Here is a 94,322-nt window from a genome sequence, read left to right on the forward strand (position 1 = left end):
GGCGTTGACTTTTGGCACGCTGTTGAGTTCTCAAGGAACGGACGCTTCCTTTGTACTCACCCTCTCGGGCTTTCCTCCGGGCTTCCCTTCGGTTCTTGCTGTCCTGCGTTTCCGACTCTATCAGACTCTTTTCGCGTCTTACTTCTCATGGAGAAGCAGTCCCGATTAAGAGATCCAATGGCCTTTGGAGTGGCCCTTTGCCTTTCGGCGAGCCCGACATTATCAGAAACATCCGGGCCGAACTAAATCGGCCGCTGTGATTCGGAAGACGTATCGGAAAGCTCGGCGGAAATTCGATTCCCGCTCCGAGCTGAGTAGACATTAACCGCCGCTCTCGAACTTGTCCAGCTTCGAGGCAACCGTTCAAATCTACCTCCCCACACAGACCCTGTCAACGATCGGCAGGGTTTTTTGTGGAGCGGAGAGGAGACTAACAGGTCAGCGACCCACAACGCACATCAGGCTGCCGTGGGCAGTTGGGCGCTCCGGTCGGCGCTCTCCACATCGCCCGTGTCGCCCGCGCGGGCCGCTCGGCCGCCGAGCACGTACACGTAGGCCAGGAAGGCCAGTTCGGAGAAGACGCCGATCGCTATGCGCGCCCATGTCGGCAGGCCGGACGGGGTTACGAAGCCCTCGATCAGGCCCGACACGAAGAGGATCAGAGCGAGACCGATGGCCATGCCCACGGCGGCTCGGCCTTGTTGGGCGAGCGCTGTGCGGCGGGTGTACGGGCCCGGGTCGATCAGGGTCCAGCCGAGGCGGAGGCCCGTACCCGCGGCGACGAACACGGCCGTCAGTTCGAGCAGGCCGTGGGGCAGGACCAGGCCGAGGAACGTGTCCAGTCGGCCGGCGGACGACATCAGGCCGATGCCGACGCCGAGGTTGAGCATGTTGAGGAAGAGGATCCAGATCACCGGGAAGCACAGGAAGGCTCCGAGGACGAGGCACATGGCGGCGGCCTGGGCGTTGTTCGTCCATACCTGGGCCGCGAAGGACGCCGCCGGGTTACTTGAGTAGTAGGTCTCGTACTCACCGCCGGGGCGGGTCATCTGTCGGAGGTCTTCAGGGGCCGCTATCGCCGCCTGGACCTCGGGGTGCGCGGATATCCACCAGCCGATGATCGCGGCGACGAGCACCGAAAGCAGCGCGGTCGGTACCCACCAGTGGCGGGCGCGGTACACGGCGGCGGGGAAGCCGGCCGTCAGGAAGCGGGCGGCGTCGCGCCAGCCGGCGCGGCGGGTGCCGGTGACGACCGAGCGGGCTCGCGCGACCAGCTGCGTCAGGCGCGCGATGAGCATGGGGTCCGGGGCGCTGGACTGGATCAGGGAGAGATGGGTGGATGTGCGCTGGTAGAGGGCGACGAGTTCGTCCGCCTCGGCACCGGTGAGGTGCCGTCCACGGCGCAGCAGAAAATCCAGGCGGTCCCACTCTGGTCGGTGGGCCGTCACGAAGATGTCGAGATCCATGGGCGGCTGCTGCTCCAGGCGCTGGGTGCGTACGGTCCGTACTACTGCGGCACGTTGCAGGCCAGCTTGGCAGACTGAGCGGTCCGGGGGCAGAGAAGGTCGGCGAAGGGTGGGCATCGGTGAATGAGCTTGTGACGGGCGACGCGGTCGTATTGGGGCTGCGCCCCGCGAAGCTGCCGAGCCGGGCGTTGGCCGTCGTCATCGATCTGGTCGTGGTGTGGGCCGCGTACATCGTGGTCTCGATCGTCCTCACCGTCGCTACAGGTTCGCTGGACACGGCCGCAGTGGCGGCGCTGGCGGTCGCGAGCTTCCTGCTGATACCCGTGGGTGTGCCGATCGCGGTGGAAACCCTCAGTCATGGGCGCTCGTTGGGGAAGTTGGCCTGCGGGCTTCGGGTGGTGCGTGACGACGGCGGGCCCATTCGTTTCCGTCACGCGCTGGTGCGCGGGGCGATCGGTGTGGTGGAACTGCTGATGTCCTTCGGCGTCATCGCGTGCATCGCCTCGCTCGTGTCCGCGCGTGGGCGCCGGGTCGGGGACCTGTTCGCGGGGACGTTGGTCGTACGCGAGCGCGTACCGGCCGACCGGGCCCGCGCCGTACCGCCTCCGCCGCCGTGGCTCGTCGGCCGGTTCTCCGAGCTGGATCTGTCCTCGGTGCCCGACGATCTGTGGCTGGCCGTACGGCAGTACCTGACTCGGATGGGGCAGCTCGACGCCGGCGTCGGCTGGTCGATGTCGCAGCGGCTGGCCCATGATCTGGCGGCGCGTACGGGCGTACCGCTGCCGCACGGCGTACCGCCGGCGGCGTATCTGGCGGCTGTGGTGAACGAACGGCAGGCGCGGGACTCGCGGCGGGCCTTCGGCTCCGCGGCTGCTGCAGCCGCTGCGGCCGGCCCCGCCAACGGGCCGACGGTGCGGCCCCCTCGGGTGCGTCGGCCCGTTGGCGCGCGGCCTGAGGGAGAGCCTCGGGACGTATCGCAGGCACCAACTCCCGAGCCTGGTCCGGCCGTCCCCCCGGCTTCCAAGTTCGCGCCACCCGCCTAGGCCCTGTCAGGGCAGGGCCGACGGTGGGGTTTCGAGGTCTTCGAGCTCGATGCCCGGCGCCGCCACGACCACGTCGCCGCTGATGTGGACGCTGTGCTGCTCACCGGTGTCCAGGGCGCTGACCTGGTACTCGTCCACGGTCAGAGGTCCATTGTCAGTGGCATGCGCTTCACTTCTCAGTAGCGCCCAGGACTGGTCGAGAGTGCGGGGGGCGAGGACCGGGTCCGTGAAGGCGACCAGACGGACTCGGGTCGCGGGAGAAGCGGGAGTGAGACGGAGAAGGCGGGTGATCGCGATGAGGAACGCGGGGGACGAGCCGGTGAAGGCGTGGGCGCGGACATTGCCTTCGGTGGCCTCGGTGCCGGTGGGGTCGGTGCGTACCCAGGTGACGCCTTCGAGTGCGGCGGCACGGACCCGCCAGCTGGCGGCGTGCAGTTCGAGCCTGATGGGGCGGCCGAGTCCGTCGAGGGTGAGGTCGACGGAGCCGGCGTGGTCGCCGGCGGGCGCGGTGATCTGGGAGACGTAGCGCCAGCCGGAGGGGCCCGGCGCGCAGTGGAAGTGTTCGTCGCCCAGGGGGGTGTGGTCGTGCGGGTCGTGGAGTGAGTAGCGGCCACGGGGCATGTGCGGGAGTCCTTCGGTGTCCTCGGGGGCCGTGCCGTGAGACCGCACGGAGTACCGCCCGCGTACACACGGACCGCCTGGACCGGAAGCCGGTGTGCCAGGGGTCGGAGAGCGGGGCAGGCCCCCAACACGGGGGTGTGGGGGCCTGCCCGTACCGCTGGTGTCAGCGGCGGGTCGCTGTGGGTCAGTAGCGGTACTGGTCGGGCTTGTACGGGCCTTCGACCTTCACGCCGATGTACGCGGCCTGCTCGGGGCGGAGCGTCGTGAGCCGCACGCCGAGCGCGTCGAGGTGGAGGCGCGCGACCTTCTCGTCGAGGTGCTTGGGCAGCACGTAGACGTTGGTCGGGTACTCCTCCGGCTTGGTGAAGAGTTCGATCTGGGCCAGCGTCTGGTCCGCGAACGAGTTGGACATCACGAAGGAGGGGTGACCGGTCGCGTTGCCGAGGTTCAGCAGACGGCCCTCGGACAGCACGATCAGCGTCTTGCCGTCGGGGAACGTCCAGGTGTGGACCTGCGGCTTGACCTCGTCCTTGACGATGCCCGGGGTCTTCGCGAGGCCGGCCATGTCGATCTCGTTGTCGAAGTGGCCGATGTTCCCGACGATCGCCTGGTGCTTCATCTTGGCCATGTCCGAGGCCATGATGATGTCCTTGTTGCCCGTCGTGGTGACGAAGATGTCGGCGATGCCGACGATGTCGTCCAGCGTGGCGACCTGGTAGCCGTCCATCGCCGCCTGGAGCGCGCAGATCGGGTCGATCTCGGTGATGATCACGCGGGCGCCCTGACCGCGCAGGGACTCCGCGCAGCCCTTGCCGACGTCGCCGTAACCGAAGACGACGGCGACCTTGCCGCCGATCAGTACGTCGGTGGCGCGGTTGATGCCGTCGATCAGGGAGTGGCGGCAGCCGTACTTGTTGTCGAACTTCGACTTGGTGACGGCGTCGTTCACGTTGATCGCCGGGAAGAGCAGGGTGCCCTCGCGGTGCATCTCGTAGAGACGGTGGACACCGGTCGTGGTCTCTTCGGTGACGCCGCGGATCTCGGACGCCAGGAGGGTCCACTTCTGCGGGTTCTCGGTGAGGGTGCGGTTGAGGAGACGGAGGATGTAGCCGTACTCCTCGCTGTCCGCCGTGGCCGGGTCGGGGGCCGCGCCGGCCTTCTCGAACTCGACGCCCTTGTGGACGAGCAGGGTGGCGTCGCCACCGTCGTCCAGGATCATGTTCGGGCCGGCGGTGGAGGCGTTGGGCCAGGTCAGGGCCTGCTCCGTGCACCACCAGTACTCTTCGAGCGTCTCGCCCTTCCAGGCGAAGACGGGGATGCCCTGCGGGTCGTCCGGGGTGCCCTTGGGGCCGACGGCGATCGCGGCGGCGGCGTGGTCCTGGGTGGAGAAGATGTTGCAGGACGCCCAGCGGACGTCGGCGCCGAGCGCGACCAGCGTCTCGATGAGGACAGCGGTCTGCACGGTCATGTGCAGGGAGCCGGTGATGCGGGCGCCGGCGAGGGGCTGCGCCTCGGCGTACTCCCTGCGGATCGACATCAGGCCGGGCATCTCGTGCTCGGCGAGGGTGATCTCCTTGCGGCCGAACTCGGCAAGCGAGAGATCGGCGACCTTGAAGTCCTGTCGGTTGGCGACAGTGGTCATAGCGAGCTGCTCCTCGTAAAGGGGTCGAGGGTGGGTACGGCTGACTCTGCGGCGGGCGGGCATACGAATGCCCGGACGTACGCAACGCAGTCCGTCGGAGGCCCTCTCTCCCTCGGCCGGTCCGCGCCGCAGACCGCCCGACCGCCATCAGCAGCGACGTCTGGCTCTGCTGACGAATCTACACCGATCGGCCCAGCGCCCCACAGCCCGCCGGGGTCCGGATCCCGTCTCCGGTGGGCAAGGAGGCCCCGGCGCGAGGTGCGCCGGGGCCTCTTTACGGATGCGAGCAGCTGGTCAGTGGTCCTTGTCCGCCTCGGGGGTCGACTCAGCGGTCGGCTCGGGGGCCGCCTCGGAGGTCGGCTCGGAAGTCGCCTCAGGGGCCGGATCGGCATCCGTGCCGCCCGGCGACTTGGCGGGGTTGGTGCCCGTCGCCGCTGCCGCCTCGCTGAAGATGTCCGGCTCCAGGTAGATCACACGGGCGATCGGGACCGCCTCGCGGATCCGGGTCTCAGCCGCGTTGATCGCGTGTGCGACCTCGGCCGCCGTGTCGTCGTGCTCGACCGCGATCTTGGCTGCCACCAGCAGTTCCTCGGGGCCGAGGTGGAGCGTGCGCATGTGGATGATGCCGGTGACGACGTCGCCGTCGACGATCGCGGCCTTGATCTTCTCCACGTCCTCGAGACCGGCGGCCTCGCCGAGCAGCAGGGACTTCGTCTCGGCCGCCAGGACCATCGCGATCACGATCAGCAGGATGCCGATGCAGAGCGTGCCGATGCCGTCCCAGACGCCGTCACCCGTGGCGAGCGCCAGGCTCACACCCAGGAGCGCGAGGATCAGACCGACCAAGGCGCCGAGGTCCTCCAGGAGGATGACTGGGAGCTCGGGAGCCTTGGAGTGCCGGATGAACTCCTTCCAGGAGCGCTTGCCGCGCGTCTGGTTGGACTCGGCGATGGCCGTACGGAAGGAGAACGACTCGGCGATGATCGCGAACACGAGGACGCCGACCGGCCAGTACCAGGCCTCGATCTCGTGCGGGTGCTTGATCTTCTCGTAGCCCTCGTAGATGGCGAACATGCCGCCGACGGAGAAGAGCACGATGGAGACGAGGAACGCGTAGATGTAGCGCTCACGGCCGTACCCGAAGGGGTGTTCCGGGGTCGCCTCGCGCTTCGCCTTCTTGCCGCCGAGGAGCAGCAGCCCCTGGTTGCCCGAGTCGGCGAGCGAGTGCACGCTCTCGGCGAGCATCGACGACGAACCGCTGAAGAGGAACGCCACGAACTTGGCTACTGCGATCGCGAGGTTGGCGGCGAGCGCCGCCACGATCGACTTGGTTCCGCCTGACGCGCTCATGGGTGCGGTGGATCCCTTCTTCGGTCTGCGGCCCTGGCGCCGCGGTACGGCGGCACATTGTTGCAGCCGACGAAGGGGACCGTACGCGAAGCGGTGGTTCAGGCGATGACGGTGGCACGGAAGACCGTGCCCGTACCGGTCAGTTCGGTCTTTTCGCCTGCGGGGACGAAGACCGAAGCGCCGGGGGTCAGGTCGATGTCGTTGGCGCGCGGCGTGCCCTCGGTACAGAGGAGGATCTGGGGGGTGCCGGCGGTGAGTTCGCGGGGCGCCGCACCGGGTGCCAGGGCGTAGCGGGACAGCCGGAACTCGTCGATCGGGGTGTCGTACAGCTCCTCGCCGGACGGCGACGCCTCGGGGCGGAGTACGGCGGGTTCGGTCGCCTCGAAGCGCACGATGCGGAGCAGTTCCGGCACGTCGACGTGTTTGGGCGTGAGGCCGCAGCGCAGCACGTTGTCCGAGTTGGCCATGATCTCGACGCCCAGGCCGTTCAGATACGCGTGCGGGACGCCTGCGCCGAGGAAAAGGGCTTCGCCGGGCTGGAGTTGTACGTGGTTGAGCAGCATCGCCGCGATGACGCCCGGGTCGCCGGGGTAGTTGTGGGCGATCGACACATATGGCGAGTACTCGCCGCCGAGGCGTGCGGCGGCTTCGGCCGAGGAATGAACGGTGTGGGACATCTCGTCGGGGTCGGCGGTGAGCACAGCGGTGAGGACCTCGCGCAGCGCGGCTTCCTCGGGGTGCGCGTGCAGGAGGTCCACGTACGGCTTGAGCGAGTCGACGTCCAGCCGGGCGAGAAGTTCCGCGGTCTCGGCGGGGGCGCGGAAGCCGCAGAGGCCGTCGAAGGGGGTGAGGGCGCAGATCAGTTCGGGCTTGTGGTTGGCGTCCTTGTAGTTGCGGTGCGGCGCGTCGATGGGGACGCCCTGGCGTTGCTCCGCCTCGTAACCCTCCTTCGCCTGGGCGAGGTTGGGGTGGACCTGGAGGGAGAGAGGTGCGCCGGCGGCGAGGAGTTTGAGGAGGAAGGGGAGGCGTGGACCGAATTTCTTGACGGTGGGGGCGCCGAGTTCCGCCTCGGGGGCTGCTGCGATGAGGTCGGAGAGCGGGTGCTCGAGAGGGGTGGTGGTGCGGTTGATACGGGACGGGGCCCCCGGGTGGGCGCCCATCCACATCTCGGCCTGGGGCTCGCCGGTGGGGGCGGTGCCGAGCAGTTCCGGGATGGCGGTCGTGGAGCCCCAGGCGTAGGGGCGCACGGTGTTGGAGAGGCGGTCCATGGGTGCTTCCTTGTCGCGGGGCGTACGGGCGAAGTGCGGAGGTGCCTGAGGAACGGGGGGTGAGTCAGCAGGGGGTTAGTCAGCGGGGGGTGAAGTCGGGCGGGCGTGAGGTGTGTTCAGTGCGGGGGTCGGTCGGGGAAGCCGAGGCCGGTCGGGGTCATTCGCGGTTGCCCGAGGCCAGGGCCAGGTAGACGGCCGTGAAGTCGGTGACGGCGACGAGTTCCGCGAGGGCTTCGAGTTCGCTGCCCTCCTGCGGCTCCAGTTCGCTGATGGCCGTCTCGTGGCTGATGGCGAGTTCGCGGGCGGCCGGGGCCGCGGTCAGTCCGCCGACGGGTCGGTCGCGGAGCAGCACGATACGGGCGCGCAGCGCCTGGGGCTCCTCGACGCGGTCGCGGAAGAAGTCGTCGGGGTCGGCGGCGCCGCCGGCGAAGTCGCCGCCCAGGAGGAGGCCGTGCGCGGGCAGGGCGCCGGGCAGCTCGGCCGCGAGCGCGGGGCGGCCGGACAACTCGGCCAGTACGGCGGCGAAGCGGCGCCCGGCGGGGGCGGCGGCCGTGCCTTCCGTCCAGATCAGCGGGAGGCTGTCGGCGAGTTCGGCGGCGAGGGTTTTCGCCGGGTTGCTGTAGGTCGCGATGGCCGGGCCGCAGCGTTCCGCCGTGCTGTCGAGGCGGTCGGCGACGAGTTGAAGCGTCTCGGTCGGGGCGGTGAGCAGTCCGACGCGGTCGAGAAGCGAGAGAAGGGGGGTGAACAGTGCCCAGAGGGCGCCCGGGCTCGCGGCCTGGATCTCCTCGTACTGCTCCTGCGGTGTCGGCGCCATGGGCACGGCGAGGCCGTGTGTGCCGTCGACGGCCTCGCTGAGCGGGGACTGACGCGGGGCGACGGCGACGACGGTGCAGCCGCGGCGGTACGCCTGCTCGGCCAGCAGAGCAAGGCCGGGTTCGCCGCCGTCGGTGGTGGCGATCAGGAGCAGGTCGACGGGGCCGGCCCAGCCGGGGAGCGCCCAGCGCAGGGCGCCCGCGGCGGGAGCCACGCCGGTGGGGCGCAGCAGGGTGACGGGCGCGGCGGCACCGGCGAGCGCGCCGAGCAGGTCGGCGACGCCGAGTGCGGCGGTGCCGGAGCCCGCGAACAGGACGGCGCGGGGGCGGCCCTCCGGGTTGAGCTGCTCTATGCCCGCCTCGGCGGCGTGCCGGACGGCGGTACGTACGCGCGCCCCGGCCTCCGCGGCACCGAGGAGCAGCCCACGGTGGTCGACGCGGGCCAGCGCGTCCGGCGCGTCGAGCAAGGACTCGTCGAGCATGGCGGGGTGGGTCTCCGATCGTTGCGCGGGCCTGCGGAGCCGGGTCTTCAGGCGGGGCGGCGGGCCTCGTCGACGAGGAGTACGGGGATGTCGTCCCGGACCGGGTAGGCCAGGCCGCAGTCCGTGCCGGTGCAGATCAGCTCGGGGGTGTCGGCCGCGGTGCGGTCGTCGAGCGGCGCGTGGCAGGCCGGGCAGGCGAGGATCTCCAGGAGGCCGGCTTCGAGCGGCATGTGGTGGGTGTCCCTTCGAACGAGCTGAGGTGTGTGGGGTGGTGCGGATTGGGCCACGTCAGCCTACCGCCGGAGGGTGGGGTGGGGCTCGTTCTGGGGGCGGGCCCTGGTGGGGCGGGGCCGAGCGGGGTGGGCCTGCGGCGCTCTCCCCTACCGCCCACCCTCCCCTTCCCTCCCCGAACTGGGGCGAGCCGCGTCCTCAAGCACCGGACGGGCTGGGTCGCCCGGCCGTCTCAGGAGCGGATCAGAGCCAGTGCCTCGTCCCTGATCTTGGACATCGTCGGTTCGTCGCGGGCCTCCACGTTGAGGCGGAGCAGTGGTTCCGTGTTGGAGGCGCGGAGGTTGAACCACCAGTCGGGGGTTGTCACCGTCAGACCGTCGAGGTCGTCGATCGTGACGCCCTCGCGGTCGGCGAAGGTGTCTCGTACGGCGGTCAGGCGGGCGGCCTGGTCGTCCACCGTGGAGTTGATCTCTCCCGAGCCGGCGTACCGGTCGTAGGAGGCGACGAGTTCGGACAGCGGGCCGCTCTGGCCGCCGAGCGCGGCCAGGACGTGGAGCGCGGCGAGCATGCCCGTGTCCGCGTTCCAGAACTCGCGGAAGTAGTAGTGCGCGGAGTGCTCGCCGCCGAAGATCGCGCCGGTGCGGGCCATCTCGGCCTTGATGAAGGAGTGGCCGACGCGCGTACGGACCGGGTTGCCGCCGTGCTCCCTGACGACCTCCGGGACCGACCAGGAGGTGATGAGGTTGTGGATCACCGTGCCGCCGGGATGCTTGGCGAGTTCACGCTCGGCGACCAGGGCCGTGATCGCCGACGGTGACACGCCCCTCCCCCGCTCGTCGACGACGAAGCAGCGGTCCGCGTCGCCGTCGAAGGCCAGGCCCAGGTCCGCGCCTTCGGCCAGCACGCGCGCCTGGAGGTCCACGATGTTCCGGGGATCGAGCGGGTTGGCCTCGTGGTTGGGGAACGTGCCGTCCAGCTCGAAGTACATCGGGACCAGGTCGACGGGCAGCCCCGCGAAGACTGTGGGGACCGTGTGGCCCCCCATGCCGTTCCCCGCGTCGACCACGACCTTCAGCGGGCGGATCGCCGAAAGCTCGACCAGGGACAGCAGATGTGCCGCGTAATCGGTCAACGTGTCACTCTGCGTGATCGTTCCCGGCTGCGCCGCCCGCTCCGGGGGCCCCTCGGCCAGCCAGGTCTCGACCAGCGCGCGGATCTCGGCCAGGCCGGTGTCCTGCCCCACCGGCGCGGCGCCGGCGCGGCACATCTTGATGCCGTTGTACTGCGCCGGGTTGTGCGACGCGGTGAACATCGCGCCCGGCAGATCCAGCGCCCCGCTCGCGTAGTACAGCTGGTCCGTCGAGCACAGCCCGATCAGCGTGGCGTCCGCCCCGCGCCGGACGGCGCCCTTGGCGAAGCTCGCCGACAGGTGGGGCGAGGAGGGCCGCATGTCGTGACCGACGACGATCGCCGTGGCACCCGTGACTTCCACGAAGGCCGCTCCGAACAGCTCGACGAGCCGGTCGTCGAGCTGGTCCGGATATACGCCACGTACGTCGTACGCCTTCACGATCTGGCCCAAGTCGGCCACGGCCACCCCTCCTGAGGTTTCTGCGGACAGTCAGCACAAACTACCCGCGCCCTCGGCGAGATCCGACGACAGCCCCTACGGCAGCATCCACCCCAGGACGAAGGTGCTCTGACCCACCACGATCAGACACATCACCAGCAGCAGTCCGAGACTCCACGGCAGGACCTTCCTCAGGAGGTCACCTTCCTTGCCCGCGAGGCCGACCGCGGCGCACGCGATCGTCAGATTCTGCGGAGAGATCATCTTGCCGAGCACTCCACCGGAGCTGTTCGCCGCCGCCAACAGCTCGGGCGACAGGCCGGATTCACGTGCCGCCGTGACCTGGAGCGCGCCGAAGAGCGCGTTGGCCGAGGTGTCGGAGCCGGTGACGGCGACGCCGAACCACCCCAGCACGGGCGAGAGGAACGCCAGCCCGGCGCCCGCCGCCGCGACGAAGTGGCCGATGGTGGCCGCCTGTCCGGAGAGGTTCATGACGTACGCGAGGGCCAGCACGGACACGACGGTGAGGATCGCGTACCGCAGTTCGTGCAGGGTGGCCGCCCATTCCTTCAGCGCGTCCTTCGCCTTGAGGCCGATCACCCCGGCCGTCAGGAGGCCCGCGATCAGGACGAGCGTGCCGCCGGTCGAGATGAGCGGCAGCGAGAAGACGTTGGCCCCGACCGGCTTCCCCTCCGAGTCGGCGACGTCGAGGAACGGCCAGTTGAAGGACCGCGTCGCCTTGGCCAGCAGGTCCTTGACCGGTGGGATCTGCGCGAGGGAGAAGATCACCACGATCAGGCCGTACGGGGCGTAGGCGCGGACGACTTCGCGGCGGTCGTCCGCGACGTCCAGGTCCTCGCTGCGCGCGCCCTTCAGTACGGAGGTCCGCACCGCCTCGTCGGCCGGCTTGCGCGCGCTCGGTACGGCGAGCAGCGCGGCGGCGCCCACCAGCGCGGCCCCGATGTCGGCGAGTTGGGCCGAGACGAAGTTCGACGCGACGAACTGCGCGACGCCGAAGGCGAATCCGCATGCCAGGGCGGGCGCCCAGGTCTCGCGCAGGCCCCGCTTGCCGTCGACGAGTCCGACGAGCACCAGGGGTACGACCACGGCGAGCAGCGGCGTCTGGCGGCCGACGACCGAGGCGACGGTGTCCAGCGGCAGTCCGGTCACCTGGGCCAGGGTCACCACCGGCGTGCCCATCGCGCCGAAGGCCACGGGCGCGGTGTTGGCCACGAGGGCGACGACGGCCGCCTTGACCGGGTCGAAGCCGAGCGCCACGAGCATCACCGCGGAGATCGCGACGGGGGCGCCGAAGCCGGCGAGCGCTTCGAGGAGCGCGCCGAAGCAGAAGGCGACGACGAGCGCCTGGATGCGCGGGTCGTCGGAGAATCGCCCGAACGAGCGTCGCAGGATGTCGAAGTGCCGGGTGCGGACCGTCATCCGGTACACCCAGAGGGCGTTGACGACGATCCACATGATCGGGAAGAGACCGAAGACGACGCCCTGCGCGCCGGCGGAGACGGTCTGGCCGATCGGCATCCCGAACGCGAGCCAGCCGACCAGGACGGCGACGGCCAGACCGATGAGTCCGGCGCGATGAGCCTTCATACGGACGGCGCCGAGCAGCACCAGCACGGTGACCAGGGGAAGCGCGGCGACCAGGGCGGACAGGCCGAGTGAATCGGCGACGGGTTCCAATTGCTGTTCGAACACGACAGGGGCCTCCGAATTCCGCGATGCGGAAAGTGATCTCTCACGGCTGGGAGGCATGATCGTGTCCACGACAAGTGAGGTCAATGGCCCGTGCAGGATCCGTCACGGAAACCCACGGACGGATTCAGCGCGACCGGGAGGCCCGGCCGGACTCAGGATTCGGGAACCAGCGCCAAGAAGCGGGGCCGGCGGGAGCCGGGCTCAGGAATCGGGGGAACGCAGCACCCGCAGGTGCCCGCGGCGCCCGACCTCCGTCTGATCCGCCCCACGCGGTCCGCCGCCGGGGCCACCCGCGCGCTCCGGAGGGCGCGCGGCCTCACGCACCGCGTTCGCCAGGGCTTCGAGATCGTCACCGCTGGGCCGGGCCGGCGCCGAGCCGTCCGTGAGCCGGACGACCTCCCAGCCGCGTGGCGCGGTGAGTCTCTCGCTGTGTTCTGCGCACAGGTCATAGCAATGGGGCTCGGCATACGTGGCGAGCGGGCCGAGGACCGCGGTCGAATCGGCATAGACGTACGTCAGTGTCGCGACAGCGGAACGGCCGCACGCGGTGCGCGAACAGCGACGTACAGGGCTCACGATGTTGGACGGTACCGCACTCTTGAGCGGGCCGCGACGACTCTCCCCCACGCCACTCGACCGTGTCGTGACACGGCATTCGCCCCGCCCGGCGCGCTTGTAACTGCCCTGACCTGCACGGGAAGAGGCGTAACCGGCCAATCACCGTCAGTGATCCAGTCATCACTTGGGGCAAATCCCGCCAATGAAGGCGAGCGCCACGATCCGGCGGACCTAGCGAAACGAGCCCAAGCTTGGCCGGAATGCTCAATTTGCGACATGCCGTCCGGCGGGCTCGCGAGGCCGTCGCGGCGTCTCCCGGAGAGCTACCCTGCGTCAGTGATGGACAGTCCCGTACCGCCGCAGCCGACCGAGCCGAGACCCCGCCGCCGTGACCGCCACGGCCGCGGAATGCGCGGGCCGGTCGCCCCGCCGCAGGTTCCGCTATCGGCGAGCCGCTCGGACTCGTTCCGTGATCTCGTACGGGACTCCGTGGAGCGGTTGGAGCGGCGCTGGCCCCAGCTGGCGGAGATCGACTTCCTGGTGCTCGACGTGCCCGGCGCGGAGGACGAGTCGGTACCGCTCGGCCGGTCCGTTCCCGAGGGCAAGGACCGGCCCGCGCGCATCGTCGTCTACCGGCGGCCCGTCGAGATCCGTACGAAGAACCGCGAGGAGCGCGCCATGCTCGTCCACGAGGTCGTGGTCGAGCAGGTCGCCGAACTGCTCGGGCTCTCACCGGAGTCGGTCGACCCGCGGTACGGCCAGGACTGACCGCGCGGGACCGACCGCACGGGACCGACCGCACGGGACCGCGAGCGTGGCGGCCCCGCCCGGCGTCACTTCAGTACGGAGAGGTCTTCCTTCGTCGCCGGTACGGAGACCATGCCCCGGTCGTCCGGCATCGTCTGCACCGTGAACATCGGTACGCCGTCCTGCGTCACCGCCAGCGTGCGTGCCGCGTAGACCGGACCGCCCGACTCGGACTCGACCGTCAGCGCGTACGAGCCCTTGAGCCCCGCCGGCACGGGCGGGGTGACGGCCTGTGTCGTACCGCCCTTGACGGTGTACGTCTTGACGGTCTGCTCACCGCCCCCGCTGCCCGCCGAGGCCGTGACCTTCACCGTCCCTGCCTTGTCCGGCGCGGTGAGCGACAGCGTCGAGCCCTTGGCCTTGTTGTCGGTGACCGTCGCGCGCTCCGTCACGGGGCCGGTCGCCGGGATGAAGGCGACCTCCTGGTCGGTGCCCTTGCCCCGTACGACGCGCAGCGCGGCGACCACCGGGGTCTCGCCCCTGGCCTCTCCCGGGCCGATGAGGACCGAGCCGGCCTCGCCCTTGGTGACGTCCCCCAGGTCGAGCGAGGCCGTCATGCCCGACTTCACGTTGAGCGGCTCGGCGGCGGAGGAGGGGACGATCGTGCCGCTCTTGCCAGCCAGTTGCACCTTCAGCTCGGCGTCGTCCTCACCGGGCGCGAAGACCACCAGTCGTACGGAGGTGGCGTCGGCCGGGATTCCGGGAAGCACCGCGCGGGGCGCGGGATCGGCCGATGCGGCCAGCCAGTCGCCGCCGATCTTCTCGTCGGCGGCGTTCACCACGGCGCCCACGCGGCCCGTACGGCTGCTGACATGGACGGTGACGTTCGGCTCGGCCTCGCCCGTGAGGGTCGACAGCAGGACGGGGACGCTGGAGCGCGCCGGGACCGGAATGCCTTCTCCCGTCGTGGACTTGAGAAGGCCCTCCTTGCCGTACAGCGCGATGTCGACGACGGCCGCCGTGTCGTCCGGGTTGGTGACGTGGACGTAGTCCTGGCGCGACTTGTCCGTGGACGCGCCGGGGAACCAGAAGTCGGTGTCGGGGGCGGTGCAGGTCATGCCGAGCAGCCCACGCGAGTCGCCGGCCGTGACCGTGGTGGTCTGCTGGGTGGTCCAGCCGGGCGCGAGAGAGCCGGTGGCGGTGCCGACGAGCGCGGGGGCGTCCGCGCCCTTCTTGGTCCCGGAGACGGGCTTACCGGGCTCCTTGAGGGCCAGGAACGGCTTGGCCTTCGCGTCCGCCCCGTCCGCCGCGGGCTCCTTCGCCTCCTCGTCCTCGGCCTTGTCGTCCTTCGCTTCGTCGTCCTTCGCCTTGTCGTCGGTCTTCTTCTCGTCGTCGGCGGTGTCCGTGTCGTCCAAGGGCGCGACGGACGGCGCCAGTTCGGCGGCCCCACCCGTGCCCTCCCCCGCCGTTCCGGCCGGGGTGAAGGACGTGTACACCGTCTCGGCGAGCTCCGACGTGCTCGGCGCGGGGCAGAGCAGGCTGCTGCGCTCCACGGGTACCCGCGCGGGCGCCTTCGCCGTCGTCGTCGTGTCGGCGGAGTCGGGCGCGGTGACGGCGGCGAACCCGGTGACCGCCGCGAGTGCCGTCGCGGCCGCGATGAGGGAGAGGGTCGTGCGGTTCACTGGTTGCTGCTCCCGTCGGGACGCTGCTCGTTCTCGTTGCCGTCGGTGTACGGCTGTTGGGCGTCGGTGTAGGGCTGCTGCCCTTCCGCGTACGGCTGTTGGACGACGTATCCGTACTGGTCGTACTGCACCTGTGCCTGCTGCTGGTACTGGTCCGCCGGGTACTGCGGGTAGATCTGGTACCCGTCGGCGTCGTACTGAGGAGCGCCTTCGTACTGAGGAGCGCCCTCGTACTGCTGCGTGCCCTCGAACTGCTGCGTACCGTCGTACTGCTGCCCGCCCTGGTAGGGGGCGCCTTCGTACTGCTGCTGTTCGTTCTGCCCGCCTTGGTACTGCTGTTCATTCGTGTACGAGCCGTAGTCCGCGCCCTGGTAGGCCGTCTGGGCCGGCCGGCCGCCGTCCCACTCTCCGTACGACTGCTGCTGCGGAACAGCCGCGGCGGCGACGTACGGGGCCTCCGCCGGCTCCGGCGGAACGGTCTCGGCAGGGTCGGTGCCTTCCACCGTCTCCGTCCCCGGCTCGGCCTCCGCCTGCGCGGCGGCCCGCAGCCTGCGTGCCCGGCGCCCCTCGCCCGACACGGGCTGTGCTGGCACCTCGGCGCCCTCCTCGGGCAGGTCGTCGTCGATCTCCTTGCGCCGCCCCGGCAGGGCGAGCACGAGCAGTACGACGGCGAGCGCGCCCTGCGCCCAGACCCACGCGCTGTGGGTGAACGTGTCCTCGTAGGTGAGGTCGAGCCTGCCGCCCTCGGCGGGGAGTTCGAATCCCTGCGCCCAGCCGTCGACGGTCGTCTTCTCCAGGACGCGGCCGTCGAGCGTGGCCTGCCAGCCCTCGGCGGCCCGGTCGGCGATCCGCAGCACCCGACCGGCCTTGCCGGCCGGGATGTCGGTGTGGGCCTCGACCGTGGACGACCCGACGGGCAGGGGCTCGGCGTCGCTCTCGCCCTCGACGATCGTGGCCCGCGAGATCTGGCGGTCGACGCGCCACAGCGCGCTGCCGTCGAGCTGGCTGAGCCTGCTCAGGCCGGGGGTGGAGTCGAGCACGCGCGACATCTGCGCCGGGGCGCCGTCCCGCACGAGGACGTAGCGGATCGCGAAGCCGCTGAGCTGGTCGGTCTGGTCCGCGCCGGAGCCCGCGACGAGGCGTCCGACGACCTTGTCGAGCCCGGGGTCGCTGCCGCCCGACTCGGTCAGCTCGGCGTCACCGAGCCGGCCGCCGGAGCCGCGCACGAGCGAGTACGAGACCTCCGCGGGCGACGTACCACCGAGGATCAGCGTGCGCGGCTGGTCGCGGGTGATGCTCTCCTCGGCGACGAACGCCGGTACCTGCACCGGGTCGCGCCGCTCCAGCGGGCCGGACGCGCCGCTGATCATCCAGCCGCCCGCCGCGAGCAGCGGCGCCGCCCCTGCGGCGAGGGCGATGACCGCCGCGACGGGCTGTCGCCAGCCGAAGCTCTGGCTGGCGACGCGCTCCTTGGCGCCGTCGGCGCCGAGCACGGCCGCCGCGATGAGCGCGAGACCGTAGACGAGGGTGGCGGGGCCCGCCCAGCCGGAGTTGTTCGCGAGGACGGCGAAGACCAGCGCCACGAGGGCGGCCACCCAGGCCGCCCGTACGGCGAACTGCCGCTCGCCGCGCAGCAGCGCGGCCAGTGCCGCCAGGACGACGCCGAGCAGCAGCACCCCGCCCGCGGCCTTGGGGCCGCCGGGGCTCATGCCGAGCAGATCGAGCGCGGTGGCCTGTCCCGTACCGAATTCCAGTCCCGCTTCGCGGAAGAGGTCGCCCGGTGCCGTCAGCAGCGAGAGCGACCAGGGGGCCAGCACGAGCAGCGGGGTGCCGACGACGGCCAGCAGGCGCAGCCCGTACGCCACGATGTCGTCGCGGCGCAGGGCCAGGACGACGAGGCCGAGGACGAGCGCCATCGGCCAGACGACGGGCGTGAAGGCCATCACGAAGGTGAGCAGGAAGGTGTAGGCCCAGGTGGCGCGCCAGCTGCCGCGCGTGGTGCTCGGGGCGCCCGCGGTGCCCGTCTGGGGGTCGGCGCGGAAGCCGTACGCCGCGACGGCCGCCCGCGCGATCAGCGGCAGCAGGATGGCCAGCACGGCCGTGCCGAGCCGCCCGGTGGCCAGGGCGCCGGTGGCGGCGGGCAGGAAGGCGTACGCGACGCTCGCCCAGGCCCGCAGCAGCTTCGACTCGATGAGCGGCCGGGAGGCGAAGTACGCGGTGACTCCGGCCAGCGGTACGGAGCAGACGAGCAGCAGGGTCAGCGCGAAGCCGGTCGACCCGAGGAACAGCGCCGACAGGGCGGCGAGGACCGCGAGGTACGGCGGCGCCGTCTGGGTGCCGCCCGTTCCGATGGGGTGCCAGCCGTCGGCGTAACGGGACCACAGGCCCGCCACCTCCGGCGGCGCGGGCAGCAGGGCGCCGCCCGCGAGTGCGCCGCCGCCGAGCAGTGCGCGGCAGGCGACGAGAGAGACGACGAGAAGTACGGCGAACAGGACGGGGCCCGGCTTGTGCGCGAGGCGCTTCAGCCGCGCGAACTGCTCGATCTCCAGAAAGTCCGCGTCGTCCCCGCCGGGGCCCGACTCCACGACGCCGTGGCGTGAGCCACCGGCCTCAGTCTCGGAGCCGCCACCGAGGCTTCCAGCTACTTGCTCGACCGTTGCCCGGACGGTGGCGCCGGGTGGCGGGAAAAGCGCGCGAAGTTCGCTTGCTTCGACGACGCCTTTGCCTCGTCGTTTTCGCGCGCCGATGATTCTGCCGGGCCGCAGGAGCGTGCCCGACAGACCCATGACTTCGTCGACGGCCTGTCCGGGCGCCTTGCCTACCAAGTAGGCGACGGTGCGCAGGAGCGTGCCGACGACGAGCCGCAGTAGTACGTAGGGCAGCACGGCGCCGCGCGAGTTGACGAGCATCGTGTAGACGGCGCCGGCCTTGTCGACCCGGTGCGGGTTGACGACGGAGCGGCCCGCGCAGTCGACGGTACGGCGCTCGCGTGCGGCGGCCTCGGCGTGCCGGAGGACGGCGTCGGGTGCGACGAGCACCCGGTGTCCCGCGGCGTGGGCGCGCCAGCACAGGTCGACGTCGTCGCGCATCAGGGGGAGCCTGCGGTCGAAGCCGCCGAGTTCCTCCCAGACGTCCCGGCGGATGAGCATGCCCGCGCTGGAGACGGAGAGCACGGTACGGACCTGGTCGTGCTGGCCCTGGTCCTGTTCACGCCGGTCGAGGCCGGTCCAGCGGCGTCCGCTGTTGGCGATGGAGACGCCGACCTCCAGAAGCTGCTTGCGGTCGTACCAGCCGCGCAGCTTGGGGCCGACGATCGCGGCGTGCGAGTCGGTGTCGACGACGCGCAGGAGTTCGGTGAGGGCGTCGGGGTCGGGCGCGCAGTCGTCGTGGAGCAGCCACAGCCACTGCACGGGTTCGCCGTGGGGCAGTTCGGGCATGTCGTACGCGTCGTCGTGCCAGGTCCGGGTGGCCGGGTCCCAGCCGCTCGGGCGTTTCAGATACGGCAGGTCGTCGGGCGTGAGCACGCCGGCGGTACGGATCGCCTCCTCGACGGCCGTACCGAAGCTGGTGCGGCGGGCGAGGTGGACGACGCGGTCCGGGCCGAGCGATTCGGTGAGCAGCGTGGCCGATTCGTCGGCGCTGCCGGTGTCGGCGGCGATGACGTTCTGTACGGGGCGTTCCTGGCCGATCAGCCCGGTGAGGGCGTCGGGGAGCCAGCGGGCACCGTCGTGGGAGACGAGCACCGCGGTCACGACGTGCCGTGGGTACTCCGGTGCGGTGGCTGAATCGAACGCGGCTGTGGTGGCGGACATCGAGGTAGGGGCCCTCCGGCCGGGGGGTCGCCCCGACGGGGCGTTGGGGCGTCTCGGACGGGGCCCCACACTAACGGTACGAACAAGCGCCGGATCGCCGAGCGCCTGGACAAACCGGACGACCTGGGAGACAGCGCCGGGCCGGGCCGCCCGCGCCGGTCACGACAACGGTCCGCCGCCTGCGAAGAGGACGCAGACCACGGACCGTTCAGAAAATGTCGCGCGAGGTAACACGCGGGCTATCGCGCAGGGTGCGACTGGAGAATGGCCGGAACTGTTCAAACCGCGGCCTTCTTGAGACGGCGGCGTTCACGCTCGGAGAGACCGCCCCAGATACCGAATCTCTCGTCGTTGGCGAGGGCATACTCCAGGCATTCGGAGCGGACCTCACAGGCGAGACAGACCTTCTTCGCCTCGCGGGTGGAGCCGCCCTTCTCGGGGAAGAAGGACTCGGGATCGGTCTGGGCGCACAACGCGCGCTCCTGCCAGCCGAGTTCCTCGTCCGCGTCCTCGACCAGCAGTTGTTCGAACAGCTCGGTCATGTGCGCCCCTCGTCTGTCTTTACGTCCCCGTGCTTGCGGCCGTTACCGTTTTCGGCCGAACGACACGAGTGAAATTACAAGTGTGCGGATACGAGCCAGTCAAGCCGAGATCTGCTATTGGTCCCGGTATTCACTCTGCGGAACCAAGGCTATGCGGAAAGTGTTCAAATCACCAAAAACCTGACACATGCCACTGGCCTGCCCGCATCCACTCCTCCCCGAGGGAGACGTCAGGAGCCTCGTCGGTGTTGCGATCCAGCCACGGAAGCGATCCGAATCACAGTCCGATCACGGCAGCGCGACGGTGTTTGCGAGCACGGCTGCTGCGCCATGTCTCCACGTCAGCGGCTGCACAAACCTTTCTCCGAACTCAGTAACCGGATGAGGTGAAACATTGCCGCCAAATCGGTCATTGAGTTGACAAGCGGGAACCGTTCCCGCCACCTTTGAATGCATGCCGGTCAACTCAGCCTCGTACGCGATCCACACCCGTGGATTCCGCAGCGCTGTCCAGGCCCGCTGTTGCTGTTCCTGTTGTCCGAGCTGTTGAGCCACTGAAGCTCCGGCCGAACACATCGTTCGCCCCGTTCGCACCGTCTCCGCGTTTTCGCGCTTCTCGCATCTCCGCTCACCTCCCGTAGCTCGCTCAGGCCTTCTGCCGAGGAACCTCCACACCCATGAACAGCGACAGCGACCTTCAGATCGCAGGCGACCTCCTTGAGGTGCCGCACCTTCTCCAGCCCGCGCGGGAGCATCCCGGCACCGTGGCCGAGTTCGCCGGTCTGGCCCGTGCCATCGCCGCCGACCGCGCGCGGTGGGCCACGCTCGTCCGGTACGACGCCACCAGCCGCTGGTACCACCGGCTGAGCGCCGGCCCCGGCTACGAGGTGTGGCTGCTCTCCTGGGTGCCCGGCCAGCGCAGCGGCCTGCACGACCACGGCCGCTCGTCCGGCGTCCTGACCGTCCTCGACGGCGAACTGACGGAGCGTACGCAGACGGCCAGCCGCTCGCTCGGCGGCGGCGCGCAGCGGGTCTTCGCCCCCGGATACGTCCACGAGGTGGTCAACGATTCGCTCGAACCGGCCGTGAGTCTGCACATCTACTTCCCGGGTCTGACCGAGATGCCGATGCACTCCGCCCGGTGCGCCCCGGCGGCCCAGGATGTCGTACCCGCCTGACAAACTGCACAGCATGCGCATTGTGGTTCTGGCCGGCGGTATCGGTGGTGCCCGTTTCCTGCGTGGCCTCAAACAGGCCGCGCCGGACGCGGACATCACGGTGATCGGCAACACCGGTGACGACATCCATCTGTTCGGGCTGAAGGTCTGCCCGGACCTCGACACGGTGATGTACACCCTCGGGGGTGGCATCGATGAAGAGCAGGGCTGGGGGCGCGAGGGCGAGACGTTCCAGGTCAAGGCGGAGCTCGCGGCGTACGGCGTGGGGCCCGAGTGGTTCGGCCTCGGCGACCGCGACTTCGCCACCCACATCGTCCGCACACAGATGCTGGGCGCCGGTTATCCGCTGAGCGCGGTCACCGAGGCGCTCTGCGCGCGCTGGAAGCCCGGGGTGCGGCTGCTGCCGATGTCCGACGACCGCGTCGAGACACACGTCGCCGTCGACGTGCCGGACAGCCCCACCGGCGAGCGCAAGGCCGTGCACTTCCAGGAGTACTGGGTGAAGATGCGCGCCTCCGTGGAGGCCCACGCGGTCGTGCCCGTCGGCGCCGACCAGGCCAAGCCGGCGCCCGGCGTGCTGGAGGCCGTCGCCCAGGCCGACGTCATCCTCTTCCCGCCGTCCAACCCCGTCGTCAGCATCGGCACGATCCTGGCCGTGCCGGGGATCCGCGAGGGCATCGCCGACGCCGGGGTGCCGGTCGTCGGGCTCTCGCCGATCGTCGGGGACGCGCCCGTACGCGGCATGGCCGACAAGGTCCTCGCGGCGATCGGCGTCGAGTCGACGGCCACCGCCGTGGCGCAGCACTACGGTTCGGGGCTGCTGGACGGCTGGCTGGTCGACACGGTGGACGCGGCCTCCGTCACGGAGATCGAGGGCGCGGGAATCCGCAGCAGGGCCGTACCGCTGATGATGACGGACCTGGCCGCGACCACCGCGATGGCGCGTGAGGCGCTGGCGCTGGCCGAGGAGGTGCGGACGTGACGTCCTACGAAGCGTCCTACGAAGGCGATCCCGAGGCTCTGTCGTACAGCGTGCGGGCGCTCGAAGGGCTGCCGGAGGTTCGCGCGGGGGACGATCTCGCGAAGCTGATCGTCTCGGCGGGGCCCGGTCTGGCCGACGGGGACATCCTCCTCGTCACGTCGAAGATCGTGTCCAAGGCCGAGGGCAGGATCGTCGAGGCGCGGGACCGCGAGGCGGCGATCGACGCGGAGACCGTCCGCGTCGTCGCGCGGCGCGGACCGCTGCGGATCGTGGAGAACCGGCAAGGTCTGGTGATGGCCGCGGCCGGTGTCGACGCGTCCAACACCCCTTCGGGGACGGTGCTGTTGCTGCCCGAGGACTCCGACGCCTCGGCCCGCGCGATCCGGGACGGGCTGCGGGACGCGCTGGGCGTGGACGTCGGTGTGATCGTCACGGACACCTTCGGCCGACCCTGGCGCAACGGGCTGACGGACGTCGCGATCGGCGCGGCGGGAGTGCGGGTCCTGGACGATCTGCGCGGCGGTACGGACGCGCACGGCAATCCGCTGAGCGCGACGGTCGTCGCTCTCGCCGACGAACTGGCCGCCGCGGGCGACCTGGTGAAGGGCAAGGCCGCCGGACTGCCGGTGGCGGTGGTGACCGGACTGGCCCGGCTGGTGGGCGAATCACCGGACGGCGCGCGGGCGATGGTGCGGGTCGCGGCCGACGACATGTTCCGGCTCGGGACGTCCGAGGCGGTACGGGAAGCGGTCACCCAGCGGCGTACGGTCCGGGAGTTCACCGACGAGCCGGTCGATCCGGGCGCGGTGCGCCGCGCGGTCGCCGCCGCCGTGACGGCGCCGGCGCCGCATCACACGACGCCGTGGCGGTTCGTCCTGCTGGAGTCGCCCGAGTCGCGCGTCCGGCTTCTCGACGCGATGCGGGACGCGTGGATCGCGGACCTGCGCCGCGACGGCAAGTCGGAGGAGTCCGTGGCCAAGCGGGTGCGGCGCGGGGACGTGCTGCGCGCCGCGCCGTATCTGGTGGTGCCGTGCCTGGTGGCGGACGGCGCGCATACGTACGGGGACGAGCGCCGCGACACGGCAGAGCGCGAGATGTTCGTGGTCGCGACGGGCGCCGGTGTGCAGAACTTCCTCGTGGCGCTGGCGGGTGAGCGGCTCGGCTCCGCGTGGGTGTCGTCGACGATGTTCTGCCGCGATGTCGTACGGGACGTGCTCGAACTGCCCGCGAACTGGGACCCGATGGGCGCGGTGGCGGTCGGGCACGCGGCGGCGGAGCCGAGGAGCAGGCCGGGGCGCGCGCCGGAGGACTTCATCGAGGTGCGGTGAGCACGGCTCCGGCGGCGCGCGCCACAGGCTCTACAGGTGGGCGATTCGGCCGACGGGCATGCGGGGGGCGCGGCGTGGTGGCGTACGGCCCGTGAGGAGGATGAGCCGTACGGCGCGGTGGCGCTGCCCGGCGTACGGCTCCAGCAGTTCGAGCATCCCGGCGTCGTCGGTGTCGGGGCGGCCGGCGAGCGCGTAGCCGATGATGCCCGGCAGATGGAGGTCGCCCACGGTGACGGCGTCCGGGGCGCCGTTCGACCGCTGAAGTACTTCGGCGGAGGTCCACGGGCCGATGCCGGGGATCAACTCCAGTCGGGCGGCGGCGAGTTCGGGCTCCATGGCGGCAGCCTCCTCCAGCCGGCGGGCGACGCGGACCGCGCGCACGATGGTGTCGGAGCGCTTGGAGTCGACGCCGGCCTTGTGCCACTCCCAGGACGGGATCATGGCCCAGGTGCGGGGGTCGGGCATGACGTACATGCCGCGGTCGCGACGGCCGTCGGGTGAGTCGCCGTACGGGCCGGGCGCGGGCTCGCCGTACTTCCGTACGAGATGGCGCCAGGAGCGGTTCGCCTCGATCGTCGTGACCTTCTGCTCCAGGACCGACGGGATCAGCGACTCCAGGACGAGGCCGGTACGGCACAGGCGCAGGCCGGGGCGGCGGCGCTGGGCCGCGGCGAGGAGCCGGTGGCGCGGGACGAAGGCGGCGGGGTCGTCCGACGCGCCGAGCAGCTCGGGCAGCCGCTCCAGCAGCCAGTCGGCCCCGGGGCCCCACGCCTCGGCGCGCACGCCCCCGTCGCCGGCCCTGACCCGCAGGGTGCCGGGCCCGGCGGGCGTCCGGGTGGCGCGGACGGCGGAGCCGTCGGAGGCGGTACGGAAGGTGGGGTCGGCGGGGCCGCGGCGGAGGGGCCCGAGGACGAGCCCCAACTCGAAGGCGTCGCCCGGCGGGGTCCAGAGTCGGGTCTTCGCGGTCTCGCCGCTGCCGTCGCCGCCGGTCCGGGGGACGGGCAGGGCGGTCGTACAGGTTCGGGGGGCGAAGCGGCCTGCCACAGGGGTCCTCGGGGGTCGGGGTCTGTGACGAGGGTAGGCGGTGCCGGAGCGGGGCCTCTCCCCTACCCCGCCCCTTCCCGAAACCGGGGGCAGGCCCCCGGACCCCCGTGCCGGGGCGGTTACGCGGCGCCGTGAACGATCCGCAGGGCCGGAGCCGACGCACCGGCCCTCCGGGCGGTCCGGAGCTTCCGGGGCGCACCCCTCCCGGGCCCCCGTGCCGGGGCGGTTACGCGGCGGGCGGGCGTTTGTCCTCAATCGCCGGACGGGCTCAGTACGGCCGCCGGGCGGGCTCAGTGAGCCCGTCCGGCGATCGAGCGACAAGCGCTACTCGTCCGACGAGAAGCGGATCGAGGCGGGCGGGAGTGTGACGTCGCACCAGACGCGCGCCCCGGCGCGCAGTTCGTTGTCCGGGCCCACCGTCGCGCCGTCGCCGATCACCGCGCCCGACAGTGCCGTACGGGCCCCCACGCGCGCCCCCGCGCCCACCAGGGAGTCCGTGATGACCGCCCCGGGGCCGATCACCGCGTTGTCCAGGATCGCGCTGCCCGAGATACGGGCGCCCTCCGCGATCACCGCGCCCGCGCCGATCACCGTGCCCGCCGTGAGCTTCGCGTCCGGGGCGACCGTGGCCGTCGGGAGGACGAGGCGGTCGCCGCAGCGGCCGGGGACAGCGGGCGACGGGGCCACGCCCAGGACCAGGTCCGCCGAGCCGCGCACGAAGGCCTGGGGGGTGCCCAGGTCCAGCCAGTACGTCGAGTCGACCATGCCCTGCAGATGCGCCCCCGACTCCAGCAGGCCCGGGAACGTCTCGCGTTCCACCGACACCGGGCGGCCGGCCGGGATCGAGTCGATCACCGAGCGGCGGAAGACGTACGCCCCCGCGTTGATCTGGTCGGTGACGATCTCCTCCGGTGTCTGCGGCTTCTCCAGGAACGCCGTGACCCGGCCGTCGTCGTCCGTCGGCACCAGCCCGAACGCCCTCGGGTCGTCGACCCGTGTCAGATGCAGCGAGACGTCCGCCCCCGACGACGCGTGGGTGTCGACCAGCGCGCCGATGTCGAGGCCCGTCAGGATGTCGCCGTTGAAGATGAGCACCGGGTCGTCGGGTCCGGAGTCCAGCCGGGAGGCGACGTTGCGGATCGCGCCGCCGGTGCCGAGTGGCTCGTGTTCGGTGACGTACTCGAGGCGCAGGCCGAGCGACGAGCCGTCTCCGAAGTACGGCTCGAACACCTCGGCCAGATACGACGTCGCGAGGACGATGTGCTCGACCCCGGCGGCCCGCGCCCGTCCCAACTGGTGTGCGAGGAACGGGACGCCGGCCGCCGGGACCATCGGCTTTGGCGTGTGCACCGTGAGCGGCCGGAGCCGGGTGCCCTTGCCGCCGACCAGGAGGATCGCTTCAGTCACCTTGTTCGTCTCTGCTTCCTGCTGGGGACGACGGTCCCCCGTGCAGGGGGTGACCAGCCAGTCTAGGAGCGTCCCTGATACTTCGCGGCGGATACGCGCACCGCGCCCAGCTTGCTGTACAGCCTGTTGCCGGGGCAGTCGGTCACGAACCCGTCCCGGTGGCCCGAGATCGCGTTCATGCTGACCTTCTTGCCCTTCTTGTATTTGTTGCTCCCCGCCGACGTCAGCGTCACCTTGCCCTTGGGGTTGATCCCGTGCAGCCCGAGCTTCCAGGCCGCGAGCTTGGCGACCGCCGTCGTGACGGCCGCGGGCGGGTTGGTCGTCGAGTACGACCCGAGGACGGCGATGCCCGTGCTGTTCGTGTTGAAACCGAGAGTGTGAGCGCCCATGACCGGCTTCGTCACGCCACCGGCGCGCCCCTCGTAGATGTTTCCGCACTTGTCGATGGCGAAGTTGTAGCCGATGTCCCGCCAGCCGCTGCTCGTCACGTGGTAGCGGTAGATACCGCGAATGACGGAGGGCGCCTGCTTGCAGGTGTAGTTGTTGCCCGTCGCGCTGTGATGGACGAAGGCGGCCTTCACCGTCTTCGTGTAGCCGAGCTGCCTCTCGCGCAGCTTCTCGTTCGCGCCCCATCCCTTGCGCGAGATGATCTTCGGGCGCGGGGCCTTGTACGGCTTGGCGACGGCGCCCGTGGCGCTCCCCGCCCCCGTGGTCGCCTTGCCGGAGTCGGCTGAGCCGGCGGAGTCGTCGGAGTCCGTCGGGACGGCCTGGCCCCGGGAGGCGTCGGCCTCCGTCACCGGCAGTTGCTCCGGCGCCTCCCCCGGGTCGACCAGTTCCAGGCTCAGTCCGTGCGGCAGCGACGCGCGGGCGGGGCGGGTGTCCGGGTCGGCGTCGGGGTTGTCGTGCCCCTGGACCCGTACCTGGACACCGTCCGACGCCCCGACCCACAGCGGCGCCGTCGAGCCCCGCACGGTGCCGGAGTCGCGTTCCGACGTACCGAGGTCGGCGCCGTGCTCGGCGTTGTGCGTCTCCAGGTCCTGCCAGCCGGACCAGTCGCCCGTTTCGGCGGACCGGTTTCTGACCTGGACCGAGCCGTTGAGTTCGGCGTCGGCGTCGTCCCAGACGACACCGACGAGCGAGAAGGGTTGGACGTCCCGCTGGGGCAGCCCCTGCTCGGTGGCGACACCGGAGGAGCGTTCGGACCCGAGCGGGATCAGTGGCAGCGACTCCGTGGAGCCCGGCACGGGTGAACCCGTCCGAGCGTCCCGGGGAGCCGCCGCAGCCCCGGAGGGCAGGGAGAGCGGGAGTACGAGTGCCGCGGCACAGGCGACGCCGATCGAGGAAGACAGGAATGCACGCATATCCCGATCGTGCGGCCGGCCGGCCGGGCCCGCCTTCCGGGAGCACCCGCGGAAACTGACGGGCCATCGGACCAACCGGTGGACGGCGTCACCGGTACGGCGGTGTGCGCCCGGTCGCCCCGCGTACCCTTGCCCACGTGAACGCCAGCGACCGCACCCCCGCCGACCTGCTGCGATCCGCCCTCGCCACGGATCCGGTCCGCCCCTTGGTCACTTTCTACGACGATGCCACCGGTGAACGCGTGGAATTGTCCGTGGCCACCTTCGCCAATTGGGTGTCCAAGACCGCCAACCTCCTCCAGGGCGACCTCGCCGCCGCGCCCGGCGACCGGCTCGCGCTTCTGCTGCCCGCGCACTGGCAGACCGCGGTCTGGCTGCTCGCCTGCTCCTCGGTCGGGGTGAGCGTCGAGATCGGCGGCGACCCGGCCGGCGCGGACCTCGTCGTCACCGGTCCCGACACGCTGGACGCCGCCCGCGCCTGCCGGGGCGAGCGGCTGGCGCTCGCGCTGCGCCCGCTCGGCGGCCGCTTCCCGCAGCCGCCCGACGGCTTCACCGACTACGCGGTGGAGGTGCCCGGCCAGGGCGACCGGTTCGCCCCGTTCGAGCCGGTGGACCCGGACGCGCCCGCGCTCGTCGTCGCCGGTACGGAACTGACGGCGGCCCAGATCGTCGAGCGGGCCCGCGCCGACGCCACGGCCCTCGGCCTGACGGCCCCCGGCGCCCGGCTGCTGTCCGGCAGGCCGTACGACACCTGGGACGGTCTCTCGGCCGGGCTGTACGCGCCGCTCGCGGCGGGCTCGTCGGTGGTGCTGTGCCGCAATCTGGACCGGCTGCCGGCGGACGGACTGGCCAAGCGGATCGAGAGCGAGCGGGTCACCGGCACGGCCGACGGCACGGCGTAGGAGGACGGTGTCAGGGGACGGCGTACGAGGTACGTGACCACCTCCCGCGGCGACACGGTGACCTGATGGTCCGACGGGTTCCGGCGTGGAACGCCACCTCCGGTAGATGATCGTCGGTAGATCTAGTTCAGTGCACAACCAAGCGCGCGGTTCAGCCGTCTACCCCTGAAACCGGCGGAGCCGTGCGCCGCCGACGCCATGAAGGATGGACTCCGCCGTGACCGACAGTGCTGGCACGCCGCCCGAACCGGACCCCCGGGCAGAGGACGAGCCGCCGACCGCGTCGCCCGGGTCCGACGGCGACACGACCGCGAACGACAGTGGCAACGGAAGCAAGAAGAAGGGACCGGGGAAGGGGAAGGGCAAACCGAAGGGCGGGGCCAAGGCCGGTTCGAAGAGCGAGCCGAAGGCCGCACCGTCCGAGCCCTCCGAGCCCTCCGAGCCGTCCGAGGCCACGGCAGACGGCGCAGACACGGCAGACGCGGCAGACGTGACGGGCCGGAGTGACGAGCCCGTAGCCGCCGCCTCCGTCGTCCCCAAGGCCGAGGCCGTCGCGATCCCCGACGGCGCCGACCCCGAAGACCCCGACCTCGACCCCGCCGCCCCGCGCAAACGCCACTGGCTCCGCTGGACCGCGCTCGCCACCTCCGTCGTCGTCCTCGTCGCCGCCGGTGTCGGCTGGTGGTTCTACCAGAAGCTCGACAGCAACATCACCACGGACACGACCGCCGCGGCGGAGCTGCGGACGTACGAGAAGGAACGCCCCAAACCCATCGCCGTCGACGCGAAGAACATCCTTCTCATCGGCTCCGACACCCGCTCGGGCGCGGGCAACGGCAAGTACGGCCGCGACGACGGCGGCTCGCAGCGCTCCGACACCACGATCCTGCTGCACCTCGCCGCCGACCGGCAGAGCGCGACCGCCATCTCCATCCCGCGCGACCTGATGGTCGAGATCCCGAGCTGCCAGACCTCGGACGGCAGACGCTCCAAGAAGCAGTCAGCGCAGTTCAACTGGGCGTTCCAGTTCGGCGGCGCGGCGTGCTCGATCCGTACGGTCGAAACGCTCACCGGCATCCGCGTCGACCATCACATGGTGATCGACTTCAGCGGCTTCAAGGACATGGTGGACGCGGTCGACGGCGTCGAGGTCTGCCTCAAGAAGCCCGTCGACGACGTCGACGCGCATCTGAAGCTGCCCGCCGGCAAGCAGACCCTCACCGGTGAGGAGGCCCTCGGTTTCGTACGGGCCCGCAAGACCATCGGCGACGGCAGCGACACCGAACGCATGGAGCGCCAGCAGCAGTTCCTCGGTTCGCTCGTCAGGAAGGTGCAGAGCAACGGTGTTCTGCTCAATCCCACGCGGCTGTATCCGGTACTGGACGCGGCGACCAAGTCTCTGACGACCGACCCCGGTCTTAATACCCTCCGGGATCTGTACGACCTGGCGCGGGGCCTGCGGAACGTACCGACGGAAAAGGTTCAGTTCCTGACCGTACCGCGACAGCCTTATGTGAATGACCCGAACCGTGACGAGCTGGTACAGCCGGACGCCGGGCGCCTGTTCACGCAGTTGCGCAAGGACGAGCCCGTTTCGGTCGTGTCGGCCGAGGAGAAGCAGGCCGAGGAGAACACACAGCGTGACGGGGGAAGTTCGAAAACGGATGGAAAGCCGGACGACACGGGACCGTCGAGTGCCACTCCGACTCCGACTTTCCCGGGCACAAATGCCGCCGCGGGCCTGTGTGAGTAAAGGCAATACCAAGGACTGGTCGGCAGTCTATGACGATTGGGCAGATTGCCCCCTTGTAAGAGGAGTCGAATTTGTCACTGGCGTCGCTGGACGCTGAACTGGGCGGATAGTGTGACGCGATCCGGTACATCGGTCGGACCGAGAGGTCGCGCACTGCCGGATCGAAAGACCGAGCGCCTTTGGGGGAAGAGGCGCTTCGCGTGGCACCGACGGAGGACTCAAGCAACCGTGGATGCGCATAGCCGTGGCCAGTCGGACGGGATCGACCCCGCCGACCAGTGGGTACTCAACCCGCAGACCGGCAATTACGAATTGCGACTGAACCACTCCGAAGGGCAGTCGTCCGCCCCTTCTCGCGATGCGGGAAACGGGCAGGGCGCCCCTCGCCGGTCCAGAAACGCGCCACCCACGGACGGTGCGCCGCAAGGCCGTTCCGGCAGAGACCGCAGGGCGCCCGGCGCCGCGGGAGCGGGCGCCGGTGCGAGTGCGGGTACGGGTACCGACGGCGCGGCCGACGACGCGGGGGCGCGTGTTCCCCGCGCCCGTAACTCCTCAGGTTCCACCGGCGCTTCGGGTACGTCCCGGCGGGACGTACCCGGCCAGCGTGGCCGCCGCGCCGCGAACAACGCCGACGCCGCGTCCGCCGCAGCGGGCCGCCGTAAGCGCAAGGCGCCGCCCAAGTCCCGGAAGAAGAAGATCCTCGGCTGGACGGGCGGCATCACGGCGTTCGTCCTCATCGGCGGGGCCGGCGCCGCCTATTACGTGTACCAGGACCTCAACAACAACATCAACACGATCGATGTCGAGGGCGCGGGCAGCGGCGGCTTCAAGAAGGACCAGGCCGTCAACATCCTGGTGATCGGCACCGACAAGCGCACCGGGGCCGGCAACGAGGGCTACGGCGACAAGGCGAGCGTCGGCCACGCCGACACCACGTTCCTCTTCCATGTCTCCAAGGACCGGACGAACGCGACCGCGCTCTCCATCCCCCGCGACCTGATCACCGACATCCCGGACTGCGAGACGAACACCGAGGAAGGCAAGAAGATCGTCCCCGGCGAGCAGGGCGTCCGCTTCAACACGAGCCTCGGCCAGTCCGAGCGGGACCCGGGCTGCACGATGCGTACGGTCACGGAACTCACCGGGCTGAAGGTCGATCACTTCATGATGGCCGACTTCAACGCGGTGAAGACGCTGACGACCGCGGTCGGTGGCGTCGAGGTGTGCGTCGCCAAGGACGTCGACGACCCCGACTCCCATCTGAAGCTGAGCAAGGGCAAGCACGTCATCGAGGGCGAGCAGGCTCTCGCCTTCGTCCGTACGCGGCACAGCTTCGGCAACGAGAGCGACCTGGACCGGATCCAGACCCAGCAGCAGTTCCTGAGTTCGCTGATCCGCAAGATGAAGTCCAGCGAGACGCTCACCAGCCCCACGAAGCTGTGGGACCTGGCGTCGGCGGCGACGAAGGCGCTCACGGTCGACACGGGTATCGGCAGCATCCAGAAGCTCAGCGACCTCGGCAAGGAAATGGCCAAGGTCAACCCGAAGAACATCACCTTCACCACGCTGCCCGTGATAGACAACCCGGCCGAAGTCGTGAAGGCGACGGTCGTGGTGAACGAGGCGCAGGCGAAACCGCTGTTCGCGATGATGCAGAGCGACACCTCTCTCACCGAGGTGAAGCAGAAGGAGAAGGACGCCAAGAGCAAGCAGGCGGCGCTTCTCAAGGGAACCAAGGCGGCCGCCGCCGATGTCAGGGTCGATGTGTTCAACGGCGGCGGGCCGCAGGGTTCTGCCCAGGAGACTCTCGCCTGGCTGCAGAACGAGGAAGGCGTACCGAAGTCCACCAACAAGGGCAACGCGCCTGCGGAGTTGGACAAGACGTCACTGGAGTACGCGCCGAACCAGGCCGACCAGGCCCGCCGTCTCGCGGACATGATGGGCCTGCCCGCCACGGCGATGAAGCCGGGCAAGGAGGACGCCGAGGGGCTGGAGGCGATGACGCTGACCCTCGGGGCGGACTTCAAGGGCGCGGGGGTGCCCATCACCGGTCCGGCGAAGGCGCCGGAGGGCGTACAGAAGGTGGAAGCGGACAAGCAAGTGTGCGCCAAGTGAGACCGGCTCCGGTATGCCCGGAACGCCGGCTCACGCGGAGCGCTTGAGCGACAGGGGTAGGGGCACGGGGTGGGGCAGAGCATGCACAGACATGGGACGCGACAAAGTGTCCCGCACGCCGGTGAGTTGGGCTGGGACGACAGTCTGTACGAGGACGACGGCGCGGGCGGCGCGAGCGCTGCCGGCGGTCCTGACGGCTCGTCAGGCGGCGACGCGAACGCCGGGTCCGGCTCGGACGACGGCTCCAGTTCCGGTTCCGGCGACGGCACAGGCTCCGGCTCCGGCTCCGGCAGGAAGGGAAGAGGCCGTCCCCGCCGCAACGGCGCACGCCCACGCAACCGGCGCGGCAAGCGCCGAATACTGCGCTGGGTCTCCTCCGTCCTCGCCCTGCTGATACTCGGTACGGCCGGCGCCGGATACCTCTACTACCGTCATCTCGACGGCAAGCTCAAGAAGGAAGACCTGACGCTCGGCGACAAGCCGATGGCCGACCACAAGGCCAACTCCGCGGGCCAGACCCCGCTCAACATCCTGCTCATCGGCTCCGACGCCCGTGACACCAAGGCGAACCAGGACCTGGGCGGCGCGAAGGAGACCTTCGGCGGCGCGCCTCTGGCCGACGTACAGATGCTGCTCCATGTCTCGGCCGACCGCAGCAACATGTCGGTCGTCAGCATGCCGCGCGACACCATGCTGAAGATGCCCAAGTGCACGGACCCGGACACCAAGAAGGTCTACCCGGCGAGCACGGGCAACATACAGACCAACGCCAGCCTGGGGCGCGGGGGTCCCGGCTGCACGGTGGCCACCTGGTACGAGCTGACCGGCATCACCATCGACCACTTCATGATGATCGACTTCGCGGGTGTGGTGTCGATGGCCGACGCCATCGGCGGCGTGCCGGTCTGCGTCGAGGAGAACGTCCACTCACGCAACGCCGAGGGCAAGGGCTCCGGGCTGAAGCTGGAGAAGGGCGAGAACATCATCCAGGGCGAGCAGGCCCTCCAGTGGCTGCGTACGCGCTACGGCTTCGAGGACGGCAGCGACCTGGCCCGTACCCACGCCCAGCACATGTACATGAACTCGATGGTCCGCGAGCTGCGCAAGGGCGCCAAGCTGACCGACCCCGGAAAGCTGATGAGCCTCGCCGAGGCGGCCACCGACGCGCTGACGGTCGACAAGGGCATCGACGGCGTCAGCAAGCTCTACGGCCTGGCGGAAGAGCTCAAGAAGGTCCCCACGAAGCGCATCACGATGGCGACGATGCCGAACGTGTACGGCACGGGCACCGAGGCCGGGCGGGTGTTCCCGAAGCCGGGCGACGCCGACCAGCTGTTCACCATGGTCCGCGACGACGTGCCGCTCGACGGCAAGGCGTCCAAGCGCAAGCCCCCGGCCGAGTCCAAGGACCCGGCGGCGGCCCCGGCGGACACCGGGGTGCTCGTACGCAACGGCACGGGCAGCGACACGCAGGCGCCGACGCCGCAGCGGGCCACCGCGGTGGCGGGGCTGCTCGTCGGCAAGGGCTACCCGAAGGCCGTGTCGGACGCCACGCTCGATCCCACCGCGCGTACCGAAGTCCTCTACCCCAGCGCCGACTTGGAGGGTGACGCGCAGGCGGTCGCCAAGTCCCTCGGCATTCCGGTCACTTCGGCGAAGAAGTCGACGGACGTGTCGGGTGTGACGCTGGTCGTGGGCGCCGACTGGCGTACGGGTGACACGTACCCGAAGGCGGCGGCGAAGGACGAGAACAAGACGCCGGACACGGCGCGGGCGCTCAACGGGGCCGACGAGAGCAAGTGCATGGAGATCCAGCCCGGCTTCACCTGGTAGCCGGGAGGCCGCGTACGAGAAGGAGCCCCGGGCGCGTCGCCCGGGGCTCCTTCCGTACTGCAACCTGTCGTACGTCGCTCTCGTACGTGGCTCTCGTACGTACGTAACCGCCTTGCTCAGGCGTTCTGTTGGACCGCCGGGCGGCGGCTCGCGATGACCTTCTTGGCGAGCGAGCGCGGGCTGGTCAGGAAGCCGACCCCCCACGACATGTGCATCGTGGCGAGCGCGAGCGGGATCTGGAGCCGTGCCTTGAGGGGCAGGCCCTTGCCCGCGGGTATCGAGCCCGCGACGATCGCGGCGAGATAGCCGACGGGGACGATCAGCGCCAACGGCGTGAAGGCCAGGCCGACGACGATGCCCGCGGCGTTGGCGCAGACCGCGACCGGCGGCGCGAGGTAGCGCAGATTGATCGAGCCCGAGTGGAAGCGGGCGACGACATGGCGCCAACGGCCGTAGTCCTTGTACTGCTTGGCGAGCGCCCGGACGGACGGCCGCGGCCGGTACTGGACCCGCAGCTCGGGCGAGAACCAGATCTGGCCGCCGGCCTCCCGGATCCGGAAGTTCAGCTCCCAGTCCTGGGCGCGGATGAACTCCTCGTTGTAGCCGTCCTGTTGCTCCAGCGCGGCCCGTCGGAAGACACCGAGATACACGGTCTCGGCGGGGCCCGCCTTGCCGCCCGTGTGGAAGGCCGCGTTGCCGACGCCGATCTTGGAGGTCATCGCCGCGGCGACGGCGTGCTCCCAGTCGGTCTCGCCCTCGGCGTGCATGATGCCGCCGACGTTCTGCGCGCCCGTCTCCTCCAGGAGCCGTACGGCGGTCGCGATGTAGTTCGGCGAGAGCATGCCGTGGCCGTCGACGCGTACGACGACGGGGTGCTTGGACGCCTTGATGGCGGCGTTGAGCGCCGCCGGCGTGCGGCCGGTGGGATTGGGCACGGTCTGCACGCGGGCGCGGGCGTCCGCCGTCTCGCGTACGAGTTCGGCCGCGATCTCGTCGGTACGGTCCGTGGACGGGCCGAGTGCGATGACCACTTCCATCTCGCCGTCGTACTCCTGCTCCAGGATGTGCTGGACGGAGTTCCTCAGATGCCGTTCCTCGTCGAGGACCGGCATGATCACGGAGACGGCGGGGGGCTGGGCAGGCATGTGGTCCTTCGGGCGTCAGGGAGACGGGTTACTCGAACGCCACGTTACCGCGAATGGGGGACTGCGACGCGCGTCGGGCGGGCTCAGCGCAAGGCTGCTGATCGTATGGGCCTACGTTGCGTCCCTCGGCCGCCCTTCGCCCCGTAACCCGGCAGTCCAGTCGTTCCCGTCACCCGCGGAGGTGTCCCCCGTGCCCACACCACCCCGCTCCCCCCGGCCCCGGCCTGCCGGCCGGCCGAGACCGTCGCAGACCGGCGTCCGGAACACCCAGAACGCCCGGAGCACCGGGAACGTCCGAAAGGCCCGGACGGTTCGCGGCCGACGACGGAACGGGCGGCCCCGCTGGGGAATGCGGGTGGCCACGACCCTCTCCGTACTGGTGCTCGGCGCCGGCGGCATCGGCCACGCGATCGTGACGAGTCTCGACACCGGAATCGGCCGGGTCGACCCGTTCAAGGACATGAAGAACCGCCCCGACGGGGGCCATGGCATGAACATCCTCCTCGTCGGCACCGACGGCCGCGACAAGATCACCAAGGAGGAGCGGCAGAAGTACCGGCTCGGCGGCGCCCCTTGCCGCTGCACCGACACGATCATGCTCGTGCACATCTCGGAGGACCGGGAGCGCGCGAGCGTCGTGAGCCTGCCGCGCGACAGTTACGCGGAACTGCCGTCGCACACCGACGGAACCACCGGCGACAAGCACGGACCCCACCCGGTGAAGCTCAACGCGGCGTATTCGGAGGGCGGCCCGCATCTGACGGTCAGGACCGTCGAGAGCATGACGGGCGTGAAGATCAACCACTATCTGGAGGTCGACTTCACCAGCTTCATGAAGACGGTCGACTCGCTCGGCGGGGTGGAGATCTGCACCGCCAAGCCGCTGAAGGACTCGCACACCGGCCTCGACCTCAACCCCGGGACACACAAGCTGGACGGCGGTCAGGCGCTCCAGTACGTACGGTCCCGCTATCTCGACGGCTCGTCCGACCTCGGCAGGATGCAGCGCCAGCAGCGCTTCATGGCGGCGCTGATCAAGCAGGCGACCAGCAGCGGTGTGCTGCTGAACCCGGTGAAACTCCGCGGGGTGACCTCGACCATGCTCGACTCGGTCCGGGCGGACAAGGGCTTCGGTACGGAGGAGATGCTGGCGCTCGGCGAGGCGATGCGCGACTTCACCCCGGCGTCGTCGGAGTTCACGTCGGTGCCGGTCACCGCCGGTGGCTTCCCGGTCAAGGGCATCGGCTCGACGCTGAAGTGGGACCCGGTGAAGTCGAAGAAGCTCTTCCGGGCGCTGCGCGAGGACAAGCCGCTGACGCCGCCGTCCCCCGGGGGTCGGCGCGGGCCGCAGGGGCCGAAGCGGCCGCCGGCCTCGATGGTCGAGGTGTCGCCGCAGCAGATCAGGGTGCAGGTCTACAACGCGACGCGGCGGGACGGACTGGGCCAGCGCGTCGACGGCGCCCTGCGCGGGACCGGCTTCAACACGACGCGGGCGCCGCTGAACCACACGGGCCCCGAGGTGTCGCGTACGCAGGTGCTGTTCGACCCGCGCTGGGACCGTTCGGCGAAGTCCCTGGCGACGGCGCTGCCGGGCTGTGAGCTGCGGCCGGTGCCCCGGCAGGGCGCGACGCTGAAGGTGATGGCGGGAACGGACTACAAGGCGGTGCGGTCGGTGCGGGCGGAGGACGCGCACCAGGGCGAGTTCGGGGCTGTCACGGGTGACCAGGTGGTGTGCCCGTAACGACGGACGGGACCTCGTCGGCCGTCGATGCGATCAGTCGTCGATGCCGTCGGCGACGCGCTTCTCGCGCAGTTCCTTGATCGCGCGCCGCCGGGCGAGCCGGTGCGTACGCCGGATCTGCGCCTCCTGGTAGCGCCGCTTGTCGCGCTCGGTCTCCGGGATCACCGGCGGTACGGGACGGGGCTTGCCCTCCGCGTCGACGGCGGCGAAGACGAGATAGGCGCTGCCGACCTGCTGGGCGGGGGTCGACTCGTTCCAGCGCTCGGCGAGCACGCGTACGCCGACCTCCATGGAGGACCGGCCGGTCCAGTTGACCTGGGCCTTCACATGGACCAGGTCCCCGACCCGTACCGGCTCCAGGAAGACCATCTCGTCCATGGACGCGGTGACCGCGGGCCCTCCCGAGTGCCGGCCCGCGACCGCGCCCGCCGCGTCGTCGACGAGCTTCATGATCACGCCGCCGTGCACCGTGCCGAGGAGGTTGGTGTCACTGCCGGTCATGATGTGGCTGAGCGTGGTGCGGGACGCCGAGGTGGGCTTACCCGGAATATCTGTCTCGGGGCGGACGGCCTGGTCTGTCATGCCCTCCACCCTATGCGGGGGTCCGTCACGGGTCGTCACGGGTCGCATTGCATCAGCTTGGCAACAGGCATGCTGTGATTTTCCTCCACCCCTGTATGCGCGACACCTCCGAGCCGCACACTGGTCGGCATGAACGATGGATGGAACGGCGACCGCGCTGACCGTGGCGGCGAGCGTTACGGACGCGGCAGCGCGGGCGCGCAGCCCGAGGGCGCGCGCGCCATGCCCCACGTGCAGCGGCGCGCCGTCCCCCAGCAGCCGTCGCAGGGGTACGACGAGGGGTACGACCCGCCCCCGTACAACAGCGACTACAACACGGGTCAGGTCTACGGCACCCCGGCCGACCGGGGCCGGGGCGGGCCGCCGAGCGTGCCCCCGCAGGGTTCGTACAACAACGGCGGGGGATACCCCCCGGACCACGCACCGGACTGGCGGCGCCGTATCAAGATCACCGCGATCTCAGTGGTTGTCGTCGTGCTCACCGTCTCCATAGGCACGTACTTCTGGGCCGACTCCAAGCTCAAGCGCGAGGTCGATCTCTCGAAGGTCATCGAGCGGCCGGATTCGGGTGACGGCACGAACTATCTGATCGTGGGTTCCGACAGCCGTGAGGGCATGTCCGACGAGGAGAAGAAGGACCTCCACACGGGCAGCGCGGAAGGCAAGCGCACGGACTCGATGATGATCCTGCACGACGGCTCGAACGGCCCGACGCTGGTCTCGCTGCCGCGCGACTCGAACGTGACGATCCCGTCGTTCCGCGGCTCGGAGTCCGGGAAGATGTTCCCGGCCACCGGCCGGGAGACGAAGCTCAACGCCACGTACGCGACGGACGGGCCCGAACTGCTCGTCCGCACCGTCGAGTTCAACACCGGACTGCGCATCGATCACTACGTCGAGATCGGCTTCGCGGGCTTCGCCAACATCGTGGACGCGATCGGCGGTGTCGAACTCGACATCCCGAAGGCCTTCAAGGACGAGAAGTCGGGCGCCGACTTCCAGGCGGGCAAGCAGACGCTGGACGGCGAGCAGTCGCTGGCGTTCGTCCGCACGCGGTACGCGTTCGCGGGCAGTGACCTGGACCGTACGAAGAACCAGCAGAAGTTCCTGGCGGCCCTGGCCTCGCAGACGGCCACGCCGGGCACGATCCTCAACCCGTTCAAGCTCTACCCGACGCTGGGCGCGGGCCTGGACACCCTGATCGTCGACAAGGACATGTCCCTCTGGTCGCTGAGCCAGATGTTCTTCGCGATGAAGGGCGTCACGGGCGGCGACGGTACGTCGATGAACATCCCGATCTCGGGCAGCAAGGGCGGGAACCTGGTCTGGGACAAGGCCAAGGTCAAGAAGCTCGTGGAGCAGCTCAACAACGACGAGAAGGTCACGGTCACCTCGAACTGAGACCGGGGCCGGGCCGGCGGCGTCGGCCCATGGCTTGAGCCGGGCCATGGCTTGAGTCGGCGGGCGGTCACTCCTGGGGAAGCTCCGGGTGATCGCCCGTCGTCCCGTCGATCAGCTCCCGCACGATGTCCATGTGGCCCGCGTGCCGCGCCGTCTCCTCGATCATGTGGATCAGGACCCACCGCATGGTGACGACCCTGCCGTCCCACGCCGTGCCCGTGTCCTCCAGGCCGGTCTCGTGGATGGCCAGGTCGGCGGCGACGCGGGCGCGGGCGTAGAAGGCCAGGATGTCGGCGGTGGACTCGTCCGGCGCGACGGTCATGTCCTCGGTCTCGGTGTCGAACCAGAATGGCTCGCTCGCCCGCCCGAACGGCGCGCAGAACCAGCCGTACTCCACGGTCGCGAGGTGCTTCACGAGCGACAGCAGGTTGGTGCCGGAGGGCGTCACGGCCCGCCGCAGGGCCTCGTCGTCCAGCCCGTCGAGCTTCCACACGACGACATCCCGATGCCGGTCGAGGGCGGCGTACAGGCTGTCCTTCTCGCTGCCGGTGTGCGGAACGGATCTGATCATGCCGGGAAGGTAGCAGCGCCCACCGACAACGGCCCTTGGTTGTCCACCGGACGCCCCGGCCCGCCCCGCCCCGACTTCCCGGGCCGGGGCGTTCACATGCGGCCGTGCCCCTTACGGCAGGTTGCGGGCCATCACGATCCGCTGGACCTGGTTCGTGCCCTCGTAGATCTGGGTGATCTTGGCGTCGCGCATCATCCGCTCCACCGGGTAGTCGCGCGTGTAGCCGTAGCCGCCGAGGAGTTGGACCGCGTCCGTCGTGATCTCCATCGCCACGTCCGAGGCGAAGCACTTGGCCGCGGCGCCGAAGAAGGTCAGCTGTTCCTTGTCGCCGCCGTCGGAGACGCGCTGGGAGCGGGCCGCCGCGGAGTAGGTGAGCTGGCGGGCCGCCTCCAGCTTCATCGCCATGTCCGCGAGCATGAACTGGACGCCCTGGAAGTCGCCGATCGGCTTGCCGAACTGCTTGCGCTCCTTGACGTAGCCCGCCGCGTAGTCGAGCGCGCCCTGGGCGATGCCGAGGGCCTGGGCCGCGATCGTGATGCGGGTGTGGTCCAGGGTCTTCATCGCCGTCGCGAAGCCCGTGCCCTCGGCGCCGATGAGGCGGTCGGCCGGGATGCGGACGTTGTCGAGGTAGACCTCACGGGTCGGGGAGCCCTTGATGCCGAGCTTCTTCTCCGGGGCGCCGAAGGAGACGCCCTCGTCGCCCTTCTCGACGACGAACGCCGAGATGCCCTTGGTACGGAGGCCGGGGTCGGTGACGGCCATCACCGTGTAGTAGTCGGAGACGCCGGCGTTGGTGATCCAGCGCTTCACGCCGTTGAGTACGTAGCTGTCGCCGTCCCGTACGGCCTTGGTCTTCATGCCGCCGGCGTCCGAGCCCGCGTCGGGCTCGGAGAGGCAGTACGAGAACATTCCGTCGCCCTTGGCCAGCGGCCCGAGGTACTTCTTCTTCAGGTCCTCGCCGCCGGAGAGGATGACGGGCAGCGAGCCGAGCTTGTTCACCGCCGGGATCAGGGAGGACGACGCGCAGGCGCGGGCGACCTCCTCGATGACGATCACGGTGGCCAGGGCGTCGGCCCCGGCGCCGCCGTACTCCTCGGGGACATGGACCGCGTGCAGATCGGCGGCGACCAGCGCGTCGAGCGCCTCCTGCGGGAAGCGCGCCTCCTCGTCGACCGCGGCGGCGAACGGCGCGATCTTCGCCTCGGAGAGGGCGCGTACGGCGTCACGGAGCATGTCGTGCTCCTCGGACGGGCGGTACAGGTCGAAATCAGCCGATCCGGCCACGGTCTTTCACTCCCCTGAATGCTAACTACCGTTAAGTAACCCTAATTTTAGAGGGCTGGGGCGCCGTCGGCGTACGTGAGTTTCCCGACAGCTCCCGCACCTTGCCCCTGAGGCGCCCGAAAGGGGGTCCGAGCGGCGCGGCTATGCTCGGGCACCGCATCCCGACCGCACTCCCAGGAGCACCCATGGCCCTCAAGATCACTGTGATCGGTACCGGCTACCTCGGCGCCACCCACGCCGCGGCCATGGCGGAACTGGGCTTCGAGGTACTCGGGCTCGACGTCGTCCCCGAGAAGATCGAGATGCTGTCGGCGGGCAAGGTCCCGATGTACGAGCCCGGCCTGGAGGACCTGCTGCGCAAGCATGTCGCCGGCTTCGAGGGGTCGAGCGGCCGACTGCGCTTCACCTCCTCCTGGGAGGAGATCGGCGCCTTCGGCGACGTCCACTTCGTCTGCGTGAACACCCCGCAGAAGCACGGCGAGTACGCGTGCGACATGAGCTACGTGGAGAGCGCCTTCGACTCGCTGGCCCCGCAGCTGGGCCGGGCGGCGCTGGTGGTCGGCAAGTCGACCGTGCCCGTCGGCAGCGCGGAGCGCCTCGCACGGCGGCTGACCGAGCTGGCGCCCGCGGGCGAGGACGTCGAACTGGCGTGGAATCCGGAGTTCCTGCGGGAGGGCTTCGCCGTACAGGACACGCTCCACCCGGACCGGATCGTCGTGGGCACGGAGAGCGAGCGCTCCGAGAAGCTGCTGCGCGAGGTGTACGCGACTCCGATCGGCGAGGGGTCGCCGTTCATCGTGACGGACTTCCCGACCGCCGAGCTGGTCAAGACCGCCGCGAACTCCTTCCTCGCCACCAAGATCTCCTTCATCAACGCGATGGCCGAGGTCTGCGAGGCGGCCGGCGGCGACGTGGTGAAGCTGGCGGAGGCCATCGGCTACGACGAGCGCATCGGGAAGAAGTTCCTGCGCGCCGGGATCGGCTTCGGCGGCGGCTGTCTGCCCAAGGACATCCGGGCGTTCATGGCGCGGGCGGGCGAGCTGGGGGCGGACCAGGCGCTGACGTTCCTGCGCGAGGTCGACTCGATCAACATGCGGCGCCGGGGCCACATGGTGGAGCTGGCGCGCGAGGCGGTCGGCGGCGACTCGTCGTTCCTCGGCAAGCGGGTCGCGGTGCTGGGCGCCACGTTCAAGCCGGACTCGGACGACGTACGGGACTCCCCCGCGCTGAACGTCGCCGGTCAGATCCATCTCCAGGGCGGTCAGGTGACCGTGTACGACCCGAAGGGCATGGACAACGCCCGTCGGCTCTTCCCGACGCTGGGCTACGCCGAGTCCGCGCTGGAGGCGGTGCGCGGCGCCGATGTCGTCCTGCACCTCACCGAGTGGCGCGAGTTCCGCGAGCTGGACCCCGCGGAGCTGGGCGGGGCCGTGACGCGGCGGCTGATCCTCGATGGGCGCAACGCGCTGGACCCGGCGGTGTGGCGCGGCGCCGGCTGGACGTACCGGGCGATGGGGCGGCCGAGGGCCTGACCTGCCCCGTATCCAAACGGCCTGACCGGCCCCCGTACACAACTACCGGCGGGCGCCGTCCAGTTCCTCGATCGTCGCCGTCGACGCGGAACGGCGCTGCTGGGCGGCGCGCGCGATGAACTCCGTGTCGCGCAGCACCCGGGCCGCGTTGCCCCACGTGAGATCGGTGATCGCGGTGTCGTCCCAGCCGCGGTCGAGCAGTTCGGTGATCAACCGCGGGTAGCACGAGGTGTCTTCGAGGCCCTGGGTGTGGGGCGCGTCCGCCTCGCGGCCGTACGTCCCCGAGAGGCCGACGCACTCCGCCCCGGCCACGTCCCGTACCCGCTCGACATGGTCCGCGACGGCGGAGACGGACGGACCGCCACCGTCCCGGGTCGTCTGTTCGGGCGCGAAACTCACCATGCAGACACCGCTGTTGGCGCCGAGCAGGCTCAGGATCTCGTCGGAGACGTTGCCGTTGGCCGGGCCGTCGGTGAGGGCGCGGGCGGCGGAGTGGGAGAACATCGCCGGGGCCTTGGTGACGGCGAAGGTGGCGCGCGCCGTCTCGTCGGACGCGCCGGACAGGTCGATGACGACGCCGAGCCGGTTCAGCTCACGCACGGCCTCCTGGCCGAAGCGGGTGAGCCCGTCGTCCGCCCAGCGCGCGCCTGCCAGTGCGAGGGCGCGCACACCAAGGAAGTGGAGCGCGCGGAGCGTGGCGAGCGAGTCGCCCATCGCCGGGCCCGAGACGGGGCCGAGGAGCGAGGCGACGCGGCCGCAGTTGCGCGCGTCGGCCAGGTCTCCGGCGCCGAGCGCGATACGCAGGCTCTCCGGGCTGGACGTAATCAGGTCCCGTACGAGATCGATCAGCTCCAGCGTGGTGCTGACCGCCCGGCCCTCGCGGGCCGCTTCGGCGTCGACGTGGAGCGACCAGAACTGCGCGCCGAGCGCGCCCGCCCGGATCCGCGGCATGTCGGTGTCGAGGAAGGTCTCGCCCTGGTCGAGATCGTGGGCGTGGTTGGCGCCGCGGCGGCGCAGCAGGGTCGGGGCGAGGCTGTTGTGGCCGTCGACGACGGGGTGCGCGGCCAGCAGCGCGCGGGCGCGCTCGGCGGACGACACGGGCGCCGCGGTGGTGGCGGGCGCCTGCGGATGCGGCGGCGCGTCCAGATCGCCGACGGCGGCTGTCGAATCCGTGTCGTAGGGGTCGTCCTGAAGGTCGGCCATGACAGGGCTCCGTGGGGTGCGACGGCAGTAGAGCCACCGTGCCACGGGCGGGCGGAGGGGTCGCGGCGGGCGGGCCGTTCGGGGGTACGGGCGGTGGCCCGGGAGCTGGGCGGAGCGGGTCGTGGTCGCCCAGGGGGTGTCTTGTCGATCGGGCCGGATCAGGGAGCGCCCGCCGCGGCAGCGGCCGATGTCTCGTTGGTGCGTCGACCGCAAGGCGGAGGAGCGAGGCATGGCGGAGCCATGCCGACCGACGACAACGGAGGGGGCGTGCGTGCCAGGGACCGCGAGCCCGGCAAGCTCGGCCTACGACGGGGAGGGCCGGCCCGGCCCGGGTACCCGGGCCGGCAAGCAGGCGTGCGGCCGGCGCTCCCGACCGCGTACCCAGGTGCCGGACGCGCTCGCAGCCCGCCCCCGTACAGCCGCTCAGCCGCTCAGCCGTCCAGTTCCTCGATCGTCGCCGTCGACGGGCCCCGCTCCGCCCGCAGCCCGCGCGCCACGTCCTCCGCGCCGCGCAGTACCCGTACCGCGTTGTGCCACGTCAGCTTCGACAGGTCCTCGGGCGACCAGCGGCGGGCGAACAGTTCCGCGACCAGGTTCGGGTAGCCCGCCACGTCCTCCAGGCCCTCCGGCGTGAACGCCGTGCCGTCGAAGTCGCCGCCGATGCCGATGTGGTCGATGCCCGCGACCTCGCGCATGTGGTCCAGGTGGTCGGCGACCGTCGCCGCCGTGGCCGCGGGGCGCGGGTTGGCCTCCTCGTAGGCCCGCTGGATCCTCATCCCTGACTCGGTCGTGTCCAGCGGGTGCGCGCCGTGCTCGCGCATGTTCTCGTCGGCGGCCTTCGTCCAGGCGATCGCCTCGGGAAGGATGAACTTCGGTACGAAGGTGGCCATCGCCACTCCGCCGTTGGCCGCCAGCAGCTCCAGCACGTCGTCCGGGATGTTGCGCGGGTGATCGCAGACGGCCCGCGCGGAGGAGTGCGAGAAGAGGACGGGCGCGGCGGAGGTCGCGAGCGCGTCGCGCATCGTCGTGGCGGCCACGTGCGAGAGGTCGACCAGCATGCCGGTGCGGTTCATCTCGCGTACGACCTCGTGGCCGAAGGGCGACAGGCCGCCCACGCCCGGCTCGTCGGTCGCCGAGTCCGCCCAGGCGAGGTTGTCGTTGTGCGTGAGCGTCATGTAGCGCACGCCCAGGGCGTACAGGGCGCGCAGCGTGGCGAGGGAGTTGTTGATGGAGTGGCCGCCCTCGGCACCCATCAGGGAGGCGATCCGGCCGGTGCGGCGGGCGTTCTCCATGTCGTCGGCGGTGCGCGCGGCGGCGAGGTCGTCGGAGTAGCGGGCGATCATGCGCCCGACGACGTCGATCTGCTCCAGGGTCGCGCTGACCGCCGTGTCGCCGGCCATGTCGGAGCGTACGTACACCGACCAGAACTGCGCCCCCACGCCGCCCGCCCGCAGCCGCGGGATGTCGGTGTGCAGGTGCGCCGACTGGTCGTCGGCGATGTCGCGTCGGTCGAGGTCGTAGCGGACCTGCTCGCGCAGCGCCCACGGGAGGTCGTTGTGCCCGTCGACCACGGGAAAGTCTTCGAGCAGTTCGCGGGCCTGCTCCAGATAGTCCTCGGCGCCCATGGTGGCCCTCACTTCCCGAAGCCGAAGGCGTCGTGGCCCGCGACCTTCGTACGGAGGCGTTTGCCCTTTTCCGTCGCCTGTTCGTTCAGGTGCTGCAGAAAGTCCTTCATACGGGTCTGCAGCTCCGGGTCGCCGGCCGCGAGGATCCGCGCGGCCAGCAGACCGGCGTTACGGGCTCCTCCTACGGAGACGGTGGCGACCGGTACGCCCGCCGGCATCTGGACGATCGACAGGAGCGAGTCCATGCCGTCCAGGTACTTCAGCGGTACGGGGACCCCGATGACCGGCAGCGGTGTGACCGAGGCCAGCATGCCCGGCAGATGGGCCGCGCCGCCCGCGCCCGCGATGATCGCCCTGAGGCCGCGTCCGGCGGCCTCCTCGCCGTACGCGATCATCTCGCGCGGCATCCGGTGCGCGGAGACGACGTCGACCTCGTACGGGATCTCGAACTCGTCGAGCGCCTGGGCGGCGGCCTCCATGACGGGCCAGTCGGAGTCCGACCCCATGACGACGCCGATGAGGGGAGAGCTCATGTGGTGATCGTTCCTCGGAGGTATCCGGCGGCGTGGCGGGCGCGCTCCAGCACGTCGGCCAGGTCGTCACCGTAGGTGTTGACGTGGCCGACCTTACGGCCGGGCTTCACGTCCTTGCCGTACATGTGGATCTTGAGCTGCGGGTCGTGGGCCATGCAGTGCAGATACGCCGCGTACATGTCGGGGTAGTCGCCGCCCAGCACGTTGCACATGACCGTCCACGGCGCGCGCGGGCGCGGGTCGCCGAGCGGCAGGTCGAGCACGGCCCGTACGTGGTTGGCGAACTGCGAGGTGATCGCGCCGTCCTGCGTCCAGTGGCCGGAGTTGTGGGGGCGCATGGCCAGCTCGTTGACGAGGATCCGGCCGTCGGCCGTCTCGAACAGCTCGACGGCGAGATGGCCGACGACACCCAGCTCGGCGGCGATCCGCAGCGCGAGCTGCTGGGCCTCGCCGGACAGTTCCTCCGAGAGGCCGGGCGCGGGCGCGATGACGGTGTCGCACACGCCGTCGACCTGTCGGGACTCCACGACGGGGTACGCGACGGCCTGGCCGTGCGGCGAGCGCACGATGTTGGCGGCCAGCTCCCGGACGAAGTCGACCTTCTCCTCGGCCAGGACGGGAACACCGGCGCGGAAGGGCTGCTCGGCGTCGTCCTCCGATCGGGCGAACCACACACCCTTGCCGTCGTAGCCGCCGCGCACCGTCTTGAGGATGACGGGGAAGCCGCCCACTTCGGCGGCGAAGGCCGCGACATCGGCGGCGTCGGTGACGATGCGGTGGCGCGGGCAGGGCGCGCCCAGCTCGGTGAGCCTGGCGCGCATCACGCCCTTGTCCTGCGCGTGCACGAGGGCGTCGGGGCCGGGGCGTACGGGGATGCCGTCCGCCTCCAGGGCGCGCAGATGCTCGATCGGCACATGCTCGTGGTCGAAGGTGATCACGTCGCAGCCGCGCGCGAAGGCGCGCAGCGTCTCCAGGTCGCGGTGGTCGCCGACGACCACGTCGCCCACCACCTGCGCCGCGGAGTCCTGTGGGGTCTCGCTGAGGAGCTTGAATCTGAGGCCGAGGGGGATGCCCGCCTCGTGGGTCATACGGGCGAGCTGACCGCCGCCGACCATGCCGACTACCGGGAACGTCACAGACCCAGGGTATCCGTCGCGGGGCCCGGGGCGGTCCGCCGACTGCCGGCCTGGGCCGGTCCGGTGGTTACAGTGGGTCGGTCGGCGCCGTCGTGGCGCCGGGCGAGACTTCACCGACGAGACTGCGTCGTCGACCGAACACACCGACCGGACGGGGCTGAGCGACCAGATGACTGCCGCGCCTTCGCAGCGACCGGCCCTGCGGGAGCGGTTGTCCGTGCTCACGCGCGAGGTCGCCAAGTTCGGGGCGGTCGGCGGGGTGGGGCTGCTGGTCAATCTGGTGGTCTTCAACCTCGTACGGCACACCACCGAGCTCCAGGTGGTGCGGGCCAGCATCCTGGCGACCGTCGTCGCGATCGCCTGCAACTACGTGGGCTTCCGGTACTTCGCGTACCGGGACCGCGACAAGAGCCGCCGCACGAAGGAGCTGACGCTCTTCCTGCTGTTCAGCGCGGTCGGGCTGGTCATCGAGAACGGTGTGCTCTACACGGCGACGTACGGGTTCGGCTGGGACGGGCCGCTGCAGAGCAACGTGTTCAAGTTCCTCGGGATCGGCGTGGCGACGCTGTTCCGCTTCTGGTCGTACCGCACCTGGGTGTTCCGCAGGCTTCAGCCGGAGGCGGCGCCCGTGCCCGAGCCGGTGCCGCAGGCCGGCCGGGTCATCTGACCGTCTTCTTCGGCTCCTCACGTACGCGCACCTCGCGGCTCAGGAACAGCGCGAAGACCGGCGGCTGCTGCTGGAGCAGTTCGAGCCGCCCGCCGTCCGCCTCCGCCAGGTCACGGGCGACCGCCAGCCCGATGCCCGTCGAGTTGTGCCCGCTGATCGCGCGCTCGAAGATCCGCGCCCCGAGGTCCGCCGGTACGCCGGGTCCCTCGTCCGTCACCTCGATCACGGCCTGGTTGCCGGTGATCCGGCTGCGCAGGGCGACCGTGCCGCCGCCGTGCATCAGGGAGTTCTCGATCAGCGCGGCGAGGACCTGGGCGACGGCTCCGGGGGTGCCGACGGCCCGCATGTGCTGTGTGCCGGAGCAGACGATCGCGCGGCCGGCGCTGCGGTAGGCCGGGCGCCACTCCTCGATCTGCTGCTGCACGACGTCGTCGAGGTCGAAGACGATCGCCGAACCGGTGCGCGCGTCACGGGAGTTGGTGAGCAGCCGCTCCACGACATCGGTCAGCCGCTCCACCTGCGTCAGCGCGATCGTCGCCTCCTCCTTGACGGTGTCCGGGTCGTCGGTGGTGGAGATCTCCTCCAGCCGCATGGAGAGCGCGGTGAGCGGTGTACGGAGCTGGTGCGACGCGTCGGCGGCCAGTCGGCGCTCGGCGGTCAGCATCCGCGCGATCCGCTCGGCGCTGGAGTCGAGTACGTCCGCGACCCGGTCCAGCTCGGGTACGCCGTACCGCTTGTGGCGGGGGCGCGGGTCGCCGGAGCCGAGGCGTTCGGCGGTCTCGGCGAGGTCGGTGAGCGGTGACGCGAGCTTGTTGGCCTGGCGTACGGCGAGCAGGACGGCGGCGATGACGGCGAGCAGCGCCACCGCGCCGATGATCATCAGGGTGCGGCCGAGTTCACGGGTGACGGACGCGCGGGACTCCTCGACCGTGACGGTCTCGCCCTGCTCGCCCTCGGCCTTGCCCCTGATGGCGCCGTCGTCGGGGCGCCGGCCGATCTCGACGGTGGCGCGGCCGCGGATCTCGACCTTGGCGTACCGCCCGTCGTCGGCCTGCTCCCGCAGGATCGCCTCGGTGACGCGTTCGCCGCCGAGCAGCCGGCTGTCGACGATGCTGACCAGCCGTTGGGCCTCCAGGTCCACTCTCTCCTGGGCGCTGTTGGTGATGGTGCGGGTCTCGACGATGACGAGCGAGACCCCGAAAACGGCGATGACGACGAGCACCACGGCGAGCGTGGAGTTGATCAGACGACGGCGCACTGTGCCCTACTTCTGTTCGGCCGGACTTCTGTTCGGCCGGGGTCTGCTGTTCCTGGGCTCAGGCCCGATCGTCCGGCTCAGCTCTTCTCGAAGCGGAAACCGACGCCTCGTACCGTCGCGATGTACCGCGGGTTCGCCGCGTCGTCGCCCAGCTTCTTGCGCAGCCACGAGATGTGCATGTCCAGGGTTTTCGTGGACGACCACCAGGTGGTGTCCCAGACCTCGCGCATCAGCTGGTCGCGGGTCACGACCCGGCCCGCGTCCCTGACCAGGACCCGCAGCAGGTCGAACTCCTTCGCGGTGAGCTGCAGCTCCTCCTCGCCCATCCAGGCCCGGTGCGACTCGACGTCGATGCGGACGCCGTGGGTGGTGGGCGAGGCGGCCGGTTCGGTCGCGCCGCGCCGGAGCAGGGCCCGTACGCGGGCGAGCAGCTCGGCCAGGCGGAAGGGCTTGGTCACGTAGTCGTCGGCGCCCGCGTCGAGGCCGACCACCGTGTCCACCTCGTCGGCGCGGGCGGTCAGCACCAGCAGGGGCACGGAATGGCCCTCGGAACGCAGCCTGCGGGCCACTTCGAGGCCGTCCATGCCGGGGAGTCCCAGGTCGAGTACGACCAGGTCCACTCCGCCCTGGAGGCCGGCTTCGAGCGCGGTGGGACCGTCTTCGCGTACCTCCACCTCGTAGCCCTCCCTGCGCAGGGCGCGGGCCAGCGGCTCCGAGATGGACGCGTCGTCCTCGGCGAGCAGTACACGGGTCATGAGGTGATGGTAGTCCGCGTGGGGGAGCGGCCGGGCAGTGATCGCCGATGCCTGTGGCTGTGGGACGCGATTGGGTCAACTGCCTTCGAAAGTGACCTGTGGTTCCATGGAAAACCTGTGATCCATGCCTCAAGTCCTTCCATATGCTGCTCTGTCATGCCGTATGGTGGCTTCGCTCCATGTAGCACCTGTTGGGGATCTTTGGCGGCTTGAGCGCCGAAGGTCCCCTTATTCATGAACCCGAGCAAGCAAGGATCCCCCCATGGCGTCCAGCCTCACCAAGGACTCCCCCGACCCGCCCGGCGGTCCCCACACCACCGGCCACCCCCGCACCACCCCCGAGAAGACGTTCTTCGGCCATCCCCGCGGTCTGGCCACGCTCTTCATGACGGAGATGTGGGAGCGCTTCAGCTTCTACGGCATGCGGGCCCTGCTCACGATCTATCTGCTGTCCGGCGGCCCCGACGCATCGAAGGGGCTCCAGGAGGGCGGCCTGGGCCTGACCCTGGCCACCACGACGGCGATCTACTCGATCTACCTGTCGATGGTCTATCTGCTGGCCATGCCCGGCGGCTGGCTCGGCGACCGGGTCTGGGGCCCGCGCAGGACGGTGACGATCGCGGCCTGCACCATCATGGTGGGCCATCTGACGCTCGCCCTGCCGGGCTCGGGCACCTTCTTCACCGGTCTGGCACTGGTGGCTCTCGGCTCGGGACTGCTGAAGTCCAACATCTCCACGATGGTCGGCCATCTCTACGACGGCACCGACGACCCGCGCCGCGACGGCGGGTTCACCATCTTCTACATGGGCATCAACATCGGTGCCTTCTTCGCGCCGCTGATCATCGGCACCGTCGGTGAGAAGTACAGCTGGCACCTCGGCTTCGCGCTCGCGGCCGTCGGCATGGGCATCGGCCTGCTCGTGTTCCTGCTCGGTACGAAGCACCTGGCCCCGCGGAGCAGCCACGTCCCGACGCCGCTGTCGCGCGAGGAGCGGGCGAGCTGGCTGACGAAGGGGCTGACCTGGCTGCTGATCGCCTCGGTCTTCTACGGAGTCGTCGTCTTCACCGGCAACTTCACCCTGAACTGGGCGATGGTGCCGCTGACGCTCGCGGGCATCGTCATCCCGGCCGGGGTGCTGATCCGGATAAAGCGCGACAAGGATCTGTCGGCGGCCGAGCAGACGAAGATGTCCGGGTACATCTGGTTCTTCGTCGCGGCCGCGGTCTTCTGGATGATCTACGACCAGGGCGGGTCGACGATTCAGGCGTTCGGTACGACGAAGGCCGCCGACCAGGTCTTCGGCATCGGCTTCCCGACGTCCTGGTACCAGTCGCTGAACCCCGTCTTCATCATGGCGCTGGCCCCGGTGATCGCCTGGCTCTGGCTGTGGCTGAACCGGCGGGGCCAGGAGCCGAGCACGGTGGTGAAGTTCGCCGCCGGCCTGGCGTTCGTCGGCGTCTCGTTCTTCTTCTTCCTGATCCCGCTGGTCCTGGCGGCGGACGGCACCCTGGTCAGTCCGGTGTGGCTGGTCGGCATCTATCTGATCCAGACCGTCGGCGAGCTGTGCGTCTCGCCGGTCGGGCTGTCGGTGACGACGAAGATGGCGCCGGCGAAGTACGCCAGTCAGATGATGGGCGTCTGGTTCCTCGCGGTCACGGCGGGCGACTCGGTGACGGGGATGCTCTCCATCGCGGGCGTGGATCTGAGCCGTACGGGAGTGGTCGCCGTGGAGGCGCTGCTGGCCACGCTGGCGGGCTTCGCGGTGTTCATGTACCGCAGGAAGGTGCGGGCGCTGATGGGCGACGTGCGGTGACGTGGTGGCGCGCGGTCCTTGAGGCCGCGCGCCCGGTGCGTCGCGCTAGGCCGGGGCCGCCAGGACCGCCCAGACCGTCTTCCCGGGGGCTCCCGGCGTACGGGACACTCCCCAGTCCAGACAGAGCCGCTGCACGATGAACATGCCGTGTCCGCCCGGCCGTCCGGCGCGGTGCGGGGTGCGGGGCGCGGGCTGGCCGGTGCCCCGGTCGGTGACTTCGAGGCGCAGCACCTTGGTGTCGGAGGAGACCCGCAGTGATTCGGGGCCCTCGGCGTGCAGGCAGGCGTTGGTGACCAGCTCGGAGACGACGAGCAGTACGTCCTCGGCGGCGGCGCGGCGCTCCGCGCTCTCGGCCGGCAGCCAGCCCCAGTCGTAGAGCGCCTGGCGGGTGAAGTCGCGGGCCATCGGAACGATGCCGCTGGCGCTGCCCAACGCCAGGGTGCGTACCCGGCTTTCGGACCCGGCGGAGGTGGTACCCGCGCCGTCCGGCTCGGAGCCGAAATCGCCCGGCGGAAACTGCCGGGTGGTGCTCATCAGCGCTTCACCTCACCGATTCACCGGTTCGCCGTGTGGTCGATACGTCATACGTCGTACGTCGTTGCTTCGTCGGTACTGCGTCGATACTGCGTCGGTACAGAGAGTGCCCGGACTGTCCCGGACGGCCCGGGGACTCTTCTGCCCGGCGTAATCGTGACAACACCCACAAGACCTACGCGGGTGACGTGACACTTGCAACATCTGATACCCGCGGGGCTCTCGTGCGGCCCCCGGGTCAGTCGGCAAGGGCCGCTTCCAGCGACTCGTGCACGGTGAAGACCGCGTCGGCGCCGGTGATTTCGAAGACCCTGGCGACCACCGGCAGCATCGCGGCCAGATGGACGGCGCCGCCGGCCGCTTCGGCCTTCAGGCGGGCCCCGAGCAGTACGTTCAGCCCGGTCGAGTCGCAGAACTCAAGCTGCGAGCAGTCGACCACGAGGCGTACCCGCCCCTGGTCGATGGCTTCTTCCAGCGGTGCTCGCAACAGTTCGGCGGTGTGGTGATCCAACTCACCCGCCGCTGTCACGACCTCGCTCCGGCCCTCGGTCCGAACTTCGACCCGAAGCCGGCCCCGGTTCGTGCTGCCGACCGTCTGGCGGTCCATGCCCGTCCGTCCCTCTTCTGCCGTGTCGTGCGCCGTCATCAGATGATTCAGAAACTGTCGCCCGGGGCGTTGTGATCACGCCCGTGGGGGCATCCCTCATCGCGTCACGTGCCGTTGACGTTCACCGAAACATTACGCCTTTCATGCGCTCTCCGGTAGCCAATCTCCCACGCAATGCGGACATATGTACGAAATGACACTTGCACGTGTCCGCGCTCAACCGATAGGGCTAGTAAAGACACAACTCAACGAGACCGAACACGACCGGCTATGGAGGCGCCGCAAACCGCAGCAGCGCGTATTGGCATCGGCAGCCATATGCCGAGAACGTATGGAGGAGACCATGTCACCCCGGCTCGACGAACCGCGTACCCACGACGCGCCGTCGACAATCCCGTCCGAACCTGACGAGACCGGCGCCACACTCGCGTCCGGTTTCCCGGGCCTCGATGACATGCCAGAGATCCCCCCCTTCGACGAGGTGGGCGCGCTGGATGCCCGGTCTCTGTCGAAAACCCTCTTCGGGCGCCTCGACGGCCTGGAAGAGGGCACCCATGAGCACGCTTACGTACGGAACACCCTGGTCGAGCTGAATCTCGCCCTGGTCAAGTTCGCCGCCTCCCGGTTCCGCTCCCGCAGCGAGCCCATGGAGGACATCATCCAGGTCGGCACGATCGGTCTGATCAAGGCGATCGACCGCTTCGAACTCAGCAGGGGCGTCGAGTTCCCCACCTTCGCGATGCCGACGATCGTCGGCGAGATCAAGCGCTTCTTCCGCGACACGTCGTGGTCGGTGCGGGTGCCGCGAAGGCTGCAGGAGCTCCGTCTCGAACTGGCCAAGGCCGGCGACGAGTTGTCCCAGCAGCTGGACCGCGCACCGACCGTCGCCGAACTCGCCGACCGGCTCGGCATCACCAACGACGAGGTTGTCGAGGGGATGGCGGCGAGCAACGCGTACACGGCCAGCTCGCTGGACGCGCAGCCGGAGGAGGACGACACCGAGGGCGCGTTGTCCGACCGCATCGGCTACGAGGACCACGGGCTCGAAGGCATCGAGTACGTCGAGTCGTTGAAGCCGCTGATAGCGGGGCTCCCGGCGCGCGACCGCACGATCCTGTCGTTGCGGTTCGTCGCCAACATGACGCAGTCGGAGATCGGCGAGGAGCTCGGCATCTCCCAGATGCATGTGTCCCGGCTGCTGTCGCGCACGCTCGTCAGGCTGCGGAAGGGTCTGACGATCGAGGAGTGAGGGCGCGTGCTCACAGCTGTGGCCCGGCCGCCGTCGGAACGGTGGCCGGGCCACAGCTGTGACGTCGGGGTCGAGTTCGGTTCAGCCGCCCCGGCGGGCCTGCTTCACCTCGCGGTCGATCGCCCAGGCGTCGGCGACCGGACCGAGGTGGCCGAGCTTGTCGGGATTGATCACCGAGCGGATGGTCTGGATCTGCCCGTCGAGTACATCGAGGGCCAGGATGACGAGCACCTTGCCGTCCCGGTCGCGGAAGATCGCGCCGGGCTGGCCGTTGATCTCGTGCTGCTCGCACGTCACGTCGACCCGGATCAGCCACGGGAACACCGTGCCCAGCAGCCGGGAGACGTTCGAAGCGCCCGCGACGGGCTTGGCCAGCTGCGGGGCCTTGCCACCGCCGTCGCCGACCAGTTGCACATCCGCGGCGAGCAGTTCCTGCAGCCCGCCGACGTCGCCGTCCTTCAGCGCGTCGAAGAACCGCGTCGCCAGCTCCTGCCGCTCCTCACGGTCCGCCGCGAACCGCGGCCGCCCTGCCTCCATGTGCCGCCGCGCCCGGACCAGCAGTTGCCGGCACGCCGCCTCCGAACGCCCCACGGCCGCCGCGACCTCGTCGTACTCGAAGGCGAAGACCTCCCGCATCAGGAAGACCGCCCGTTCCAGCGGGCTGAGCCGCTCCAGCAGCAGCAGCGCCGCCATGGACACCGAGTCGGCCAGCTCCACCGAACGCTCCGGGTCCTGATACGGATCGCTGAGCAGCGGCTCGGGGAACCACGGGCCCACATACGCCTCGCGCCGCACCCGCGCGGAGCGCAGCACGTCGATCGAGATCCGGGTCACCACGGTCGACAGATACGCCTTGGCCGACGTGGGCCGGGCCGACGAGCCGTCGAAGCGCAGCCAGGTCTCCTGCACCGCGTCCTCGGCCTCGGTCACGCTGCCGAGTATCCGGTAGGCGATCGAGAACAGCAGGGGCCGCAGCTCCTCGAACTCATCGACCTTGCTCACGTCTGAATCTCCTTCCGCGTCAGTGGAGTTGTCCGGGTTCGTAGTCGCCGGCCGGCTGACGCGTGATGATGTTCAGCCGGTTCACCGCGTTCATGAAGGAGACCAGGATCACCAGGGTGGTGAGCTGCTCCTCGTCGTAGTGCTTGGCGGCGTACGCCCACGCCTCGTCGCTGACCCCCTCGGCCGCGTCCGCGACCCTGGTCCCCTGCTCGGCCAGCTCCAGCGCGGCCCGCTCGGCCTCGGTGAAGACCGTGGCCTCCCGCCACGCCACGACCAGGTTCAGCCGTACCGCGGTCTCGCCGGCCGCGGCGGCCTCCTTCGTGTGCATGTCTATACAGGCGGCGCAGCCGTTGATCTGGCTGACGCGCAGCGCCACCAGCTCCTGCGTCACGGCCGGCAGCGGCGATTCCTTGAACGCCTTGCCGGTCGACATGAAGTACTTGAGGACCTTGCCCGCGGTCGGGCTGGCGAAATAGTTCAGTCGCGCGTCCATGGTCGTTCCTCCGGATCGTCGCACGGTGCCTACATTCCCTGAGACGAGACGGCTCGGCCCCCTGTGACATGGCCGCGCGACCGATCCGGCGGGTGAGCCGGGTCAGCCGACGCGGCGCAGTGCCTTCTCGCGGCGTTCCGACACGCTCGAACCCGACTCGCGCCGTGCCATGCGGCGCAGTACGAGGGGGGCGAGTGCCAGGCCGAGTACGGCCCAGAGGCCGAGTACTCCGGCCGTCTCCCACGGGCGCCAGGACGCGCCGATCTCGACGGTGGCCGCGGCGTCCGGGAGGAGGGCGGAGCGCATGCCCAGGCCGAGCCAGTAGATCGGGGTCGCCTGGCCGAGCCACTGGACCCATTCCGGCAGCGAGGTGAGCGGGTAGAAGATGCCGGAGATCGCGATCATGGCCAGCATCGGCAGCTGGATGAGGCCCTGGCCCCGGGCGCCGGTGAGCACCGAGCCCAGGATCGCGCCGATGGGGAGGGTCGCGGCCATGCCGAGGAGCAGGACCCAGGTCACCGTGAGCCAGGATCCGGCGTCGCCGGCCGCGAGGCCGTCGATGATGAGCAGGCCGGGGATCAGCAGGATCGCGAGGTCGGCGAGGAGGCCGCCGCCGACCGTGACGACCTTGCCGATCAGATAGGCGGGCATGCCGTCGGGCGTCGCCTTGGCCCGCAGGAGGGTGCCGTCCTCGCGTTCGACGGTGAGTATCTGGCTCATGGAGACCATGCCCATCGCGGCGTTCATGCCGAGGATGCTCGGCAGGGCGAGGGTGCCGAGCATGAGCCCGCCGGTGCCGAAGGCCGAGTCCCGCAGGAAGTACAGCACCGTCAGCATCAGGGTGGGCCAGAGCAGATGGGACAGCAGTTCACCGCTGTTGGTGATGGACTGCCGCAGTTCGATCAGGCCGCGGGAGCAGCCCACGCGTACCGTGCCGGTCGTCGTGTTCATCGGGCCGTCTCCTCCTCGCGTACGAGTGCCAGGTAGGTGTCCTCCAACGAGGCCCGGCGGACCTCCAGTTCGGCTATCTCCGCGCCGTACCGGGCGAACAGGTCGCGGACGAAGCCGGTCGAGTCGATGGTCGTACGCGTGTGGTGCTTTCCGTCGTGCGTCCAGCGCACCTCGTCCTCGCCCGCCACCTGGCGCGCCAGTTCGTCCTCCGTGCCGTCGGCGATGATCCGGCCGCCGACGAGGACCACGACGCGGTCGGCGAGTTTTCCGGCCTCGGCCAGGTCGTGCGTGGTGAGCAGGACCGTCGTCGCGTGGTCGCGGGCCAGGCGTCGGACGAGGTCGTGGAACTCGTGCCGCGCGCCGGGGTCGAAGCCCGCCGTCGGCTCGTCCAGGAAGAGCAGTTCGGGGCGGCCGACGATGCCGATCGCCACGTCCAGCCTGCGCCGCTGTCCGCCCGAGAGCGTCTTGATCTTCTTGCCCGCGTGCGCCGTGAGACCGACCGCCTCCACCAACTCGTCGGTGTTCCAAGGGCGTTGTACCTGGTCGGTGGCGTACGGGGCGTAGTACGTGCCGAGGTGGGCGAGCAGTTCGCGTACCCGCCAGTTGCCGTGGTCGCGCCAGGACTGGAGGACCACCCCGAGCCTGGCGCGCCAGCGTTCGTCGCCGTGCGCCGGGTCGGAGCCGAGTACGTCGACGTGGCCCGCCGACCGCATCCGGAAGCCCTCCAGGATCTCGATCGTGGTGGTCTTGCCCGCTCCGTTCGGTCCCAGCAGGGCCAGCACCTCCCCGTGGCGCGCCTGGAACCGCACATCGCGCAGGACGTCGTTCGCGCCGTACCGCATACGCAGCCCCTCGACGTCGAGTACGACTTTCTCGCTGGTCGTCACATCGGACCCCCTTGCCGTGGATATTTCGACAATCGCGAAAGCTACGTTGCGTTTCATGGATCGTCAAACGCAATTGCAATGGTGGTGATGGTGAATGCGACTGGATTTCCTGGGAAGATCGTTGCAATGAGATGACGGTGAACGCATACTGGACCGACCGTTCACCGATGAATCGTCAGGAGGCGAGGGCGGATGCCGGGAGGCAGGCTCACGCACGAGGAACGCCGGGACATCGGCGCCGGACTGGCCGAGGGGCTGGGATACGCCGAGATCGCCAGACGCCTCGGCAGGCCCACCTCGACCGTCAGCCGGGAGGTCGCGCGCAACGGCGGCACCGACGGCTACCGGGCGGACCGGGCGCTGCGGGCCACCGCGCGGCGGGCCCGGCGGCGCGCGCCCGCGCTCACGGCATCGAGCCCCCACGACGACAGTGCCCGCGACAGCGACGAACTGCGCTGTTTCGCCGAGCAGTTCGGGGCCATGCTGATCGAGATCGGGCTCCCCGGCATGGCGTCCCGCGTCCTCGTCCGGCTGTTCCTCACGGACTCCGGGGGCCTCACCGCCGCCGACCTGGTCGGGCAGTTGCGGGTCAGCCCGGCGTCGGTCTCCAAGGCCGTCAGCTATCTCGAAGGCCTGGAGGTGGTCCGGCGCGAGCGCGATCCCCGGGGTCGGCGCGAGCGGTATGTCGTGGACGACGACGTCTGGCTGCGGGCCTGGGCGCGCGACACGCGCTCGACGGCGAACTGGGCGGACACCGCCCGGCGTGGCGTCGGCGTCGTCGGCGCCGGCACCCCGGCCGGGGTCCGGCTCGACCGGATGAGCCAGTTCTTCGCGACCCTCAGCGAGGACATGGCGAGCGGCCCCGCCGGTGTCGAGGACGCGCTGACGCTGCTCGCGGCGCTCATGCACACGAAGGCACCGGCGGATGCCGAGGCGCTGGCCGCCGGGCTCGGCTGGTCCGCCGAGCGCGTCACCGAGGCCCTGCGGCACGCCGGACCTGACCGCATCAGCCCGGATCAGCGCGCCGCCCTGACGACGTGACACGCAGGCGGTGACCCGAGCCCTCCGGAGACCGTATTGACGGGAGCGTCCCCAAAGGCCACATTGATCCGGGGGCAGGGGGAAACGGTATGGCTCTTGGGGAGGGCTGCCCGACGCCGTACGCCGCGCTGGAATCGGCCATGCGGCGGCGTCTCGGCAGAGAGTGTCTGTACGTGCCGTCGTGCCGGCTCGGGCTCTATGTGGCGCTGCGCCACTGGTGCCCGCCCGGCGGCCGGGTGCTGATGTCCCCGGTCAACGACGACGTGATCATGTTCGTGGTACTCGCGGCCGGACTGCGCCCCGTCCAGGCGCCGTTGAGCGCACGGGACGGGTCGATCGACCCGGCGGCCGTACCGGAGTCCGACTGGCGCGGGCTGTCCGCCGTACTGACCACGAATCTGTACGGGAATCCCGACCCGGCACCCGAACTGCGCGCCCGCTGCGACGCGTTGGGGATCCCGTTGATCGAGGACGCGGCCCACGCCATCGGCAGCGAGGTGGCGGGCCGGGCCGTGGGGACCTTCGGGGACGCGGCCGTGTTCAGCCTCTCCAAGCATGTGGGCGCCAAGACCGGCGGGTTCCTCGCCGTGGCCGACCCCGCCCTCCGTACGGAACTGGCGGCGGCCCGTGACGCGCTCCTCGAACCGGCCGGGCTCGCCGCCGAACTCGCCTACGCGCTCAGGCCGTACGCGGAGGCCGGGGTGCGCGGGCTGCGGCTGGTGCGGGCCGCGCGCGGTCTGCTGCGCGCGGCCGGGGCCGAGGAGCGCCGGGGCATCCGGATGGAACTGCGGCCGGGTGAGCTGAAAGAGGCGCTGGCCGAGGGGCGGGGGCTGGGCGGCTTCGACTCGTGGGTACGGGTGGACATGCACCGGTACCGCGTCACACCGGGCCGTGTCCGGCTGCGGCGCACCGAGCGGCTGCTGTCCGGGCTCGATCCGCTGCTCGCCGCCCACCGGGCGGGTACGGAGCGGCTGTTGGCGACCCGATGGGCGGCGCCCGCGCCCCGGTCGGTCGTACAGCCGCTGTTCCGGGTGCCGTTGCTCGTCGCCGACCGGGACGCCGCCGTCGCCGCGCTCGCCCGGCGCCGCATCACCACCGGGTATCTGTACGACCCGCCGCTGGATGTGTACGCGGGTGACGTCTTCACCGACGCGTCGCCGCGCCCCGCGCCCGCCGCCTGGTTCGCCCGTCACGCGCTGCCCGCCGACCCGTTACGGGCGGACCAGGTGATCGCCGTACTGGACCAGTCGGGGGCCGAGCCCGCCTTGCCTCCGGGGCACGGCGGTGACTGACACGGCGCGCAAGGACACGACAGCCGCCGAAGGCGACAGCGCCGACAACAGCGACTCGATGTTCCGCAACGCGTACGCGCTGATGCTCTCCACCGGCGTCTCCGCCGCCCTCGGTCTCGGCTTCTGGCTGGTCGCCGCCCGCTACTACACCGAGGAGGCCGTCGGCCAGGGCTCCGCCGCCATCGCCGCGATGCGGCTGCTGGCCTCCCTCACCGCGACCACCATGATCGGCGCGGTGGTGCGTTACGTGCCACGGGCCGGGCGGGCGACCGGCGCGCTCGTGTGGCGTGCGTACGCGGTCAGTTCGGCCGTCGTGTGCGTCGCCTGCGTGGTCTTCCTGCTGACGCTGGACCTGTGGGGACCCTCGTACGCGCCGCTCGACGGCGTCACCGCCGGGCTCGTCTTCACCGCCTCCTGCGTCGCGTGGGCGCTGCTCACCCTCCAGGACGGTGTGCTGACCGGGCTCCGTAAAGCCTTCTGGGTGCCCGTCGGCAACGCCGTCTTCTCCCTCGGCAAGCTGCTGCTGCTCGTCGCGTTCGCCACGGCGATGCCGGTTCTCGGCGTCTTCGTGTCCTGGGCGGCGGCCATCGCGCTGTCCGTACTGCCGCTCGGCTGGCTGGTGTTCCGCCGGCTCATCCCCCGGCAGGCCGCCGCCGACCGGGACCGCGAGCCGCCGCGCCCGGCCGACATCGGGCGGTTCCTGGCCGGTGACTCGGTCGGCGCCCTGTTCAGCCTGGCGATGATCAATCTGCTGCCGGTGATGGTGGCCGTGCGCTTCGACGCGGCGCACAACGCGTTCTTCTACACCGCGTACACCGTGGGCGGGACGATGGAGTTCATGGCCATCAACATGGCCTCGTCCCTGACCGCGCACGCCTCGCACTCCCCCGAGCGGCTGGCCGAGGGCGTCCGGGGGGCGCTGCGCCGGATGACGGTGCTGCTGGTGCCCGTGGTGCTGGTGCTGGTGGTCTTCGCCCCCCAGGTCCTCGCGCCCTTCGGCGCCGACTACGCCGAGCACGGCTCGACGGTGCTGCGCCTGCTGGCCGCCGCCGCGCTGCCTCGCGTGGTCGTGGAGCTGTACATCGGCGTGCTGCGTGTCCAGGGGCGTACGGGCATGCTCGCCGCCCTTCAGGGCGCCATGTGCGTGTCCGTCCTCGGCAGCGCGGTCCTGCTGCTCGGACCCGCCGGGATCTCCGGCGCCGGGCTGGCGATGCTGCTGTCCATGACGCTCGTCGCGCTGGTGGCGGCGCCGGGGCTGCGGTCGGCGCTGAGAAGGCCCGGCAGGGAGCCCGACACGGGCTACGGGACGACCTGGGCGCGCGAGGCCGCCGAGCGGCGGCGGCGTACGGGAGGCGGCCCGCTCGACGCGGCGGAGGAGGCCGCGTACCGGGCGGCGTGGGCGCGGCAGACCACGTATCCGCACGGCGGGTACGACACGGCGACCCCGGCCTTCGGCCTGCCCGTGCACGTACCGAAGCCCGCGGCCCGTACGGAGGCGGCTCCCCGGGAGGAACCACCGGCGCCCCCGCCCGCCGAGGGGCGTCTGTCGGCCGTGGTGCTGTGGCTGCTCCTCGCTCTCGCCACAGGCCTGTTCTGGATACCGCTCCGGGACGCGGCCGGCCTCCGCCCCGGTCCCGCGTCGGGCGCCCAACTCCTCGCCGCGCTGCCGCCGTTGGCGCTCGGTGCCGGAGTCCTCCTGATCGTCGTCCAGTGCGCGGCCTTGGCACTCGTACGGTCGCGTCCGCTCCTGCTCACGGCCGGTCTGCTGGCGCTGTTCGGGGCGCTGCACGGCGCGCCGCCGCTCCTCGGCGTACGGCCGGAGGCGGCGTCCGGCCTCTGGCACCGACCGCTTGTCGACGCGCTCACCCAACTGCTCGACCGCGAAGGGGCGTTGGAGCTGCTGCCCGTCGCACTGCAACTGCTCTGCCTGGGGCTGGCCGCCGTCGTACTCCGGACAGCGGGCGCGGACGGGCGGATCGTCGCGGCGGCGGTCTGGATTCTCGCGGTGGCGGGCTGGTCGGCGCAGCGCGCCTTCGCATCGGTCGCCGTCCCGGTGTCCGCCGGGCTGTTGGCGGTCGCGGTCGCCGCCGTACTGGCGCGTATCGCCGCCCGAAGGTCCCGCTCCCGGAGCTGAGCGTTTGCGCCCACCCGAGATATGGGTTGAACTAGGACATGTACGTGGAAATCAGCTTCCTTCTGAGGGGATGATGGCATGTCCACCGAGACCAACGCCCTGGACGTTACGAGGGACTTGGACGTCGACATCGACGCGGTCCTGAGCCCGAGCGAGGCCGAAGGCACATACCGCGACAGCCGAGAGTGCGCCGCACTGGCGCTGGCCGCCGGTTCAGGCGCGATCCTGCTCTCGCCGCCGACTCCGCGCCCCAAGAAGGGTTGACGGGAGACGTCGAATGGAGCAGTCAGGTACCTCTCCCCGCTTGGCGGGTGTGGTGCATGACCTGGCTTCAGAGGTGGTCTCCGTCCTACGGGACGGAGGCCATTCCTCTGTGGTGGGCGGCACCGTCGGCACCCTCGCGGACGACCAACTGAGCCTGGCGGCGGTGCGCGTGCTGGGCGCCGACGTCCTGCTGCCGAGCGTGCTCACCCGCCGCCGGCCGCTCCCGGACGACCTGGCGGTCTTCCAGCGCGCCGTCCTCACCTACGCCCCCGGCGCCACGTCGTCCGAGACGACGGTCTGGAGCCACTGGGCGATGACCCAGACGCTGCACAGACTGGACGCGCCCGCGACCGGACCGGCTGCCGGGCCGGACGCGTCGTGGCTGGACGCCCTGGACTGGCCCCGGCTGACCCACCAGCTGTCCCTCCTGGCGGCGCTCGCCGTACCCGGCGCCGACTCCGGAGTGGCCCAGGCGGCCGCCCGCCGGCCCGTGGACGTGGCGCGGGGCTTCGTACGCGCGGTACGCCGCCGTGACTGGCTCCAGGCCGCCGGTGCCGGGCGCTGGCTGACCGTCCTCGACGGCGTCCCCGACACGCTCGGACTGGACACCGGACTCGAATTCGTCTCGCAGATGGCGGGCGCGGACGCACGCGTCGGCCTGCATGTGCACGCCGCGCGGCACATCCGCGCCGGGGGCCGTGGATGAGTACGCCCCCGACGGCCGAGGTGACGGAGCGGTCCCAGGCCTCCCGCGTCTCACGGACCGCCCTGGCCTGGGTGCACGACCACCGGGACTCCTTCCGCCTGCCGGACGACGTGCTGGCCCCGGACGCGGACGTCAACCGGACGCTGAAGCCGCTCGGGGAACTGGCGCAGCTCAGCTTCTCGATCCGCGAGCGGAGCGAACCCGGCTCCGTACGCCACGGACACGCCTCCGAACTGCTGGGCCTCGCGTGGGACCAGACCCGGCAGGGCGCGCTCTTTCTCGACCTGCTGCGCGGCGAGCCCTTCGCGACGTATCCGCTGGAGATCTACGCGGCCTTCGCCGCCGCCGGTCTGCGGCACCCGGGCTTCGAGGAACTGGCGGCGACCGTGCGCCGTACACGCGGCTGGGAACGCGTCGAGCAGGAGCCGAACCGGCGTCTGGGTGTGCTCAACTCCGAGCGCCGCGTGGGCTTTCCGCAGCACGGCGAGCCGTCGGCCGCGCTCGCGCGTACCTGGCTGGGCGGGCTGCCGGAGCCCTGGACGTTCGAGCGGACCGCGGGTTACGGGCTGACGCACGTCGTCTTCCACCTGACCGACTGGGGCAACGCCCCGCGGCTGATGCCCGCCGAACTCGGCGGCTATCTGGCGACCTGGCTGCCCGCGTGGCTGGACACCTGTCTGGAGGCGGAGCAGTGGGACCTGGGCTGTGAACTGCTCGCCGTCGCCGGAAGCATTCCTGACGCCTCGTCATATCGGGGCCTGGCGGACACTGTTGAAGCCGCCTGGGCGCGGATCGCCGACGTCCAGGACGCGGCCGGCGGCATCCCCGAGAACGGCGCGGGGCGCCCGCACGAGCCGCCCAGGGACTTCGCGTACTGCTACCACTCCACGCTGATGGCCGCGTTCGCCGCCACGCTGGCCGACGTCCGCCTGGCGGCCGTACAGGAGGACGTCGCATGACGACGGAGAACAGCGCCGACAGCACCGACAACACCGACGACACCGCCCGCCCGAGCGCCGGTCCGAGCGCCGCCCACACGAAGCTCATCCACGGCGTCGGCGCGCAGGCGATGGAGTGGCTGCACACCAACCGCGCCGGCTTCCGGCTCGAACCCGACGCCGACCCCGAAGTGGGCTTCCTGGAGCGCTTCAAGCCGATCGGCGAGGCCGCCATGATCTGCAAGATCCTGTTCCGGGAAGGGGTGGCGGGCTCCCGGCAGGCCACCCTCACCCGCGGGCTGATGGACCACCTGTGGCGCGAAGCCCTCGACGGCGGACGGATGCTGGCGCGCGGCCAGCGGCAGGAGCCGATCTCGCCCATCCCCTTCGAGGTCTATCTGCCGTTCAAGGAGATGGGCTACCAGGAACCGGAGACCGAGCGGGCCACCCACCTCAACCACCGGCTCGGCAGCTGGGCCGCCCTGGAGGTGCTGCCCGTCCGGCGCCTGGGCATCTCCGCGTACGAGCAGCGCTTCGGGCTGGTACCGAGCACTCCCGTCGAGCAGGCGACCGAGCGCACCTGGCTCGCCCGCACGCCCGAGCCGTGGACCGTGGAGGGGCACATCGGGTACGACATCACCCACACGGTCTTCCATCTCACCGACTGGGGCCAGAAGCCGGCCGGGCTGCCGGCCGACATCGCCCGGTACCTCGCCCTGTGGCTGCCGGTCTGGCTGGACGACTGGCTCGATCTCAAGCGCTGGGACCTCCTCGGCGAACTGCTCATCGTGGACGCCTGCCTGCCCGAACCGACCCTGGACGAGCGGGCGTGGCGCGGTTTCGCCGCCGCGCAGCAGCCCGACGGCGCGATGCCCACGGTGGACCGGATGCCGGAGGGAAGCGGAGACGACCTGTTCGACATCGTCTACCACCCGACGCTGGTCGCCGCCCTCGCCTCCGTGCTCGCCACCTCGCGCGCCATGGCGCGCCTGACGGCGCCCGTGGCCTCATGAGCGAGCACGAGATCATGACGGTACGGGCGGACAGCGCGCGCGCCGCCCTCGCCGGTACGCCGCACGAACGGCTCGACGCGGCCGTGCGCGCGGTGGACGCCCCGGACGTCGTCTTCGCCATGTCCGTGCAGGGAGCCCGCACCGTCCGTGCCTCGCCCGGCGCTGAAGGTCTGCGTTACGAGACCGGCTCGGCGTCCAAGCCGTACACGGGGCTGCTGCTGGCCCAGCTCGCCCGGACCGGTCACGTCGCTTACGAGGACTCGGCGGCGGCCTGCTTCGGACCCCAGCCACCCCCGCACGTCGCGCCGATCACCCTGCGCCATCTGATCACCCACACGTCCGGACTGCCCGCCCTGCCACGGGACTTCTACCGGCAGGCGCTGCCGCACTGGACGACCAACCCGTTCGCCGGATATCCCGCGCACCGCGTGGTCGACGCGTTCCTGCGCGCGCGTCCGCGCCACCGGCCCGGCACGCGCTGGCACTACTCCAACTTCGCCGTCTCCGCGCTCGGTCACGCGCTCTCCGCCGCCACCCGCACGGGCTGGGACGCGCTGATGGAGGAGCAGGTCCTGGCGCCGCTGGGGCTGACGGGTACGTCGACGCGGCCGGGCGGCTCCGCCACCGACGCCGTCGGGCACGCCGGGGACGGCGTGACCGAGGTGCCCCCGCTGCGCATCGGCGGCTTCATGGCGGCCGGCGCGGTCCGGGCCACCCCGCACGATCTGCTCACCTTCCTGGAGGCGCATCTGCGGCCGGAGCGCACACCGTCGCTGGCGGACGCGCTGCACGCGGTACGCCGCCCCGTACTGCGCCGCGGCATCGGCAAGGCGCACACGCACACCCTGACCTGGTTCCAGCACCCGACGGACGACGGTCCGGCGTACTTCCACTGCGGGGCGACGAGCGGGCAGCAGGCGTTCCTCGGGTTCTGCCCGGGGACGGGGACGGCGGTGGCGGCGGTCGCCACGCGCCGCTTCCGCCGGGCCGACGCGTTTGTGCCTGCGGCGTACGGGGTGCTGTTCGGCGACTGAGGAGGCTGAGGAGGCTGAGGACGCTAACGAGGCGGGGGCTGCCGGAAGTAGTCGTCGCGGCCCGCCTCCCGGTAACCCTCAAGCCCCGGGCCCTCGTTGACCGTCAGATCGCAGTTCTCACCCGGCACGGGTCTGTTCCACTGCACCAGCGCCTTCACCTCCGGCATCGTGCGCACCGTGTCGGGGATCCGCGCGTACCAGTCGCGCTGTCTGTCGCGGTCCGCCGGGTCCGGCACCGTGCCGAACTCCGCCAGCATCAACGGCTTCTCGGCGGAGATGTTCGCCCGTAGCCAGTCGTAGGTGGGGCGCTGGCTGCGGTCGAAGTCCTTCCAGTCCGTGGTGTCGTGGCAGAGGAAGTAGTTGTACTGGTCCATGCCGATCCAGTCGACGTAGTCGTCTCCCGGATACAGCGCCGCCATGTCGGCCTTGCTGCCCAGATAGCCGGAGACCGTCCACACCCACACCACGTTGTCGACGCCCAACTCCGCGAAACGGTCGCGGAGATGGCGGTACGCGGCGACGTACTCCTCCGGGGTGCCCGCGCCCTCCTTGATGCGGGCGTCGACCTCCTGGTCGAAGGAGAAGAAGATCCGCTTGCCCTGTTCGTCGCCGTACTCCTTGATACGGCGCGCCTGCGGGTCGATGATCTCCGCGTCGTAGCGACCGGACGCGATGTTCGCCCAGCCCAGCTGGTCCTCGGTCCAGTTCTCGTGGTGCGGCTCGCGCCAGATCGTGGACTCCCAGGCCAGCATCAGCATCCGGTCCTCGCCCAACTCCCGCTCGTCGGGGGTGAGGAGCTGTCCGTCGAGTTCGGTGTTCGACATGTCGTGGTAGTTGTAGACGAGGTCGAGCCTGCGGCCGATCTTCCTCTCGAAGGCGTACACCGCCCTGGTGAGCGAGCCGTCCGCCGGTCCGTCCTCCGCGTACGGGACGTACGCGCCCCACCACGCCCCGCACGGCGGCTCCAGCCGGTCCGTCGCGGCGCAGCTGTCCCCCGGCCCGTCCGACTCGGTGGCCCAGATCCCGAGCCCGGCGATGAGCAGCCCGACGGCGACCAGGACGATCACGGTGTACGCCTGCTTCTCGACCTGGCTGAGCCGTGCCGCCATCAGCGGCCCCTCCGGCCGACGGCGCCGCGCGTCGCGGCGGGCAGCGGCAGTCCCGGCAGGGCGGCGGCGACGGTGGTGAGGGCCGCGAGCGTGATCAGGAGGGCCGTCGCCGAGAAGCCGCGCACCAGAAAGAGCGTGGTGGTGACGGTGACCGCGAGGGAGAGGCTGAGCGGCGCGGCGAGGGCGACCGCCTCGATCCGGGCGGCCGGCCGCAGCGGGCCGCGCTGCGGGTGCAGGAGCGCCAGGCCGGGGCCGAAGCAGACGAACAGCAGCACCGGGATCCAGCGCAGTGGTGAACCGCCGGGCAGCGCGGTCGCGGCGAGCGCGCCCCAGCCGGCGAGGGCCAGCGGTACTCGGAGCCGTAAATGATCGAAAGTCATGGACGGTCGCTCCCCGGGGCGGTGGTGTCCGCGCGTGGCCGGTACTGAAGGACGATGCCGTACGGGTGCTCCTCCACGGTCCGGAACAGCGGTGAGGCGGCGAGGCGCGAGCGCAGGGTGTCGAAGCCGCCCGGGGGCAGGAGCCCTTCGCCGGCCGCGTAGATGTCCTGCGTGCGGGTGAGGATCACATAGGCGTCGGTGCCGGGCGGGATGCCGTCGGCCAGATAGCGCGCGGGGTCGGCCAGCATCCTCTCGTTCTCGGGGAGTTCCTGCTCGGCGAAGAACCAGTGCTCGACGTGGTCGTAGCGGTGCAGCGCCTGCGGGAAGGAGCCGGTGGTGGCGAGGATCAGGGCGCCGTCGGGTGCCCGGTCGATGGCGCGGGTGACGAGCGCGGTCTCGGCGGGCGGGGTGTAGTACATCTTCTCCTTGCCGTAGTACGAGGGCAGGAACCCGGCCAGCAGCACGAGGAGCGCCACGGGCAGCGCGCCGTGGAGGGTGAGCGCCCTGGCCCGTCTTCGGACCGGCCGTCCTCTTCCCCCGCCCGCGCCCGCGACCGCCGGGACGAGCGTCGCCGCCGCGAAGAAGGCGGCGCCCGGCAGCCCGAACAGATAGACGCGGAAGAGCATTTCGCCGCCGTAGTCGTTCACGACGAACAGCGGGACCGGCGCGATCGACACGAGCAGCAGCGGCAGTGCGGCGCGGACGAGCCGGCGGCGCAGGAGCAGGGCCGCGCCCGCCAGCGCGGCGACGGCCAGCACCATCAACACGTTGGCGCGACCGGCGAGTTCGGGGCCGGGGCCGGTGAGTTCACCGGCGTACCCCGCGCGTGAGTTCTGGGTCAGTTGGCCGAGCGAGTCGCGCAGCGTGCCCAGCGTCTCGACGAACAGCGGCCGGCCCATCGTCAGGTCCCAGGCCAGCATGATCAGCGCGGCGACGGCCAGCAGGCCGTAGTTGCGGTAGCGGCGGGTGAGGGTCAGGGCGAACAGCGAGACGCAGAGCATCACCGGCGTGAGCTGGTGCGAGGCGTTGACGGCCAGGATCAGCGGCGCGAGGACGGCCACGCCGACGGCGCGCTGCCGGGTGCCGGTGGGCGGCGGTACGGCGGCGGACGCCGGGTCCAGGAACGACCGGTCGCGCAGCCTGCCCGCCGACCCCGGGAGCACGAAGTGCCGGAGCACGACGGTGATCACGGACAGATGCAGCAGATACGCGAAGCCCTGCGGCGACAGATAGTCCTGCCCCACCCAGTTGGCGAGCTGGAAGATCCAGACGGCGGTCCACACCAGCCGCCAGTCCTCGGTGAAGGTGCGGTAGAGCAGGACGAGCACCGGCGTCATCAGCAGACCGAGCACGATCGGCGCCCAGTTGAGGAACACGGCCGCGCTGTCCACGCCGAAGGCGCGCACCAGTCCGCCGGTGAGGGTGAAGAAGCCGGGCCACTGGTCGTAGGCGGACATGTTGCCCGACAGGGCGCCGTTCGGGCGCAGTTCGCCGTTCAGGAGAAGCTGGTTGACGACGGCGTCGTGCTTGGAGGCCCAGGGGTAGCGCACGGAGTCGTACAGCACGGCGGGCGGCGCCTTGAGCGCGACGAGAAGCGCGACGCAGTAGGTGGCGGGCCACCAGGGCGCGGTACCGGCGCGGCGCAGGGCGGCCAGGAATCCGCAGGTGAGGAGCGCCAGCGCGAGGTAGAACGCGACGGGGAGACGGTCGAGGAGCCCGTAGTCGCCCATGGAACGGAAGCCGACGCGCGGCAGGGCGTACGTCCAGAGGGCGGCCGCTCCGAGTAACGGCAGCCAGGAGAGGAGGAGTTGAGGGCGTAAGGGGCGTGGGAGCGCGCGGCGGGGCGGAGGGGACGGTGGTGGCGGTGGTGGCGGCTGTGTCGGAGCCGGAGCCTCGGCCGGCGCGAGCGCGCGTGGTTGCACGGTGCGACTCCCCCCACCCCTGTGGTCGCGGCCGTCACGCCGCTGTCCCCTTCAGCGAATTATAGGAACTCTCTGCGCTTTTGCGTGGCTCTCGCACATCTCTGTTGCATACGGGCCGCGAGGCGACTTCGGATGCCTAGCCGGCGAACTGCGGTCCGCGCGCCACCGCGCGGGCCTTGCGGTAGAGGCGCCAGCCCACCGTCGCCGCCGAGTCGGGGAACGGCGCCGCCCTCGCGCCCTCCCCCGCCATCCAGGCCGCCACGTCCGCCACCGTGTGGCCGCGGCGCACGATGAGGCGGGCGATGCGGTACGGCTCGTCCGTCTCGGAGCTGAGCGCGTGGCGTACGGCGACGGCGGAGGCGTATCCGGCACGGCGTGCGGCCCCGCGTACGGCGCGGCTGTTGTAGCCGTGCGGGTAGGCGAGATGCGCCACCTCGTGGCCGAGTACGTCTTCGAGCGCGGCCTTCGACTCCCGCAGCTCCCGGTCGAGTTGGGCCGGGCGGAGAGTGTCCAGCTGCGGGTGCGTGACCGTGTGCGCGCCGATCTCCAGGCCGTGCCGCTCCAGCGACGGCGCCTGGGCGAGCGTCATCATCGGGGCGGGCGGCAGCAGGCTGCCGCGACCGGGGGTGAGAGCGCCGGTCGTGAGATAGGCGGTGGCGGGCAGTCCGCGTTCGGCGAGCGCCTCGGCGGTCGGGCCGGGCAGATCGGCGAATCCGTCGTCGAAGGTCAGGACGACGGGGCGGGGCGGCAGCGGGGCGCCGGTCGTCAGCCGGTCGGCGAGCGCGCCGACCGGGACGGGGGTACGGCCGGTGGCCACGACCGCGTCGAGTTGGGCGGTGAACTGCCTCGGTGTCACGGTGAATTCGGCGATCCAGGCGGGCGGTTCGTCCATCACCGCGTGGTAGAGCAGCACGGGGACGCGGGCCGGTGAGGGGCGCGGTGGACGGCGTGTCATCGTCTCCCCCAGCGGGCCTTGGCGTAGCCCAGCGGGCCGTACAGCATGCCTCTGCGCTCCAGCCGGGACAGCGTGCGCGGCCACGGGTGGCTCTGGATGCCGTGCGCGCCCGGAGTGCCCGGAGTGCCCGGGGCGCCCGGAGTGCCCGGAGTGCCGGCCGAACGCCCGTCCCGGTGGGCGGTGATGGCGCGGGCGTGGGCCAGGCCGCGCGGGAGCTTCGCGAGCAGCGCGGGCAGCAGGGCGGGGTGGCGGCAGAGGACGGCGGTGAGGTACGCGGTGAGGCCGGCGCCGTAGCCGTACGCCTGGTTCCGCAGGTCCTGCCAGGTCTCGCGGTGGTGGTGCCAGACCAGCGCGTCCGGTGTGTAGCGCAGCCGGTGTCCGGCGGTCAGGATCCGGACGAACGCGTAGAGGTCGTCGCCGCCCTTGGCGGGGGTGCCGGTGCCGGTGGCGGGGTCGAAGCCGCCGACGGCGCGCAGCGCGGAGGCGCGGAACGCCATGTTGGCGCCGGAGCCGAAACTGCCCGCCGTGAACGGGAACAGCGGTTCGTCGGCGGGCGGCGCGGCCGGGTCGTAGAGACGCGGGGCGAAGCCTTTCGCGAAGCCGCCGTGGCTCTCCAGGAGGACCTGCGCGGGGGTGGTGAGGCGGGCGGGGAGGATGAGGCCCGTGACGCAGCCGGTGCGGGGGTCGGCCGCGAACGGCGCGGTGAGCGCGGAGAGCCAGTGCGGGTCGGCGACGACGTCGTCGTCCGTGAAGGCGACGACGGGGCTGTCGGTGGCGGCGACGCCCGCGTTGTGGGCGGTGGCCAGTCCGGGCACCGGCTCGTGGACATAGGTGAGGCGGTCCGCGTAGCGGGCGTCGATCAGTTCGCGGGTGGCCGTCGTGACCGGCGCGTTGTCGACGACCACGACGTGGAAGTCCGGGTGGTCCTGCGCGAGGAGCGAGTCGAGCGCCCGGCCGAGCGTGTCCGCGCGCTCGCGGGTGGCGACGACGACTGTCGTACGGGGTGGTGGTGTGCGTGTGCCACCGCTCAACGGGCTGGTGTCGTGGCGCTGTTGGTCACGGTCTGCGTCCTGCGCGCGGAAGGCCGTGGTGAGGACGGTGGCGGGGTCGGCGCCGTCCGGGACCGTGGTGAGGAAGGTGGCGACGGGGCGGCCCCGGAGCCGTACGAGGGCGTAGACGGTGCCCGCGCGGACGGGCGGGCCGCCGGGGGCGGGGGTCAGCGACAGCACCGCCCCGTCCTCGCGGTCCGGGTCGAGGTCGAGATCGAGATCGGCGACGCAGACGTCACGCAGGGGCGACGGTGAACGTAAGGACGTGCTGGGAGTGCTCGGAGTGCTCGGCATGATGCCTCCGCTCGTGTGGTGCCTGCCGGGTCACCGGTCTCGCAGTCGGCCGACCTGGTTCAGGGCGCGCTGCGCGTATCCGGCCAGCTTCGGCCGGTTCCGTACGAAGCTGTGCGCGCGGCGCGAGGGCTCGCGGCTGAGCCGGTACAGGGCCGCCCGTGGCCCGCGCCGTACCGAGGCCCCCTCGTACACCCGCAGGTCACCGGTCTTGAGCGCGTCCTTGTACTCGGCGGCGCCGCGGCCCAGGTCGAGCAGGCCGATCCCGGCGCCGGCCGCCGCCTCGGCCATCCGCAGATGGAGGATGAGGCCCGGCGAGTACTTGGCGAAGTCGGTGTCGTACGCGGGGAACCAGCACGACAGGACCGTGCGTGAGCGGAGGCCGAAGTGTGCGGCGACCGGGCGGTCCGCGACGTACAGCACGGAGAGGACGCCGGAGCAGCCGGGCGTGCGGTCGGGCGTGTGGTCGACCGCCAACTGCCTTACCAGCGTGCTGATCCACTCCTTGGCGAACCGGTCGCGCCGGCCCGTCCTGCGGTACTGCGCCGACTTCCACCCCATGAGCGTGTCGAGGGCCGCCGGGTCGCGCTCGTCGAAGACGAACCGGACCTCGCCGGCCTGCCGGGCGAGTCGGCGTTCCTTGGCGGTCGTCGTACGGAAGAACTTGGGCGATCCGGCGCGCAGGACCGCCTCGTACGCCTCGTAACCCTGGCCGATGTCGATGACCGGGGAGTCGAACTCCTCGGCGGCGTCCGGGACGAACAGCGGCTGGCCCGCTTCGAGGTTGTCGAACTCCCAGCTGGTGAGCGAGCAGGCGCGCAGCAACTCCCCTGTCGTGAGGGCGTGTTCGGGGCTCAGCACCGGCCCCTGGCTGTCGGACACCCCGAACCCGATCGCGCGGCCCTGCCCCAACGGGCCTCTCTCGTACGGGAAGAAGCCGACAGGCACCCCTCCGCCTCCCCTGCCTCCGATGACCGCGACCCGGGCGCCCGGCCGCACCCGGCCGACGGCACAGGTGAACTCCGGCTCCATGAACGGATTGGCGGGCGCGCCGGACAGCGTCCGTAACTCCCGCCAGCGTTCGATCTCCCCCGCGTCCAGCTCCCCCGGCCGCATCACACGGATGCGGGCGGCGGCGGCAGCACCACGTACGCGTACGTCGCTCAACTCGACCCCCCCGGTCGTTCGCCCCGCGCCGAACAGGACGGTACCGGGCCAAATCCCTCCGGTACAGGGCCAGTCGGCAATGTCATGACGGATACGAATCGCGGCCGACACGGCAGGTGAACCTGTACATGGGTCTGCTGGTGACGGGGGTGTCGGTGTGCGGGGTGGGTTCACCCGGCGCGGCCAGCCCGTATGTCCCACAGCCCCCGGCATCCACGTGTGCGGATGGTGCCCGGCCCGTACCGCCGTGTGACAGGAGTTGAGCAACTCCCGCCCGAATCAGCCACATTGCTCGTAGGATCTGGATGCCAGCGATCACCCCATCGCGAGCCCTACGTGTCCGACGAGTCCTGGAAGGGGCCCGGTCTCCGTGCTAGCCGCCGTATCCACGCCTGTCGTGTCGGGGTCGCCGTGTTGAGCCGGCCGGCGAACAGACAGAGCAGACGGGCGGTGTGGTGGCTCGGAGTCCTCGTGCTCGCCGCCGCCGTCGCCCTGCTGATCGGCATGGTGTCCACGGCGGAGTGGCGGCAGGCGCTCGCGGGCGGCTGCGCGGCCCTGGCCGTGCTGCTCCTCGCCTGGGTGCTGGCGCTGCACCGGCGGCTGGGCGCGGAGCGCGCCGAACGGGACCGGGAGCGGCGGACGGCCGCCGCGCGAGGCGCCGAGGTGGCCCATCTGGCGGCGGTGCGCGTCCCCGCGATCACCGAACGGGTGCGCGCGGGACGGCGGTTGGACGGCGTCCCCGGACCGGTCGCGCCCGAGGTCGACACCGGCGAGGACTTCGCACGGGCGCTGGCCGCGGTGGTCACCGCCCTCGGCTCGGACGAGGGCGTACGGCGCGAGCGCGGGCTGCGCGACTCGGTCCAGACGGCCTTCGAGTCGGTCGCCCGCAACATGCACGCGATGGCCACGGTGCAGCAGCAGGTGCTCGACCGCGTGGAGCGCGCCATCGACGACCCGCGCCTGATGGCGGACGTGATGAAGGCCGACCACGCGGCCTCGCAGATGACCCGCAAGGCCCAGACGCTCCTCGTGATGTGCGGTATCTGGCCGGCCAGGCGCGAGTCGCAGCCGGTCTCGCTGTACGACTGCGTGCGCGGCGCGCAGTCGCGGATCGTGGAGTTCGGGCGGGTGGAGGTGCACGGCGGGCAGACGCTGTTCGTGGTGCCGCCGGCCGTCGAGGGGCTGATGCACGCGATCGCCGAACTCCTGGAGAACGCGACCGTGTTCTCGCCCTCCCGCACCCAGGTGATCGTGACGATCCGGGAAGTCGGCGCGGGAGCCGTCGTGGAGATCGACGACGCCGGTCTCGGGATGCCGCCGGACGTACTGCACCAGGCGATGTCCCAGCTCAGGGACGAGCTGGACCTCACGCGGCTCGGCGCCGTACCGAGGCTGGGGCTGGCGTGCGTGGGGCGCTGGAGCCGGGAGATGGGCTTCAACGTGGAGCTGACGGGGGCGTCGGCGTACGGCGGGACCCGGGCGGTCACCTTCGTACCGCACCGTCTGCTGACCGAACCGCTGTCGCACTTCCCGGCGGAACCGGTGCCGGTCTCGGCGGACACGTCCCCGGCCGGTGACGAGCGTGAGCACGAGCGGCCGGCCACCGCTCCCGTACGCGCCGAGGACGGGCCCGGTGGGCTGCCGCGCCGCCGCAGCCGGCGACGGGAACCCGCCACGGCGGGTCAGGACCGAGCGACCGCGACGGGCCAGGACCGAGCACAGGAACAGGCACCACAGGCGTCGCAGGCGCAACCCCTACAGCAGGCGCGGCCCGACCCCGCGTGGACCCCCGAAGCGGCACGCGCGTCGATCACCAGCGTGGTGTCCGGCTCGCGTCGTGGCCGCGCGGCGGCCGTCCAGGACACCGAAGTGCCCGACCAACACGACGGAGGCCGGCAGTGACCGGAAGAGTGACCGGAACGATCTCCCGACTCCCCGACCTCGGGTGGATGCTCCGCCCGCTGACCGAGATCCCGGGCGTGCGACACGCCGTGGTCGTCTCGGAGGACGGCCTGCGGCTCGGCCACGCGTCCGCCGAGAATCTGAAGGGTCCCGTGTCCGAACTGAGCGTGGCCGAGGCCGAATCGCTCGCCGCCGCGTCCGCCGCGCTGACGATGACGGGCCGGTCCACGGCGGGGCTGCTGTTCGGGGGCGGGTCCGACGTACGGCAGTTGATGCTGGAGTCCGACCAGGGCTTCATCCTCTTCACCTCGGCCGGTGTGGGTGCCCAGCTGGGTGCCGCGACCGAGACCGACGCCGATGTGGGCCTGGTGGCCCAGCAGATGCAGCTGCTGGTCGTGAAGATCGGCAGCCACCTGAGCAGCCACCCCCGGGATCCGGTGAGCCCGTCGTCATGACGGAGCGTCCCGACGACCGGACCACCACGTCGGCGGTACGCCCGTACGTGATCACCGGTGGAAGGGCGGACGCCGGAGTCGAACCACTGTCCTGGGAATCGCTCGTGGTGGCCGCGGAAACGGTCCCGCCGGCGACCCTCCAGCCGGAGCACCGCATCATCCTGACGCACTGTCAGGGGCTGCTGTCGGTGGCCGAGGTGTCGGCTCATCTCGGCCAACCGCCCTCCGTGGTGCAGGTGTTGCTCGCCGATCTCATCGACTGGGGACTGATCGTGACCCGCCCGCCCATACCGCCGGCCGAACGAGCCGATGTGACCATGCTGAGAAAGGTCCTCCATGGCCTCGAAAGCCGCCTCTGACGCCTCCGCGGCCGGGGCGCGGGACGCGGTGCCGGACGCGACGGGCGCGGTGCCGGACGCGGTGCCGGACGCGACGGGCGCGGTGCCTGACGCGGTGCCGGACGCGACGGGCGCGGTGCCTGACGCGGTGCCGGACGCGACGGGCAAGTACGTCAGGTCCAGCGTCGCCGGCGCGGCGAAGATCATGGTCGTCGGGCCGCTGGGCGTCGGCAAGACGACGTTCATCGGTACGGTCTCCGAGATCAAGCCGCTCAGTACCGAGGCCGTGATGACCCAGGCCGGCGCCTCGGTCGACGTGACCGTCGACCGGACCAAGGCCACCACCACCGTCGCCCTGGACTTCGGCCGGATGACGATCGACGGCGAACTGGTCCTCTACCTCTTCGGTACGCCCGGGCAGCAACGTTTCCTCCCCGCCTGGCGCGATCTGGCGCGGGGCGCGCTCGGCGCGCTCGCCCTCGTGGACACCCGCGATCTGACCGCGTCCTTCGACGCGCTCGGCCATCTGGAGGATCTGGGGCTGCCGTTCGCCGTCGCCGTCAACGTCTTCCCGGGCAGCCCCGTGCACAGCGACGGCGAACTGCGCGCGGCGCTCGACCTGCTGCCGCAGACACCGCTGGTGACCTGCGACGCGCGGGACGAGCGGTCCTCGGTGATGGCGCTGATCGCCCTCGTACGCCACCTCCTCCTCGCCGCCGAGTCCTCATGACGCCGGAGTCCACATGACCACGCCCTCCCCCGCCCCCGCCCCCGCCTCCACCTCCTCGCCCGCGACGCCCATCTACGGAGAGCAGCTCGACGGCGACCGGATGCCGCTCCTGTACGAGCAACTGCGCGCCGATCACGGCCCGGTGGCCCCGGTCACCGTCGCGCCCGACATCACGGCCTGGCTCGTGCTCGGCCACCGCGAACTGCTGCGGCTGACCCGCGAGGAGCAGGACTTCTCCCACGACCCGCGCCGCTGGCGCCAGTTGCGCGAGGGCCGGGTGCCCGCGGACTCGCCGATCCTGCCGATGGTGGGCTGGCGTCCGGCGCTGCTGTACGCCGACGGGCAGCAGCACCGCCGGATGCGGGCGGCCGTGTCGGATGCGCTCGCCCGGATCAACGGGCACGAACTGCGTCGCGGCGTACGGGCGACGGCCGAGCGGCTGATCGCCGAGTTCGCCGACGGCAAGCGGGCGGATCTGGTGTCGGACTACGCGCGCAAGCTGCCGCTGATGGTGATCACCGGCCTGCTCGGGCTCGACGAGCCGACGGGTCAGAAGCTGGTGAAGGCCATCGCGGGGCTGGCCGTGTCGAACGCCGACTCCGCCGACGCGAGCAAGCGGATGGGCGCGATCCTGCTCGCCCTGATCGAGGAGAAGCGCCACCGGCCCGGCAACGACGTGACGTCCGCGCTGCTGCACCATCCGGCGCGGCTGACGGACGAGGAGGTGCTGCACAACCTGGTGGTGATGTTCGTCGCCGGCAACCAGACGACGGTGAACTGGATCGCCACCACCCTGCGCATCCTGCTGTGCGACCCGGCGTTCCGGTCCTCGCTCAGCGGCGGTCATCTGAGCGTCGACGACGCCCTGGACCTGGTGCTGTGGCGCTTCCCGCCGACGCAGAACTTCCCCGCCCGGTACGCCACCCGCGACCTGCGGTTCGGCGACCAGGACATCCGGGCCGGGGACATGCTGATCCTCGGTCTGGCCGCGGCGAACGCCGACCCCGACATCCTGCCGGAGGACGGGGTACCCGTCGTCGGCAACCGTTCCCATCTGGCGTTCGGGGCCGGGCCGCACACCTGCCCGGCCCAGGACCCGGCCAGGCTGATCACCCGTACCGCGGTCGACACGATCAGGCACCGGCTGCCTGATCTCGAACTGGCCGTGGCGGAGACCGAGTTGGCCTGGATCAAGTCGCCCTGGAGCAAGGGCCTGGCGGCCCTTCCCGTCCGCTTCACCGAACCGCAGTTGCCGCGTGGACCGCACGCGCCGCGGAGTTGAGGAGAGCCCTGTTGAGCCCCGAGCCGAGCACGTCCCCCGCCACCACCACACCTGACACTCCTGACACGTCCGCCACCGCACCGCACCGGATGGATCCGGCCGGCGGCTGCCCGCACGCCGCCAACGCGCGGTTGCTCGCGCGCGGCGCGGTGGCCCCCGTCGTACTCCCCGGTGAGGTCGAGGCGATGGCGGTCATCGGGCACGACGCGCTGAAGGAGTTCCTGTCGCATCCCGATGTCGCGAAGGGCGCCGCGCACTTCACGGCGCTGCAGGAGGGGCAGATCCCCGACGGATGGCCGCTGAAGACCTTCGCGACCGTGCAGGGCATGACGACGGCGGACGGCGACAACCACCGGCGGCTGCGCTCGCTGGTGAGCAAGGCGTTCACGTCACGGCGGGTGGAGGCGTTGCGCGGGCGGGTGGAGGAGGTGACGGCGGAGCTGCTGGACAATCTGCCGGCGGCAGCCGCCAAGGCCAGCGCCTCCGAGGCGGACGTAGCCGGGGCGAACGTCGTCGGGGCGAACGTCGTCGATCTCCGCGAGCACTTCGCGATGCCGCTGCCGATGGGCGTCATCTGTGAACTGCTCGGTGTGGACGCGGAGTTCCACGACCAGTTGCACCATCTGTCGAACCAGATCGTCGCGACCGACATCGCCCCCGAGGACGCGATGGCCGCCAACCGGGACATCGTGGCCGTACTGAGCACGGTGGCCGCCTCCCGTACCGCGAATCCCGGCGACGACCTGACCAGCGCGCTGATCGCGGCGCGCGAGGAGGACGGCGACCGGCTGAGCGGGCAGGAACTCATCGGCACCCTGCTGCTGATGATCATCGCCGGGCACGAGACGACACTGAATCTGATCACCAACGCGGTGCGCGCGCTGTGCGGCCACCGCGATCAGCTCGAACTGGTCCAGTCGGGCAAGGCGAGCTGGTCGGACGTGGTCGACGAGACCCTGCGCTGGGACAGCCCGGTGAGCTTCTTCCCGTTCCGCTACCCGACCCGGGACCTGACGGTGGACGGCACGGTGATCCCGCAGGGCACGCCGGTCCTGGCCGGCTACTCGGCGGCGGGCCGCGACAAGGCCGCGCACGGCGAGAGCGCGGACGTCTTCGACCTCACCCGGTACGCCACGGGTTCGACCACCCGCCATCTCTCGCTCGGGCACGGTGCGCACTTCTGTCTGGGGTCGTCGCTGGCCCGGATGGAGGCGACGATCGCGCTGGAGCGGCTGTTCACGCGCTTCCCGGACCTGGATGTCGCGGTGACGGAGGCGGAACTGCCGCGCCACGCGAGCTTCGTGGGCAACAGCGTGCAGCAACTTCCGGTGTCGTTGGGGTAGTTGCCGGTTTCACCGGCGGCAGTGGGATGACGGCCCGTCAAGAACTTTGGTCCATACCAACGCCTTGACGGCCTCTCCCTCCCTCCCTTAAATCAAGTATTGAAATAACTGTGCTCAATCTGTGCCCGACCTGTGCTCCACCGCCCTGAATGTCATGCGCATGCCCCCACGAGAAGCGAAGTGATGACCTGTGCGAACCCCCCTGCGGCGTCGTGTGACGCTGTACGCCATGGCCCTTCTCACCTGTACGAGCCTGGCCACGGCCGTGCCCGCCGGAGCGGCCACGCCCTCCCCCGAGCCCCGTATCAGTGCCGCGAGCGACACCAACGGCACGAAGGCGGCCAAGGCCGTGACGTTCGACGAGAACTTCGACGGTCCCGCCGGATCGGCGGTCAACGGCAGTAGATGGCAGATCGAGACCGGCGACAACGTCAACAACCACGAGCGGCAGTTCTACACGGCGGGCAACAACAACGCCGCCCTCGACGGCCAGGGCAATCTCGTCATCACCGCCCGCAAGGACAACCCCGGCAACTACCAGTGCTGGTACGGGCGTTGCGAGTACACCTCCGCCCGGCTCAACACGGCCGGCAAGTTCACCGCGCAGTACGGCCGCGTCGAGGCCCGGATGAAGATCCCGCGCGGGCAGGGCATGTGGCCCGCGTTCTGGATGCTCGGCGACAACATGGGCCAGGTCGGCTGGCCCAACAGCGGCGAGATCGACATCATGGAGAACGTCGGCTTCGAGCCCAACACCGTGCACGGCACGCTCCACGGCCCCGGCTACTCGGGCTCGGGCGGCATCGGCGCCGGCTACAGCCTCCCCGGCGGCCAGGCCTTCGCCGACGCCTTCCACACCTTCGCGATCGACTGGTCGCCCAACTCCATCCGCTGGTCGGTCGACGGCAACGTCTTCCAGACCCGTACGCCCGCCGATCTGGGCGGCCGGGAATGGGTGTTCAACAAGCCGTTCTTCCTGATCCTCAACCTCGCCGTGGGCGGCTACTGGCCCGGCGACCCCAACAGCAGCACGCCCTTCCCGAGCACGCTGACGGTCGACTACGTGCGGGTCACGACCGACGGCGGCGGAGGCACCGGCGGCTCGATCACCGGTGTCGGCGGCAAGTGCCTGGACGTGGCGTCGGCAAGTTCCGCCAACGGCACGCCTGTTCAGCTCTACGACTGCAACGGCTCGGCCGCGCAGCAGTGGAGCAGGGGCGCCAACGACTCGCTGCGGGCGCTCGGCAAGTGCCTGGACGTGAAGGACAACAGCACCGCCGACGGCGCGCAGCTCCAGCTCTGGGACTGCGCCGGCTCGGGTAATCAACGCTGGGCGGTGTCGGGTGCGAACGATGTCGTGAACATCCAGGCGAACAAGTGCCTGGACGTGACCGGCGGTGCGTCGGTCAACGGGGCACGGGCCCAGATCTGGACGTGTACGGGCGCGGCCAACCAGAAGTGGTCGGTGAACGCGTAACACCGTCGCACTGTCCGTTCACGGACCCCGGCGGCGCGGCAAGTCCCTTGCCCGCCGCCGGGGTTCGTCGTTCTCCGGGCCCGTGTCCGTGTCCGTGTCCGTGTCCGGGTCCGTGTCCGGGCCCGTTCAGTGGCGGCGTACGCCGGAGCGCCAGACGCCCCACGTCAGCGGGACCCCCGGCCGGTAGGCGAGATGGACATGGCTCGGGGCGTCGAGCAGGACGAGGTCGGCGCGGGCGCCGGGCGTGAGGCGTCCGACGTCCGTACGGCGCAGAGCGGCCGCGCCGCCCGCCGTGGCCGACCAGATCGCCTCGTCGGGCGTCATCCCCATGTCGCGTACGGCGAGCGCGATGCAGAACGCCATCGACGAGGTGAAGGACGAGCCGGGGTTGCAGTCGGTGGACAGCGCTACGGTGGCGCCCGCGTCCAACAGGCGCCGTGCGTCCGGCCATGCGGCGCGGGTGGAGAACTCGGCGCCGGGCAGCAGCGTCGCGACCGTGCGCGAGTGGGCGAGCGCGTCGACGTCCGCGTCGGTGAGATGGGTGCAGTGGTCGGCGGAGGCGGGGTCCCCGAGGACGGCGGGGTGGGCGCCGGGGGCGGTACACCACAGGGTTGCGGTGTCGCGGGGGTGGTGGGCCTTGGCCTGCCCGGCGGTGAGGATCGCGCGCGCCTGGTCGCCGTCGAAGGCGCCCTTCTCGCAGAAGACGTCGACCCAACGGGCGTACGGGGCACAGGCGTCGAGCATGTCGCCGGTGACGAGGTCGACATAGGCGGCGGGGTCGTCGGCGAGTTCGGGCGCGACGATATGGGCCCCGAGGTAGGTGACCTCGTCGGTGTGCCGGGACGCGACGCGCAGCGCGCGTGCCTCGTCGGCGACGGTGAGGCCGTAGCCGGACTTGGTCTCCTGGGTGGTGGTGCCCTGGCGGAGTCCTTCCGCGAGGTACTTCGCGACGTTGGCGCTCAGCTCGGCGTCGGTGGCGGCGCGGGTCGCGGCGACGGTGGTGCGGATGCCGCCGGCGGAGTAGGGGCGGCCCGACATGCGGGCGTTGAACTCCTGGGTGCGGTCGCCCGTGAAGACGAGGTGGGAGTGGGAGTCGACGAAGCCGGGGACGGCGGCCCGGCCGCCGGCGTCGACCGCGTTGTCAGTGGCGGGTGCTTTGCTTGATTCACCGACCCAGACGACGCGGTCGCCGCCGATGACGACGGCCGCGTCCTGGATCAGACCGATGGGGGATCCGTCACCGAGGGAGGGGTCGTTGGTGACCAGAGCGGCGATGTTGGTGATGGCGGTGGTGCGGGCGCTGTGGGGCGTGTTCGTGGGCGCGGGGGTGTTCGTGGCCACGTTCATGGGTGCGGGCGGGTTCGTGGGCGTCATCGTGGGGGCGCTCTCCTTCAGCCGCGTACGGCCGCGATCGACCGGGCGAGGGCCCCGGGCACGTCGGGGATCAGGGTGTGCGCACCGTCGCGTACGAGATGGCGACCGCCCACGATCGTGTGCCGCACGTCCGCGGCCGTCGCGGCGAATACGGCGATCTCGGCGCCCAGCCTGGGCACCTGCCCCACTGTTCTGACGGAGTCCAGGGCGATCGTGACGAGGTCGGCGAGCGCGCCCCGCTCGATCCGGCCCGCATCGGGCCTGCCGAGGGCCGCGTGGCCGTCGGCCGTGGCGGCGGTGATGAGCGCGGCGGCCGTCCAGTGACCGCGGGTGCGGGAGCGCAGCCGCTCGTTGAGTTCCAGGGCGCGGGCCTCTTCGAGGATGTCGATCACGGCGTGGCTGTCGCTGCCGAGGGACAGGGGCGAGCCCGCGTGCTGGAGCTGCGCGGCGGGGCCGATGCCGTCGGCGAGGTCGCGTTCGGTGGTGGGGCACATGCAGGTGCCGGTGCGGGTGGAGCCGAGCAGGGCGATGTCGTCGTCGGTGAGATGGGTGCTGTGGACGGCGGTGGTGCGGGGGCCGAGGACGCCGTGGTCGGCGAGGAGACGGGTGGGGGTGCGGTCGTGGGTGGCGAGGCAGGCGTCGTTCTCGGCGGTCTGTTCGGAGAGATGGACATGGAGCGGGGCCTGCCTGGCCTCGGCCCATTCGGCGATGGTCGAAAGCTGCTCGGCGGGCACGGCGCGTACGGAGTGGATGGCGGCGCCGATACGTACGTGGTCGTCGCCCTTGCCGCCCTTGCCGTCCCCGCCGTCCTTGGCGTAGCGGTCCGCGAGGTCGGACACGCGTTCCGCCCAGGCGTGCGCGGTGCCGTCGGAGAAGCGGACCTGGTGGCGGTCCGGGGGCTTGCCGCCGCGGCGCTTGGAGATGCCGGAGGAGAGATAGGCGGTGTCCAGGAGGGTGATCCGGATCCCGGCGTCGTCGGCGGCGGCGATCAGCGCCTCGCCCATCGCGTTGGGATTGTCGTAGGGCGTTCCGCCAGGCGCGTGGTGCATGTAGTGGAACTCACCGACGGAGGTGATGCCGGCCAGCGCCATCTCGGCGTACACCGCGCGGGCGAGCGCGTGGTAGTTGTCCGGGGTGAGGCGGGCGGCGGCCCGGTACATCATCTCGCGCCAGGTCCAGAAGGTGCCGGAGCCGACCTGGACCTTGCCGCGCAGCGCGCGGTGGAAGGCGTGCGAGTGGGTGTTGGCCAGGCCGGGGAGTGTGAGCCCGCGCAGGGCCGTGGCGCCGGGCGGTGGGGTGTCGTCCCCGATGCGGACGTCGGTGATGCGGCCGTCGGCGACCGTCACGGTCACACCCGGTTCGACGTGGGTGTCGAGCCAGGCGTGCTCCAGCCAGTACGTGGTCACGTGCACGCCAGCCCTTCCAGTACGTCGGCGAGTGCGAGGACCCCGGCCACACAGTCGTCCTCGGCCGCGAATTCGGCCGGGGAGTGCGAGACGCCGGTGGGGTTCCGTACGAACAGCATGGCGGTCGGAATGGATCCGGACAAAATACCCGCGTCGTGCCCGGCGCCCGTGCCGAGCACGGGGAGCCGGCCGCCGAGGATCCGGCCGACCTCGTCACGCAGGCCGTGGGCGAACTCGACGACGGGCGTGAAGGACTCCCGTACGACCCGCAGGTCGATGCCCGCGCGCTCGGCGTGCTCGTGGGCCGCCGCCTCGATCGCGGTGACGACGGTGTCCAGGGTGGTCTGGTCGGCGGCGCGGGAGTCGAGCCAGCCGCGTACGAGAGAGGGGATGGCGTTGACGCCGTTGGGTTCGACGGCGACCTTGCCGAAGGTGGCGAGCGCACCGGCGAGTGCCGCCTCGCGGCGTGCGGCGAGGACGGTCTCGGCGTAGGTGAGCATCGGGTCGCGGCGGTCGGCGAGTCGGGTGGTGCCCGCGTGGTTGGCCTCGCCGTGGAAGTCGAAGCGCCAGCGGCCGTGCGGCCAGATGGAGGAGGCGATACCGACGGGGTCACCGGTCAGGTCGAGCGCGCGCCCCTGCTCGACGTGCAGCTCGACGAACGCGCCGATCCGGGCGAGGCGTTCGGGGTCGGGCCCGATGGCGTCGGGGTCGTACCCGGCCGCCTCCATGGCGCGCGGCAGCGGGACGCCGTCCCCGTCGCGCAGGGCGTGCGCCTGCTCGACGCCGAGCTGCCCGGCCGTGAGCCGGGACCCGACACAGGCGAGCCCGAACCGGGCGCCCTCCTCGTCACCGAAGTTGGTGACGGCGACGGGCCGGGTGAACTCCGCTCCCCTGCGGCGGAGTTCGTCGAGCGCGGCGAAGGAGGACACCACACCGAGCGGCCCGTCGAAGGCGCCACCGTCGGGCACGGAGTCCAGATGCGACCCGACAACGACGGCGTCCCCGGCGCCCGGGTCCCCGGCCCACCCCCACTGATTGCCGTTGCGGTCACGCTCGTACACCAGCCCCCGCGCCTCGACCTGCGCACGGAACCAGTCCCGGCACTCCCGATCGGCGCCACTCCAGGCGTAGCGCCGGTACCCACGGGTACCGGGGTCCCGCCCGATGGGCGCGAGGTCCCGCCACATCTCATGAAAGGAGACCGCACCGGGGGCACCCGACCCGACACCCGGCGTCGTCCACGTCCCCGCCCGGGCCCCGGGCCGCCCGACGGCGTCGCCGCCCCCGGCGGGGGCCACGCCCGAAGGCGGCGTGGCCGACCCGGCCGGCTCCCGCGCGCCGTCGTCCCCACCTGGCGCGGCGGCGGGGGTCCGCCCCGACGCACCACCCGCGCCCGGGGCCGACCCCGTGCCGGTCCGGGACGGGGTTGCGTCTCGTCGGCCTTCCGGGCCGGAGGCCGTCGTCACTCGCCCTCCCGCATCGGGATGCGGACGTCGCGTTCCGTGGCGATCCTGTCCGCGATGTCGTAGCCCGCGTCGACGTGGCGGATGACGCCCATGCCCGGGTCGTTCGTCAGGACGCGGCGGATCTTCTCGGCCGCCAGTTCCGTGCCGTCGGCGACCGTCACCTGGCCGGCGTGGATCGAGCGGCCCATGCCGACTCCGCCGCCGTGGTGGATGGAGACCCAGGTCGCGCCGGAGGCGACGTTCACCATGGCGTTCAGCAGTGGCCAGTCCGCGATCGCGTCCGAGCCGTCGAGCATCGCCTCGGTCTCGCGGTACGGGGACGCGACCGAGCCGGCGTCCAGGTGGTCGCGGCCGATGACGACCGGCGCGGCGAGTTCACCGCTCGCGACCATGTCGTTGAAGCGCTCGCCGGCCTTGTCGCGCTCGCCGTAGCCGAGCCAGCAGATACGCGCGGGCAGGCCCTGGAAGCGGACGCGTTCGCCGGCCATCCTGATCCAGCGGTGCAAGGACGCGTTGTGGGCGGACTCGTCCTCGGGGAACAGCTCCAGGATCGCCTTGTCCGTCTTGTGGATGTCCGACGCCTCACCGGACAGCGCCGCCCATCGGAACGGGCCCCTGCCCTCGCAGAACAGCGGCCTGATGTATGCCGGTACGAATCCGGGGAACGCGAACGCCCGCTCGTAGCCGGCCAGTTGAGCCTCGCCACGGATCGAGTTGCCGTAGTCGAAGACCTCCGCGCCCGCGTCCATGAAGCCGACCATCGCCTCCACGTGCCGCGCCATCGACTCGCGGGCGCGCAGCGTGAAGTCGGCCGGCTTCTCGGCGGCGTACGACGCCATGTCGTCGAAGTCGACACCGAGCGGCAGATACGCCAGCGGGTCGTGCGCCGACGTCTGGTCGGTGACGATGTCGATCGGCGCGCCCTCGGCGAGCATCCGGGGCAGCAGCTCCGCCGCGTTGCCGAGCAGCCCGATCGACAGGGGCCGGCGCGCGTCACGGGCCTCGGTGGCGAGCTGGAGCGCGTGCTCCAGGGAGTCGGCCCGCACGTCCAGGAAGCGGTGCTCGATCCGCCGGTCGATCGCGCGCGGGTCGCAGTCGATACAGATCGCGACGCCGTCGTTCATGGTCACGGCCAGCGGCTGCGCGCCGCCCATCCCGCCGAGCCCGGCGGTGAGCGTGATCGTCCCGGCGAGCGTGCCGCCGAACCTCTTGGCGGCGACGGCGGCGAACGTCTCGTACGTGCCCTGGAGGATGCCCTGCGTGCCGATGTAGATCCAGGAGCCGGCGGTCATCTGGCCGTACATGGTGAGGCCGAGCTGCTCCAGGCGGCGGAACTCCTCCCAGTTGGCCCAGTCGCCGACCAGGTTGGAGTTGGCGATCAGTACGCGCGGCGCCCACTCGTGGGTCTGCATCACGCCCACCGGCCGGCCGGACTGGACGAGCATCGTCTCGTCCTGCTTGAGCGTGCGCAGCGTGCGCGTCATCGCGTCGAACGAGCGCCAGTCGCGTGCCGCCTTGCCCGTGCCGCCGTAGACGACGAGCTGGTCGGGGTGTTCGGCGACCTCGGGGTCGAGGTTGTTCTGGAGCATGCGGAGGGCGGCTTCCTGCTGCCATCCCAGGGCGCTCAGTTCCGTACCGCGCGGTGCCCGTACGGGTCGGGGTCCTGACATGGCGGGTGCCTCCTCCGTCACTGCTCCACTGTTGGTCGATCTATTCACATCCTCGCCGGGTGAATAGATGTAGTCAACAGTGGAGTAACCGGCGGCCGGATGATTGGCTGACACGCATGGTCGAGCAAGCAAGAGCCGAGGAAGAAGCAGGAGCCGAGGAGGAAGCAGGAGCCGCGGAAGCAGGAGCCGCGGAAGCAGGACAGGACAACAGCGTCGCCGTCAGGCGCGATCTCGCCGTACGGGCCGCCGTCGAGCAGGGACTGCTCACCGAGGCCGACCCCGTCGTCGCCCTTCTCGACGTGGCCGGGATCCGCGCCTCCGCCGCCGCGCTGCACGCCGCGTTCGCCGCCGTCACCGCCCCGGACACCCGCGTACTGCACGCCTTCGCCGTGAAGGCCGCGCCCCTCGTACCCGTCCTGCGCCTGCTGGACGCCGAGCGCGTCGGCGCCGAGGTCGCGAGCCCCGGCGAGCTGGGCCTCGCGCGCGCCGCCGGGATCCCGCCCGACCGCACCGTCCTCGACTCCCCCGCGAAGACACCGGCCGAGCTGCGCGACGCCCTGACCTCCGGTATCGCGGTCAACGCCGACAACCCGCAGGAGCTGACCCGGCTCGACGCCCTCCTGCACGCGGCCCCCACCCGCTCCCCGATCGGGCTACGGGTCAACCCGCAGACCGGCGGCGGCTCCATCGGCGCCCTGTCCACGGCGACGGCGACGTCAAAGTTCGGCGTCGCGCTGCGCGACGAAGGCGCCCGCGCCTGGGTCGTACGGGCCTACCTGGACCGGCCCTGGCTGACCCGGCTGCACACCCACTCCGGCTCCCAGGGCGTGCCGCTCGCCCTCATGGCGGAGGGCGTCCGGACGGTCCACGAACTGGCCGAGGAGATCAACGCGGCGGCCGGCCGGCAGCAGATCGACACCATCGACATCGGCGGCGGCCTCCCGGTCAACTTCTCCTCCGACGAGGAGACCCCCACCTACGCCGAGTACGCCCGGCTGCTGAAGTCCACCGTCCCCGGCCTGTTCGACGGCCGCTACGGGCTCGTCACCGAGTTCGGCCGCTCGCTGCTCGCCAAGCACGGCACGGTCCTGGCCCGGGTCGAGTACGCCAAGTCCGCCGGCGGCCGCCCCATCGCCGTGACCCACGCGGGCGTGCAGATCGCCACCCGTACCGTCTACGACCCCGAGTCGTGGCCGCTGCGCATCGCCGCGTACGACGCCGACGGCCGGCCCAAGAAGGGCCCGGCCGTCGTCCAGGACGTCGCGGGCCCGGCGTGCTTCGCGGGCGACGTCCTGGCCACGGGCCGGCCCCTGCCGCTGCTGGAGCAGGGCGACCTCGTCGCGGCGCTGGACACCGGCGCGTACTACTTCGCCAACCACTACGCGTACAACAGCCTTGCCCGGCCGGGCGTTTACGGCTTCACGGCGGCGACGACGGCGACGGCGACAGGGACAGGGACAGGGGCGGGGAAAGCGAGCAGCGTGCGGTTCGCCACCGTACGGGCCCCCCAGACCGTGGCGGAGATCGTCGCCGAGTCGGGCGGCGGGCACCCGGACGCGCTCGTACGGGACTGACGACGGCACGGCAGGAATCAGCCCCGCCGTACCGGGCAGAACACTCCCCACCATCGAACGGGGGAGGTCATCTCATGCCCGCGTCCCAAACACCGACAGCGGCGGACACACCGGGACCGTCCGGCGACACACCCGAACTCAAACGCGCCCTCGGCCCCAAACTGCTGATCCTCTTCGTCATCGGCGACATCCTGGGCACCGGCATCTACGCCACCACCGGCCAGGTCGCGGGCAGGGTCGGCGGCGCGCTCTGGGTGCCGTTCGCGATCGGCTTCCTCGTCGCGATCCTGACGGCCGCCTCGTACGTGGAACTCGTCGGCAAGTACCCGAAGGCCGCCGGTGCCGCGCTCTACACCCAGAAGGCGTTCAAGGTCCCGTTCCTGACCTTCATCATCGCCTTCATGGTGATGTGCTCGGGCCTGTCGTCGGCGAGCGCCGCGGCCCGCGCGTTCAGCGGTGACTACCTGGCCGAGTTCACCGACGCGATCCCGCCGACCCTGGTCGCGATCCTGTTCGTCGTCGCGCTCGCCGCGCTGAATCTGCGCGGCGTCTCGGAGTCCGTGAAGACCAACGTGGTACTGACGATCATCGAGTTGAGCGGTCTGGCGATCATCCTCGGCATCGGCGCGTACGCGGTCCTGACCGGCGACGGCGAGCCGTCGCGGCTCACCGACTTCGAGGCGAGCGGCACCGGCTTCTCCCTGATGACGGGCGTGCTCGGCGCGACAGCACTCGCGTTCTTCGCCTTCGTCGGCTTCGAGGACTCCGTCAACATGGCGGAGGAGACCAAGGATCCGAGCCGGACCTTCCCGCGCGCGATCTTCATCGGCGTCGCGATCACCGGCACGATCTACATCCTGGTCGCCCTCGTCTCCTCCCTCCTGGTGGACTACCGGACCCTGGAGGGCTCCAGCGGCCCGCTGTTGGAGGTCGTGAAGGCCGGCGGCGTCGACTTCCCACCGAAACTCTTCGCCCTGATCGCGCTGTTCGCCGTCACCAACTCCGCGCTGATCAACATCATGATGGCCTCGCGGCTCTGCTACGGCATGGCCAACGAACGCATCCTGCCCAAGGCCATGGGCCGGGTGCTCCCCACGCGCCGTACCCCGGTCGTAGGCATCGTCTTCGTGTCGGTGCTCGCCATCGGGCTGGTGTCGACGGGCGAGATCCAGGGGCTCGGCGACACCACGGCGTTCCTGCTGCTGTGTGTGTTCTTCGTGGTCAACGTCGCCGCGCTCGTACTGCGCCGCGACCCGGTCGGGCACCGGCACTTCCGTGCGCCGACGATCGTGCCCGTGCTGGGCGCGATCACCGCGCTGATCCTGGCCAGTCCGCTCGCCGACCGCGCCGCCGACGTCTACATACGGGCAGGGGTGCTGCTGGCGATCGGGATCGCGCTGTGGGCGGTCAACAAGCTGGTGCTGAAGGCGCGTTCGGAGGAGCACGTGAAGACCGGTGGTGACGTGACGAAGTAGCACACGGCACGAGACCGAACGGGACGGCACGGGGCGACCACGGGACCGCTCCGGGCCGTTCCGTGCGCCGACCCTATCCCCGTGGGGCATGTTCCGTTGGAAATTGCCCGAAATCCCTTCCCCCGTACGTACGTTGCGTAATCTCGCCGTCACTGCCGCACGACGGTGCCTACGCACGACCGGCTGGGAGGGAAGTCCGCGTGCCCGGAATCGACGCTTGTCTGCACGAGATCATGGCCCTGCCCGGTGCCCGCGGAGCGGCGATCGTCGACTGGACCAGCGGTCTCGCGCTCGGTACGGCGGGCGAGTCGCCGAACGGTGACCACGAGACGACCGCGACCGAGACCGCCGAACTGGCGCGGGCCGCCGCCGAGTACGAGGCGTTCGAGGCGGGCGACGGCAAGGGCCCGCCCGTCGAGGACCTGATCGTCACCACCCGTACCGGCTACCACGTCCTGCGTTTCGTCGAGACGACCTTCGACAGCAGCGTCTTCCTCCATCTGTGGCTCGACCGCGACACCGGGAATCTCGCGCTCGCCCGGCTCCGGCTCCAACAGCTCGCCGAACGGCTGGTACTCGCATGAACGCCGACACGGCGGCTCCCGTCACCCCGCCCGTCTCCTCCGTCTCTCCCGTCTCTCCCATGCTCGTCCGGCTGGCGGACGAACGCGCCACCGGCGCCCTCCTGCGCGACCACGGCACGCTCTATCTCTCCGAAGGCCGCGTCGTGCACGCCGAGAGCCCCGCCGCGCCCGGCATCGACATCCTGCTGACCACCGGCGGCCGGCTGCCGCGCGACGGCTGGCAGCGGGCGGTCGACGAGGCCGGGGCGCGCCGCGAGGTCGGGAGCTTCCTCGTCGACAGCGGCCGAATAGGCGGCGGCGAACTCGAGATCTGCCATCTCGGCGCGCTGTACGACGCCGCGTTCTTCGCGCTGGCGCCGGGCAGCGGCCCCACCCGGTTCCGGTACGGCGTCGCGCACTGGATCGGCCCGGTGCGCCCCGTATCGGCGGCGGCCGTCGAACGCGAGACGCTGCGCCGCCGTGAACTGCTCGACCAGGTCTGGCCGTACGCCGCGGTCGACACCTCGCCGGTGGTGCCCCGCGCGCCCGCCCCCGGCCAGTCGGTCACCCGCCGCCAGCGCGCGCTGCTGGAGCGGGCCGACGGCGTACGGACCCCGGCGGCCATCGCCTGGGCCCTGGGCCGCCCCGCGTTCCACACCCTCCTGGAGGTACGGCGACTGGCGGCGGCCGGGCTGGTCGACACGCCTCCCGAACCGCCGCCGGACGCCCCACCGACCCGGCCGGCCCTGCCCGCCTGGGTCGCCGACGTCTCCGCCGACCCCGACATCGCCCTGCTCCGCAGGCTCCGTGACGCCTTGGAGGCAAGCCTGTGAGACGCGCCCTGCGACCGAGCGGCGAGAGAAGACAGCTGACGACGGCGGAGGCCGAAGTCCTCGGGGAGCTACGGCGGCTGCGTGCCCGTATCCCCCTGCTGACCGGTGCGCTGGCCGCGAGCACGGACGGCCTCGTCCTCGCCGAGGAGATCTCGGGCGCGGGGACGGACGGGGAAACGGACCCGGGAGCGGCCGGAGTAACGGGCATCGAGCCCGAGGGCATCGCCGCCCTGACCGCCGCCGCGCTCGGCGTCTCCCTGCGGCTGACCGACAGCACGGGCCGGGGCGGTTTCCGCGAACTGCTCATCAGGGGCGAGCACGGCTATGTGGCGACGTACGCCGCCGGCGGCTCCGCCGTCCTCACCGTGCTCGCCGAGCCACGGATCAATGTCGGCCGGCTCCATCTGGAGGCCCGCCGGTCCGGCGCCCGGATCGGCGAACTCGTGGACGGCGCCCTCGAACGACCGGAGAACGTCTGACCCATGACCTCAAGCAGAACACCCGCCCGAGCGACCCAGAGACGAAAAGGAAGTGCGACGTTCATGGCCAACACCGAAGCGGCCCTCAAAGAAGCCACCACCTCCATCGAGGGCGCCATCGGGGCCGCCCTCGTCGACTACAGCAGCGGCATGGCCCTCGGCACCCTGGGCGGCGGCAAGGACCTCGATCTGACGGTCGCCGCCGCCGGGAACACCGACGTGGTGCGGGCCAAGGTGCGCACGATGGAGATGCTGGGCCTCAAGGAGGAGATCGAGGACATCCTGATCACCCTCGGCAGCCAGTACCACCTGATCCGGCTGCTCAAGGGCCGGGGCAACAACGGTCTGTTCCTCTATGTGGCGCTGGACAAGCAGCGGGCGAATCTGGCGATGGCCAGACACCAGCTCAAGAAGATCGAGAACGAACTGGAGGTGTGACGGGAGTCCGTTCCCGCTCGGCCCGCTTGACCCGCTTGGCCCGCTTCTCGCGGGGACGCCGCGCCCCACCGGGTACGGCGTCCCCGGCCTCGACCCCGGTCGTACGGAAGCCCTTGACCTTCTTGCCGACGGGGCTGCCCCGCCCGGCCCAGTCGGTACGGACCCAGAGCAGTTCCTCGCCCGCGCGCTCACCTCGGCCCAGCAGCACGGCCTTGAGCCACAGCCCGAGACCGGCGCCCGCGAGTGCCGCGCCACCGGCGATCGGTACGGCGAACGAGGCGCCCGCCGCCACGACGAACGCGCCCACCAGCCACCACACATGGGCCCGCCGCCAGACCCGCAGCGTCACCGCCCGGTCCTGGAGGTAGTCGAACTTCCCCGCGCGCGAGGCGGCTTCGGCCCAGCCGCCGTACCGCCGTCGCCGTACGAGCGCGACGGCCGCCGCGCTCAGGACGAACAGCGCCACCCCGACGTACAACCCGACCCGGCGGCCGGTCAGTCCGGGGATGAGCACCCCGATGGCGGCGGCCAGCACCCCCAGCCACCACATCGGGGCCGCACCGGCCCTCACGATCACCGTCACCCGCGCCAGCGACTGCTGCCCTCCGCGCCCCACGGCCGCCTCCTCTTCAGATTCACCGATTCACCGAGGTTTTGGCGGGCAGATTAATGCGGTTTCCTGAGCTTTTCCTGAGAACGCCGAAGCTGAAGGGCTCTATTCGACGAAGAGGCGCTATTCGACGAACAGCCCCCGGGCCGCCGCCCGCCCGTCGAAGTCCTCCAGGCGTGCCTGCGCGTCCGGCAGGTCGTCGCACATGGCCTCCAGCAGTACCCGCCCCAGGAGCATCGGCGCGCACGCCGTGTCGAAGGCGAGGCCCGTGCCGACGGCCGCCGGGATCAGCAGGTCGCTGTGGGCGGCGACGGGCGCGAAGGCCGAGTCGGCGACCGTGACCACGAACAGCCCGGCCGCGCGCGCGTAGTCCAGCGCCTCCACGACCTCCTTGGGATGGCGCGGCAGCGCGAAGCAGAGCAACGCGCTCGCGCCCGCGCGCCGCGCCGCGTCGACCCGGTCGGCGAGCATCGTGCCGCCCTCGTCCAGGAGCCGGATGTCGGGGTGGACCTTGGCGGCGAAGTAGGCGAATCCCTTGGCCTGGGCGGACGCGGCGCGCAGGCCGAGGACGGGCAGCGGGGTGGAGGCGGCCAGTACGCGGCCCGCCCGCTCGACCGGGCCCGGGTCGGCGAGCAGGTCGGCCAGCTGACGCAGATTCTCCAACTCGGCGTGCACGGCCTGCTGGTACTCGTTGTACTCGGACGTGCCCGCGTCCTGGTCGGCGGGCGCGACGTCCCGCAGGTGCTTGCGCAGCGCCGGGTAGCCGTCGAAGCCGAGCGCGACGGCGAATCGCGTCACCGAGGGCTGGCTGACCCCGGCGAGTTCCGCCAGCTCGACGCTGGAGAGGAAAGGCGCGTCGGCGGCCCGGCGCACCATGCTGTGCGCGATACGCCGCTGGGTGGGCGTGAGCCGGTGGCCCTCGAAGAGCTGCTGGAGCCGGGCGGCCGGACTGTCGCTCACGCGATCCCCCTGGTGGTGCCTGTCATGCCGGTCATGGCCGCCCCGCTCATGTCGTCCGCCGTGGAGGCGAGTTGGTCGAGCAGCCGCGCCGCCGCCGTCACATCGTCCGTCAGTGGCCGGTCGGCGACCTCCGCGTCCAGTACGGACTCGGCCAGGGCGAAGGCTCTGCCGACGGGCAGTCCGGCCTCGGGCCTGAGGTCCCGCTGGCGCAACGCCCGTACGGCGGCGACGAGTTCGCAGCCGACGACGAGACGGTACGCCTCGCACGCCCGCAGCGTCTGGCGTGCGGCCAGCGAGGCGAAGCTGGCCTGCTCCTCCACGCCACGGGACAGTACCGCGTGGCCGAGCGAGGCCGGCGCCGAGAACGCGCGCAGGTCGCCGAGGGCGGCCCCGGCCGCGTACTCCAGGATCATCACCCCGGAACTCGCGGGCTCCGCGTCGGCGAGGAAGGGCCGCAGCCGGGTGAAGCCGGGCTCGTTCAGCGCGGAGAGCCGGGAGGTGGACAGCCGCGCGGTCTGGACGACGGCGAGCCGGAAGTGGTCCAGTGCGAGGGCGAGTTGGGCGAGGTAGAAACCGCCGTGGTGGTACGCGGCGGGGGCCAGGTCGTCGTCCGAGCCGGGACAGATCAGCGGGTTCTCGGCGGCGGAGTTGATCTCGACGGCGAGCGCGCGCTCCAGCGCGTCGGCGGCGTCCCGCGCCGGCCCGTGGACCTGCGGTACGCAGCGGAAGCCGTACGGGTCCTGGATACGGCCGAGCGGCGGGGTGGGGCGCTCGGGGGCGCCGAGTATGTGCCGCATCCGGGTGGCGACGGCGTACGAGCCGGGGTGCGGGCGCGCGGCGTGGACCGGTTCGGCGTACGCCTCGTAACTGCCGTCCACGGCGAGCAGCGAGAGCGCGGCGACGAGTTCGGTGGCGGCGATGAGTCGGCCCAACTCGTCGAGCGCGAGGGCGGCCTGACCGAGCGTCAGGGCATTGCTGCTGATGAGGGCGAGGGCGTCGTTGTTGTCGAGGGCCTGCGCCTCGGGCGGCCGGCCGCCCTGCCAGGGGTGTTCGCCGACGAGGGCGAGGCCCAGCTGGGAGAGGGCGGCGATGTCACCGGTGCCGACCGAGCCGAACTCGTTGACGACCGGGTGCGCGCCGGCGGTCAGGGCGTCGCAGAGCGCGGTGACGACGGTGGGCCGCAGTCCGGCGCCACCGGCGAGAAGCTGGTTGGCCCGCACGGCGAGCATGGCGCGGACCTCGCGGGCGGGCAGCGGATGACCGATGGCCCCGGCGTGACTGCGCAGCAGCCGCAGCCCGTGATCGGCGGCGGTGTCGGAGGGCACGGCCTCGGTTCGGTTCGCGCCGACGCCGGTGGAGCGCCCGTAGACCCGCCCGGAGGCGGCGAGTTCACGCGCGGTGTGCCAGGACTGCTCGACCCGCTTCATCCCGTCGGTCCCGGGCACGGGCCGCGCGGTCCCGTCGGCCAGCCGGACGATGTCGGCGACGGGGAGGCTCTGGCCGTCGAGGACGACGAGGGCGGGGCGCGAGGAGGCCGGCACTGGGCGTACGGGGGCGACACGACCGTCCGGCATGAGGGACACCACCCTTCGAGGCATTGACAAACTATTCAGTCAACGAGAACTCTGCATGACTATATGCAGCCCCGGCAAGGAGCGCGCGGGCACCGGGTACGCCGGGCGTCCCCTGAGGTACCCCGCAGGCAAAGAGGGGGGATAGCCCCACTGTTCCGGCGGCCTCCGGCTTCGTACCGTTGTCGGCATGGAAGCCCGCGACCCTGAGCTCACGAAGGAGCTCGACGCCACCCTGCAGGCCCGCCGTGAGCTGGGGCCCGAGTACGAGTCCGCGCTCATCGAGTCGTTCCTGGAGAAGCTCGATCAGCGCCTCGACAGCACGACCGACCGTCGTGTCCGGCGTCAGCTCGCCGAACAGCAGATGGTCGTCGCCCGCGGCGCCCGCCCGCCCAGCAGCGGGGAGTCGTTCGCCGAGCGCTACGGCTTCGCCGTCGTCTCGCTGGTGCTGGCCATCCCGCTCTCCGCGATTGCCGTGGTGCAGGCCGACTTCGCCGGGCTCTGCGTGGCCTGGCTCGGCATCGTCGGGGTGAATGCGGCACACGCGGCCGGCGGTGTGCCCTGGGCCCGCCGGCGGACGCGGCCGAAGCAGTCGTCCGACTGGGAGGACTAGGTCCTGTCCGGCGGATCTTCGGGCGCACAGCGGCGCTGCCGGTCCACCGGGGGG

General features: G+C 71.1%; 83 protein-coding genes. 37 read left to right on the forward strand and 46 right to left on the reverse strand.

Annotation, left to right across the window (positions count from 1 at the left end):
* Positions 1 to 458: 458 nt before the first annotated feature.
* Entirely contained in the window at positions 459 to 1,466 is a 1,008-nt protein-coding gene (locus ACFT9I_RS21965) for a stage II sporulation protein M (RefSeq protein WP_382566603.1), read from the reverse strand.
* Positions 1,467 to 1,585: 119 nt separating this feature from the next.
* Between ACFT9I_RS21965 and ACFT9I_RS21970 the strand changes: the two genes are divergently transcribed.
* Positions 1,586 to 2,509, forward strand: a complete 924-nt coding sequence (locus ACFT9I_RS21970) for an RDD family protein (protein ID WP_382566604.1) — start codon at positions 1,586 to 1,588, stop codon at positions 2,507 to 2,509.
* Between the two features lie 6 nt (positions 2,510 to 2,515).
* Here ACFT9I_RS21970 and ACFT9I_RS21975 read toward each other — a convergent pair whose 3' ends face one another.
* The 9 genes from ACFT9I_RS21975 to ACFT9I_RS22015 form a co-directional block, all read right to left on the reverse strand.
* Entirely contained in the window at positions 2,516 to 3,130 is a 615-nt protein-coding gene (locus ACFT9I_RS21975; protein WP_382566605.1) for a hypothetical protein, read from the reverse strand.
* Between the two features lie 184 nt (positions 3,131 to 3,314).
* Positions 3,315 to 4,772 (reverse strand): adenosylhomocysteinase, encoded by a 1,458-nt coding sequence (gene ahcY / locus ACFT9I_RS21980; protein ID WP_382566607.1) that lies wholly within the window; start codon positions 4,770 to 4,772, stop codon positions 3,315 to 3,317.
* A gap of 294 nt (positions 4,773 to 5,066) precedes the next feature.
* Complete coding sequence (locus ACFT9I_RS21985; protein WP_382566610.1) at positions 5,067 to 6,122, reverse strand: cation diffusion facilitator family transporter; 1,056 nt, start codon at positions 6,120 to 6,122, stop codon at positions 5,067 to 5,069.
* Between the two features lie 98 nt (positions 6,123 to 6,220).
* Positions 6,221 to 7,390 carry a mannose-6-phosphate isomerase, class I gene (manA, locus tag ACFT9I_RS21990; RefSeq protein ID WP_382566611.1) on the reverse strand — a complete coding sequence of 390 codons (1,170 nt, stop codon included), beginning with the start codon at positions 7,388 to 7,390 and terminating at the stop codon, positions 6,221 to 6,223.
* A 157-nt stretch (positions 7,391 to 7,547) separates the two neighbouring features.
* A complete protein-coding gene (locus ACFT9I_RS21995; protein WP_382566612.1) occupies positions 7,548 to 8,684 on the reverse strand; it encodes an SIS domain-containing protein in 1,137 nt (378 codons plus the stop codon).
* 47 nt (positions 8,685 to 8,731) lie between these two features.
* Entirely contained in the window at positions 8,732 to 8,914 is a 183-nt protein-coding gene (locus tag ACFT9I_RS22000; RefSeq protein WP_382566614.1) for a Trm112 family protein, read from the reverse strand.
* Between the two features lie 233 nt (positions 8,915 to 9,147).
* Entirely contained in the window at positions 9,148 to 10,506 is a 1,359-nt protein-coding gene (locus ACFT9I_RS22005) for a phosphomannomutase/phosphoglucomutase (protein WP_382566616.1), read from the reverse strand.
* A gap of 75 nt (positions 10,507 to 10,581) precedes the next feature.
* Positions 10,582 to 12,198, reverse strand: a complete 1,617-nt coding sequence (locus ACFT9I_RS22010; protein WP_382566617.1) for an L-lactate permease — start codon at positions 12,196 to 12,198, stop codon at positions 10,582 to 10,584.
* 201 nt (positions 12,199 to 12,399) lie between these two features.
* Positions 12,400 to 12,825, reverse strand: a complete 426-nt coding sequence (locus ACFT9I_RS22015; protein WP_382566618.1) for a DUF3499 domain-containing protein — start codon at positions 12,823 to 12,825, stop codon at positions 12,400 to 12,402.
* A 270-nt stretch (positions 12,826 to 13,095) separates the two neighbouring features.
* Between ACFT9I_RS22015 and ACFT9I_RS22020 the strand changes: the two genes are divergently transcribed.
* Entirely contained in the window at positions 13,096 to 13,524 is a 429-nt protein-coding gene (locus ACFT9I_RS22020; RefSeq protein ID WP_382566718.1) for a metallopeptidase family protein, read from the forward strand.
* A 65-nt stretch (positions 13,525 to 13,589) separates the two neighbouring features.
* On the opposite strand, the gene ACFT9I_RS22025 is transcribed toward ACFT9I_RS22020, so the two are convergent.
* The 4 genes from ACFT9I_RS22025 to ACFT9I_RS22040 all read right to left on the reverse strand — a co-directional run bounded on the left by ACFT9I_RS22025 (position 13,590) and on the right by ACFT9I_RS22040 (position 20,094).
* On the reverse strand, positions 13,590 to 15,185 hold the full coding sequence (locus tag ACFT9I_RS22025) for a DUF5719 family protein (RefSeq protein WP_382566620.1): 1,596 nt from the start codon (positions 15,183 to 15,185) through the stop codon (positions 13,590 to 13,592).
* On the reverse strand, positions 15,182 to 18,997 hold the full coding sequence (locus ACFT9I_RS22030) for a glycosyltransferase (RefSeq protein ID WP_382566622.1): 3,816 nt from the start codon (positions 18,995 to 18,997) through the stop codon (positions 15,182 to 15,184). The genes ACFT9I_RS22025 and ACFT9I_RS22030 overlap by 4 nt, the downstream gene beginning before the upstream one ends.
* Before the next feature lie 278 nt (positions 18,998 to 19,275).
* On the reverse strand, positions 19,276 to 19,539 hold the full coding sequence (locus ACFT9I_RS22035) for a WhiB family transcriptional regulator (protein WP_023541320.1): 264 nt from the start codon (positions 19,537 to 19,539) through the stop codon (positions 19,276 to 19,278).
* A gap of 288 nt (positions 19,540 to 19,827) precedes the next feature.
* Positions 19,828 to 20,094: a hypothetical protein gene (locus ACFT9I_RS22040; protein ID WP_382566623.1), complete on the reverse strand. Its 267-nt coding sequence runs from the start codon at positions 20,092 to 20,094 to the stop codon at positions 19,828 to 19,830.
* Positions 20,095 to 20,216: 122 nt separating this feature from the next.
* Here ACFT9I_RS22040 and ACFT9I_RS22045 point away from each other — a divergent pair, with 122 nt between their 5' ends.
* Genes ACFT9I_RS22045 through ACFT9I_RS22055 form a run of 3 tightly spaced genes read left to right on the forward strand, consistent with a single transcriptional unit; the run spans position 20,217 to position 23,027 of the window.
* The gene (locus ACFT9I_RS22045; RefSeq protein WP_382566624.1) at positions 20,217 to 20,717 is read left to right on the forward strand and encodes a cysteine dioxygenase; all 501 of its coding nucleotides are present in this window, start codon (positions 20,217 to 20,219) and stop codon (positions 20,715 to 20,717) included.
* Between the two features lie 13 nt (positions 20,718 to 20,730).
* Positions 20,731 to 21,699: a 2-phospho-L-lactate transferase gene (cofD, locus tag ACFT9I_RS22050; RefSeq protein ID WP_382566625.1), complete on the forward strand. Its 969-nt coding sequence runs from the start codon at positions 20,731 to 20,733 to the stop codon at positions 21,697 to 21,699.
* Positions 21,696 to 23,027, forward strand: a complete 1,332-nt coding sequence (locus ACFT9I_RS22055) for a coenzyme F420-0:L-glutamate ligase (protein WP_382566627.1) — start codon at positions 21,696 to 21,698, stop codon at positions 23,025 to 23,027. The genes cofD and ACFT9I_RS22055 overlap by 4 nt, the downstream gene beginning before the upstream one ends.
* Before the next feature lie 30 nt (positions 23,028 to 23,057).
* On the opposite strand, the gene ACFT9I_RS22060 is transcribed toward ACFT9I_RS22055, so the two are convergent.
* The 3 genes from ACFT9I_RS22060 to ACFT9I_RS22070 all read right to left on the reverse strand — a co-directional run bounded on the left by ACFT9I_RS22060 (position 23,058) and on the right by ACFT9I_RS22070 (position 26,839).
* Positions 23,058 to 24,071, reverse strand: coding sequence for a DNA-3-methyladenine glycosylase family protein (locus ACFT9I_RS22060; RefSeq protein WP_382566629.1), 1,014 nt, complete (start codon positions 24,069 to 24,071; stop codon positions 23,058 to 23,060).
* Between the two features lie 324 nt (positions 24,072 to 24,395).
* Positions 24,396 to 25,478 carry a sugar phosphate nucleotidyltransferase gene (locus tag ACFT9I_RS22065; RefSeq protein WP_382566631.1) on the reverse strand — a complete coding sequence of 361 codons (1,083 nt, stop codon included), beginning with the start codon at positions 25,476 to 25,478 and terminating at the stop codon, positions 24,396 to 24,398.
* Between the two features lie 62 nt (positions 25,479 to 25,540).
* Entirely contained in the window at positions 25,541 to 26,839 is a 1,299-nt protein-coding gene (locus ACFT9I_RS22070; RefSeq protein ID WP_382566633.1) for a peptidoglycan recognition protein, read from the reverse strand.
* A 137-nt stretch (positions 26,840 to 26,976) separates the two neighbouring features.
* On the opposite strand from ACFT9I_RS22070, the gene ACFT9I_RS22075 reads away from it, so the two are divergent.
* The 4 genes from ACFT9I_RS22075 to ACFT9I_RS22090 all read left to right on the forward strand — a co-directional run bounded on the left by ACFT9I_RS22075 (position 26,977) and on the right by ACFT9I_RS22090 (position 33,442).
* Positions 26,977 to 27,741: a TIGR03089 family protein gene (locus tag ACFT9I_RS22075; protein WP_382566634.1), complete on the forward strand. Its 765-nt coding sequence runs from the start codon at positions 26,977 to 26,979 to the stop codon at positions 27,739 to 27,741.
* Positions 27,742 to 27,946: 205 nt separating this feature from the next.
* A complete protein-coding gene (locus ACFT9I_RS22080) occupies positions 27,947 to 29,494 on the forward strand; it encodes an LCP family protein (RefSeq protein ID WP_382566635.1) in 1,548 nt (515 codons plus the stop codon).
* Positions 29,495 to 29,722: 228 nt separating this feature from the next.
* The gene (locus ACFT9I_RS22085) at positions 29,723 to 31,609 is read left to right on the forward strand and encodes an LCP family protein (protein WP_382566637.1); all 1,887 of its coding nucleotides are present in this window, start codon (positions 29,723 to 29,725) and stop codon (positions 31,607 to 31,609) included.
* An 81-nt stretch (positions 31,610 to 31,690) separates the two neighbouring features.
* Positions 31,691 to 33,442 (forward strand): LCP family protein, encoded by a 1,752-nt coding sequence (locus ACFT9I_RS22090; RefSeq protein ID WP_382566638.1) that lies wholly within the window; start codon positions 31,691 to 31,693, stop codon positions 33,440 to 33,442.
* A 116-nt stretch (positions 33,443 to 33,558) separates the two neighbouring features.
* Here the strand turns inward: ACFT9I_RS22090 and ACFT9I_RS22095 are convergent, their stop codons facing one another.
* A complete protein-coding gene (locus ACFT9I_RS22095) occupies positions 33,559 to 34,587 on the reverse strand; it encodes a glycosyltransferase family 2 protein (protein WP_382566640.1) in 1,029 nt (342 codons plus the stop codon).
* Between the two features lie 349 nt (positions 34,588 to 34,936).
* Between ACFT9I_RS22095 and ACFT9I_RS22100 the strand changes: the two genes are divergently transcribed.
* Positions 34,937 to 36,328 (forward strand): LCP family protein, encoded by a 1,392-nt coding sequence (locus tag ACFT9I_RS22100; RefSeq protein ID WP_382566642.1) that lies wholly within the window; start codon positions 34,937 to 34,939, stop codon positions 36,326 to 36,328.
* Positions 36,329 to 36,361: 33 nt separating this feature from the next.
* Here ACFT9I_RS22100 and ACFT9I_RS22105 read toward each other — a convergent pair whose 3' ends face one another.
* Positions 36,362 to 36,910 carry an acyl-CoA thioesterase gene (locus ACFT9I_RS22105; protein ID WP_382566644.1) on the reverse strand — a complete coding sequence of 183 codons (549 nt, stop codon included), beginning with the start codon at positions 36,908 to 36,910 and terminating at the stop codon, positions 36,362 to 36,364.
* A gap of 129 nt (positions 36,911 to 37,039) precedes the next feature.
* On the opposite strand from ACFT9I_RS22105, the gene ACFT9I_RS22110 reads away from it, so the two are divergent.
* Positions 37,040 to 38,311 (forward strand): LCP family protein, encoded by a 1,272-nt coding sequence (locus ACFT9I_RS22110; protein ID WP_382566645.1) that lies wholly within the window; start codon positions 37,040 to 37,042, stop codon positions 38,309 to 38,311.
* A gap of 67 nt (positions 38,312 to 38,378) precedes the next feature.
* Here ACFT9I_RS22110 and ACFT9I_RS22115 read toward each other — a convergent pair whose 3' ends face one another.
* Positions 38,379 to 38,882, reverse strand: a complete 504-nt coding sequence (locus ACFT9I_RS22115; RefSeq protein WP_382566647.1) for a DinB family protein — start codon at positions 38,880 to 38,882, stop codon at positions 38,379 to 38,381.
* Positions 38,883 to 38,993: 111 nt separating this feature from the next.
* The gene (locus ACFT9I_RS22120) at positions 38,994 to 40,166 is read right to left on the reverse strand and encodes an acyl-CoA dehydrogenase family protein (RefSeq protein ID WP_382566649.1); all 1,173 of its coding nucleotides are present in this window, start codon (positions 40,164 to 40,166) and stop codon (positions 38,994 to 38,996) included.
* Positions 40,167 to 40,351: 185 nt separating this feature from the next.
* Between ACFT9I_RS22120 and ACFT9I_RS22125 the strand changes: the two genes are divergently transcribed.
* Positions 40,352 to 41,698, forward strand: coding sequence for a UDP-glucose dehydrogenase family protein (locus ACFT9I_RS22125; protein ID WP_382566651.1), 1,347 nt, complete (start codon positions 40,352 to 40,354; stop codon positions 41,696 to 41,698).
* A 42-nt stretch (positions 41,699 to 41,740) separates the two neighbouring features.
* On the opposite strand, the gene ACFT9I_RS22130 is transcribed toward ACFT9I_RS22125, so the two are convergent.
* The 4 genes from ACFT9I_RS22130 to ACFT9I_RS22145 all read right to left on the reverse strand — a co-directional run bounded on the left by ACFT9I_RS22130 (position 41,741) and on the right by ACFT9I_RS22145 (position 46,195).
* Positions 41,741 to 42,901 carry a dipeptidase gene (locus tag ACFT9I_RS22130; protein ID WP_382566652.1) on the reverse strand — a complete coding sequence of 387 codons (1,161 nt, stop codon included), beginning with the start codon at positions 42,899 to 42,901 and terminating at the stop codon, positions 41,741 to 41,743.
* Between the two features lie 431 nt (positions 42,902 to 43,332).
* Complete coding sequence (locus ACFT9I_RS22135) at positions 43,333 to 44,526, reverse strand: dipeptidase (RefSeq protein WP_382566720.1); 1,194 nt, start codon at positions 44,524 to 44,526, stop codon at positions 43,333 to 43,335.
* Between the two features lie 8 nt (positions 44,527 to 44,534).
* The gene (gene purE / locus ACFT9I_RS22140) at positions 44,535 to 45,059 is read right to left on the reverse strand and encodes a 5-(carboxyamino)imidazole ribonucleotide mutase (RefSeq protein ID WP_382566654.1); all 525 of its coding nucleotides are present in this window, start codon (positions 45,057 to 45,059) and stop codon (positions 44,535 to 44,537) included.
* A complete protein-coding gene (locus ACFT9I_RS22145; RefSeq protein WP_382566656.1) occupies positions 45,056 to 46,195 on the reverse strand; it encodes a 5-(carboxyamino)imidazole ribonucleotide synthase in 1,140 nt (379 codons plus the stop codon). The genes purE and ACFT9I_RS22145 overlap by 4 nt, the downstream gene beginning before the upstream one ends.
* A 169-nt stretch (positions 46,196 to 46,364) precedes the next feature.
* Here ACFT9I_RS22145 and ACFT9I_RS22150 point away from each other — a divergent pair, with 169 nt between their 5' ends.
* Complete coding sequence (locus ACFT9I_RS22150; RefSeq protein WP_382566657.1) at positions 46,365 to 46,862, forward strand: GtrA family protein; 498 nt, start codon at positions 46,365 to 46,367, stop codon at positions 46,860 to 46,862.
* Here the strand turns inward: ACFT9I_RS22150 and ACFT9I_RS22155 are convergent.
* Both ACFT9I_RS22155 and ACFT9I_RS22160 read right to left on the reverse strand, forming a co-directional pair.
* On the reverse strand, positions 46,855 to 48,120 hold the full coding sequence (locus ACFT9I_RS22155) for an ATP-binding protein (protein WP_382566658.1): 1,266 nt from the start codon (positions 48,118 to 48,120) through the stop codon (positions 46,855 to 46,857). The two genes, ACFT9I_RS22150 and ACFT9I_RS22155, sit on opposite strands and share 8 nt — an antisense overlap.
* A gap of 77 nt (positions 48,121 to 48,197) precedes the next feature.
* Positions 48,198 to 48,875 carry a response regulator transcription factor gene (locus ACFT9I_RS22160; RefSeq protein WP_354605418.1) on the reverse strand — a complete coding sequence of 226 codons (678 nt, stop codon included), beginning with the start codon at positions 48,873 to 48,875 and terminating at the stop codon, positions 48,198 to 48,200.
* Between the two features lie 262 nt (positions 48,876 to 49,137).
* On the opposite strand from ACFT9I_RS22160, the gene ACFT9I_RS22165 reads away from it, so the two are divergent.
* Entirely contained in the window at positions 49,138 to 50,691 is a 1,554-nt protein-coding gene (locus ACFT9I_RS22165; RefSeq protein ID WP_382566660.1) for a peptide MFS transporter, read from the forward strand.
* Between the two features lie 45 nt (positions 50,692 to 50,736).
* Here ACFT9I_RS22165 and ACFT9I_RS22170 read toward each other — a convergent pair whose 3' ends face one another.
* Complete coding sequence (locus tag ACFT9I_RS22170) at positions 50,737 to 51,225, reverse strand: ATP-binding protein (RefSeq protein ID WP_382566662.1); 489 nt, start codon at positions 51,223 to 51,225, stop codon at positions 50,737 to 50,739.
* A gap of 238 nt (positions 51,226 to 51,463) precedes the next feature.
* Positions 51,464 to 51,832, reverse strand: a complete 369-nt coding sequence (locus ACFT9I_RS22175) for an STAS domain-containing protein (protein WP_078076999.1) — start codon at positions 51,830 to 51,832, stop codon at positions 51,464 to 51,466.
* Positions 51,833 to 52,175: 343 nt separating this feature from the next.
* Between ACFT9I_RS22175 and ACFT9I_RS22180 the strand changes: the two genes are divergently transcribed.
* A complete protein-coding gene (locus ACFT9I_RS22180; protein ID WP_382566665.1) occupies positions 52,176 to 53,081 on the forward strand; it encodes an RNA polymerase sigma factor SigF in 906 nt (301 codons plus the stop codon).
* A gap of 81 nt (positions 53,082 to 53,162) precedes the next feature.
* Here the strand turns inward: ACFT9I_RS22180 and ACFT9I_RS22185 are convergent, their stop codons facing one another.
* The 4 genes from ACFT9I_RS22185 to ACFT9I_RS22200 form a co-directional block, all read right to left on the reverse strand.
* Complete coding sequence (locus ACFT9I_RS22185; protein WP_382566668.1) at positions 53,163 to 54,083, reverse strand: RNA polymerase sigma-70 factor; 921 nt, start codon at positions 54,081 to 54,083, stop codon at positions 53,163 to 53,165.
* Positions 54,084 to 54,102: 19 nt separating this feature from the next.
* Positions 54,103 to 54,576 carry a carboxymuconolactone decarboxylase family protein gene (locus ACFT9I_RS22190; RefSeq protein ID WP_382566670.1) on the reverse strand — a complete coding sequence of 158 codons (474 nt, stop codon included), beginning with the start codon at positions 54,574 to 54,576 and terminating at the stop codon, positions 54,103 to 54,105.
* A gap of 102 nt (positions 54,577 to 54,678) precedes the next feature.
* Complete coding sequence (locus tag ACFT9I_RS22195) at positions 54,679 to 55,527, reverse strand: ABC transporter permease (RefSeq protein WP_382566671.1); 849 nt, start codon at positions 55,525 to 55,527, stop codon at positions 54,679 to 54,681.
* Entirely contained in the window at positions 55,524 to 56,369 is an 846-nt protein-coding gene (locus tag ACFT9I_RS22200) for an ABC transporter ATP-binding protein (protein ID WP_382566721.1), read from the reverse strand. Before ACFT9I_RS22200 ends, ACFT9I_RS22195 begins: the two co-directional genes overlap by 4 nt.
* Before the next feature lie 237 nt (positions 56,370 to 56,606).
* On the opposite strand from ACFT9I_RS22200, the gene ACFT9I_RS22205 reads away from it, so the two are divergent.
* The 8 genes from ACFT9I_RS22205 (at position 56,607) to ACFT9I_RS22240 (ending at position 64,836) form a co-directional block, all read left to right on the forward strand.
* Positions 56,607 to 57,455, forward strand: a complete 849-nt coding sequence (locus tag ACFT9I_RS22205; RefSeq protein WP_382566673.1) for a helix-turn-helix domain-containing protein — start codon at positions 56,607 to 56,609, stop codon at positions 57,453 to 57,455.
* Positions 57,456 to 57,595: 140 nt separating this feature from the next.
* The gene (locus tag ACFT9I_RS22210) at positions 57,596 to 58,747 is read left to right on the forward strand and encodes a DegT/DnrJ/EryC1/StrS family aminotransferase (protein ID WP_382566723.1); all 1,152 of its coding nucleotides are present in this window, start codon (positions 57,596 to 57,598) and stop codon (positions 58,745 to 58,747) included.
* Between the two features lie 58 nt (positions 58,748 to 58,805).
* Positions 58,806 to 60,881, forward strand: coding sequence for a lipopolysaccharide biosynthesis protein (locus ACFT9I_RS22215; RefSeq protein ID WP_382566726.1), 2,076 nt, complete (start codon positions 58,806 to 58,808; stop codon positions 60,879 to 60,881).
* A 78-nt stretch (positions 60,882 to 60,959) separates the two neighbouring features.
* Positions 60,960 to 61,145, forward strand: a complete 186-nt coding sequence (locus ACFT9I_RS22220; protein ID WP_382566675.1) for a hypothetical protein — start codon at positions 60,960 to 60,962, stop codon at positions 61,143 to 61,145.
* Positions 61,146 to 61,158: 13 nt separating this feature from the next.
* Complete coding sequence (locus ACFT9I_RS22225) at positions 61,159 to 61,851, forward strand: hypothetical protein (RefSeq protein WP_382566677.1); 693 nt, start codon at positions 61,159 to 61,161, stop codon at positions 61,849 to 61,851.
* Positions 61,848 to 62,810 (forward strand): DUF6895 family protein, encoded by a 963-nt coding sequence (locus ACFT9I_RS22230; protein WP_382566679.1) that lies wholly within the window; start codon positions 61,848 to 61,850, stop codon positions 62,808 to 62,810. Before ACFT9I_RS22225 ends, ACFT9I_RS22230 begins: the two co-directional genes overlap by 4 nt.
* 110 nt (positions 62,811 to 62,920) lie before the next feature.
* The gene (locus ACFT9I_RS22235) at positions 62,921 to 63,802 is read left to right on the forward strand and encodes a DUF6895 family protein (protein ID WP_382566727.1); all 882 of its coding nucleotides are present in this window, start codon (positions 62,921 to 62,923) and stop codon (positions 63,800 to 63,802) included.
* Entirely contained in the window at positions 63,799 to 64,836 is a 1,038-nt protein-coding gene (locus ACFT9I_RS22240; RefSeq protein ID WP_382566680.1) for a serine hydrolase domain-containing protein, read from the forward strand. Before ACFT9I_RS22235 ends, ACFT9I_RS22240 begins: the two co-directional genes overlap by 4 nt.
* A gap of 23 nt (positions 64,837 to 64,859) precedes the next feature.
* On the opposite strand, the gene ACFT9I_RS22245 is transcribed toward ACFT9I_RS22240, so the two are convergent.
* The 6 genes from ACFT9I_RS22245 to ACFT9I_RS22270 form a co-directional block, all read right to left on the reverse strand.
* Positions 64,860 to 65,945: a glycoside hydrolase family 26 protein gene (locus ACFT9I_RS22245; RefSeq protein WP_382566682.1), complete on the reverse strand. Its 1,086-nt coding sequence runs from the start codon at positions 65,943 to 65,945 to the stop codon at positions 64,860 to 64,862.
* A complete protein-coding gene (locus tag ACFT9I_RS22250) occupies positions 65,945 to 66,325 on the reverse strand; it encodes a hypothetical protein (RefSeq protein WP_382566684.1) in 381 nt (126 codons plus the stop codon). The genes ACFT9I_RS22245 and ACFT9I_RS22250 overlap by 1 nt, the downstream gene beginning before the upstream one ends.
* Positions 66,322 to 68,247: a hypothetical protein gene (locus ACFT9I_RS22255; RefSeq protein WP_382566686.1), complete on the reverse strand. Its 1,926-nt coding sequence runs from the start codon at positions 68,245 to 68,247 to the stop codon at positions 66,322 to 66,324. The genes ACFT9I_RS22250 and ACFT9I_RS22255 overlap by 4 nt, the downstream gene beginning before the upstream one ends.
* A 136-nt stretch (positions 68,248 to 68,383) precedes the next feature.
* Positions 68,384 to 69,202 carry a polysaccharide deacetylase family protein gene (locus ACFT9I_RS22260; RefSeq protein WP_382566687.1) on the reverse strand — a complete coding sequence of 273 codons (819 nt, stop codon included), beginning with the start codon at positions 69,200 to 69,202 and terminating at the stop codon, positions 68,384 to 68,386.
* Complete coding sequence (locus tag ACFT9I_RS22265) at positions 69,199 to 70,545, reverse strand: glycosyltransferase (protein WP_382566689.1); 1,347 nt, start codon at positions 70,543 to 70,545, stop codon at positions 69,199 to 69,201. The genes ACFT9I_RS22260 and ACFT9I_RS22265 overlap by 4 nt, the downstream gene beginning before the upstream one ends.
* A gap of 30 nt (positions 70,546 to 70,575) precedes the next feature.
* Complete coding sequence (locus ACFT9I_RS22270) at positions 70,576 to 71,658, reverse strand: GNAT family N-acetyltransferase (RefSeq protein WP_382566729.1); 1,083 nt, start codon at positions 71,656 to 71,658, stop codon at positions 70,576 to 70,578.
* Positions 71,659 to 72,123: 465 nt separating this feature from the next.
* On the opposite strand from ACFT9I_RS22270, the gene ACFT9I_RS22275 reads away from it, so the two are divergent.
* From ACFT9I_RS22275 to ACFT9I_RS22305, 7 genes are all read left to right on the forward strand, one after another.
* Positions 72,124 to 73,611, forward strand: a complete 1,488-nt coding sequence (locus tag ACFT9I_RS22275; protein WP_382566691.1) for an ATP-binding protein — start codon at positions 72,124 to 72,126, stop codon at positions 73,609 to 73,611.
* Between the two features lie 8 nt (positions 73,612 to 73,619).
* Entirely contained in the window at positions 73,620 to 74,066 is a 447-nt protein-coding gene (locus ACFT9I_RS22280; protein ID WP_382566730.1) for a roadblock/LC7 domain-containing protein, read from the forward strand.
* Positions 74,063 to 74,425 (forward strand): DUF742 domain-containing protein, encoded by a 363-nt coding sequence (locus ACFT9I_RS22285; RefSeq protein WP_382566693.1) that lies wholly within the window; start codon positions 74,063 to 74,065, stop codon positions 74,423 to 74,425. The genes ACFT9I_RS22280 and ACFT9I_RS22285 overlap by 4 nt, the downstream gene beginning before the upstream one ends.
* Positions 74,426 to 74,609: 184 nt before the next feature.
* On the forward strand, positions 74,610 to 75,134 hold the full coding sequence (locus ACFT9I_RS22290; protein WP_382566732.1) for an ATP/GTP-binding protein: 525 nt from the start codon (positions 74,610 to 74,612) through the stop codon (positions 75,132 to 75,134).
* A gap of 13 nt (positions 75,135 to 75,147) precedes the next feature.
* Positions 75,148 to 76,416, forward strand: coding sequence for a cytochrome P450 (locus ACFT9I_RS22295; protein ID WP_382566695.1), 1,269 nt, complete (start codon positions 75,148 to 75,150; stop codon positions 76,414 to 76,416).
* 89 nt (positions 76,417 to 76,505) lie between these two features.
* Positions 76,506 to 77,759, forward strand: a complete 1,254-nt coding sequence (locus ACFT9I_RS22300) for a cytochrome P450 (protein ID WP_382566734.1) — start codon at positions 76,506 to 76,508, stop codon at positions 77,757 to 77,759.
* 190 nt (positions 77,760 to 77,949) lie between these two features.
* Entirely contained in the window at positions 77,950 to 79,236 is a 1,287-nt protein-coding gene (locus ACFT9I_RS22305) for a family 16 glycosylhydrolase (protein ID WP_382566696.1), read from the forward strand.
* 126 nt (positions 79,237 to 79,362) lie between these two features.
* Here ACFT9I_RS22305 and hutI read toward each other — a convergent pair whose 3' ends face one another.
* From hutI to hutU, 4 genes are all read right to left on the reverse strand, one after another.
* Positions 79,363 to 80,583 carry an imidazolonepropionase gene (hutI, locus tag ACFT9I_RS22310; protein WP_382566736.1) on the reverse strand — a complete coding sequence of 407 codons (1,221 nt, stop codon included), beginning with the start codon at positions 80,581 to 80,583 and terminating at the stop codon, positions 79,363 to 79,365.
* 44 nt (positions 80,584 to 80,627) lie between these two features.
* Complete coding sequence (locus ACFT9I_RS22315) at positions 80,628 to 82,022, reverse strand: formimidoylglutamate deiminase (RefSeq protein ID WP_382566698.1); 1,395 nt, start codon at positions 82,020 to 82,022, stop codon at positions 80,628 to 80,630.
* Positions 82,013 to 83,203, reverse strand: coding sequence for an allantoate amidohydrolase (locus ACFT9I_RS22320; protein WP_382566700.1), 1,191 nt, complete (start codon positions 83,201 to 83,203; stop codon positions 82,013 to 82,015). Before ACFT9I_RS22320 ends, ACFT9I_RS22315 begins: the two co-directional genes overlap by 10 nt.
* A gap of 275 nt (positions 83,204 to 83,478) precedes the next feature.
* Positions 83,479 to 85,152 (reverse strand): urocanate hydratase, encoded by a 1,674-nt coding sequence (hutU, locus tag ACFT9I_RS22325; RefSeq protein ID WP_382566701.1) that lies wholly within the window; start codon positions 85,150 to 85,152, stop codon positions 83,479 to 83,481.
* A 116-nt stretch (positions 85,153 to 85,268) separates the two neighbouring features.
* Here hutU and ACFT9I_RS22330 point away from each other — a divergent pair, with 116 nt between their 5' ends.
* From ACFT9I_RS22330 to ACFT9I_RS22355, 6 genes are all read left to right on the forward strand, one after another.
* Entirely contained in the window at positions 85,269 to 86,726 is a 1,458-nt protein-coding gene (locus tag ACFT9I_RS22330) for a diaminopimelate decarboxylase (RefSeq protein ID WP_382566703.1), read from the forward strand.
* A gap of 74 nt (positions 86,727 to 86,800) precedes the next feature.
* Positions 86,801 to 88,201 (forward strand): APC family permease, encoded by a 1,401-nt coding sequence (locus tag ACFT9I_RS22335; RefSeq protein ID WP_382566705.1) that lies wholly within the window; start codon positions 86,801 to 86,803, stop codon positions 88,199 to 88,201.
* 200 nt (positions 88,202 to 88,401) lie between these two features.
* The gene (locus ACFT9I_RS22340) at positions 88,402 to 88,785 is read left to right on the forward strand and encodes a hypothetical protein (protein WP_382566707.1); all 384 of its coding nucleotides are present in this window, start codon (positions 88,402 to 88,404) and stop codon (positions 88,783 to 88,785) included.
* Entirely contained in the window at positions 88,782 to 89,597 is an 816-nt protein-coding gene (locus tag ACFT9I_RS22345) for a transcriptional regulator (RefSeq protein ID WP_382566708.1), read from the forward strand. Before ACFT9I_RS22340 ends, ACFT9I_RS22345 begins: the two co-directional genes overlap by 4 nt.
* A complete protein-coding gene (locus ACFT9I_RS22350) occupies positions 89,594 to 90,076 on the forward strand; it encodes a roadblock/LC7 domain-containing protein (protein ID WP_382566709.1) in 483 nt (160 codons plus the stop codon). The genes ACFT9I_RS22345 and ACFT9I_RS22350 overlap by 4 nt, the downstream gene beginning before the upstream one ends.
* A 63-nt stretch (positions 90,077 to 90,139) precedes the next feature.
* Entirely contained in the window at positions 90,140 to 90,514 is a 375-nt protein-coding gene (locus ACFT9I_RS22355) for a hypothetical protein (RefSeq protein WP_382566711.1), read from the forward strand.
* Here ACFT9I_RS22355 and ACFT9I_RS22360 read toward each other — a convergent pair.
* From ACFT9I_RS22360 to ACFT9I_RS22370, 3 genes are all read right to left on the reverse strand, one after another.
* Positions 90,483 to 91,130, reverse strand: a complete 648-nt coding sequence (locus ACFT9I_RS22360) for a hypothetical protein (RefSeq protein ID WP_382566713.1) — start codon at positions 91,128 to 91,130, stop codon at positions 90,483 to 90,485. The two genes, ACFT9I_RS22355 and ACFT9I_RS22360, sit on opposite strands and share 32 nt — an antisense overlap.
* Positions 91,131 to 91,247: 117 nt before the next feature.
* The gene (locus tag ACFT9I_RS22365) at positions 91,248 to 92,084 is read right to left on the reverse strand and encodes a MurR/RpiR family transcriptional regulator (RefSeq protein ID WP_382566715.1); all 837 of its coding nucleotides are present in this window, start codon (positions 92,082 to 92,084) and stop codon (positions 91,248 to 91,250) included.
* Positions 92,081 to 93,658 (reverse strand): aromatic amino acid ammonia-lyase, encoded by a 1,578-nt coding sequence (locus ACFT9I_RS22370; RefSeq protein ID WP_382566716.1) that lies wholly within the window; start codon positions 93,656 to 93,658, stop codon positions 92,081 to 92,083. The genes ACFT9I_RS22365 and ACFT9I_RS22370 overlap by 4 nt, the downstream gene beginning before the upstream one ends.
* Positions 93,659 to 93,845: 187 nt before the next feature.
* Here ACFT9I_RS22370 and ACFT9I_RS22375 point away from each other — a divergent pair, with 187 nt between their 5' ends.
* The gene (locus tag ACFT9I_RS22375; RefSeq protein WP_382566717.1) at positions 93,846 to 94,268 is read left to right on the forward strand and encodes a hypothetical protein; all 423 of its coding nucleotides are present in this window, start codon (positions 93,846 to 93,848) and stop codon (positions 94,266 to 94,268) included.
* Positions 94,269 to 94,322: the final 54 nt, after the last annotated feature.

Source organism: Streptomyces sp. NPDC057137 (genome assembly GCF_042670825.1).
GTDB lineage: Bacteria > Actinomycetota > Actinomycetes > Streptomycetales > Streptomycetaceae > Streptomyces.

Excerpts from the sequence above, each read along its gene's own strand:
- ACFT9I_RS22130 (WP_382566652.1), bottom strand. The coding sequence starts at position 42,901 with ATGGCCGACCTTCAGGACGACCCCTACGACACGGATTCGACAGCCGCC.
- ACFT9I_RS22195 (WP_382566671.1), bottom strand. The coding sequence starts at position 55,527 with ATGAACACGACGACCGGCACGGTACGCGTGGGCTGCTCCCGCGGCCTG.
- ACFT9I_RS22110 (WP_382566645.1), top strand. The coding sequence starts at position 37,040 with ATGAACGATGGATGGAACGGCGACCGCGCTGACCGTGGCGGCGAGCGT.
- ACFT9I_RS22210 (WP_382566723.1), top strand. The coding sequence starts at position 57,596 with ATGCGGCGGCGTCTCGGCAGAGAGTGTCTGTACGTGCCGTCGTGCCGG.
- ACFT9I_RS22330 (WP_382566703.1), top strand. The coding sequence starts at position 85,269 with ATGGTCGAGCAAGCAAGAGCCGAGGAAGAAGCAGGAGCCGAGGAGGAA.
- hutI (WP_382566736.1), bottom strand. The coding sequence starts at position 80,583 with ATGAACGTGGCCACGAACACCCCCGCGCCCACGAACACGCCCCACAGC.
- ACFT9I_RS22295 (WP_382566695.1), top strand. The coding sequence starts at position 75,148 with ATGACCACGCCCTCCCCCGCCCCCGCCCCCGCCTCCACCTCCTCGCCC.
- ACFT9I_RS22135 (WP_382566720.1), bottom strand. The coding sequence starts at position 44,526 with ATGGGCGCCGAGGACTATCTGGAGCAGGCCCGCGAACTGCTCGAAGAC.
- ACFT9I_RS22170 (WP_382566662.1), bottom strand. The coding sequence starts at position 51,225 with ATGAGCACCACCCGGCAGTTTCCGCCGGGCGATTTCGGCTCCGAGCCG.
- ACFT9I_RS21965 (WP_382566603.1), bottom strand. The coding sequence starts at position 1,466 with ATGGATCTCGACATCTTCGTGACGGCCCACCGACCAGAGTGGGACCGC.
- ACFT9I_RS21985 (WP_382566610.1), bottom strand. The coding sequence starts at position 6,122 with ATGAGCGCGTCAGGCGGAACCAAGTCGATCGTGGCGGCGCTCGCCGCC.
- ACFT9I_RS22290 (WP_382566732.1), top strand. The coding sequence starts at position 74,610 with ATGGTCGTCGGGCCGCTGGGCGTCGGCAAGACGACGTTCATCGGTACG.
- ACFT9I_RS22220 (WP_382566675.1), top strand. The coding sequence starts at position 60,960 with ATGTCCACCGAGACCAACGCCCTGGACGTTACGAGGGACTTGGACGTC.
- ACFT9I_RS22150 (WP_382566657.1), top strand. The coding sequence starts at position 46,365 with ATGACTGCCGCGCCTTCGCAGCGACCGGCCCTGCGGGAGCGGTTGTCC.
- ACFT9I_RS22160 (WP_354605418.1), bottom strand. The coding sequence starts at position 48,875 with ATGACCCGTGTACTGCTCGCCGAGGACGACGCGTCCATCTCGGAGCCG.
- ACFT9I_RS22205 (WP_382566673.1), top strand. The coding sequence starts at position 56,607 with ATGCCGGGAGGCAGGCTCACGCACGAGGAACGCCGGGACATCGGCGCC.
- ACFT9I_RS22090 (WP_382566638.1), top strand. The coding sequence starts at position 31,691 with ATGCACAGACATGGGACGCGACAAAGTGTCCCGCACGCCGGTGAGTTG.
- ACFT9I_RS22260 (WP_382566687.1), bottom strand. The coding sequence starts at position 69,202 with ATGACACGCCGTCCACCGCGCCCCTCACCGGCCCGCGTCCCCGTGCTG.
- ahcY (WP_382566607.1), bottom strand. The coding sequence starts at position 4,772 with ATGACCACTGTCGCCAACCGACAGGACTTCAAGGTCGCCGATCTCTCG.
- ACFT9I_RS22125 (WP_382566651.1), top strand. The coding sequence starts at position 40,352 with ATGGCCCTCAAGATCACTGTGATCGGTACCGGCTACCTCGGCGCCACC.
- ACFT9I_RS22080 (WP_382566635.1), top strand. The coding sequence starts at position 27,947 with ATGGACTCCGCCGTGACCGACAGTGCTGGCACGCCGCCCGAACCGGAC.
- ACFT9I_RS21975 (WP_382566605.1), bottom strand. The coding sequence starts at position 3,130 with ATGCCCCGTGGCCGCTACTCACTCCACGACCCGCACGACCACACCCCC.
- ACFT9I_RS22375 (WP_382566717.1), top strand. The coding sequence starts at position 93,846 with ATGGAAGCCCGCGACCCTGAGCTCACGAAGGAGCTCGACGCCACCCTG.
- purE (WP_382566654.1), bottom strand. The coding sequence starts at position 45,059 with ATGAGCTCTCCCCTCATCGGCGTCGTCATGGGGTCGGACTCCGACTGG.
- ACFT9I_RS22300 (WP_382566734.1), top strand. The coding sequence starts at position 76,506 with ATGGATCCGGCCGGCGGCTGCCCGCACGCCGCCAACGCGCGGTTGCTC.
- ACFT9I_RS22225 (WP_382566677.1), top strand. The coding sequence starts at position 61,159 with ATGGAGCAGTCAGGTACCTCTCCCCGCTTGGCGGGTGTGGTGCATGAC.
- ACFT9I_RS22370 (WP_382566716.1), bottom strand. The coding sequence starts at position 93,658 with ATGCCGGACGGTCGTGTCGCCCCCGTACGCCCAGTGCCGGCCTCCTCG.
- ACFT9I_RS22215 (WP_382566726.1), top strand. The coding sequence starts at position 58,806 with ATGTTCCGCAACGCGTACGCGCTGATGCTCTCCACCGGCGTCTCCGCC.
- ACFT9I_RS22115 (WP_382566647.1), bottom strand. The coding sequence starts at position 38,882 with ATGATCAGATCCGTTCCGCACACCGGCAGCGAGAAGGACAGCCTGTAC.
- ACFT9I_RS22100 (WP_382566642.1), top strand. The coding sequence starts at position 34,937 with ATGCGGGTGGCCACGACCCTCTCCGTACTGGTGCTCGGCGCCGGCGGC.
- ACFT9I_RS22335 (WP_382566705.1), top strand. The coding sequence starts at position 86,801 with ATGCCCGCGTCCCAAACACCGACAGCGGCGGACACACCGGGACCGTCC.
- ACFT9I_RS22355 (WP_382566711.1), top strand. The coding sequence starts at position 90,140 with ATGGCCAACACCGAAGCGGCCCTCAAAGAAGCCACCACCTCCATCGAG.
- ACFT9I_RS22035 (WP_023541320.1), bottom strand. The coding sequence starts at position 19,539 with ATGACCGAGCTGTTCGAACAACTGCTGGTCGAGGACGCGGACGAGGAA.
- ACFT9I_RS22105 (WP_382566644.1), bottom strand. The coding sequence starts at position 36,910 with ATGACAGACCAGGCCGTCCGCCCCGAGACAGATATTCCGGGTAAGCCC.
- ACFT9I_RS22095 (WP_382566640.1), bottom strand. The coding sequence starts at position 34,587 with ATGCCTGCCCAGCCCCCCGCCGTCTCCGTGATCATGCCGGTCCTCGAC.
- ACFT9I_RS22230 (WP_382566679.1), top strand. The coding sequence starts at position 61,848 with ATGAGTACGCCCCCGACGGCCGAGGTGACGGAGCGGTCCCAGGCCTCC.
- hutU (WP_382566701.1), bottom strand. The coding sequence starts at position 85,152 with ATGTCAGGACCCCGACCCGTACGGGCACCGCGCGGTACGGAACTGAGC.
- ACFT9I_RS22285 (WP_382566693.1), top strand. The coding sequence starts at position 74,063 with ATGACGGAGCGTCCCGACGACCGGACCACCACGTCGGCGGTACGCCCG.
- ACFT9I_RS22200 (WP_382566721.1), bottom strand. The coding sequence starts at position 56,369 with ATGCGGTACGGCGCGAACGACGTCCTGCGCGATGTGCGGTTCCAGGCG.
- ACFT9I_RS22250 (WP_382566684.1), bottom strand. The coding sequence starts at position 66,325 with ATGACTTTCGATCATTTACGGCTCCGAGTACCGCTGGCCCTCGCCGGC.
- cofD (WP_382566625.1), top strand. The coding sequence starts at position 20,731 with ATGCGCATTGTGGTTCTGGCCGGCGGTATCGGTGGTGCCCGTTTCCTG.
- ACFT9I_RS22345 (WP_382566708.1), top strand. The coding sequence starts at position 88,782 with ATGAACGCCGACACGGCGGCTCCCGTCACCCCGCCCGTCTCCTCCGTC.
- ACFT9I_RS22030 (WP_382566622.1), bottom strand. The coding sequence starts at position 18,997 with ATGTCCGCCACCACAGCCGCGTTCGATTCAGCCACCGCACCGGAGTAC.
- ACFT9I_RS22070 (WP_382566633.1), bottom strand. The coding sequence starts at position 26,839 with ATGCGTGCATTCCTGTCTTCCTCGATCGGCGTCGCCTGTGCCGCGGCA.
- ACFT9I_RS22020 (WP_382566718.1), top strand. The coding sequence starts at position 13,096 with ATGGACAGTCCCGTACCGCCGCAGCCGACCGAGCCGAGACCCCGCCGC.
- manA (WP_382566611.1), bottom strand. The coding sequence starts at position 7,390 with ATGGACCGCCTCTCCAACACCGTGCGCCCCTACGCCTGGGGCTCCACG.
- ACFT9I_RS22270 (WP_382566729.1), bottom strand. The coding sequence starts at position 71,658 with ATGCGGCCGGGGGAGCTGGACGCGGGGGAGATCGAACGCTGGCGGGAG.
- ACFT9I_RS22045 (WP_382566624.1), top strand. The coding sequence starts at position 20,217 with ATGAACAGCGACAGCGACCTTCAGATCGCAGGCGACCTCCTTGAGGTG.
- ACFT9I_RS22190 (WP_382566670.1), bottom strand. The coding sequence starts at position 54,576 with ATGGACGCGCGACTGAACTATTTCGCCAGCCCGACCGCGGGCAAGGTC.
- ACFT9I_RS22265 (WP_382566689.1), bottom strand. The coding sequence starts at position 70,545 with ATGCCGAGCACTCCGAGCACTCCCAGCACGTCCTTACGTTCACCGTCG.
- ACFT9I_RS22180 (WP_382566665.1), top strand. The coding sequence starts at position 52,176 with ATGTCACCCCGGCTCGACGAACCGCGTACCCACGACGCGCCGTCGACA.
- ACFT9I_RS21995 (WP_382566612.1), bottom strand. The coding sequence starts at position 8,684 with ATGCTCGACGAGTCCTTGCTCGACGCGCCGGACGCGCTGGCCCGCGTC.
- ACFT9I_RS22320 (WP_382566700.1), bottom strand. The coding sequence starts at position 83,203 with ATGTGGCGGGACCTCGCGCCCATCGGGCGGGACCCCGGTACCCGTGGG.
- ACFT9I_RS22165 (WP_382566660.1), top strand. The coding sequence starts at position 49,138 with ATGGCGTCCAGCCTCACCAAGGACTCCCCCGACCCGCCCGGCGGTCCC.
- ACFT9I_RS22245 (WP_382566682.1), bottom strand. The coding sequence starts at position 65,945 with ATGGCGGCACGGCTCAGCCAGGTCGAGAAGCAGGCGTACACCGTGATC.
- ACFT9I_RS22000 (WP_382566614.1), bottom strand. The coding sequence starts at position 8,914 with ATGCCGCTCGAAGCCGGCCTCCTGGAGATCCTCGCCTGCCCGGCCTGC.
- ACFT9I_RS22240 (WP_382566680.1), top strand. The coding sequence starts at position 63,799 with ATGAGCGAGCACGAGATCATGACGGTACGGGCGGACAGCGCGCGCGCC.
- ACFT9I_RS22235 (WP_382566727.1), top strand. The coding sequence starts at position 62,921 with ATGGAGTGGCTGCACACCAACCGCGCCGGCTTCCGGCTCGAACCCGAC.
- ACFT9I_RS22175 (WP_078076999.1), bottom strand. The coding sequence starts at position 51,832 with ATGGACCGCCAGACGGTCGGCAGCACGAACCGGGGCCGGCTTCGGGTC.